This window comes from Pseudomonas sp. HMSC066A08 (assembly GCF_001813025.1).
GTDB lineage: Bacteria > Pseudomonadota > Gammaproteobacteria > Pseudomonadales > Pseudomonadaceae > Pseudomonas > Pseudomonas aeruginosa.
The window spans coordinates 55,671-149,907 of the sequence record NZ_KV811281.1 but is presented as its reverse complement, the minus strand read 5'-3'; the positions used below and the strand labels follow the sequence as shown (position 1 = coordinate 149,907).

The 94,237-nt window shown below is 66.8% G+C and carries 92 protein-coding genes and 1 pseudogene (1 of these 93 running past the window's edge); 31 read left to right on the top strand and 62 right to left on the bottom strand.

Annotation, left to right across the window (positions count from 1 at the left end):
* The 6 genes from pscP to pscU all read left to right on the top strand — a co-directional run.
* On the top strand, positions 1-794 hold a 794-nt coding region (gene pscP, locus HMPREF2886_RS34715), incomplete at its 5' end, for a type III secretion system needle length determinant PscP (protein WP_177344445.1).
* Positions 791-1,720: a SctQ family type III secretion system cytoplasmic ring protein PscQ gene (gene pscQ, locus HMPREF2886_RS07515; protein WP_070747047.1), complete on the top strand. Its 930-nt coding sequence runs from the start codon at positions 791-793 to the stop codon at positions 1,718-1,720. The genes pscP and pscQ, both read left to right, overlap by 4 nt.
* The gene (gene pscR / locus HMPREF2886_RS07510; protein WP_003087674.1) at positions 1,717-2,370 is read left to right on the top strand and encodes a SctR family type III secretion system export apparatus subunit PscR; all 654 of its coding nucleotides are present in this window, start codon (positions 1,717-1,719) and stop codon (positions 2,368-2,370) included. Before pscQ ends, pscR begins: the two co-directional genes overlap by 4 nt.
* Positions 2,371-2,372: 2 nt before the next feature.
* Positions 2,373-2,639 (top strand): SctS family type III secretion system export apparatus subunit PscS, encoded by a 267-nt coding sequence (gene pscS, locus HMPREF2886_RS07505; RefSeq protein WP_070747045.1) that lies wholly within the window; start codon positions 2,373-2,375, stop codon positions 2,637-2,639.
* Positions 2,636-3,424, top strand: coding sequence for a SctT family type III secretion system export apparatus subunit PscT (gene pscT / locus HMPREF2886_RS07500; RefSeq protein WP_023114220.1), 789 nt, complete (start codon positions 2,636-2,638; stop codon positions 3,422-3,424). Before pscS ends, pscT begins: the two co-directional genes overlap by 4 nt.
* Positions 3,421-4,470, top strand: a complete 1,050-nt coding sequence (pscU, locus tag HMPREF2886_RS07495; RefSeq protein ID WP_033973963.1) for a SctU family type III secretion system export apparatus subunit PscU — start codon at positions 3,421-3,423, stop codon at positions 4,468-4,470. The genes pscT and pscU overlap by 4 nt, the downstream gene beginning before the upstream one ends.
* 105 nt (positions 4,471-4,575) lie before the next feature.
* Here pscU and HMPREF2886_RS07490 read toward each other — a convergent pair whose 3' ends face one another.
* The 3 genes from HMPREF2886_RS07490 to speE all read right to left on the bottom strand — a co-directional run bounded on the left by HMPREF2886_RS07490 (position 4,576) and on the right by speE (position 8,571).
* Complete coding sequence (locus tag HMPREF2886_RS07490; protein WP_003144785.1) at positions 4,576-6,678, bottom strand: LTA synthase family protein; 2,103 nt, start codon at positions 6,676-6,678, stop codon at positions 4,576-4,578.
* A gap of 2 nt (positions 6,679-6,680) precedes the next feature.
* Positions 6,681-7,550 carry an NHL repeat-containing protein gene (locus HMPREF2886_RS07485; RefSeq protein ID WP_033973960.1) on the bottom strand — a complete coding sequence of 290 codons (870 nt, stop codon included), beginning with the start codon at positions 7,548-7,550 and terminating at the stop codon, positions 6,681-6,683.
* A 160-nt stretch (positions 7,551-7,710) separates the two neighbouring features.
* Complete coding sequence (gene speE / locus HMPREF2886_RS07480) at positions 7,711-8,571, bottom strand: polyamine aminopropyltransferase (protein WP_003103196.1); 861 nt, start codon at positions 8,569-8,571, stop codon at positions 7,711-7,713.
* A gap of 148 nt (positions 8,572-8,719) precedes the next feature.
* Here speE and HMPREF2886_RS07475 point away from each other — a divergent pair, with 148 nt between their 5' ends.
* Positions 8,720-9,613 carry a DNA-3-methyladenine glycosylase family protein gene (locus HMPREF2886_RS07475; protein ID WP_070747043.1) on the top strand — a complete coding sequence of 298 codons (894 nt, stop codon included), beginning with the start codon at positions 8,720-8,722 and terminating at the stop codon, positions 9,611-9,613.
* Between the two features lie 15 nt (positions 9,614-9,628).
* On the opposite strand, the gene HMPREF2886_RS07470 is transcribed toward HMPREF2886_RS07475, so the two are convergent.
* The 6 genes from HMPREF2886_RS07470 to aroC form a co-directional block, all read right to left on the bottom strand.
* Complete coding sequence (locus tag HMPREF2886_RS07470) at positions 9,629-9,820, bottom strand: PLDc N-terminal domain-containing protein (RefSeq protein ID WP_033973958.1); 192 nt, start codon at positions 9,818-9,820, stop codon at positions 9,629-9,631.
* Between the two features lie 48 nt (positions 9,821-9,868).
* Entirely contained in the window at positions 9,869-10,546 is a 678-nt protein-coding gene (gene mtnC / locus HMPREF2886_RS07465) for an acireductone synthase (protein WP_070747041.1), read from the bottom strand.
* 71 nt (positions 10,547-10,617) lie between these two features.
* Entirely contained in the window at positions 10,618-11,163 is a 546-nt protein-coding gene (locus HMPREF2886_RS07460; protein ID WP_033973955.1) for a 1,2-dihydroxy-3-keto-5-methylthiopentene dioxygenase, read from the bottom strand.
* Positions 11,160-11,777, bottom strand: coding sequence for a methylthioribulose 1-phosphate dehydratase (locus tag HMPREF2886_RS07455; protein ID WP_070747038.1), 618 nt, complete (start codon positions 11,775-11,777; stop codon positions 11,160-11,162). Before HMPREF2886_RS07455 ends, HMPREF2886_RS07460 begins: the two co-directional genes overlap by 4 nt.
* Positions 11,774-12,925 carry an MFS transporter gene (locus tag HMPREF2886_RS07450; RefSeq protein WP_070747036.1) on the bottom strand — a complete coding sequence of 384 codons (1,152 nt, stop codon included), beginning with the start codon at positions 12,923-12,925 and terminating at the stop codon, positions 11,774-11,776. Before HMPREF2886_RS07450 ends, HMPREF2886_RS07455 begins: the two co-directional genes overlap by 4 nt.
* 43 nt (positions 12,926-12,968) lie before the next feature.
* On the bottom strand, positions 12,969-14,060 hold the full coding sequence (aroC, locus tag HMPREF2886_RS07445) for a chorismate synthase (RefSeq protein WP_003087653.1): 1,092 nt from the start codon (positions 14,058-14,060) through the stop codon (positions 12,969-12,971).
* A 107-nt stretch (positions 14,061-14,167) separates the two neighbouring features.
* Here aroC and HMPREF2886_RS07440 point away from each other — a divergent pair, with 107 nt between their 5' ends.
* Both HMPREF2886_RS07440 and HMPREF2886_RS07435 read left to right on the top strand, forming a co-directional pair.
* Complete coding sequence (locus HMPREF2886_RS07440; protein ID WP_033973952.1) at positions 14,168-15,151, top strand: alpha/beta hydrolase; 984 nt, start codon at positions 14,168-14,170, stop codon at positions 15,149-15,151.
* Between the two features lie 77 nt (positions 15,152-15,228).
* Positions 15,229-16,008: a hypothetical protein gene (locus HMPREF2886_RS07435; protein WP_033973951.1), complete on the top strand. Its 780-nt coding sequence runs from the start codon at positions 15,229-15,231 to the stop codon at positions 16,006-16,008.
* 24 nt (positions 16,009-16,032) lie between these two features.
* Here the strand turns inward: HMPREF2886_RS07435 and prmB are convergent, their stop codons facing one another.
* Positions 16,033-16,947: a 50S ribosomal protein L3 N(5)-glutamine methyltransferase gene (prmB, locus tag HMPREF2886_RS07430; protein ID WP_039027168.1), complete on the bottom strand. Its 915-nt coding sequence runs from the start codon at positions 16,945-16,947 to the stop codon at positions 16,033-16,035.
* Between the two features lie 170 nt (positions 16,948-17,117).
* On the opposite strand from prmB, the gene HMPREF2886_RS07425 reads away from it, so the two are divergent.
* From HMPREF2886_RS07425 to folE, 4 genes are all read left to right on the top strand, one after another.
* Positions 17,118-17,714: a cysteine hydrolase family protein gene (locus HMPREF2886_RS07425; RefSeq protein ID WP_033973949.1), complete on the top strand. Its 597-nt coding sequence runs from the start codon at positions 17,118-17,120 to the stop codon at positions 17,712-17,714.
* A gap of 165 nt (positions 17,715-17,879) precedes the next feature.
* The gene (locus tag HMPREF2886_RS07420; protein WP_003087644.1) at positions 17,880-18,200 is read left to right on the top strand and encodes a hypothetical protein; all 321 of its coding nucleotides are present in this window, start codon (positions 17,880-17,882) and stop codon (positions 18,198-18,200) included.
* 56 nt (positions 18,201-18,256) lie between these two features.
* Positions 18,257-18,814: a Smr/MutS family protein gene (locus HMPREF2886_RS07415; RefSeq protein ID WP_003087642.1), complete on the top strand. Its 558-nt coding sequence runs from the start codon at positions 18,257-18,259 to the stop codon at positions 18,812-18,814.
* Between the two features lie 77 nt (positions 18,815-18,891).
* The gene (gene folE, locus HMPREF2886_RS07410; RefSeq protein ID WP_012076235.1) at positions 18,892-19,437 is read left to right on the top strand and encodes a GTP cyclohydrolase I FolE; all 546 of its coding nucleotides are present in this window, start codon (positions 18,892-18,894) and stop codon (positions 19,435-19,437) included.
* Positions 19,438-19,501: 64 nt separating this feature from the next.
* Here folE and HMPREF2886_RS07405 read toward each other — a convergent pair whose 3' ends face one another.
* Positions 19,502-19,963 carry a bacteriohemerythrin gene (locus tag HMPREF2886_RS07405; RefSeq protein WP_003087637.1) on the bottom strand — a complete coding sequence of 154 codons (462 nt, stop codon included), beginning with the start codon at positions 19,961-19,963 and terminating at the stop codon, positions 19,502-19,504.
* 249 nt (positions 19,964-20,212) lie between these two features.
* Between HMPREF2886_RS07405 and HMPREF2886_RS07400 the strand changes: the two genes are divergently transcribed.
* Positions 20,213-20,593: a VOC family protein gene (locus HMPREF2886_RS07400; protein ID WP_033973875.1), complete on the top strand. Its 381-nt coding sequence runs from the start codon at positions 20,213-20,215 to the stop codon at positions 20,591-20,593.
* 27 nt (positions 20,594-20,620) lie between these two features.
* Here the strand turns inward: HMPREF2886_RS07400 and HMPREF2886_RS07395 are convergent, their stop codons facing one another.
* The 21 genes from HMPREF2886_RS07395 to HMPREF2886_RS07295 all read right to left on the bottom strand — a co-directional run bounded on the left by HMPREF2886_RS07395 (position 20,621) and on the right by HMPREF2886_RS07295 (position 45,874).
* Positions 20,621-21,610 (bottom strand): serine/threonine-protein kinase, encoded by a 990-nt coding sequence (locus HMPREF2886_RS07395; RefSeq protein ID WP_070747033.1) that lies wholly within the window; start codon positions 21,608-21,610, stop codon positions 20,621-20,623.
* A complete protein-coding gene (locus HMPREF2886_RS07390) occupies positions 21,607-22,335 on the bottom strand; it encodes a PP2C family protein-serine/threonine phosphatase (RefSeq protein WP_033976341.1) in 729 nt (242 codons plus the stop codon). The genes HMPREF2886_RS07395 and HMPREF2886_RS07390 overlap by 4 nt, the downstream gene beginning before the upstream one ends.
* A complete protein-coding gene (gene tssM / locus HMPREF2886_RS07385) occupies positions 22,335-25,862 on the bottom strand; it encodes a type VI secretion system membrane subunit TssM (protein ID WP_070747031.1) in 3,528 nt (1,175 codons plus the stop codon). Before tssM ends, HMPREF2886_RS07390 begins: the two co-directional genes overlap by 1 nt.
* A gap of 15 nt (positions 25,863-25,877) precedes the next feature.
* Positions 25,878-26,747: a type IVB secretion system protein IcmH/DotU gene (gene icmH, locus HMPREF2886_RS07380; protein WP_039027170.1), complete on the bottom strand. Its 870-nt coding sequence runs from the start codon at positions 26,745-26,747 to the stop codon at positions 25,878-25,880.
* A 2-nt stretch (positions 26,748-26,749) separates the two neighbouring features.
* On the bottom strand, positions 26,750-28,081 hold the full coding sequence (tssK, locus tag HMPREF2886_RS07375) for a type VI secretion system baseplate subunit TssK (protein ID WP_003087620.1): 1,332 nt from the start codon (positions 28,079-28,081) through the stop codon (positions 26,750-26,752).
* Positions 28,078-28,584, bottom strand: coding sequence for a type VI secretion system lipoprotein TssJ (gene tssJ, locus HMPREF2886_RS07370; RefSeq protein WP_057388318.1), 507 nt, complete (start codon positions 28,582-28,584; stop codon positions 28,078-28,080). Before tssJ ends, tssK begins: the two co-directional genes overlap by 4 nt.
* 5 nt (positions 28,585-28,589) lie before the next feature.
* Positions 28,590-29,783, bottom strand: a complete 1,194-nt coding sequence (gene tagH, locus HMPREF2886_RS07365) for a type VI secretion system-associated FHA domain protein TagH (protein ID WP_070747029.1) — start codon at positions 29,781-29,783, stop codon at positions 28,590-28,592.
* Between the two features lie 17 nt (positions 29,784-29,800).
* Positions 29,801-29,941, bottom strand: coding sequence for a hypothetical protein (locus tag HMPREF2886_RS07360; RefSeq protein ID WP_033974441.1), 141 nt, complete (start codon positions 29,939-29,941; stop codon positions 29,801-29,803).
* Positions 29,942-30,029: 88 nt separating this feature from the next.
* Positions 30,030-31,541: a sigma-54 interaction domain-containing protein gene (locus HMPREF2886_RS07355; RefSeq protein WP_033976338.1), complete on the bottom strand. Its 1,512-nt coding sequence runs from the start codon at positions 31,539-31,541 to the stop codon at positions 30,030-30,032.
* A gap of 10 nt (positions 31,542-31,551) precedes the next feature.
* Positions 31,552-34,185: a type VI secretion system ATPase TssH gene (tssH, locus tag HMPREF2886_RS07350; protein WP_083318531.1), complete on the bottom strand. Its 2,634-nt coding sequence runs from the start codon at positions 34,183-34,185 to the stop codon at positions 31,552-31,554.
* Positions 34,186-34,191: 6 nt separating this feature from the next.
* Complete coding sequence (gene tssG, locus HMPREF2886_RS07345) at positions 34,192-35,199, bottom strand: type VI secretion system baseplate subunit TssG (protein WP_003110442.1); 1,008 nt, start codon at positions 35,197-35,199, stop codon at positions 34,192-34,194.
* Complete coding sequence (tssF, locus tag HMPREF2886_RS07340; protein WP_033973175.1) at positions 35,163-36,950, bottom strand: type VI secretion system baseplate subunit TssF; 1,788 nt, start codon at positions 36,948-36,950, stop codon at positions 35,163-35,165. The genes tssG and tssF overlap by 37 nt, the downstream gene beginning before the upstream one ends.
* 139 nt (positions 36,951-37,089) lie before the next feature.
* A complete protein-coding gene (locus tag HMPREF2886_RS07335) occupies positions 37,090-37,398 on the bottom strand; it encodes a hypothetical protein (protein WP_033973177.1) in 309 nt (102 codons plus the stop codon).
* Position 37,399: 1 nt separating this feature from the next.
* The gene (locus HMPREF2886_RS07330) at positions 37,400-38,302 is read right to left on the bottom strand and encodes a hypothetical protein (protein WP_128688661.1); all 903 of its coding nucleotides are present in this window, start codon (positions 38,300-38,302) and stop codon (positions 37,400-37,402) included.
* Between the two features lie 3 nt (positions 38,303-38,305).
* Positions 38,306-38,812, bottom strand: coding sequence for a PAAR domain-containing protein (locus HMPREF2886_RS07325; RefSeq protein WP_033973182.1), 507 nt, complete (start codon positions 38,810-38,812; stop codon positions 38,306-38,308).
* Positions 38,813-38,822: 10 nt separating this feature from the next.
* Complete coding sequence (gene tssE / locus HMPREF2886_RS07320) at positions 38,823-39,230, bottom strand: type VI secretion system baseplate subunit TssE (protein WP_033973184.1); 408 nt, start codon at positions 39,228-39,230, stop codon at positions 38,823-38,825.
* Positions 39,231-39,242: 12 nt separating this feature from the next.
* Positions 39,243-40,718 (bottom strand): type VI secretion system contractile sheath large subunit, encoded by a 1,476-nt coding sequence (gene tssC, locus HMPREF2886_RS07315; protein WP_033973185.1) that lies wholly within the window; start codon positions 40,716-40,718, stop codon positions 39,243-39,245.
* A gap of 28 nt (positions 40,719-40,746) precedes the next feature.
* On the bottom strand, positions 40,747-41,253 hold the full coding sequence (tssB, locus tag HMPREF2886_RS07310; protein WP_033973186.1) for a type VI secretion system contractile sheath small subunit: 507 nt from the start codon (positions 41,251-41,253) through the stop codon (positions 40,747-40,749).
* Positions 41,254-41,288: 35 nt separating this feature from the next.
* Complete coding sequence (gene tssA, locus HMPREF2886_RS07305) at positions 41,289-42,845, bottom strand: type VI secretion system protein TssA (RefSeq protein ID WP_058178096.1); 1,557 nt, start codon at positions 42,843-42,845, stop codon at positions 41,289-41,291.
* Positions 42,846-44,049: 1,204 nt separating this feature from the next.
* Entirely contained in the window at positions 44,050-44,652 is a 603-nt protein-coding gene (locus tag HMPREF2886_RS07300; RefSeq protein WP_003097816.1) for a glutathione S-transferase family protein, read from the bottom strand.
* A 55-nt stretch (positions 44,653-44,707) separates the two neighbouring features.
* Entirely contained in the window at positions 44,708-45,874 is a 1,167-nt protein-coding gene (locus HMPREF2886_RS07295; protein WP_003097818.1) for an aminotransferase-like domain-containing protein, read from the bottom strand.
* Between the two features lie 81 nt (positions 45,875-45,955).
* Between HMPREF2886_RS07295 and HMPREF2886_RS07290 the strand changes: the two genes are divergently transcribed.
* Complete coding sequence (locus HMPREF2886_RS07290; RefSeq protein WP_039027179.1) at positions 45,956-46,432, top strand: MarR family winged helix-turn-helix transcriptional regulator; 477 nt, start codon at positions 45,956-45,958, stop codon at positions 46,430-46,432.
* A gap of 43 nt (positions 46,433-46,475) precedes the next feature.
* Here HMPREF2886_RS07290 and HMPREF2886_RS07285 read toward each other — a convergent pair whose 3' ends face one another.
* A complete protein-coding gene (locus tag HMPREF2886_RS07285) occupies positions 46,476-47,111 on the bottom strand; it encodes a hypothetical protein (RefSeq protein ID WP_033976325.1) in 636 nt (211 codons plus the stop codon).
* 230 nt (positions 47,112-47,341) lie between these two features.
* Between HMPREF2886_RS07285 and HMPREF2886_RS07280 the strand changes: the two genes are divergently transcribed.
* Positions 47,342-48,538, top strand: coding sequence for a benzoate/H(+) symporter BenE family transporter (locus tag HMPREF2886_RS07280; protein WP_070747025.1), 1,197 nt, complete (start codon positions 47,342-47,344; stop codon positions 48,536-48,538).
* Positions 48,539-48,544: 6 nt separating this feature from the next.
* Here the strand turns inward: HMPREF2886_RS07280 and HMPREF2886_RS07275 are convergent, their stop codons facing one another.
* Together HMPREF2886_RS07275 and HMPREF2886_RS07270 are read right to left on the bottom strand one after the other, a co-directional pair.
* Positions 48,545-49,438, bottom strand: coding sequence for a bile acid:sodium symporter family protein (locus tag HMPREF2886_RS07275; protein WP_003117741.1), 894 nt, complete (start codon positions 49,436-49,438; stop codon positions 48,545-48,547).
* Between the two features lie 158 nt (positions 49,439-49,596).
* Complete coding sequence (locus HMPREF2886_RS07270; protein ID WP_033973196.1) at positions 49,597-50,358, bottom strand: SDR family oxidoreductase; 762 nt, start codon at positions 50,356-50,358, stop codon at positions 49,597-49,599.
* Between the two features lie 250 nt (positions 50,359-50,608).
* Here HMPREF2886_RS07270 and HMPREF2886_RS07265 point away from each other — a divergent pair, with 250 nt between their 5' ends.
* Together HMPREF2886_RS07265 and HMPREF2886_RS07260 are read left to right on the top strand one after the other, a co-directional pair.
* On the top strand, positions 50,609-51,613 hold the full coding sequence (locus HMPREF2886_RS07265; RefSeq protein ID WP_033973197.1) for an NADP-dependent oxidoreductase: 1,005 nt from the start codon (positions 50,609-50,611) through the stop codon (positions 51,611-51,613).
* 159 nt (positions 51,614-51,772) lie between these two features.
* Positions 51,773-53,494 carry a SulP family inorganic anion transporter gene (locus HMPREF2886_RS07260; protein ID WP_070747023.1) on the top strand — a complete coding sequence of 574 codons (1,722 nt, stop codon included), beginning with the start codon at positions 51,773-51,775 and terminating at the stop codon, positions 53,492-53,494.
* Here the strand turns inward: HMPREF2886_RS07260 and HMPREF2886_RS33020 are convergent.
* Positions 53,475-53,960, bottom strand: a pseudogene (locus HMPREF2886_RS33020) (methyl-accepting chemotaxis protein); the annotation flags it as partial. The gene HMPREF2886_RS07260 and the pseudogene HMPREF2886_RS33020 sit on opposite strands and share 20 nt — an antisense overlap.
* A 283-nt stretch (positions 53,961-54,243) precedes the next feature.
* Here HMPREF2886_RS33020 and HMPREF2886_RS07255 point away from each other — a divergent pair.
* Positions 54,244-54,651: a DUF5086 family protein gene (locus tag HMPREF2886_RS07255; RefSeq protein WP_070747022.1), complete on the top strand. Its 408-nt coding sequence runs from the start codon at positions 54,244-54,246 to the stop codon at positions 54,649-54,651.
* A 6-nt stretch (positions 54,652-54,657) separates the two neighbouring features.
* Here the strand turns inward: HMPREF2886_RS07255 and HMPREF2886_RS07250 are convergent, their stop codons facing one another.
* Entirely contained in the window at positions 54,658-55,266 is a 609-nt protein-coding gene (locus tag HMPREF2886_RS07250) for a flavin reductase family protein (protein WP_003097831.1), read from the bottom strand.
* Between the two features lie 137 nt (positions 55,267-55,403).
* On the opposite strand from HMPREF2886_RS07250, the gene HMPREF2886_RS07245 reads away from it, so the two are divergent.
* A complete protein-coding gene (locus HMPREF2886_RS07245; RefSeq protein WP_024915942.1) occupies positions 55,404-55,751 on the top strand; it encodes a GFA family protein in 348 nt (115 codons plus the stop codon).
* Here HMPREF2886_RS07245 and mnmH read toward each other — a convergent pair.
* From mnmH to HMPREF2886_RS07230, 3 genes are all read right to left on the bottom strand, one after another.
* On the bottom strand, positions 55,730-56,839 hold the full coding sequence (mnmH, locus tag HMPREF2886_RS07240; protein ID WP_003087548.1) for a tRNA 2-selenouridine(34) synthase MnmH: 1,110 nt from the start codon (positions 56,837-56,839) through the stop codon (positions 55,730-55,732). The two genes, HMPREF2886_RS07245 and mnmH, sit on opposite strands and share 22 nt — an antisense overlap.
* Positions 56,839-57,873, bottom strand: coding sequence for a selenide, water dikinase SelD (gene selD / locus HMPREF2886_RS07235; protein WP_003087546.1), 1,035 nt, complete (start codon positions 57,871-57,873; stop codon positions 56,839-56,841). Before selD ends, mnmH begins: the two co-directional genes overlap by 1 nt.
* A gap of 83 nt (positions 57,874-57,956) precedes the next feature.
* On the bottom strand, positions 57,957-58,235 hold the full coding sequence (locus tag HMPREF2886_RS07230) for a hypothetical protein (protein WP_003097836.1): 279 nt from the start codon (positions 58,233-58,235) through the stop codon (positions 57,957-57,959).
* A 114-nt stretch (positions 58,236-58,349) separates the two neighbouring features.
* On the opposite strand from HMPREF2886_RS07230, the gene HMPREF2886_RS07225 reads away from it, so the two are divergent.
* Positions 58,350-59,387 (top strand): patatin-like phospholipase family protein, encoded by a 1,038-nt coding sequence (locus HMPREF2886_RS07225; RefSeq protein WP_003087542.1) that lies wholly within the window; start codon positions 58,350-58,352, stop codon positions 59,385-59,387.
* Positions 59,388-59,390: 3 nt separating this feature from the next.
* Here HMPREF2886_RS07225 and HMPREF2886_RS07220 read toward each other — a convergent pair whose 3' ends face one another.
* The 10 genes from HMPREF2886_RS07220 to HMPREF2886_RS07175 all read right to left on the bottom strand — a co-directional run bounded on the left by HMPREF2886_RS07220 (position 59,391) and on the right by HMPREF2886_RS07175 (position 71,441).
* Positions 59,391-59,996, bottom strand: a complete 606-nt coding sequence (locus HMPREF2886_RS07220; protein ID WP_003110632.1) for a DUF4893 domain-containing protein — start codon at positions 59,994-59,996, stop codon at positions 59,391-59,393.
* A 110-nt stretch (positions 59,997-60,106) separates the two neighbouring features.
* A complete protein-coding gene (gene glsB, locus HMPREF2886_RS07215) occupies positions 60,107-61,015 on the bottom strand; it encodes a glutaminase B (RefSeq protein ID WP_003087537.1) in 909 nt (302 codons plus the stop codon).
* A 121-nt stretch (positions 61,016-61,136) separates the two neighbouring features.
* The gene (locus tag HMPREF2886_RS07210; RefSeq protein WP_003087534.1) at positions 61,137-61,829 is read right to left on the bottom strand and encodes a response regulator; all 693 of its coding nucleotides are present in this window, start codon (positions 61,827-61,829) and stop codon (positions 61,137-61,139) included.
* Between the two features lie 100 nt (positions 61,830-61,929).
* Complete coding sequence (locus HMPREF2886_RS07205; RefSeq protein ID WP_070747019.1) at positions 61,930-64,587, bottom strand: sensor histidine kinase; 2,658 nt, start codon at positions 64,585-64,587, stop codon at positions 61,930-61,932.
* Between the two features lie 107 nt (positions 64,588-64,694).
* On the bottom strand, positions 64,695-65,246 hold the full coding sequence (gene kdpC / locus HMPREF2886_RS07200) for a potassium-transporting ATPase subunit KdpC (RefSeq protein ID WP_033973212.1): 552 nt from the start codon (positions 65,244-65,246) through the stop codon (positions 64,695-64,697).
* Between the two features lie 53 nt (positions 65,247-65,299).
* Positions 65,300-67,372 (bottom strand): potassium-transporting ATPase subunit KdpB, encoded by a 2,073-nt coding sequence (kdpB, locus tag HMPREF2886_RS07195; RefSeq protein ID WP_070747017.1) that lies wholly within the window; start codon positions 67,370-67,372, stop codon positions 65,300-65,302.
* Positions 67,373-67,383: 11 nt separating this feature from the next.
* Positions 67,384-69,078: a potassium-transporting ATPase subunit KdpA gene (gene kdpA / locus HMPREF2886_RS07190; RefSeq protein ID WP_033973214.1), complete on the bottom strand. Its 1,695-nt coding sequence runs from the start codon at positions 69,076-69,078 to the stop codon at positions 67,384-67,386.
* Positions 69,079-69,088: 10 nt separating this feature from the next.
* Complete coding sequence (locus HMPREF2886_RS07185; RefSeq protein ID WP_003097848.1) at positions 69,089-69,178, bottom strand: K(+)-transporting ATPase subunit F; 90 nt, start codon at positions 69,176-69,178, stop codon at positions 69,089-69,091.
* Positions 69,179-69,365: 187 nt separating this feature from the next.
* Positions 69,366-70,520 (bottom strand): acyl-CoA dehydrogenase family protein, encoded by a 1,155-nt coding sequence (locus HMPREF2886_RS07180; protein ID WP_070747015.1) that lies wholly within the window; start codon positions 70,518-70,520, stop codon positions 69,366-69,368.
* Positions 70,521-70,574: 54 nt separating this feature from the next.
* Positions 70,575-71,441: an IclR family transcriptional regulator gene (locus HMPREF2886_RS07175; protein ID WP_033973216.1), complete on the bottom strand. Its 867-nt coding sequence runs from the start codon at positions 71,439-71,441 to the stop codon at positions 70,575-70,577.
* A gap of 240 nt (positions 71,442-71,681) precedes the next feature.
* On the opposite strand from HMPREF2886_RS07175, the gene HMPREF2886_RS07170 reads away from it, so the two are divergent.
* The 4 genes from HMPREF2886_RS07170 (at position 71,682) to HMPREF2886_RS07155 (ending at position 76,075) form a co-directional block, all read left to right on the top strand.
* Entirely contained in the window at positions 71,682-72,467 is a 786-nt protein-coding gene (locus HMPREF2886_RS07170; protein ID WP_033976315.1) for an enoyl-CoA hydratase, read from the top strand.
* Between the two features lie 3 nt (positions 72,468-72,470).
* Positions 72,471-74,000 carry a 3-hydroxyacyl-CoA dehydrogenase gene (locus HMPREF2886_RS07165; protein WP_039027188.1) on the top strand — a complete coding sequence of 510 codons (1,530 nt, stop codon included), beginning with the start codon at positions 72,471-72,473 and terminating at the stop codon, positions 73,998-74,000.
* Between the two features lie 137 nt (positions 74,001-74,137).
* The gene (locus tag HMPREF2886_RS07160; RefSeq protein WP_070747013.1) at positions 74,138-74,785 is read left to right on the top strand and encodes a FadR/GntR family transcriptional regulator; all 648 of its coding nucleotides are present in this window, start codon (positions 74,138-74,140) and stop codon (positions 74,783-74,785) included.
* Between the two features lie 15 nt (positions 74,786-74,800).
* Complete coding sequence (locus HMPREF2886_RS07155) at positions 74,801-76,075, top strand: CynX/NimT family MFS transporter (RefSeq protein WP_070747011.1); 1,275 nt, start codon at positions 74,801-74,803, stop codon at positions 76,073-76,075.
* Positions 76,076-76,126: 51 nt separating this feature from the next.
* Here the strand turns inward: HMPREF2886_RS07155 and HMPREF2886_RS07150 are convergent, their stop codons facing one another.
* The 12 genes from HMPREF2886_RS07150 to HMPREF2886_RS07095 all read right to left on the bottom strand — a co-directional run bounded on the left by HMPREF2886_RS07150 (position 76,127) and on the right by HMPREF2886_RS07095 (position 86,374).
* The gene (locus HMPREF2886_RS07150) at positions 76,127-77,194 is read right to left on the bottom strand and encodes an AI-2E family transporter (protein ID WP_003097861.1); all 1,068 of its coding nucleotides are present in this window, start codon (positions 77,192-77,194) and stop codon (positions 76,127-76,129) included.
* 165 nt (positions 77,195-77,359) lie between these two features.
* On the bottom strand, positions 77,360-78,166 hold the full coding sequence (locus tag HMPREF2886_RS07145; RefSeq protein WP_057388305.1) for a DUF4892 domain-containing protein: 807 nt from the start codon (positions 78,164-78,166) through the stop codon (positions 77,360-77,362).
* A gap of 8 nt (positions 78,167-78,174) precedes the next feature.
* Positions 78,175-78,837: a glutathione S-transferase family protein gene (locus tag HMPREF2886_RS07140; RefSeq protein WP_003087500.1), complete on the bottom strand. Its 663-nt coding sequence runs from the start codon at positions 78,835-78,837 to the stop codon at positions 78,175-78,177.
* Positions 78,838-78,916: 79 nt separating this feature from the next.
* Positions 78,917-79,777, bottom strand: a complete 861-nt coding sequence (locus tag HMPREF2886_RS07135; protein ID WP_033976306.1) for an alpha/beta fold hydrolase — start codon at positions 79,775-79,777, stop codon at positions 78,917-78,919.
* A complete protein-coding gene (locus tag HMPREF2886_RS07130) occupies positions 79,774-80,586 on the bottom strand; it encodes an alpha/beta fold hydrolase (RefSeq protein ID WP_033973229.1) in 813 nt (270 codons plus the stop codon). Before HMPREF2886_RS07130 ends, HMPREF2886_RS07135 begins: the two co-directional genes overlap by 4 nt.
* Positions 80,587-80,687: 101 nt before the next feature.
* Positions 80,688-81,329 carry a LysE family translocator gene (locus HMPREF2886_RS07125; protein ID WP_033976305.1) on the bottom strand — a complete coding sequence of 214 codons (642 nt, stop codon included), beginning with the start codon at positions 81,327-81,329 and terminating at the stop codon, positions 80,688-80,690.
* A 40-nt stretch (positions 81,330-81,369) separates the two neighbouring features.
* Positions 81,370-82,194, bottom strand: coding sequence for an AraC family transcriptional regulator (locus HMPREF2886_RS07120; RefSeq protein ID WP_033973232.1), 825 nt, complete (start codon positions 82,192-82,194; stop codon positions 81,370-81,372).
* A 57-nt stretch (positions 82,195-82,251) separates the two neighbouring features.
* Positions 82,252-82,689, bottom strand: a complete 438-nt coding sequence (locus HMPREF2886_RS07115; protein WP_003087490.1) for a hotdog fold thioesterase — start codon at positions 82,687-82,689, stop codon at positions 82,252-82,254.
* A 52-nt stretch (positions 82,690-82,741) separates the two neighbouring features.
* Positions 82,742-84,409 (bottom strand): AMP-binding protein, encoded by a 1,668-nt coding sequence (locus HMPREF2886_RS07110; RefSeq protein ID WP_033976304.1) that lies wholly within the window; start codon positions 84,407-84,409, stop codon positions 82,742-82,744.
* A gap of 126 nt (positions 84,410-84,535) precedes the next feature.
* Positions 84,536-85,000, bottom strand: a complete 465-nt coding sequence (gene sixA, locus HMPREF2886_RS07105) for a phosphohistidine phosphatase SixA (protein WP_033973236.1) — start codon at positions 84,998-85,000, stop codon at positions 84,536-84,538.
* The gene (locus HMPREF2886_RS07100) at positions 84,997-85,338 is read right to left on the bottom strand and encodes a DUF4389 domain-containing protein (RefSeq protein WP_033973237.1); all 342 of its coding nucleotides are present in this window, start codon (positions 85,336-85,338) and stop codon (positions 84,997-84,999) included. Before HMPREF2886_RS07100 ends, sixA begins: the two co-directional genes overlap by 4 nt.
* 13 nt (positions 85,339-85,351) lie before the next feature.
* Positions 85,352-86,374, bottom strand: coding sequence for an NAD(P)H-dependent glycerol-3-phosphate dehydrogenase (locus tag HMPREF2886_RS07095; RefSeq protein ID WP_033973238.1), 1,023 nt, complete (start codon positions 86,372-86,374; stop codon positions 85,352-85,354).
* Positions 86,375-86,524: 150 nt separating this feature from the next.
* Between HMPREF2886_RS07095 and HMPREF2886_RS07090 the strand changes: the two genes are divergently transcribed.
* The 6 genes from HMPREF2886_RS07090 to HMPREF2886_RS07065 all read left to right on the top strand — a co-directional run.
* Positions 86,525-88,633, top strand: coding sequence for a TonB-dependent receptor plug domain-containing protein (locus tag HMPREF2886_RS07090; protein WP_083318530.1), 2,109 nt, complete (start codon positions 86,525-86,527; stop codon positions 88,631-88,633).
* Between the two features lie 171 nt (positions 88,634-88,804).
* Entirely contained in the window at positions 88,805-89,563 is a 759-nt protein-coding gene (locus HMPREF2886_RS07085; protein WP_003120435.1) for an ABC transporter substrate-binding protein, read from the top strand.
* Positions 89,560-91,515: an ATP-binding protein gene (locus HMPREF2886_RS07080; protein ID WP_057388308.1), complete on the top strand. Its 1,956-nt coding sequence runs from the start codon at positions 89,560-89,562 to the stop codon at positions 91,513-91,515. The genes HMPREF2886_RS07085 and HMPREF2886_RS07080 overlap by 4 nt, the downstream gene beginning before the upstream one ends.
* Positions 91,516-91,703: 188 nt before the next feature.
* A complete protein-coding gene (gene fabA, locus HMPREF2886_RS07075) occupies positions 91,704-92,219 on the top strand; it encodes a 3-hydroxyacyl-[acyl-carrier-protein] dehydratase FabA (protein ID WP_003087475.1) in 516 nt (171 codons plus the stop codon).
* An 11-nt stretch (positions 92,220-92,230) separates the two neighbouring features.
* Entirely contained in the window at positions 92,231-93,448 is a 1,218-nt protein-coding gene (fabB, locus tag HMPREF2886_RS07070; protein WP_033973243.1) for a beta-ketoacyl-ACP synthase I, read from the top strand.
* Between the two features lie 154 nt (positions 93,449-93,602).
* Positions 93,603-94,237: the beginning of a methyl-accepting chemotaxis protein gene (locus HMPREF2886_RS07065; protein WP_070747007.1), read on the top strand. 991 nt of this gene lie beyond the right edge of the window; only the first 635 of its 1,626 coding nucleotides appear in the window; its start codon is at positions 93,603-93,605; the stop codon falls past the right edge of the window.

Genomic DNA, 94,237 nt, shown 5'->3' with positions numbered 1-94,237 from the left:
CAACGCCAACGCCAACGCCAACGCCAACGCCAACAGTGTCGCCGTCCGGATCGGTAGCACGGCAAGCCCCGGCGGTCTCCACGCGCGTCGCGGCGTCCACGCAAGCCCGGGAGCCGGCCAGCGTTTCGACGCCCCCGGTCGACGAACCGCCGCTGGTGCCGGTGTCCTCCCACCCGCAAATCGCAGGCCGGACGCATGAGCGGCCACAGCCCGGCCCCAGCTTCCCGGCGAAAACCGCAGCCGAGGTCGCGCCCACGGCGCAGGCCAGTGTCCAGGCTTCGCCGCCCGCGCCGACAGCGGGCGGCGAAGGCCACGGAGAAGAGCGTCGACAACCCGGAGAAACCGCTCCATCCGCACCGCCCCCCGACGACCAAGCGCCTGTGCCACTGCCCACCATGCAAACCCCCGGCGACCGCCTGCTGGCACGCCTGCTGGCATCGAACGGGAGCCGGCCACTGCCGCCGACCGATCTCGCGCGCCTGCTCGATGCCGTGCAGGGGCGCATCCAGGTCGCCAGCGCAGCCGAAAGCCATGCGGCGCGCCTGCTGGTGCGACTGCCCCAGCTCGGCGCCGTGGAGGTGCAGGTCCTGCATGGCCATGGCCAGTTGCAGGTCGAGATCAGTGCCAGCCCCGGCAGCCTGGCGTTGCTCCAGCAAGCCCGTGGCGAGTTGCTCGAACGCCTGCAACGGCTGCATCCGGAACAACCGGTGCAACTCACCTTCAACCAGCAGCAGGACAGCGGCCAGCGCTCGCGGCAACGTCGCTACCTGCATGAAGAGTGGCAAGCCGAATGAACGGTACGGACCTCGACCTGCCGCTCGCCAGCCGCGCCGAACTGGATCTCCAGCGACGTCTCGCACGTTGCCGTCGCCACTATGTCGGCAACGCTTTGCAAGCGCGCCTGGACATCGCCCAGGCCGCCCCCGACGTCGATCTCGAACTGAGCCTGGCGTGGGACGGCCTGCCCCTGCGCTTTCTCTGCCAGGCTCCGGCGCTGGCCCGTTGGCTCGCGCCGAACCTGCAGGAGGCAGCCTTCGCCAGCCTGCCGGCGGCCCTGCAACTGGCCTTGCTGGAACGCGAAGGCAACGTCTTTCCCGGCCTGGTCTGGTACGGCCTGAGCCCGACGCAACCGCGCGCTGCGATGGGCCTGCGCCTGAGCCTGGAGCGCGACGACCAGCGCCTGGCGCTCTGGCTCGACGGCGATCCCGCGACGCTGCTGGCACGCCTGCCGCCGCGCCCCTCGGCGCAACGCCTGGCCATACCGCTGCGCCTGTCGCTGCAATGGCCCGGCCTGCCGCTGGAGGCCGGCGAGCTGCGCACCCTGGAGCCCGGCGACCTGTTGCTGCTGCCTGCCGGTCATCGCCCCGACGCAGCGCTGCTGGGGGTTCTCGAAGGACGCCCCTGGGCGCGCTGCCAACTCCACTCCACGCAACTGGAACTGCTCGACATGCACGACAACCCCTCCCTCGCCGACAGCGAGGACCTGCACGAACTCGACCAACTGCCGATCCCGGTCAGCTTCGAGGTCGGCCGCCGCACCCTGGACCTGCATACCCTCTCGACCCTGCAGCCAGGCTCGCTGCTCGATCTCGACAGCGCCCTGGACGGCGAAGTGCGCATCCTCGCCAACCAGCGCTGCCTCGGTATCGGCGAACTGGTCAGGCTCCAGGACCGGCTCGGGGTGCGCGTAACCCGCCTGTTCGGACACGACGAAGCATGATCCAGTTGCCCGACGAGCTCGGCCTGATCCTCGGCCTGGCCCTGCTCGCGCTGGTACCGTTCATCGCGGTGATGGCGACCTCCTTCATCAAGATGACCGTGGTCTTCTCGCTGCTGCGCAATGCCCTGGGCGTCCAGCAGATTCCGCCGAACATGGCGATGTACGGGCTGGCGATCATCCTCAGCCTGTACGTGATGGCACCGGTCGGCTTCGCCACCCGCGACTACCTGCGCAACCACGATGTCAGCCTGAGCGACTCGGCATCGGTGGAACGCTTTCTCGACGAGGGCATGGCGCCCTACCGGAACTTCCTCAAGCGGCAGATCCAGGAGCGCGAACACACCTTCTTCATGGAAAGTACCCGCCAGGTCTGGCCCAGCGAATACGCCGAGCGGCTCGACCCGGACAGCCTGCTGATCCTGCTGCCGGCCTTCACCGTCAGCGAACTGACCCGTGCCTTCGAGATCGGCTTCCTGATCTACCTGCCCTTCATCGCCATCGACCTGATCATCTCCAACATCCTCCTGGCGATGGGCATGATGATGGTGTCGCCGATGACCATTTCCCTGCCGTTCAAGCTGCTGCTGTTCGTCCTCCTCGACGGCTGGGCGCGGCTGACCCACGGCCTGGTCATCAGCTACGGAGGCTGACCATGAGCAGCGCCGACATCCTCCACTTCACCAACCAGACCCTGTGGCTGGTGCTGGTCCTGTCGCTGCCGCCGGTACTGGTCGCGGCCCTGATCGGCACCCTGGTATCGCTGGTCCAGGCGCTCGCCCAGATCCAGGAGCAGACCCTCGGCTTCGTCGCCAAGCTGGTGGCCGTGGTGGTGGTACTGTTCGCCACCAGCGGCTGGCTGGGCGGCGAGCTGTACCGTTTCGCCGAAATGACCCTGCTGAAGGTGCCGCTGGTGCGATGAGCGTCCAGGACCTGCAGCAACTGCTGCTGACCTACAGCCTGCTGCTGCCGCGGATCATCAGTTGCTTCGTGGTCCTGCCGGTGCTGGCCAAGCAGACCCTGGGCGGCGGCCTGGTGCGCAACGGCGTGGCCTGCTCGCTGGCGCTGTTCGCCTACCCCATCGTCGCCGGCAGCCTGCCGCCGGCCCTCGGCGCGCTGGACATCGCCCTGCTGATCGGCAAGGAAGTGCTGCTCGGCCTGCTCATCGGCTTCGTCGCCACCATTCCCTTCTGGGCCATGGAAGCGACCGGCTTCATCATCGACAACCAGCGTGGCGCGGCACTCGCCTCGACCCTCAACCCCAGCCTGGGCAGCCAGACCAGCCCCACCGGGCTGTTGCTGACGCAGACGCTGATCACCCTGTTCTTCTCCGGCGGCGCCTTCCTCGCGCTGGTCGGCTCGCTGTTCAGGAGCTATGCCAGTTGGCCGGTGAGCAGTTTCTTCCCGCAGCTCGGCAGCCAATGGGTGGCATTCTTCTACGCGCAGTTCTCGCAGATGCTGATGCTCTGCGCGCTGTTCGCCGCGCCGCTGCTGATCGCCATGTTCCTCGCCGAGTTCGGCCTGGCGCTGGTCAGCCGCTTCGCTCCGTCGCTGAACGTGTTCATCCTCGCCATGCCGATCAAGAGCCTGGTGGCCAGCCTGCTGCTGGTGCTCTACCTGGGCATCCTCATGGAGCACGCCTACGATGCCCTGCTGCTCGCCGTCGACCCGCTGCGCCTGCTGCGGCCAGTGCTGGAGACGCCATGAGCGCCGAGAAGACCGAGCAGCCCACGGCGAAGAAGCTGCGCGACGCCCGCCGGCAGGGCCAGGTGGTGAAGAGCAAGGAAATTGTCTCCAGCGCGTTGATCCTGTCGCTGGTGGCGCTGCTGATGGGCTTTTCCGACTACTACCTGGAGCATCTCGGCAAGCTGCTCCTGCTGCCCGCCGAGTACATCGACCTGCCGTTTCGCCAGGCGCTGGAGACCATCCTGGAGAACCTTCTCCAGGAACTCCTCTACCTCCTGGCGCCGGTCCTGCTGGTCGCGGCGCTGGTGGTGCTGCTCAGCCATGTCGGCCAGTACGGTTTCCTGCTCAGCCTCGACAGCGTCAAGCCGGACCTGAAGAAGATCAACCCGGTGGAGGGCGCGAAGAAGATCTTCTCGATCCGGAGCCTGGTGGAGTTCCTCAAGTCGACCCTGAAGGTCGCCCTGCTCTCCCTGCTGGTCTGGCTGACCTTGCAGGGCAACCTGGCCAGCCTCCTGCGGATTCCCGCCTGCGGGCTGGACTGCGTGGCACCGGTGAGCGGGCTGATGCTCAGGCAGCTGATGCTGGTCTGCGCGGTCGGCTTCCTGGCGATTGCCGTCGCCGACTACGCCTTCGAACGCCATCAGCACTACAAGCAGTTGCGCATGAGCAAGGACGAAGTGAAGCGCGAGTACAAGGAGATGGAGGGCAGCCCGGAGATCAAGAGCAAGCGCCGGCAATTCCATCAGGAACTGCAATCGAGCAACCTGCGCGCGGATGTCCGGCGCTCCTCGGTGATCGTCGCCAACCCGACCCACGTCGCCATCGGCATACGCTATCGACGCGGCGAAACGCCCCTGCCGCTGGTCACCCTGAAGCACACCGACGCCCTGGCCCTGCGGGTCCGGCGCATCGCCGAGGAAGAAGGAATCCCGGTGCTGCAACGAGTTCCGCTGGCACGGGCGCTGCTGCGCGACGGCAATGTCGACCAGTACATACCGGCGGACCTGATCCAGGCCACCGCCGAAGTCCTGCGCTGGCTGGAAAGCCAGCAGACGGATACGCCCTGATCGCTATCGGGCAGGGCGGCCGCCTCGGCACCGACGACGAAAGACGCTGCGACCTGGCGCCGAAAAAAAGGGGCCCGAAGGCCCCTTTCGCATGCTTGCTACGGGTCAGTCCTTGTCCGGGATCCCGTGTACCACGCCCGCGGTATTGTCCAGCAGGCTCTTGGTCGCGGTCTGGATGAACGACTCCAGCTTCTTCTGCAGCTCGGCCTGGTCCGGCACGTCCTTGGTGATCACCGCCTTGGCATCGCCGCCCAACTGGTAATCGTAGACGCGCACGTCACCGTCCTTCGGCCGCACCAGGATGCGGTTGCCGGAGACGATGGCGACGTTCTGCTCGCTGCCCGACGGCTTGATCACGCCGAAGCCCTTGTCGCCTTCCGGCAGGTTCAGCAGGTCGCGGCCCCAGCACTGGTGGACGGTCTCGCCGCCGAGCAGGCCCATGATGGTCGGCACGATGTCGACCTGGGTACCGACGGTCGGCAGGTGGGTACCGAACTTCTCCTGGATGCCGGGGGCGATCAGCAGCAGCGGCACGTTGAAGCGGTGCAGGTCCATCTCGGTGAGCTGCTCGGGGCTGCCGAAGCCATGGTCGCCGACCACCACGAAAAGGGTGTCCTTGTAGTACGGCGACTTCTTCGCCTTCTCGAAGAACTGGCCCAGCGCCCAATCGGAATAGCGCATGGCGGTCAGGTGCTCGTCGAGCGAACCGTAGCCGGTCACGCGCTCCACCGGCAGGTCCTTCGGCAACGCATAGGGCACGTGGTTGGAGAGGCTCTGCAACAGCGCATAGAACGGCTTGCCGGTGCTCGCCAGCTTGTCCAGCTCCTCGTTGCCACGGGCGAACATGTCCTGGTCGGAGACGCCCCAGGTCGGATCGGAGAACACCGGGTCGACATAGTCGTTGCGGCCGATGAAGGTGGTCATGCCCTGGTTGCTGAAGAAGCCGGACTGGTTGTCCCAGGCGAAATCGCCGTTGTAGACGTAGACGTCCTCGTACTGGCGGGCGCTGAGCAACTGCGGCAGGCCGGAGAACTTGTGGCCGCCCTCCGGGGTTTGCATCAGGTATTCGAAGCCCGGCAGATTGGGGAAGCAGGCCATGGTGGCGAACATGCCCTGGTGGGTATGGGTGCCGTTGGAGAAGAACTGGGTGAACAGCAGGCCTTCCTTCGACAGCTTGTCGAAATACGGCGTGATGTTGCCCGGCGCGCCCAGGGCACCGACATAGTGGCCGGCGAAGCTTTCCAGCAGGACCACCACCACGTTGCGGATCGGCAGGGTATTCGCCGCCGGCGGGGTGAACTCGCGGCGCACCGCGGCCTCGTCGGCGTCCACCAGCTTGTCGTTGGGGGTCAGCAACATCTGCCGGGTGGTCTCCAGGGCGACCTTGTCGTCCAGGGTGGCCTTCCAGATGTTCGCGCGGTCTTCGGAGAAGCGCTCCTTGGCCGCCTTGACCAGGGTCAGGGTGCCGTTCAGGCCCAGTTGGTTGGCGAACATGGATTCGGTGGTGAAGGCATCGCCCCAGCGCAGCGGCGGGCCCTGGCGCAGGGTGCCGCGGGCGGCGAGGACGCAGACCAGCACGCAGAGGAACAGCACCACGCCGCGCACGTACCAGGGCGCGGCAGCGCCCGGCCGGGCGATCACGCTGTCTTCGCGCGGCTTGCGCTGGCTCGGGCGGGTCGCCAGGTCGATGGCCTTGAACACCCGGTACAGCACCCAGGTGGCGAAGGCCCAGGCCAGCAGGTAGCGGACCACCGGGAAGCCGTACCAGAGCATGCTCATGACGGTCTTCGGGTCTTCCGACATGTACTGGAAGACCAGGCTGTTCAAACGCTGGTGGAACTCGCGGTAGAAGTCCAGTTCGAGTACGCCGAGGAACAGGGTGATGCTGGCGAACAGCGTCAGCCATGTACGGAACAGGCCGCGAGCGGCCATCGCACGTACCGCGAACAGCGACAGCACCAGCGGCGCCACGGCATAGACGACGACCCGCAGGTCGAAACGCACGCCGTTGCCGAACGCTTCGAGGAAGGTGCTCGCCGGAGTCGCGCCGATCAGTTCGCGGTTGTAGATCAGCAAGGCCAGGCGCAGCAGGCTGAACATGACCAGCAGCACCAGCGCGCTGAGCGCGGTGAACGCCAGGTGACTGCGGATGGTGGGCTGGAACAGCCGTGGGGGCGATTGGGTGGTTCGGACTTCCGTTTGGTCCATGTTTACAATTCGCTCTTCTGTCGTTCGATTTCGAGAATGCGGTCCCGCCCCTGCTCGGCCAGCAGGTAGCGGCCGGGCCCGATGGGCAGTAGGGACTGTGCGGAACGCAGGCGCCGTACGATCACCTGCAGCGGCCCGTCGGGCGGCAGCAGCAAGGCTCGCGCGTTATGCGTCGAGTCCTCGGTGATCCACAGGCCTTCGCTGTCGCACAGCAGAAAACTCGGTGCATTCAGTCCGTTCAGCACCACCTCGTCCTCGGCCCCCTCGTGCAGACGCATGACGTGGCCGCGTTTCTTTTCCGTGTAGAAGACGCTTCCGTCCGGGCAGGCGGCCACCCCTTCGGAGCGCTGCAACCCCTCGCGCAGTATCGTCAGTCCGCCCGTCTCCGGGTCGTAGCGGAGAATCCGCCCGTCCAGGTCGCGATCCTCGGCGGCGTACAGGTAGCGGCCGTCGCTGGCGACGCCCTCCACCTGGATGCCGTCGAACAGCGGCCGGGCCTGCTGGGCATGCCACCAGAACACCGGAGAGGCGCCCTGCTCCTGGCTGATCGCGATGCCGTCGCGGAAGCTGGCCATGCCGTCGGGCTTGGACAGCCCGTCGAGCACCGTATCGCGGCTGCCATCGGCGGCGACGCGGAACACCAGGCCCTTGCCGTCCTGCAACTCCTGGCTCACGTAGAGCAGGCCGTCCGGGTCGCGGGCCAGGGCGCTGACGTGGGGAATGTCCTCGAGCACTACCCGGTAGGTCCAGCCGGAGACGGTGGCTGCCGGGGCGAAACGCTGCCAGCCGAGGAAGGCCAGGGCGATGAAGAGGACGCTACCGAGCAGGCAGGAGACTACTACGCCGCTCTGGCGCAATCGTTTGGTCAGCATTCGATGCACTCAAGGACAAAACTGCCATTTATAGCCATGGCAACGGAAAAAAGCGCGCAGATTTTCCCGGATCGATTGTGAAAAAAATGTTAGCTGGCAGTAACAGGGGATGTCGGAGCGACGCATGAAAAAGGGCCTTGCGGCCCTTCCTGATGAAGCGTCAGTCGTTGTCCTGCTTGCCGATGGCCTGCAGCACATACTGCGGCAGAGCAAACGCGCCCAGGTGGATATCGGCGTTGTAGTAGCGGGTGGCGATGCCGCTGTCGCGGAAGCGCTGGCGCAGCGTTTCCAGCGGAAGGCGACGCAGGCCTTCGCGGGTCGAGCCCCAGGCGAAGGTCATGGCGCCGCCGATATAGGTCGGCACCGCCGCCTGGTAGAAATGCCAGTCGGCGAACAGCCCGTCGGTACGTGCGGCCGTGGTGCGCACTTCCTCCAGTTGCATGAACGGCGTGCCGTTCTGGGTGACCAGGATGCCACCCTCGTTCAGGCAGCGCCGGCAGGCCTGGTAGAAGTTCTCGGAGAACAGCACCTCGCCAGGGCCGATCGGGTCGGTGGAGTCGGAGATGATCACGTCGAAGCGTTCTTCCGTGGTAGCCACGAAGCGCATGCCGTCGTCGATCACCAGGTTCAGCCGCGGGTCGTCGAAGGCGCCCTGGGAGTGGTTGGGCAGGAACTCCTTGCACATGTCGACCACGGTGCCGTCGATCTCGACCATGGTGATCCGCTCGACGCTCTTGTGCTTGGCCACCTCGCGCAGCATGCCGCCGTCGCCGCCGCCGATGATCAGCACGCGCCGGGCCGCGCCGTGGGCGAGGATCGGCACGTGGGTGAGCATCTCGTGGTAGATGAACTCGTCGGCCTCGGTGGTCTGGATCACTCCGTCGAGCGCCATCACCCGGCCCATCCGGGCGTTTTCGAAAATCACCAGGTGCTGGTGCTCGGTGCGCACCTCATGCAGCATGTTGTCGATGCTGAAGCGCTGGCCGTAGCCCTGGTACAGAGTTTCCTGATAATCGCTCATGGGCCGGGATCTCCCTGGTAAGGCTGCAATCTGGCAGCGGGACTTGCCCGCGCCGCGAAGAAAGGCGCGCATTCTACGCTGGCGGCAATGACAGGTCGAACCCCGCCGGCGGATGGCGCCGGCTGCGCCGGACAGGTATCGTCTGCCCATGAGCCAGCCTACCTCTCCCCTCGTCCTGCACCTGCCCTACCAGTCACCCTGGGAATGGCGCCAGTTCCACCAGCATTTCGCCCTGCGCCTGCTCGCCGGTGTCGAAAGCCTGGGCGACGACCATTATGCCCGCAGCTTCCGGGCCAACGGCCGCCCGGCCTGGTTCGAGGTGCGACCGCTGGCGGAACGCCAGGCCCTGGCGCTGAGCCTCAGCCCGTCCGCCCAGGCCCTGGCCGCCGAACTCGAGGCACGGGTCCGCCGGATGTTCGACCTGGACAGCGACCCGGCCGCCATCGCCCGGCATTTCGCCGGGGATCCCCTGCTCGGCCCGCTGGTGGCCGCCAATCCGGGGCTGCGCCTGCCGGTGGCCTTCGACCCCTTCGAACAGGCGGTGCGCGCCATCGTCGGCCAGCAGGTCACGGTGAAGGCCGCGGTGACCATCACCGGGCGCCTGATCCAGCGCCTCGGCGAGCCGCTGGAAAATCTCGGCTACGCCGGCATCAGCCACCTGTTCCCGACGCCCGCCGCGCTGGCGCAAGCCAACCTCGACGGCATCGGCATGCCCGGCAAACGGGTACAGACGCTGCAACGCTTCGCCGCGGCGATCGCCTCGGGAGAGCTGAGCCTGGACCTGGCGGACGGCCCCGAGGCCCTGGTGGAGCGCCTCTGCGCGCTGCCCGGCATCGGCCCCTGGACCGCCGAATACATAGCCCTGCGTGCCATGGGCGAAGCCGACGCCTTCCCCGCCGCCGACCTCGGCCTGCTGAAATCCACGGTCTGGGGGACGCAAGGCATCGATGCGCGCAGCCTCAAGGCCCGCGCCGAGGCCTGGCGGCCTTGGCGCGCCTACGCTGCGATCCACCTGTGGAACCACTACGCCGCAGGCGGCTAGCGCCGCGGCGGGAGGCTACAACCTGAGGTTGCCGCGCGGGCCGGCGATGGCCCAGATGATCAGGCCGAGCACCGGCAGGACGATGATCACCAGGACCCGGATGATCTTCATCCCGGTTTCCGCAGCGCTTTTCAGGATGTTGACGATGGCCCAGATATCCAGGGCCAGGATGACCAGGCTGATCAGCCCGCTGAGGGTGGAACCCATGGCGCGATGCTCCCGAGCAAGAGAGTTCCCTCAGGATAGCCGGCGCGTTCACTCCACGACGATGTCGGCGAAGCTGGCCACCGTCGGATGGCCGTCAAGGCTGCCGCCTTCGCGGGCCAGGCCGAGCGTGCGCATGCCCGCGTCGCGCGCTGCATCCAGCTCCTGCACGACGTCGGAAAGGAAAAGGATCTCCGCGGCCGGCAGGCCGATGGCCCCGGCGATCCGCGCATAGGAGGCGCTTTCCCGCTTCGGCCCGCTGGTAGTGTCGAAGTAGCCGGAAAACAGCGAGCCCAGGTCGCCGGCCTCGGAACAGCCGAAGATCAGCTTCTGCGCCTGGATCGAGCCGGAGGAATAGACGTACAGGTCCAGCCCACGGGCCTTCCACTCGCGCAGCGCCTGCACCGCGTCCGGGTAGACGTGGCCCTTCAACTGACCGTCGCGGTAGCCCTGGGCCCAGACCATGCCTTGCAGGGCCTTCAGCGGCGTCGCCTTGCGGTCCTCGGCGATCCATTGCAGGAGGATCGCGATCGTCCGCTCGACATCGGCGTCCGCCTCACCGCTCTCGGCACGCACCGCCGCCAACTGTGCGGCTACCTCGGTCTCCCCGGCGTGTTCGCGGACGAAGCCCGGCAGGTGCCGGGCGGCATAGGGAAACAGCACGTCGAAAACGAAGCTGACCGCGCTGGTGGTGCCTTCGATGTCGGTGAGGATGGCTTTGATGGTCATGCGGACTCCGGATGAAACCGCCCCCGGCAGGACCGGGGGCGCGGATGGTGACGGATGGGACGGTGCCTCGCTCAGTCTTCCAGCAGGGGGAAGCGGCTGGCGATGTCGTCGCCGGTGAACTGGGCGACCCAGCCCTCCGGGTTGTTGAACAGGCGCACGGCGACGAAATGCGGGTGCTCGCCCATGTCGAACCAGTGGCGGGTGCCGGCCGGCACCGAGATCAGGTCGTTGCGCTCGCAGAGCACGGCGTAGACATGCTCCTCGATATGCAGGACGAACAGGCCGCGCCCGGCCACGAAGAAGCGCACCTCGTCCTCGCCATGGCGGTGCTCGTCGAGGAACTTGGCGCGCAACTCGGCCTTCTGCGGGTGGTCGCTGTTCAGGCTGACCACGTCCACGGTGATGTAGCCGCGCTCGCGCTTGAGCCGCTCGATCTCGTGGGCGTAGGCGGCGACCACCTCGTCCTGGCTGGCGCCGGCGGCGATGGGCGCGGCGGCTTCCCAGCGTTCGAAACGGACGCCGACCTCGGCCAGGGTCGAAGCGATGTCCTCGGCATGGGTCAGCAGCTTCAGCGGCTGCTCCGGCTGGTTCTCGTGATAGACGGTAAGGCTGCTCATCGGCTCAGACTCAGTACTTTCAGTTCACACTCGAACAGAAACTCGAAAGCTTCCACCTGACGCAGGGCATCGCTCATGCGCGCGCCCCAAGTGTACAGCCCGTGGCCGCGGATCAAATACCCCGGGCAGTGCGGATGCGCATCCAGCCAGGGCTGCACGCGGCTGGCCAGGCGGGCGATGTCCTGGTCGTTGTCGAAGATCGGCACCTCGACCTGTCCTTCGTGGGTGGTGACCCCGGCGAAGGCCTTCTGCAATTCGTAGTCCCGCAACACCAGGCGATCGCCGCGGACCAGGCGGGAAAGCACGGTGGCATTCACCGAGTGGGTATGCAGCACCGCGCCGATCGCCGGGCTCCAGGCATACAGCTGGGTGTGCAGGAGGGTCTCCGCCGAGGGTTTCTTGCCCGGTTCCAGGCTGTTGCCGGCCAGGTCGGTGGCCAGCACGTCGTCGAAGCCCAACTGGCCCTTGTGCTTGCCCGAGACGGTGAGCAGCGCGCGCTGTTCGTCCAGGCGCGCGGAGTAGTTGCTGCTGGTCGCCGGTGACCAGCCGCGGCCGTAGAGGAACCGGCCGGCGTCGATGATCTGCTGGGTCAGCTGTTCACGGTTGTCGTTCATGCCCGCACCTCTTGCAAACGGGTACTGATGATAGCGGCTGCCAGCAAGGCTGCCAGGCTGGCGATGGCGAAGGTCCAGGCAGGGCCCAGGCTGTTCCAGCTATAGCCGGAATACAGCGCGCCCAGGGCTCCGCCGGTACCGGCCAGCGCAGCATACAGGGCCTGGCCCTGTCCCTGCTGGCGCGGGCCGAAGCTACGCTGCACGAAATGGATGGCAGCCGCATGAAAACTGCCGAAGGTGGCGGCATGCAGCGTCTGGGCAAAGACCAGCAGCGCCAGGCTGTCGGCCAGGTTGCCGAGAAGCAGCCAGCGCAGCGACGCCAGCAGGAAGCTCGCGGCCAGCACCTGGCGCAGGCTGAAACGTTGCAGCAGGCGTGGCATGACGAGGAACAGCATGACCTCGGCGACCACCCCCAGCGCCCAGAGCAGACCGATCAGCGCCCGGCTGTAGCCCAGCGATTCCAGGTGCAGGGTCAGGAAGGTGTAGTACGGCCCATGGGACAGCTGCATCAGGCACACGCACAGGTAGAACGCCAGCACGCCCGGCTGGCGCAACTGGGCGAGGAAGCCGCCCTCGCCTTCGCGCGGTTCGCGATGGGTCGGCTGGGCGTTGGGCACCCACCAGCTGCACAGCACGATGCCGAGCATGATACCCAGCAGCGTCGCCGGGTAGACATCCAGGCTCAGGCGCTCGAACAGCGCGCCGAGACCGACCACGGTGCAGATGAAACCGATCGAGCCCCACAGGCGAATCCGGCTGTAGCTGGCGCTGCGCTCGCGCAGGTGGGCCAGGGTGATGACCTCGAACTGCGGCAGCACGGCGTGCCAGAAGAACGCGTGCAACGCCATCACCAAGGCCAGCCACGCGTAGCTGTGGCTGACGAAGATCAGCGAGAAGCCCAGCGCCGTGCATACCGCGCCGAAGCGCACGATGGCCAGGCGCTGGCCGCTGCGGTCGCCCAGCCAGCCCCACAGGTTGGGCGCGACGCAACGCATCAGCATGGGAATCGCCACCAGCTCGCCGATGCGCGGGCTGGGGAAGCCCAGGTGATGGAAATACAGGGCGAGGAACGGCGCCGTGGCGCCGAGCAGGCTGAAATAGAAGAAATAGAAGCTGGACAGGCGCCAGTAGGGAACCGCGCTGGTCACGATCCGCCGTTCACCCGTCCCGCAGCGCGGCCTGCCACAGCCCTCACAGCTGCGGCAGGACCGGCGTGTCGACGCGCACGTCGGCGTTCTGCCCACGCTGGCGCAGCAACTGGTCGAGCAGGACGATGGCCATCATCGCCTCGGCGATCGGCGTGGCGCGGATGCCGACGCACGGGTCGTGACGACCCTTGGTGATCATGTCCACCGGCTCGCCGGCGGTATCGATCGAACGGCCGGGAGTGGTGATGCTGGAGGTCGGCTTCAGTGCCAGGTGGGCGACGATCGGCTGGCCGGAGGATATCCCGCCGAGGATGCCGCCGGCATTGTTCGACAGGAAGCCTTGCGGGGTCAGTTCGTCGCGGTGCTCGGTGCCGCGCTGGGCGATGCTGGCGAAGCCGGCGCCGATCTCCACGCCCTTCACCGCGTTGATGCTCATCAGCGCATGCGCCAGTTCGGCGTCCAGGCGGTCGAAGATCGGCTCGCCCAGGCCCGGCGGCACGCCTTCGGCAACCACGGTGATCTTCGCCCCGACCGAATCCTGGTCGCGGCGCAACTGGTCCATGTAGGCCTCCAGCTCCGGCACCTTGTCCGGGTCGGGGCTGAAGAAGGCATTCTGCTCGACGCTGTCCCAGCTCCTGAACGGAATCTCGATCGGCCCGAGCTGGCTCATGTAGCCGCGCACCTGGATGCCCAGGCCCGCCAGGTATTTCTTGGCGATAGCCCCGGCGGCCACGCGCATGGCGGTCTCGCGCGCCGAGGAACGGCCGCCGCCGCGGTAGTCGCGCACGCCGTACTTGTGGTGGTAGGTGTAGTCGGCGTGGGCCGGGCGGAACAGGTCCTTGATCGCCGAGTAGTCCTTGGATTTCTGGTCGGTGTTGCGGATCAGCAGGCCGATCGGCGTACCGGTGGTCTTGCCCTCGAACACCCCGGAAAGAATCTCCACCTCGTCGGCTTCCTGGCGCTGGGTGGTGTGCCGGCTGGTGCCGGGCTTGCGCCGGTCGAGGTCGCGTTGCAGGTCCCGGGCGGACAGTTCCAGCCCCGGGGGGCACCCATCGACGATGGCGACCAGCGCCGGGCCGTGGCTTTCGCCTGCGGTGGTGACGGTGAAGAGCTTGCCGTAGGTGTTGCCGGACATGCGAGGCTCCGCGTGAGGACGAGAGGGAAAGACATCGGAGTATACCCGTCAGGGACGGGCCTGCGAACCTTCCCCGGAGGACGCGATCAAAGCGCTATCATCGACCCATGAAGACCTCCATGCCGCGCGCCCTCCTCGCCCTGTTCTGCCTGCTCGCCAGCCTGGCCCACGCCGCTCCCAACAGCATCCTGCACCGCCCCTACGACCTGGACACCGGGCACGGCGTGCTGCGCGGCTCCTTGCTGCTACCCCGCAGCGCCGTGCCGCCGCCGGTGGTCCTGCTGGTCGCCGGCTCCGGTCCCACCGACCGCGACGGCAACAACCCCTTCGGCGGCAACAACCGCTACCTGCTGCGTCTCGCCGAGGCCCTGGCCGAACGCGGAATCGCCAGCGTGCGCTACGACAAGCGTGGAGTCGCCCGCAGCCTGGCGGCGGCGCCACGCGAGGAAGACCTCAGCGTCGGCGTCTATGTCGACGACGTGGTCGCCTGGAGCGAGCGGCTGGCCCGCGACCCGCGCTTCTCCCGGCTGATCCTGGTCGGCCATAGCGAAGGCGCGCTGATCGCCAGCCTGGCGGCGCCTCGCACGCCGGCCGAGGAATTGATCGCCATCGCCGGCAGCGGCCAACCCATCGACCGGGTGTTGCGCGAGCAACTGCGCGGTCGCCTGCCGCCGGCGCAACTGCGCCGGGCCGACTCGGTGCTGGCTTCGCTGAAGGCCGGCGAGACCCGCGGCGATATCCCGCCGGCGCTCTCCAGCCTGCTCCGCCCCAGCGTGCAACCGTACCTGATCTCGTTGTTCCGCGAAGACCCGGCCCGCGCGTTCGGCCGCCTGCGCATCCCGACCCTGATCGTCCAGGGCCGCAATGACATCCAGGTCGGCGTCGCCGACGCCGAGGCGCTCCAGCGGGCCAAGCCCGACTCGCAACTGGTGCTCATCGACGGCATGAACCACATCCTGCGGATCGCCCCGAGCACCGGTCTGCAGCAGCTTTCCGCCTACAACGACCCGAACCTGCCGCTGGCCCGGCAACTGGTCGAGGCGGTCAGCCGCTTCATCCTGCGCGGCGCAGAGGCGGAAAAAGGCCGCTGAGCCGCTACAGAAATCGCTTCCCGCGCCGACAAGTTCTGAAAGCCGGCCCGTGAAGGCGGCCGGCCAGAGGATGTCCGATGATCGATAGCGATACCCAACCGGCCGCAGAAGAAGCCGAGAAGAAACCGCCGCACCCCTGGGCCGAACTGGCGCCGGAGCATTTCCGCCTGCTCCGCCTGGCGCCGCTGCCCACCGACCGCGCGACCGGCGCCCGCCCCCTGCGCTTCGTCCAACTCGGCAGGGTCGAACGGCACAGCGCGGACCAGAGCCTGCTGCGCCTGAGCATCCAGGTGCCAGGCCTGATGCTGCGCAAGGAGCAGAACCTGCTGGAGGTCTGGGCCGATCATCGCAACAAGGAAGTGCGTTTCGGTTCGGACGCCGGGCTCAGCCTGGAACCCCTGAACCGCGGGCTGGGCCGTTTCCTGCTGGCCCAGGCGATCGCCTGGGCGCAACGACGCTGGGCCCACTACAAGGTGGAAGGCGGCGCACTGGCGCTGAAGGATGGCCTGACCGAAGACGCACGCCTGCGCCGCGACCATTTCATCCGCGCCCAGGGCTTCGACGTCAGCTATGAGGACCAGCGGTTGCTCAAGGCCCGCTACAGCGCCGGCCGGGTCAGCGAGCTGCACAGCGATTGGCACAAGGACAAGGTACAGATCGTGCCGCTGCTGGACGCCGCGGCGATGCTGGAACAGGCCGAGCAGACCCTGCAGGCCCAGGAGGCGGAGATCCGCCAACTGGAACAGCGCATCAACCACTACCGCCGCGACGACACCAGCCTGCGCTTCACCATCGCCTGCCTGACCGCCTTCGCGGTGTTCCAGGCCGGCCTGCTGATCTGGATCGCCACTCACTGAACCGGCGGCACCAGCCGCCTTCGATCACTTTTCCAAGCGCGAACGGAACAGTTCCCGGTGCTCGCGGCACTGCGCGGCGGACAGCATGAACACCCCGTGGCCGCCGTGCTCGAACTCGAGCCAGGTGAAGTCCACTTCCGGGTACAACGCCTGCACATGGACCTCGCTGTTGCCTACCTCGACGATCAGCAGGCCTTTCTCGCTGAGGTGGTCGGCCGCCTCGGCGAGCATCCGTCGCACCAGGTCCAGGCCGTCGTCGCCGCAGGCCAGGCCGAGTTCAGGCTCATGATGGAACTCCGCCGGCATGTCGGCGAAGTCCTCGGCATCCACGTAGGGCGGATTGGACACGATCAGGTCGAAGCGCTGGCCGGGCAGCCCGGCGAAACCGTCGCCCTGGACGGTGTAGACCCGCTCGCCGAGGTCGTGGCGCTCGATATTGACGTTGGCCACCTCCAGCGCATCGAAGGACAGGTCGGCGAGCACCACCTCCGCCTGTTCGAACGCATAGGCACAGGCGATGCCGATGCAGCCTGAACCGGTGCAGAGGTCGAGGATTCGCGTCGGCTCGGCCGGCAGCCAGGGCGCGAAGCGCTGCTCGATAAGCTCGGCGATAGGCGAGCGCGGCACCAGCACGCGTTCGTCGACGCTGAAGGGAATCCCGCAGAACCAGGCTTCGCCCAGCAGGTAGGCCGCCGGAATCCGTTCCTCGATGCGCCGCCGGAGGATCTCCGCCAGTTCGGCGCGTTCATCGTCTTCCAGGCGACAATCCAGGTAGCTGTCAGAAATTTCCCAGGGAAGGTGCAGGGAGCCCAGAACCAGGTGGCGCGCCTCGTCCCAGGCATTGTCGGTGCCGTGACCGAAGAACAGGCCGGCGGCGTGGAAACGGCTGACAGCCCAGCGGATGTAGTCGCGCAGGGTGAGCAGACGGGACTCGGACATGACGGAATTGCTCCTCGCAACGCACAAAAGGGCGACATTCTAGCCGATCGCGCCGGAGCTGGCCTCCAGCGCGGGAAGTCCATACCACTTTAGTGCGCATGCGGCAAAGGTTCACAGGCTCGCCGATAGGGGCCAGAATGAAAGGCATGTGCCTTCTCAGGAGTAGTGACATGCCTCATCCGCTCACCCTTTTGCAGATCAGCGGACGCGGCTACCCGCCAGCCCCCCTTCGGCAGAGCACCTTGCTGATCATCGATGCCCAGGAAGAGTACCGCAGCGGCGCCCTGCGCCTGCCAGGCCTCGACGCCGCGGTCGCGGAGATCGGCGTGCTGGTGCAGGCGGCCCGCGCCAGCGGTACGCCCATCGTGCATGTACGCCACCTGGGTATCCAGGGCGGCCTGTTCGATCCGCAAGGGCCGCGCGGCCAGTTCCTCCCGGAACTGCAACCGGAAGCCGGGGAAAAGGTCGTGGAGAAACGCCTGCCCAATGCCTTCTCCGGCACCGAGCTGCACGACCTGTTGCAGAACCATGGCCGTCTCGACCTGATCGTCTGCGGTTTCATGACCCATTCCAGCGTCAGCACCACCGTGCGTGCGGCCAAGGACTACGGCTACCGCTGCACCCTCGCCGACAGCGCCTGCGCCACCCGCGACATACCCACCCTGAACGGCGGGGTCCTGAGCGCCGCGGACCTGCAACGTGCCGAGATCGCCGCCCTCGGCGACAACTTCGCGGCGATCGTCGCCCAGGCCCGGGAACTGCTCTGACCGCCCATCCAGCCGCCCTCCCGTCCCGCCCTGCGGAGGACTAGTCTGCCTGCAGGGCCATGGCTTGCGGCGAGAAGACGAGCGGCGCACGGTTTGCTCCCGGGAACCCGGGAACCCGGCCGGAAGGTTCCGGTCCTAGCCCCGATGACACACGAGGAAGTCGGGATGAAGTTGTCCGATAGTTTCGATGCGCGCCGGCTGCGCCCGCGCCGGCCGAGAGTCTGGCGCTGGCGCCTGGCGGCGGCGTTCGCGGCCCTGGTGGCGAGCCTGGGCGTACTGCTGTCGCTGGCCGGCACCTCGGCCTTGATCGGCCGCCAGCCGGCTGTCGGCATGCTGCATATCGAACCCGCCGCCGGCGGCGTATTGCTGGCCCTTGGCCTGCTGTCGCTCTGCCTCGGCGTGTTCTTCTGGCGTTTCAGCCGCCGCCGCAGCCGCCGCAACAGCGATCTGAGCCTGTCGCCGAACCTGATGAAAAAGCGCGACTGAGCGGGCTGCCGGCGTCCGGCCGATCCGGTAAACTGCGCCGCTTCGCGGAGGCTCCCATGCAAGACGACGACTTTTCCCTGTTCAAGAGCGAGATGCGTGGCGTCAAGCGCATTTCGGTCGACCGAGCCGATACCGGCAAACCTCGCAACGACCGCCAGCAACTCAAGCAGCGCCAGCTCAATGCCAGCGTGCGCAACGACGAAATCCGCGTCGATGGCCTGTCCGACCAGTTCGTCATCGACGTCGGCCCCGAGGACGAGCTGTCCTGGGCCCGCGACGGCGTCCAGGAAAGCCAATTGCGCAAGCTCAAGCAGGGCCTGGTGCCCTTCGACGGTAGCCTCGACCTGCACGGCATGAGCGTGGAGAAGGCCCGGCAGACGCTATGGGACTTCCTTGCCGAAGCCACCCGCCTGGAAATCCGCTGCGTGCGCGTGACCCATGGCAAGGCCGCGCGCAAGGACGGACGCAGCCCGCTGGTGAAAAGCCACGTCAATACCTGGTTGCGCCAGCACCCGCAGGTGCTCGGTTTCACCTCCTGCCTGCCACGCCACGGCGGCACCGGCTCGGTCTACGTGATGCTGCGCAGGACCATGCTCGAAGGCCGCGACGAGTAGCCGGCAACCGCCGAGTCTTGCCAGCGGCCCGGCGACGTCCTACCCTCCGCGCTGGTAATCGTCTGACTGGAACGCCCATGTCCCTGGAACAACACTACTCCTCGATCCTCACCCAGCTCGGCGAGGACGTTAACCGCGAAGGTCTGCTGGACACGCCCAAGCGTGCCGCCAAGGCCATGAAGTACCTGTGCCGCGGCTACGAACAGAGCCTGGAAGAAGTCGTCAACGGTGCCCTGTTCAGCTCCGACAACAGCGAAATGGTATTGGTCAAGGACATCGAGCTGTACTCGCTCTGCGAGCACCACCTGCTGCCCTTCATCGGCAAGGCCCACGTGGCCTATATCCCGAACGGCAAGGTGCTCGGCCTGTCGAAGGTCGCGCGGATCGTCGACATGTACGCCCGCCGCCTGCAGATCCAGGAGAACATGAGCCGGCAGATCGCCGAGGCGGTCCAGCAGGTCACCGGCGCCCTCGGCGTCGCGGTGGTGATCCAGGCCCAGCACATGTGCATGATGATGCGCGGCGTGGAGAAGCAGAACTCGTCCATGGTCACTTCGGTGATGCTCGGCGAATTCCGCGACAACGCCGCCACTCGCAGCGAATTCCTCAGCCTGATTCGCTGAGGCCAGGTCCGCTGGCGAAAGAACCGGCCCCACTGGGCCGGTTTCGCGTTTCCCTCCCCGGCGATCAGCCGAAGAAGCGCTTCATCGAGCGCGACAACCAACCGCCCTCGCTCTTGTCCTTGACCAGTTCGGACATGCTGTGGCGTACCGCATCCACGTAACCGGCGTCGTCGTTGCGGATGTGGTTGAACAGCCAGCGCGAGAGCAAGCCCTTGAGTTCGTCGCCGACATCCTCGCCGGCCTGGAAGCGCACCCGGTATTCGGAGACCCGGCGGATGAACAGCTCGTGGATCTTCTTGTGCGCCCGGGAAAACTGGTAGCCGGCATCCTCCATCAGGGTTTCCTCGAAGGCGAAGTGCGACAGCGTGTAGTCCACCAGCTCCTCGATCACCTCGGCGATCGCCGCGTGTTCCTTGCCTTGCTGGGCGTCGTGCAGGTGATTGATCATCTCGACGATGCGTTTGTGTTGATTGTCGATGACCTGAATACCGGTATTCAGGTCATCCTGCCAGACCAGATGCGCCATGATGACTTCCCCCAAGCGAACAGCGAACGGCCTTTCCGAACGGCCTGGGGCCAGGGTATTTTTGTGACGCAGTGCGGGTATTGACGCCGGTCAAGCGGGACAAGATGTTAATGAATTTCGAATGAATTCATTCGCCGCCTCGCGGCGCGGCGGCGTGCCCGCTCGATCCACTCGGTTTCGCGCGGCTGAACATCGACCATCGTCGCCAGAAAGCGGCGTCACCAGCGGTCCCGACAGGACAGGAAGGAAATGAACCTGATCGCGCACGTGGAAATACCGGTGTCCGACCTGGAGAGGGCGATGCGTTTCTACGCCTCGGTGTTCGGAGTGGCGTTCGGCAAGGTAGCCACCCTGCACGGAAGCAGAATGGCGCATTTCCCCTTCGAGGAAGGCCGTGACGGTGCCAGCGGCGCACTCGCCGAGGGCGACGTCTACGTGCCTACGCCACATGGGGCGATCATCTACCTGAATGTCGCGGATCTGGATGCCGTCCTTGCTCGGGCCCTCGGCGAAGGCAGCGAAATCCTCTTCCCGAAGACGCCGCTTGGCGACGGCGTGTTCATCGCCGAGATCAGGGACAGCGAAGGCAACCGTATCGCCCTGCAGAGCGCTTGCGGAGAGCAGCCATAGAGGCCCTGCAAACCGAGCGCCGCCGGCTCAACGGGCGAAAACGCCGGCCAGCCAGGAACGCCGTGCGCCCAGCGCTTCCTGCAATTCGCGGACGCCGATGCAGCGCCGTTCGGGGTCGAGGCTCAGGGCGGTACGCAGCGCCGGCCAGCAGCGCCGAGGCAGGTGTCCGGGCGCGCGCAACTGGCGCTCCAGCCCCTGCTCCCGGGCCTGGTTCGAGGGCAGGCGGCGGAACGGATGGCGACCGTCGGCCAGTTCGTAGAGGACGCAGGCCAGCGCATACAGGTCGGTCGCCGGCGACAACGGCGCGCCCTCGAGCAGTTCGGGAGCGGCGTAGCCCGGAGTCCAGGCGTCGATGCAGCCCCGGCTGAGCTGCGGCAGGCCGTCCAGGATGCCTGCCTGCGCCTGGCCGAGGCCGAAGTCGAAGAGCCGCACGCCCTCCTCGCCGAGCATCACGTTGCTCGGCTTCAGGTCGCCATGCAGCACCCCTTGTTCGTGGACATAGGCCAAAGCATCCAGCAACGGCCGGGCGATCGCGCTCAGTTCGGACCAGGGCAGGCCTTCGGGGCGCTCGCAGAGCAGGCGGTCGAGCGGCAGGCCAGACATGAGTTCCATGACGATGTAGGCGCGCTGGCATGCGGTGTCGACGTCGAAAGTGAACAGACGCACGACGTTCGGATGGCGCAAGCGCCGGGTCAGGGCGAACTCGCTATAGAGCAAGGCGCTGCCGTCGGGTGACTCGGCGACCGATTCGTTGAGCAGCTTCAGCGCTACCAGCGGCGCCGGGTCGCCGAACTGCTCATGGAGCAGGTCCCGGGCACGGTATACCGTCCCCATGCCGCCGGCGCCGAGCATCCGCTCCAGACGGTAGCGTCCGGAAAGAACGTCCGGCAGCGGACCGGGCAACACGGCCGGCAGGTCCGGCGCCGAGGCGGTCGGGGCGGCGAAGGCGAAATAGGTCAGGTTCGCGCCGCCCTCCTCCTCCGGCAGCAGCTCCAGCGACGACAGCGGTTCGTTCATTGGCGGATCACCACGGCCGTCAGGTTGTCCCGCGCGGCGCCGCTCAAGGCGCCGTCGAACAGCCGCTCCACCGCCACCTGCGGCGATGCCAGGCTCAACGCGCGGCCCAGTGCATCGGCGCTCAGCTCTTCGTAGAGTCCGTCGCTGCAGAGCAGGAAGACATCACCGGGATGCACCTCCAGTTCCAGCACGTCCAGCACCAGTTGTTCGCTGGCGCCGACGGCACGGGTCAGCGCGCGCGCCGAGGGATAGGCGCGGGCCTGCTCGATATCCATCCGCCGTTCGTCGACCAGTCGCTGCAACAGCGAGTGGTCGCGGGACAGCTGGTACAGCCGCTGGCCGCGCCACAGGTAGCAGCGGCTGTCGCCAACCCACACGCAGGCCGCCCGCGAACCCTCGACGACCAGTGCCACCACCGTACTGCCGATGATCCTGTCGCCGCGCTCGGCGCTGAGGGTGAGTTCCTCGCCCAGGCGCCGGTTGAGCCAGTGCAGGCACCGGCGCATCGCGTTCAGGCGCTCGTCGAATCCCGCCCGGGCCGGCAATTCCGCCAGGCTGGTGACGATCATCCGGCTGGCCAGGTCGCCGGCCTGGTGCCCGCCCATGCCATCGGCGACCGCCCAGAGCCCGCGATCCGGGCAGTCCAGGAAGGCATCCTCGTTGCGCGCGCGGACCTTGCCGCGATCCGTGCGCGCCGCGCTGCGCCAGGGCTCGGTGCGTTGCATCAGAGCTGCACCGGCATGCGGAAGCTGCGCAGGACCGCGAGATCGAACGGATTCGGCGTGCGCTGGGCGAGCAGCAGGTAGTTGGCGCGCAGGCCGCCCAGGTCGGCCTTGAGCACCATCACGTCACGCCCGCTGAGGTACTCGGTCTGCATCAGGTCGAACAGCCTGAACAGCGACCAGGGCCCGGTATTGCGTTCGATTCCCACCGGTCGCCCGGCCATCTTCTCCAGCACCAGGCTGGTGCGGCCGCCGTCGGCGTCGCTGGGCCACTTGAACGACATCGGCACGATCGGGCCGTGGCGGTATTCCATGGATTGACCGTCGAAACGGAACTCGGCGCGGCTGACGCCAGGATCGAGGGTATAGGGCTCCAGGCGGAAGCGCACCTGCGGCTCGGCCGGGTTCTCGGCGAAGAAGCTCTGGCGGATCACCTGGGCCGTGCCCATCTGGTCGAGATAGACCTTGGACATCGGCAGGCTGTAGCCGTCCACGCTGCGCAGGCGGTAGCTGCCCGGGTCGCCGCTGACGAAGGGCCGCATGTAGGTTTCGAAGAAGCGTTCGGCGACGCCCTGCGCCTTGAAGAACTCGCGGAAATCGCTGACCGCGACATCGCTGGCGCTGTGCGCGTTGAACGGGTAGCGCTTGTTGATCGCCTTGCTGTAGAAACCGTACAGCTCGCTCTGGTAGCGCTGGTTGAGGTACAGGTAGGCATCGCCGAGGACCAGCCGCCAGGCGTCTTCGGCCAGCACGCTGAACCATCCGCCGAGCGGTCGCGGCAGTCGCGCGGAGGCGTTGCGCAGGTTGCTCAGGGCATCGCGCTGGCCGCCCATGCGGCTCTTCGCCATGTCGAAAGCCGCCTGCTCCGGCTGGCTGGCGCGCGCCAGTCCGGCGAGTTGCAACTGCAACTCGTTGAGCGCCTGCAACAGCGGGGAGAGGTCGGCCGCCGGGCCGTTGTTATCGTCGAGCAGGCGATGCAGGGGCTCGAAGCGGCGTTGCAGGGACTTCTTCGCGGTATCCGGCAGGTTCTTCGCCAACGCGTCCCTGGCCTTGCCGGCCGCCGCGGCGGCCGCCTTGCCCAGCTTGCCGCCCTTTTCCGCGGCCTTGTCGCCGGCCTCTGCCAGCGCCTCGGTGCTCTCCGCCAGGACCGGGAAACGGGTGTTCTCACGGACCTCCAGCAACAACTGGAGGATCGGCGAGTTGGCGGCGAGCAGCCCGGAAACCTGGTCGGCACCCTCGCCGGCATCGTTGAACGGCAGCAGGCCCAGGCGTCCGACCGCCTCGCTCCAGAAGTTCGCGTAGTCGCGGAAATACAACTGTTCGAGTTCGACCATCAGGCGCCGCAGGTCCATGTCGCTGATCCCGCTGCCCTCGCCCAGGACCCAGTTGTCGCGAAGGATGTCGTTGACCAGGCTGGCGCCCTGGACCACGAAGTACTGCTGGTAGCCCTGCTGGGTATAGAACCCCGGGATCACGTAGTCGGTGCCGACGAACAGACCGGCCTGCGGCCCCAGGTGCTGGCCGAAGCGATACTCGGGCAGGCTCCGTGCCTGTTCGCGCAGCACCCGGTAGACCACGTTGGCCAGGGACTCGCTGCGCAGCACCTGGCGTGCCTGGGCCACCAGGGTCTCGTTCAGCGGATAGCTGAACGGTTGCTCGAGCAAACGGGCGAAATGCGTGTTCAGGCCATTCTGCACGGTGCCGTTGCCGGCATAGCGCTGCGACCAGTCGGTAGCCACCCAGTCCTTGAGCCATCCGTTCTCGCGGCGCTCGCGCAGATTCAGCATCAGGTAGGCCCGCAGGCTGTTGAGCAGGCGTTCGCGATTCTGCATGTTGCCGCGGATCTGCGCTTCGAGCATCCGCGCCACGCGCGGCAGCAGTTGTGTCTCCAGCTCGCGGCGATAGGCAGCGGCCAGCGGCGGGTTGACCTCGTTGCCCTGGTACAGCCCGGCGCGCTCGTGCAGCGAGACTTCCCCTTTGGGCGGAAACACGGTGGTCGCCGCATAGCTGCTATCCAGCGTCTTCAGCGCCGCCATGGCGTCATCGCGTTCGCCAAGCGCCTGGCGCTGCTGGGTCCATTGCTGCGCCAGCTCGCGTAGCCGCTCCAGGCGCTCGTGGTTGGCCGAGAAACCGCCAGCCCAGAGCAGGCCGAATAGCAGAAGGAGCGCCAGCGAACCGACGTACAGGGCGCGCTGGCCCCAGTGGATGCGCGTGCGTTCGCGGCGATCGAGGCCTGCCAGGTTGGCCTCGGGGAAGATCACCTGGCTCAGCAGGTGATGGATGAAGCGCGAGCGCCCGTTGCGCAGGGTCGGCAGCAGGCCGCTGGCGATCCCCAGGTTGGCGCCGATGCCGGCGGTGTCCTCGTCCAGCTGCTGGGCCAGGTGCGGCGCGCTGGTCAGGTAGAAACCGCGCAGGCGGCTGGCGCGCTGGTATCGATTGCCGGTGAAGGCGAGTTCGACGAACAGGCACAACCGCTCGCCGATCTGGCCAAGCTGGTGCGGAAAGTCGAGGATGCGACCGCGACGCAGGGTATCGCGCTCCTGGTGGATGCGCATGATCACCTGGCTGTTCAGGCGTCGCAGGAGGTCCTCGAACGCCTGGCGCAGGACCGTCACATCGGTGCCGTTCTGCTCCTTGCCGAAGCTGGTGCCCAGAACCTGGTCGCTCTCCTCGCGGCTCAACTGGTCGAAGAACTCGTCGAAGCCGAGCAACTGGTCGGCCTTGCTCAACACCAGGTAGACCGGCAGATCGAGGTGCAGAGTCTGCTGGATTTCCTGCAGGCGCGCGCGCACCTGGCGAGCCAGCGTATCCAGCGCCATCTCGTCGTCGCTGAGCAACGTTTCCACCGGAATCGACACCATCACGCCATTCAGCGGCCGTGCGCGGCGGCGCTTGCGCAACAGGCCGAGCAGGGTCGCCCAGGCGCCCCCGTCGACTTCGCCGTCGGCTTGGGTCAGGTAGCGCCCGGCGGTGTCGATCAGGACGCCGTGGTCGGCGAAGTACCAGTCGCAGTAGCGCGTACCGGCGGTGTCACGGGTCAGCTTGCGGTCGATCCGGTTGATCGGGAATTCCAGTCCGGAAAAGTCCAGCAGGCTGGTCTTGCCGCTTCCCTGCGGGCCGATCAGCAGGTACCAGGGCAGCTCGTTGCGCCAGCGCTCGCTGCGGCCGCGGTACAGGCTGGAGGTCTTCAGGGTGCGCAGGGCGTCCTTGAAGCGGCTGCGCAATTCCTTCTGTTCGTCTTCGATCAGACCGTCGCGGCGCAGGCGCTCCTGGCCCTCGTTGCTGTCCTCGACGGCCTTGCGCCGCACCCCGGCGCGCCAGCTGACGAAGACCATCGCCAGTCCCCAGACCAGGAACATCAGGCTGATGCTCAGCAACCGCGAGGTCGGGCTTTCCCAGAACTTGTAGTCGGCGACCGCCAGCAGCGGCCCGACGAACCACACCAGCAATGCCGCCAGGAGTACCAGCAACAGCGTCCAGACCCACGTCTTGCGCAGGAAGGCGCCGACTTTCTTGAAGAAGTTTTTCATTTCGCGTCCCTGTGTTTACGAACCGGGCTGTCCTGCCGCCGCATCGAGCGACTGGTAAGGCTGCAGCACCGTGTTGCGTTGCTCGCCGAGAACCCAGGCGAATCCCGAATACATCACCACCAGGCAGACCAGGGTGAACAGCGCCACCATCCACCAGGGCACGATCCGCACCAGGCCGCGACGCTGGTCGCTGAGCCCTTGCCAGTGCGGCGACAGTTCGCGCGGCACGTCGCCGCGCAACTGGCGGATCTGCCGGTAGAGCGCATCGGAAATACCGTCCAGGTCGAGCACGCCGCGAGCCATCACCCGGTACTTGCCCTCGAAGCCGAGGGCCAGGCAGAGGTACATCAGCTCCAGCATCGGCAGATGCTTGACCGGGTTCTTCGACAGCCGGTCGAGCAACTGGAAGAACTTCTCGCCGCCGAAGGTCTCGTTATGGAAGCTGCTCAGCAGGCTGATCTTCGACCATTCGCTTTCGTTGCCCCACGGGGTAGTCACCACCGCCTCGTCGACCACCGTACACAGCACGTAGCGCGCCGCCATGACCTGGCTGTTTTCCACGCCATCCTGCACGGCGCGGAATTCGAAGAGCTTCATGGCGGAGGTCAACCGCTCCTTGAGCGCCGCAAGGTTCTCCAGCACGGTGCTGTGCTTGAGTCGGACCACTTCCGAAAGCAGTTCGGAAGCCGCCGCCACCAGCGGGTTCAGGCTGACGTTGAAGGCTTCGCCCGGACGCAGGCGCGCCGCGTAGATCATCCGCTCCTCGAGCTGCTCGAAGCGCGGCGGTTCGGCGAAATCGGTCAGCGGCCCCTGGGCCGGTACCTGTCCCTGGTGATCGAGGAGGACGGTCTTCTCGTCCTCGTGGTATTCCCTTTCCTTGATCATGTTCAGTTCCTGATGGCCCAGAATTTCAGTTCAAGCTCGGAGAACTCGCCGGACACGTGGAACGCGAAACCGCCGGAGCGCTCCAGTTGGGTCATGTCCTCGGCGTTGGGTTCGAGAATGAAATAGGTCTTGTTGGAGTGGAACGGGATCTGCCGCGGCGCCACCGGCAGCGGCTTGACCCGGATCCCTGGCAGGTGCAGGTTGACCAGTTGGCGAATGTGCTCGACCGCGCCCACCTTGAGATGCGCGGGCAGGCGCTGGCGCAGTTCCTCCGACTCGCAATTGGCACTGGCGGCGAGGACGAACGAGGCGCTGCCGAGCAGCTTGTGGTCGTGCAGGGGCGAGACCAGGATGCCGTACTGGCGGGCCTGGAGAGGCAGTTCGATGGCATGCTGCTCGAGCACCATCGACAGGACCTGGCGGATCGCTTCCATCAGCCTGCGGAAGCTGGCGCCCTGGTCGCTGTGCTGGTAACGGCTGTCCAGGCGCGGACGCTTGCTCTCGCTGCCGAAGGTGGCGAGGTCGCCGAGCATGGTCAGCAGCACCCGGTACAACTGCTCCGGGTGCACCTGCTCCAATCCCAGGTAGTGGCGCAGCAGCAACTCGGTGCGATTGATCAGTTGCAGCATCATGAAATCGCCGACCTCCGCGCCGCCGACCTTGCCGTTGGACCGGATACGCTCGGCGATGGTGTCGCCGCGATGGCCGAGCATGCTGATCACTTCCTTCAGGCAGGACAGCAGGTAGGCGGATGCGTGGGCGTGGAGGTAGCTCGGGACGAAGTCGGGATCGAGGCTGATCACCCCGTCCGGCGTGGTGTCCAGCACCACCGCCACCTTCAGTTTGACGTAGGCCTGGTCGCTCTGCTGCTCGCCGAGCAGCAGGCGAAAATCCGGCCGCGCGCAGCTGACCTGCACCATGGAATCCTCGCCGGCGTTGGAGTCCGCCACCTCCAGGTCGTAGGCGGTATAGCGCGCCAGGACTTCGGCCTGCTCCGGCCGACGCGCCTCGATGTGGTTGCCGGTGACCAGCGGCAGGGCCAGGTAGATCGGCACGTTCGAGGTATTGGGCGGCACGTCGAGGGCGAGCGGTTCGGTGTTGCCGCCGAGTTCGAACAGGCTGCCGTCGGGCAATACGCCGGAGGCCTGGCTGATCACCAGCTTGCCCATGTTGAGGAACTGGCGGTCCAGCTCCAGGGCGAGGAAGCCCCAGTTGTAGCTGCCCAGCAACTGGGTCCGGGCCTTCATCTGGTTGTCGTAGTAGCGGTCGTTGTGTTGCAGGTGCTGCGGGCGCAGGAGCATGCCTTCCTGCCAGACGATCTTGTGCACGTTCATCGCGCGTCACCCGCCTTGCCGAGCAGTTCGCCGGCATTCCGGATGCCCTTCTGGCCCAGCTTCAGCTCTACCCGGGTCAGCTCTTTCGCCGTGACCGGCACCACGTAGCGCCAGCTTGCCTCGCCGAGATCGCGGTAGGCGGCGAGCACGCCCACGTAGCGGCTCCCCTCCTCCACGCTGAGCTTGAGTTCGACCCGCTCGCCGGGTCGCAGCTCCAGCTCCTCGCTGGTCACCAGGTCGGGGTCCAGGGTCTCCTTGGGACGTTCGTAGAGGCTGAAGAAGTCGGCGTTCTCGAACGCCACCGGATGCTTCAGCTCGAACAGCCGCACTACCACCGGCGACGGCCGGCCATTGAGGTCGGGATTGACCCGCTCGCCGGCGCTCAGGGCGAGGTCGAGCTTGGTCAGTTTCGAATACGGCGACAGCGTGGAACAACCTGCCAGCAGCGCCAGGACGGCGAGCATGGCCAGCGTCCTGGCTGGCGGGATCGGGCGACGAGACATGGCGATCATCCTTGGTGCTCGGTGTAGAGGGTGGAAATCAGGCGAACCTGTTCTTCGTAGGCCTGGGCGAAATCACGCGCCAGCAGGCGCTCGCTCCAGTCGTCGTCCTGGCATAGCGACTGGTGGTAGCGACCGTAGGCACGCCAGCGGCTGCCCGAGGTGACCAGCAACGGCCGGCGGCCATCGCGCTCGAAACGCAGGGCCAGCTGCTGCGGCGAGAAATGCTCGAGGGTCGCGCGCACCGCCGCCCGGCTGGCGCCGAGCAGCGCCACCTGGTGCGCCTGGAGGTCACGGAAACTGCGCGCGACGGCCTGTTCGCCACTCAACTGGCCAGGCTTGCCATCCCATAGCAGATGCCCCAGCGCCTCGCTGGCATCGCCGCTGAAGCGCAAGGGATTCTTGCCGGTATCGCGCAACGTGCTCAGCGACAGGCGCAGTTCGTTCTTCAGTTCGCTGCGGGTCCGCAGGCTCTGCTGCAAGCCGCCGATGCACTGCCACAGCAAACCGGCGGCGTTGATCGCCAGTGCTTCGCGCGCAGCACCGTCGAGGCCTTCGAGGTCCACTCCGAGGGCCTGGCCGAAACGCTGCCAGAAGGCTTCGTCGCGTTCCGGACGCGGACTGTCCACGGGCTCCTGCGGAGCCGCCGGGGCGGGCACCAGCTCCGGTACGACCAGGCTTTCCATGTCGATCCGCGCGTAGTCCGCACGCGCCCCGGTCTCATGACTGGGCTGGGCGATCGCGCTCAGGTCGTCGAGTTCGTAGGCATCTGCACCGTCCTGGTCGAGCGCCTGCAACGGATCGAGGGCCAGGAAGGCATCGTCCGGAATGATGCTGCCCGCCGGCTGCGGCCGCCCGACGTCCATGGCGAACTCGTCGGGCTCGCGCAGCAACCGCGCGCGGATCTCGAAGTCGCCGAGCAGGAAGACGCTGTCCTGCTCGATGCGCTGCGGCTCGCCATGCGGCAGGCGGCTGCCGTTGCCGGCGCGGATGCCGTTGCTGCTGGTGTCGGTCAGGTAGAACGCGCCGTTGCGATAGCTGATCCGCGCATGCTGCTTGGACAGGTGCCGCTTGCGATCGGGAATCGCCCAATCGCACTCACCGCCGCGGCCGATGAGGCCGCCGTTCCTGCCGAAGGTCTTGCTGCATAGCTCCGTCGGTACGAATTGCTTGGCGCTGAGCATTTCCAATACCAGTTCCATGAGATCGCTCCTTGCGGTCACTTGCCGCGATTGACCGCCTGCGGATCGCCAAGCGGGCGATAGTCGCCGTCGTTGAATTTGTAGTTGCCGCTGCAACCGGCGAGGCCGCAGAGGACGGCCAGGGCCAGAAACACGGCGGGCCAGTGACGAACAGGCATCAGGGAGTCTCCATGGAAGGGCCGCGGACGCCGCGCTCCAGGCGCACGCCCGGTTGGGCTGGATGGAAGGAAATCTCGATCATGGGCTTCAGGTCCGGGGATCGCCGAAATGAATGTTCAGGCGTCCCATGCGATAGATCAGGGTTCGGCGCGGCAGACCCAGTTCGCGCGCGGCGAGGGTCTGGTTGCCAGCGTTCCTGCGCAGGCAGGCGAGCAGCAGATCCCGTTCGATCTGCTCCAGATGCTCGCGCAGCTTGAGCGGCGCCTCCGCTTCCGGGGGGGCACGCAGGGAAAAGTGTTCGGCCAGCAGCACGTCGCCTTCGCAGAGCAATACCGCGCATTCCACCAGTCCCTTCAGCTCCCGAACGTTGCCGGGAAAGCCATAGCCCTCGAGCAGTTCCAGCGCTTCCGCGGACCAGCCCAGCGGCGCGCGGCGCAGGAACACGCAGGCGCGCTCGGCGAAATGCCGGGCCAGTTCGAGGGCGTCGCCCTCGCGCTGGCGCAACGGCGGCAACTCGATGGGAAACTGCGCCAGCCGGTAGTAGAGGTCTTCGCGGAACTTGCCATCGCGTACCAGCAGGGCAAGGTCACGGTGGGTAGCGGCGATGATGCGTACATCGACCTTGTGCGTGTCGTTGCCGCCGAGCGGGCGAATCTCGCCTTCCTGCAACACGCGCAACAGCTTGGCCTGGAGCGACAGGGGCATGTCGCCGATCTCGTCGAGCAGCAGGGTTCCGCCATCCGCGGCATCGAACAACCCGGGACGATCGCGCTCGGCACCGGTAAAGGCGCCCTTGCGATAGCCGAACAGCTCGCTTTCCAGCAGGTTTTCCGGAAACGCCGCGCAGTTCTGCACCACGAACGCCTGTGCACGCCGCGGGCCGTACTCGTGGATCGCCCGTGCGACCACCTCCTTGCCGGTGCCGGTCTCGCCCTGCAACAACACGGTATAGGGGTTGTGCAGGACCTTGCTGATCAGGCGGCAGGTCTCACGCATCGCCGCGCTCCTGCCGATCAGCCCGTAGCCGCTGACCACCGGTGCGCTGGACGGTCCCTGCGGCTCGCCGGAAGGTTGCGAGAGGCGTTGCAGCAGATGCAATTGGGCCAGCACGAACGCGCCCAGCTGGCCCAGCGGATGGGCGAATCCCTGCAGGTCCAATGGACGCCGGGTGGCGCAGACCACCATGCCCTCGACCGTTTTCTCCGGGCTCACCAACGGAACGCAGAGCAGAGACAGCCAGGGCTGCTCCCCTGCTGGCAGGAAGCCGGTCTCGTGCAGCCGCGACGGCAGGTCGACGAGACTGACCACGCGGTTCTGGCACAGGGCGAACTGCAGCAACTGCTCTCCGGTATAGTCCGCCGGCAGGCTCGACGGCTCCAGCGCCTGCAACAGGCCGTCCCGGCATTCGGCGTTGAGGGTGAGCGCGGTATGGGTCTGGTCGAGCAGATACAGCTGGCTCAGCTCGCAGCCGCTGAGTTCGCCGACTGCGCGTGCGAAGCCGCCCAGCAGGGCCGCGGCGTCGGCTTCCCGCGACAGCGCGCCGAACTGGGCGAGCAGGGCTTCGGCGAAGGCCAGGGGTTGCGGTACGCGGCTGAACATCGCACCCACCTCAGGCGAACTCGCAGAGTACGCGGCCGTGTTCGCCCAGCGTCGCATGGACTCGCTCGAGACGCTCGTCGCGCGCCATCGCTTCCAGCAAACGGTCGGCCACCAGCGGCAGCAGGTGCGTGTCCAGCAGGTGGTCGATCAACCGTGCGCCGCTGTCGCTCTGGGTGCAACGCTCGGCCAGGTGGTCCACCAGCACCTGGCTGTAGTCGAAAGCCAGTTGACGGCGGGCCAGGCGCTGGCCGAGGCGTTCCAGCTTGATCTCGATCAGCTCGCGCAGTACCGGACCGCCCACCGGGTAGTAAGGCACCACGCGCATGCGCGCCAGCAGCGCCGGCTTGAAATGCCGGCTGAGCGCCGGCCGGATGGTTTCCTCCAGGAGTTCGGCGGATGGCCGCGCGCCGTCCTGGCAAAGCGCGGCGATGTGCTCGCTGGCGAGGTTGGAGGTCATCAGGATCAAGGTATTGCGGAAATCGATCTCGCGCCCTTCGCCATCGTTGGCCACGCCCTTGTCGAAGATCTGGTAGAACAGGTTGAGCACGTCCGGATCGGCCTTCTCCACCTCGTCCAGCAATATCACCGAATAGGGCTTCTGGCGTACCGCCTCGGTGAGCATGCCACCCTCGCCATAGCCGACATAGCCGGGCGGCGCGCCGATCAGGCGCGAGACGGTGTGCTTCTCCTGGAACTCGGACATGTTGATGGTGGTGATGAAACGCTCGCCGCCATACAACAGGTCGGCCAGCGCCAGCGCGGTCTCGGTCTTGCCCACCCCGCTCGGGCCCACCAGCAGGAACACACCGACCGGCGCATCGGGCTTGTTCAGCCCGGCCGCGGTGGCGCGCATCGCGCGGTCCAGGGCGCTGACCGCCTGCTCCTGGCCACGGATCCGCGCCCGCAGTTCGTCGGCGAACCCCATCACCTTGGCATTGTGCTCCCGCGCCAGTTGCTCCACCGGTACACCGGTCCAGGCGCCGATCACCTCGGCAACCAGGCGCGGACAGACCTCGAAGCTGACCAGCCGCCCCTGGGCCTGGGCATCGGCGAGTGCCTGGCGGGTTTCGTGAAGGGCCTTCTCCAGGGCTTCGACACCGCCATGCTCGTCGGCCGGGAAAGCCCCCGCGTCTGCCTCGCCGCCCTGCTCTTCCCGGTTCGCCTCGCGGGCCCTGGCCAATTGCTGGCGCAGGGCGAGCAGGCGCTCGGCGAGTTCGCGCTGGCGGCTCCACTGGTCCTCCAGTACGTGCCGCTCGCTTTCCGCCTGGGCCAGGCGCTCCTCCAGCGCCTGCAGGACATCGTGGTCGATCGGCAGGCCTGCCTCGGCATCGCGGCGCAGGGCCTGGCGCTGGCGCTCGCCTTCGGCCAGCTCGCCACGCAGGCGCTCGAGGCTCTCCGGCGCCGCCGCCAGGCTGATGCGCACCCGCGCACAGGCGGTGTCGAGGACGTCGACGGCCTTGTCCGGCAACTGGCGACCCGCCAGGTAGCGGGCGGACAGCTCGGCGGCGGCCACCACCGCGTCGTCGCGCAGGTAGATACCGTGGCTTTGCTCGTAAACCCGGGCCAGGCCACGCAGGATCGTCACCGCCTCGGCAACGCTCGGCTCATGCAACTGCACGGGCTGGAAGCGCCGGGCCAGCGCCGGGTCCTTCTCGAAGTACTTCTTGTATTCGGCCCAGGTCGTCGCCGCGATGGTGCGCAACTCACCACGTGCCAGGGCCGGCTTGAGCAGGTTGGCGGCATCCGAGCCGCCGGCCTGGCCGCCCGCGCCGATCAGCGTATGGGCCTCGTCGATGAACAGGATGGTCGGCCTGAGCGCTGCCTTCACTTCGTCGATGACGCCTTTCAGGCGCCGCTCGAACTCGCCCTTCACGCTGGCACCGGCCTGCAACAGGCCCATGTCGAGGGACAACAGTTCGACATCCCTCAGCGCCGGCGGCACTTCCCCTGCGGCTATCCGAGAGGCCAGGCCTTCGACGATGGCGGTCTTGCCGACGCCAGCCTCGCCGACCACGATGGGGTTGTTTTTCCGCCGACGAGCCAGGATGTCGACCATCTGGCGAATAGCCCCGTCGCGACAGAGCACCGGATCGAGCTTGCCGTCGCGCGCCTGCTGGGTAAGGTTGTGGGTGAAACGCTGCAACAGGGACTCGCCGCCGCCCGGCTTGCCGCTGGGCGCGCCCTCCAGCGACTGCGAGAGCGCGAAATCCTTCAACCGCTCGATGTCGAGCCGCGCCAGCAGCGGCTGGTAGCGGCTGCCGGCATAGCGCAACGGGTTGCGTAGGAGGGCCAGGATCAATGCCGCCTGGTCGATCTGGCTACGGCTCAGTTCGAGGTTGGCCAGCAACAGCGCATCCTGCAGCCACTGCACCAGCTCGGGCGCGAACACCGGATTGCGCGAGGCGCTGTGCTCGCTCCGCGCTTGCAACGCGGCGTTGAGTTCGCCGGCGTCCACCGCTGCATCCTGCAGGGCGCGCGCCAGCAATCCCTGGGGACGCTCCAGCAGGCCCAGCAACAGGTCCTCCACCAGTACCTTGCTGCCGCCGCGGGCTACACAGCGCTCGGCCGAGCCCTCGAGGTCGCGCCGGGTGTCGGCATCCAGCGCCTGAATCAGTTGTTGCAGGTCTACGTTGATCATGCTCATCCATCCTTAATGAATCTTGCTGCCCAGCGTCACCACGCCATCGGCGCGCTCCCGGCCCAGCCAACTGGTCCAGCCAAGGCGGCAGGCGTTCTGCGCGCCGATGCGGAACTCGCGGATTTCCTCGTGGCGCAAGACCAGCCGGATGTCGTAGTCGAGCGGGTCACGCAGGGTGAAGCGGACCAGCGCGCAAAGCGGCTGGTAGCCGGGACCGATCGGCAGGAACTCGTGGAAGCGCTGCCAGTCGAGCTGGCGGATATGAATGCGGAACTTGCCGCTGCGGTCGCGGACCCGTTCGCCCAGCACCGCGTCTTCGCCAAGCTGGCTGTTGAACAGGCCGAGTCGGTTGCGCTGCTCTTCGAGGATCGCGACGCGCCGTTCGATACACTGCTCGGCGACCAGTTCGGCATGCTTGAAGTAGTAGCGCAGCACCGACTCGATCAAGGCCGCCGAGTGCGCCCGCAGGCTGAGCAGGCCTAGGTAGGGCAGCAGGCGTTTCCAGTTCAGTTCCCTGGCCTTGCGGATCTCTTCCCCGCCCAATCCGACGAGGGCGAACAATTGGGCGGAGAACGCATCGCTCGCGCCGCTCTGGAAGCTCACCCGGTAGCGGTACTTGCGCCAGATCGGCAACAGCAGCCGATGCAGGCGGTGATGGAAGAGATCGAGGAAGTTCCGCGTAGGATTGCCCTCCTCGCTGTCGCCCAGAGCCTGCTCGCTGTAGAACGCCGGCAACGGCGAACTGGCACCGAACAAGCCGATCAGGTTGAAACGCAGCCGCGCCCGCAGCATGCCGCGCTCTTCGAAGAACTCCACCCGATCGACATCGCTGCCCGGGAAGCCGAGGCTAGGATTGGCCTGGAATTCCAACTGATCGTAGAGCGCCTCGTCTCCCAGGCCGGGATGTTCCTCGCGCAGGCGATCCATGACCAGCAGGACCGCCTGGAACAGCGAGTACTCGCGAATGCCCCGGGCCAGCGCGCTTACAGCAGGGGCTGCAAACCCATGCGCGGTTTCCATTGGTACACGTCTCCCTGTGTGCTCCTCACCCGCAACTCGTGGTAGGAATTGATGCTGGCGTAAAGCGCGAAAAATTCGTTCAGAACCGAAGCGAACACGAACAGGTCGCCCTCGCCGATGTAGCCTTCCGGATCGATCGTCAGCTCGGTACGCAAGCCGCGCAGCGGCAGGCCCCGATGCAGGCGGTCGACATGCTCGTGGCGGACCGCCTTGAGCCCGCCCAGCAGGCGCTTGCTGACCTTCGCCGCATGCTGGTCGTAGTAGCGCGGCAGGTCGTAGGTTTCGAGGATCACCTTGAGCGCGTCGACGTTGGCCAGCGACAGGTAGTTGAGCGACATGTTGCTGATCAGTTTCCAGAGGAAATCGCGGTTCAGCGGCGGCGCGTAGCTCGGCGTCGCCGGGGTGATATTGCGGAAACCGAGGAACTCCGGCGTGCCTTCGCAGGCGACGCAGATATCGCCCAGGCGCAGCCGTTGGGGCAGGTTCTGGTTGGTGCAGGTCAGTTCCACCGACAGCGTCTCGATCTGCTCGGGATGGCGGATGCCGAAGCTCAGGTAGGTATCCAGGCCATCGTGCAGCAACGAGGTACGCTGCCGGACGCTGTAGTGGGGCCGTGCTTCCGGGACGTCGAAGCTGGGATCGTGTTCGAAGGACTCGAACGGTACGTAGGCCTGGTAGCCGAGCCCGCCCGGCCGCCAGCCGGTGACGCCTTCTACCGAGAACACCCCGCAGTCCTCCAGGCTGTATTCGGCCGGCATCAGCAGGTATTCGTCCTGCTTGCCGTCGAGGCGGATCGGCAGCGCATCGTGGCGGAACAGGTTGGCCACCGGCGTACAGTACAACTTGACGTTCTCCAGCGTCGGGTGCAGGCGCTGGATGCCGCTCTTGCGGATATCGAAGCGCAACTCGAGGCCACGGACCTGCTTGAGGGTTTCCTCGGGCAGCGCGCCGAGCAGGTCCAGGCCATCCACGTCGACGAACAGGAACTTGTCCTGGAACGCGAAGTACTCCTGCAGGTAGCGATAGCCACGGAAAGTATTCAGCGGATAGGGAATCAGCGCCTCGTCTTCGGCGAAACCCACAGGCTGCACCCGCTCGCCCGTCAGGCGGAACGACATCGGCTTGCCGGCCACGCCATCCAGCGGCCGCCCATGGGCGTCCAGCGGAATCAGTTGGATGCTCTCCAGGTTGCGCAGCAGGCACAGGTAGAGCATCTGGCTGATGTAGCGCTCGCCGGCCAGGTGCAGGCGCAGCCGACTCAGGCCCAGCTCGCCGAAATGCCCGTCGCAGTTCATCGCCAGGCGCAGGCCGAGCAGCGCACCCTCGCCGGTCACCGAATAGTTGAGCGCCTCCAGCACCAGCGGCAGGACCTCGGTGGCGTAGCAGGTACGGAAGCGACAGGCGACCTCGCCCACCGGCCGGCTCTCGACCGGCGTATCGCGCTCCACGCGCAGCGCCCCGCCCGGGCGGGTCAGGGGGTCGAACTGGAGAATGCTGAAAGCCGGCAGCGGGCGCATATAGTTCGGCCACAGCAGGTGCATCATCGAGTGGCTGAGTTCCGGCAACTCGTCGTCCAGCTTCTGCCGCAACCGCCCGGTCAGGAAGGCAAAGCCCTCGAGCAGGCGCTCGACATCCGGATCGCGTCCGACCTGCCCGAGAAACGGGGCCAGGGCCGGGCTACGCTCGGCGAAACGGCGTCCTAGCTGGCGCAGCGCGGTGAGTTCGCTCTGGTAATAGTGATTGAAAGACATGGCTTACCTGCTGGATGCCGTTTCACTGATGGCAGCCGTCTGACCGCTGCCGCCAAAACCGCAATGACACTTCTGGCCCGAAGATCGGAAACCCGCGGTGTCCGTTGTCTTTCCGTCATCGACCCGATTCGCGCCCATCTCAGAAGACCTCATGGACGAACCAGCCATTGAAACGGTACAGCGCCAGGCCGTAGAAGCAGGCCAACCCCAGCGACCCCAGGCCGACACTGCGGCTTTTTCCGCCGACCATCAGCCGCGTGGCCTGGAGCAGGCTGAGGGCAACGATGAGCAGGAGCGGAATGAACGTGGCCAGGCAGAAGACGAAGAGCACATAGTGCAGGTCGAAACTCCAGCCGCTGAATGGGGCCTGGATGATCCAGGCCGAACGCGGGTCCGTCACGGACAACCACAACATGACAAGGGCCGACAGGGTCGCGAAGACATGCATCTCAACGAATCCCCTCGCCGTACAGGCGTCGCGCGAGCTCCCGGTGCCGCTTCTGTCCTTCGGCATCCGAACCGGAGTAGTAAAAATGCCCTTCTCCCTTGAGCATCTGCTGGCCGAGCGTAGCTGCCGCCTCGACAATCTCCTGGTCCGTCATGCCGGCATATATGGGATCGCCCTTGTCCTTCAGATCGATGATCAGGACCTTGCCGATCTTCGGATGGTTTCTGACCGCCTCGACGAGGCTGCGGTTGATCGGCGCGCCGATAAGCGCCAGATGATCGACCCTCACGCCGTTCCTGGCATGGAACATTGCCGACCGCGCGGCAATGACCGCTCCCCAGGAGTAGCCGATCAGATTGAACTGGCCGATCGTCGGCAGCGGTTTGCCAACCCCTATGCAGGATAGGGAGAAGTCGCTTTTCTTGAGCGCATCGACGTCGCGGCTGATCTTGAAGGCAAGCAGGTCACCGGACGATGTGCATTCGTAGCTGTCGTAGTGACGAACCTTGATCAGACCGAAGAGGTATTCCTTCTCGGCATAGGTTTCGCTATAGGTGCAGTCGGCGAACTTGCCGTATTCCGCCACGACCGGGTCGCTTTCGTCTTGGTTGTAGAACACCACCGCACTGGCGTCGCTCAGGGTGTCCAGGACACCGGGAACGTACTGGTCCAGGCCTTCCAACAACGACGAGTAGTTTCCATAGACGGCGTTGCCGATGCCGCTCTCCGTCAGCGAGGCGACGATGTCTTCGTTGTAGTCGCCGACCATGCCCGCGCCACCGAGGAACACTGTCAGCCCGGCATCGACCGCGACCGGCTTCGGTGCTGCGTCCTTGCGAACGGTGCTCTGCATCGAGGCGACTTTCTGGTAGTGCCCCCTGGCCGTGGAAAGCGTATCCCCCATGGGTCAGTCCCTCATCGCCACGTAGACTTCTATTTGCTCTGCAGAGGAATGGGCGGCCAGACGGTGAGTCCGTCCGAGCGGGTCGGTTACGCCCTCCTCCGGGGTTCCATCCGCACGCACCAACAGATAAGCGACGTTCGCCAATACTGCGCCATCGAGGTTGGTGAGCACGAACTGCTCATCGAAGCCCTTGATATCCATCGGTGCCGGCGGCACGAACGCGGCCGGCGTATGCGTATCGCCGATCAGCACCGTCGCCGAGCCCGCGGTCACCGTATTACCGTGCGTTCCCAGCGAGCCCAGGGCCGCAGCCGGCCTGCCGTTGATCAGCACGGTGCTGGCGAGCCCGCCCACCAGGGCTCCGCCGCATGCCGAGGTGTCGCCCTGGCGGGCCGCCGCGAGGCCGTCGAAGAACACGTCGCCGGAGCCGACGGCAATGGGGTTGCTGCCGTGGCCGGGAAGCGGACAAGCGGTTGGATCGGATACGCGGGCTGCGGGTTTGCCGGACATCGGAGTCTCCTTAACTGACCTTCACTTGGCCGCTGCCATCCAGGCATGCGGAAAAACTCACCTGACGCCTGAAGCCATCCACCTCAAGCAGACCATCGATGCTGAAGGACAGGCGCAGTTGGTCGTTGTCGCGCGGCAGGGAAATCACCCGCACATCGCTCAGGCGTGGTTCATAGGCCTCGATGAAGCTCTCGATGGCCGAGCGCGCCTGGCTCAGGGAGTCGTGCAGGCTCAGGCGCATGTCGTTGAGATCGGGCAGCCCGTAGTCGGACAGCGTCTGCACGCTGCCCGCACGGGTGCTGAGCATCTTGCCCAGATGGGCAGCCACCGACGCCATGGCGGAAACCTCGCGGCTCCAGCCGACGCGCTTATCCGCGTCGCCGTTCAGGCGCTCGAACAGGCTGCCGTATCCGGTCATGGAAAGCTCCGCTTACTCTTTGTCCAGCTTGCCGACCAGCGACAGGGTGAAGTCCGCCCCCATGTACTTGAAGTGCGGGCGCACGTTCAGGCTGACGCGGTACCAGCCCGGCTCGCCCTCGACGTCACTGACGATGATCTGTGCAGCGCGCAGCGGGCGACGGCCGCGCACTTCGGCGCTGGGGTTTTCCTGGTCGGCGACGTACTGGCGGATCCACTTGTTCAGCTCCAGTTCGAGGTCGGTACGCTCCTTCCACGACCCCAGCTGTTCGCGTTGCAGGACCTTCAGGTAATGGGCCAGGCGGTTGACGATCATCATGTACGGCAGCTGGGTGCCGAGCTTGTAGTTCAGCTCCGCGGCCTTGCCTTCGGCGCTGATGCCGAAGAACTTCGGCTTCTGCACCGAGCTGGCGGAGAAGAACGCGGCGTTGTCGCTGCCCTTGCGCATGGTCAGGGAAATGAAGCCTTCCTCGGCCAGTTCGTACTCGCGGCGATCGGACACCAGCACCTCGGTGGGAATCTTGGTCTCGATCTCACCCATGCTCTCGAAGTGGTGCAACGGCAGGTCCTCTACCGCACCGCCGCTCTGCGGCCCGATGATGTTCGGGCACCAGCGATACTTGGCGAAGCTGTCGGTCAGTTTGGTGCCGAAGGCATAGGCGGTGTTGCCCCACAGGTAATGCTCGTGGCTGTTGGCCACGGTCTCCTTGTAGGCGAACGACTTGACCGGATTTTCTTCCGGATCGTAGGGCGTGCGCAGCAGAAAGCGCGGTACGGTCAGCGCTACGTAGCGGGAATCCTCGGACTGGCGAAAGCTCTGCCACTTGGCGAACTGCGGGCCTTCGAAATGATCCTTCAGGTCCTTCAGGTCCGGCAGGCCGGTGAAGCTTTCCAGGCCGAAGAACTTCGGACCGGCGGCCGCCACGAACGGCGCATGGGCCATGCAGGCTACGCTGGAGACGTATTGCATCAGCTTGACGTCGGGCGAACTGGGCGACATGTAGTAGTTGGCGATGATGGCGCCGACCGGCTGGCCACCGAACTGGCCGTATTCGGCGGTGTAGATGTGCTTGTACAGGCCGGACTGCATCACCTCGGGCGAGTCCTCGAAATCGTCCAGCAGGTCCTGCTTGGAAACGCTGAGAATCTCGATCTTGATGTTCTCGCGGAAGTTGGTGCGGTCGACCAGCAGTTGCAGGCCGCGCCAGGCCGACTCCAGCGCCTGGAAATCGGGATGATGGAGGATCTCGTCCATCTGCGTGCCGAGCTTGGCATCGATCTCGGCAATCATCCGGTCGACCATCGCCTTCTTCACCGGCTCGCCGTCGTTCTGCGGCTTGAGCAATTCCTCGATGAAGGCGGAGACGCCGCGCTTGGCGATGTCGTAGGCCTCGTCGTCCGGGCTCAGGCGGGTCTCGGCGATGATGCTGTCGAGAATGTTGTATTCGCCGTTCTGGTTCCGGCCTTGCTGTGCGGCACTGGTGCTCATGTATCTGCTTCCTTGGCTAGGGGGTGGCTCAGGCGTCCTGGGAGGGGGCGGTGTTCAGCCCCAGCTCGCCCAGCACACGGCTACGGGACTCGTCGTCGGCGAGTACGCTTTCGATCGCCTTGCGGAACGCCGGGGCGTTGCCCAGCGGACCCTTGAGGGCCACCAGCGCATCGCGCAACTCCATCAGCTTCTTCAGTTCGGGCACCTGCTCGACGATGCTGGCCGGGTTGAAGTCCTTCATCGAGTTGATCTGCAGCCCCACCGCCAGCTCGTCGCTGCCACCCTCCTCCTGGAGACGATTGGGTACGCTCAGCGTCAGCCCCAGCTCCTGCTTGGCCAGGACCTCGTCGAAGGTCATCTTGTCGATGCCGATCGGCTTGCGGTCCTCCACCTTGCGCTCATCCGCGCGCTGGGTGTAATCGCCGATCGCCAGTAGCTTCAACGGCAGTTCGATTTCTTCCTGGGCACCGCCGGTGGCGGGCTTGAAGGTGACGTTGATGCGTTCCTTTGGGGCTACCGAGCCTTCTTTGGCCATGGCTTTTTCTCCTTGAGAATTGAGGGCGCGAAGCCCTATTCGAGCACCACCTCGAGATCGAGGTGGCACAGCCTGCGATAAATGTCTTCCTTGCGTTCTCGCACGGCGTGGTTCTGCGGCAACAGCTCGCAGCAGCTATGCAGCAGGTGCAGTACATCCAGCGCCAGATCGGGCTCCCAGGCGTGCAATCCCGATTCGTGCAACTGATGGTCGAGGCTCTCCAGCTGGGTCTTGGCCAGCTCGTACTTCTTCGCCAGGAAGCACAGTCGCGCGAGGCTCAGTTGCCAGAAGAACCGGGCGCGCCCGCCGTGGGCGCGCTTCATGCCCTGCTTCAACACCTGTACCGCCGCCTTCAGGCCGTCCTTGCGCAACACCGGCTGGACCTCGTCCAGAGCGACGTCCCATTCGGCCTGCAGGGCCACGGTCTCGACCTTGCGCGGCGCACTGTCGTTCTGGAGATGGGGCATGACATGGGCGCTGATCCAGCCGCGGGTGGCCGCATCGGCGAACGCGCTGCCGTCGTGGAAACGCAGCTCCACCAGCCCCGGCAGACGCTGCAGGAGCAAGGCGAAATGCATTTCGACTTCCCGCATCGCCTGCTCGGCATTGAGCCCCTGCAGGCACTCCCAGACCAGGCGCTGACCGTCGAACCAGAACGGCGCCCGTGCCAGGCTCGCCTCCAGCTCCACCAGGAGATCGGCATACAGGCCCTGGGCGAAACGCTCCTGGTAGCTTTTCAGCTTGTCAGCCGGCACTCCCCTTAGCGCGGTGACCTGTTCGGCATTGCGCTCGGGCATGGACTCGATGGGCAGCCAGAGCATCGTCCGGTTGAGGCGCAGCGCGCGCAGATCGGTGGCTTTCTGCTTCAGCCACCAGGCGCACAGGGGGCGTGCGGCCTCCTGCTGGGCGCGCATGGCCTTGTGGGCGTCGCGTTCGTTGTCGATGGGCGCACCCGGCGCCAGCAACTGGCTGGCCGCCTGCTTGACCTGAGCCACCACGGCACCGACCACGCCAGGTTCGGGCTGGTTGTCAGCGGCACGCTGGAGCATGCCCGAAAGGCGTCGGCTGATCGGCAGCAACAAGGGCGCGTCGTCGCCCAGTTGCGCGGTCAGCGCGGTATCGAGTTTTTCCAGGTGCCCGGCGAGACGCCGGAACAGGGGGAGTTGCTCCTTGATCGGTACGTTCTCGTTCAGCGCCTGCTCCAGCCGGGGCACCAGCCAGGCAATGGCCGCGGCGCGAGTGCGCGCCTTGAGCGGATGGATCTCGACCCAATGCCGGCTGCACAGACGTTCCAGCAATCCCAGTCCGGCCAGCAAACCGGGAAAGGATTCCCGTTGGTAGAGCGCCCAGGTCAACCAGGCTGCAACACGCAGGTCCTTGGATTGGGCACGAAGCAGCGCTTCGCTGTTTTCCAGGATTTTCAACCAGTCGGTCTGGCCGTTCTCATGGAGCGAGAGCGCCTTGCCCAGCTCATTTTCCAGCGCCTCGTATTCGCTGGAAAAACGCACATCCTCACCCGCAAAGACATCCTTTGAAATCGGCTGTTCCGCGAGTTCCAGATAATGCGAGGAGAGCTTGCTCGAATAGGTCATCCTAACCCTTCAATGCACACCATGTGCGCCAATGAATATCTTAATAATTCAACTAGTTGGCATAGAAACCGAACGAAAATCCCAATAACCTGAAGAGCCCTTTGCCTTTTCCATGAAAACAACATAAAAACTGGCAAGCAACAGGACATTCCCTCTTTGGGAATTTCTCTACTCATTGATACGAATCAATGAAAGATTCTCAGCCAAACGCCAGGCGTCTGCGTCCATGCCCTTTACGACTTGGCTCTAGCCATCATAACGACATTGATGGCCATTTGGAAAACCCTACCAAAACAGGTAGTTAACAATTTACAAAAAACAAGGCAGGCAACATTGGACTCCTCCGGAAAGCCCCGAAACATAGGCCTTCCAAGCGGACCAAAAGCTGATCCAGAGGGTAACAGCGATTGTGCAAGAAGTTGCACAATGAAAACCAAGAAATATCCCCAATAACAGTCCGCAGCCCTTGAAAATACTGGCCTGGACACTACTGCGCAAAAAGTTGCACAGCACTGCGCAACTTCTTGCTCAGTTCACTTGTTATTTTTCTTTTCAGAATGAGACATGGATAGCAATCAGCCATTGGATGAGATCGATTAAAAGAGCCATGAAAAGACTGGCACGGGAATTGTTAGAGAAGTTAAATCGAGATAGACGGTCCCAGAATTGTATGAAGAACGTTCCTGCCTCGATGGCCACCGGCGAGGAAATTGCGCCGCGACCGATTGCAGGCGGGACGCACCGCTGCGTTTACCCTGGACACGCCTGTACCGCACCGGCAGGGCGGAAATCGATAGCGACCCGAGCAGCCAGGAAAGCAGGATTCGATGACCGCCGCAGCGCCTATCGCCAAGCCCTCGATGACCAACTTATGCGGTAGGCCGCGTACGGCGACGACAGAGAATTGCGCACCGCTTACCCGCTCGACAGTGCCGTGCGCCTACTGGCGAGAAAGCTGCCCGACGGTAGTCGGGTCGGCTAGCGCGGCCAGTCGGTCGATCCCCTCCTGGGCATCGACCTCAACAGCCAGTACCTGACCCGCCACCAGCGCGGTGCCGGGTACGAACAGCAGCGCCAGGAAAGCGAGCTACGAAAAATCAGGAAAAACGCACATCCAGCCCGATGCATAAAAATTTCGCTCTACCCGAAATTTCCGCTCATGGCAGAAAATCAATGCCTCGCCAACCGCTGATCGAATCTCCCCTCAATCCAGCATCCCCACATACCCCGGCACCTCCCCCACTCGCTTGATCCACGCGCGGATCGCCGGGTAGGCCGTCAGGTCGAAGCCGCCTTCATGGGCGACATGGGTGTAGGCGTAGAGGGTGATATCGGCGATGGAGAACTGTTCGCCGACCAGGAATGGCGTGCGCGACAGCTGTTTCTCCATGACGTCGAGGGCCTTGTAGCCGCCGATCTTCTTCTCTTCGAACTCGGCGCGGCGGGCTTCCGGGAGGCCGAGGTAGAGCTTGATGAAGCGCGCCACGGCCACATAGGGCTCATGGCTGTATTGCTCGAAGAATTGCCATTGCAGCACCTGGGTGCGCAGGCGCGGTTCGCTGGGCAGCAGGGCGCTGCCGTCGGCAAGGAAGTTGAGGATGGCGTTGGACTCCCACAGGCAACTGCCGTCCTCCAGCTCCAGCACCGGTATCTTGCCGTTGGGGTTCTTCGCCAGGAACTCCGGGGTCTGGGTCTCGCCCTTGAGAATGTCCACCGGAACCCACTGGTAGTCGATGCCGAGCAGCGACATGGCCAGCTTGATCTTGTAGCAGTTGCCCGAACGGTAATCACCGTAGACCTTGTACATCGTGTCGCTCCTCGGATCGGATGGCCGGCGCCCCGGGAGGAGCGCCGATGAGGGTTCAGGCCGCTTCGGCGGCCTGGGCGTCGCGGACGACCTTGGCCAGGCGCCGCAGGCCTTCGTGCAGGCGCTCCGGGGCGACGTGGCTGAAGTTCAGCCGCAGGCGCCCGAGGTTCTGCTCCGGCTCGGCGAAGAAGGGTTCGCCGGGCATGAATGCGACATCGGCGGCCAGCGCCGGCTGCAGCAGGGTGCGGGTATCCAGCGGCTGCCTGAGGGTCAGCCAGAAGAACAGCCCGCCCTCCGGGATGTTCCATTCGGCCAGCTCGCCGAAGTGCTCCAGCAGCGCCTCCTGCATGGCGTCGCGGCGGACCCGGTAGAACTCGCGCAGCTCGGCCAGGTGCTGGCGGTAGGCCTCGCTGCCGAACCACTGCAGCGCCTGCCACTGCCCTACCCGGTTGGTATGCAGGTCGGCCGACTGTTTCAGCCGCAGCAGGTGCGGGAACAGGTCCGGGGTGGCGATCAGGAAGCCGACGCGCAGGCCCGGCAGCAGGGTCTTCGACACCGTGCCGGTATAGATCCAGCTGGACTTGCGCAGGCGGCTGACCAGCGGGGTTGCGCGGCCCTCGTCGAACACCAGTTCACGATAGGGTTCGTCTTCGATCAGGGTCACGCCGAACTCGTCGAGCAGTGCCGCCACCGCGTCGCGGCGCTCCTCGCTGTAGCGCACGCCGGACGGATTCTGGAAAGTCGGGATCAGGTAGGCGAAGGCCGGCTTGTGTCGCTCCAGGCGCTGCCGCAGGGCAACCAGGTCGGGGCCCTCGGCACCCAGCGGCACGGTCACGCAATCGGCGCCGAACAATTGGAAGGCCTGTAGCGCGGCGAGGTAGGTCGGCGCCTCGAGCAGCACCTCGGTGCCCGGATCGATGAACAGCTTGCTGGCCAGGTCGAGGGTCTGCTGCGAACCGCTGACGATCAGCACCTGGCTCGCCTCGCAGGGAACGCCGAGGGCACGCGCTTCGGCGGCGATGGCTTCGCGCAGGGCGGGCTCGCCTTCGCTCATGCCGTACTGGCCCATGGAGGCCGGCATCTGCTCCCACTGCACCTTCGGCAGCATCGGCTCGGCCGGCAGCCCGCCGGCGAACGACATCACCTCCGGACGCTGCGCCGCGGCAAGGATTTCGCGGATCAAGGAGCTTTTCAGGCGGGAGATGCGTTCAGAGAAGGCCATGGGATCACCGGTAGCGTAGGCGGGGGAAAATGAGTCAAACTGCTTGACCGAAACTACGATGCCGCGCCCGGAAGCGTCAATATGCCTGACCTGAAAAACCACGCCGTCCAGCAGCAGGCCATGATGGAAGCCTTCTTCTTCGCGTACCAGGCCTTCACCACCAAGCCTGACGAGATGCTCGCCCGCCGCGGCCTGGGACGCGTGCATCACCGCGTGCTGTTCTTCATCGCCCGCTATCCGGGCCTCAGCGTGAAGGAACTGCTGGCCCTGCTCGGCGTGACCAAGCAGGCGCTGAACATCCCGCTGCGCCAGTTGCTGGAGATGAACCTGATCGACAGCGCCACCGCCGACGACGACAAGCGCAAACGCCTCCTCGGCCTCACAACCGAGGGCGTGCGGTTGGAAAAGGCGCTGCGTCGCGAGCAGTCGCGGCTGCTCCAACGCTGCTTCGAGGAAGCCGGCGGCGAAGCGGTCTCCGGCTGGCTGGCGGTCAATCGCACCCTGGCTCGGGCGCATGCAGGCAGCCGCGGCGAAGCGGCGACGGAGGCCGCCGACTGACGCGCCTGGCGCCTGGACGCTCGACAAGCCGACCGGCTGCCCGCTAGCCCCGCTCCAACTCCCGCGCCGCGCGCCAGCAGGCCAGCGCCATGGCCACGGTGGCGGCCAGCAGCGGCAGTACCGCCAGCACCAGCAACAGCACCGAAACCAGCATCGCGCCGCCGGCGATGTCCAGCCAAGCCATGATCCGCAGCGACGGATAGAGGTTTTCCTGCTTGAGCAGACGCAGGCCCAGCCAGAGGGTGGTAGCGCCGATCAGCGCAAGCAGCGCGAAGTACACCAGCGCCTGCCAGTTCCAGCCCTGCAGCGCATCGTCGGTAACCGCCAGCAGGCTCCAGCCCTCGCCCAGCAGGGTCAGGAGAATCGACAACCATACCGGCCAGGCCAGCGAGGGGCCGCGAAAGCGCGACTCGACCAGGTGCTTGAGCCGCAGCAGCAGGTAGGCGCCGAGCAGGCTGAGGAGCAGGCCCAGCCAGTCGGCGTAGACCCTGGACGCGGCGCCGTCGCCGAATGCCTCCAGCAGGCTGAGCACCATCAGCACCACGCCGCCGGCTATCGAGGCCAGGCAGAGCCAGGCGAGGATGCGCAGTTGCGCGGGCGTCCAGCGCCGGCGGAAAGCATCCGGTATGCCCTGCTCGACCAATTCGACACGCGGCGTGGCGTAGGGGTTTGCATCCATGGCGAAGCTCCTCGGCAAATGCCGGGAAGTTACCAGCTCCGCCAGCTTCCGGCAGCTGCGACTGTATGGCCAACTATGTCCGCGGCTGTACCGGGACAGCCCCTGGTCGGCTGTTTAGGCTGCGCAAAACAGAAAAAGACGATCGGCACTCCGCGCCTCGCGCAACCTGCCCCGTGGCTCCGCCCACTGCCTTGCCCGGTCGTCCCGCACACTCCATGGAAGTACCCGGCATGACCGAAACCACCCAGCCCCAGCCTCGTCTGCGTCCATTCGCCGACTCCTCTCCCGCCGCCGTGGTGGCCGGCTTCGTCGCCATGCTCACCGGCTACACCAGCTCGCTGGTACTGATGTTCCAGGCCGGGCAGAACGCCGGCCTCAGCAGCGCGCAGATTTCCTCGTGGATCTGGGCCCTGTCGATCGGCATGGGCCTGGCGACCATCGGCCTGACCCTGCGCTACCGGGTGCCGATCGTGATCGCCTGGTCCACCCCCGGCGCGGCGCTGCTGATCAGCAGCCTGCCCGGAGTGCCGTACGGCGAGGCGATAGGCGCCTTCATCGTCTGCGCCCTCCTGATCACCCTGTGTGGCGTCACCGGCAGCTTCGAACGCCTGATGCGCCAGGTTCCCTCCTCGTTGGCCTCGGCGCTGCTGGCCGGGGTGCTGTTCCGCATCGGCATCGAGATCTGCAACGCCGCCGAGCAACAGACCCTGCTGGTGCTGGCGATGTTCTTCAGCTATCTGCTGTGCAAGCGCTTCTCGCCGCGCTATGCGGTGTTCGCTGCGCTACTGGTGGGGGTACTGCTGGCCGGGATACTGGGCCAACTGGACTTCAGCAGGTTCCGCCTGGAACTGGCGGTACCGGAGTGGACCACGCCGAGCTTCTCCCTGGCCGCCACCATCAGCATCGGCATCCCGCTGTTCATCGTCGCCATGGCTTCGCAGAACATGCCCGGCATCGCCGTGCTGCGCGCCGACGGTTACCAGGTGCCGGCCTCGCCGCTGATCTCGAGTACCGGCATCGCCTCGATCCTGCTGGCACCGTTCGGCTCCCACGGGATCAACCTGGCGGCGATCAGCGCGGCGATCTGCACCGGTCCCTCAGCCCACGAGGACCCGCACAAGCGCTATACCGCGGCGCTCTGGTGCGGCTTCTTCAACTGCGTCGCGGGAACCTTCGGCGCCACCCTGGCAGCGTTGTTCACGGCGTTCCCCAAGGCACTGGTACTGTCCATCGCCGCCATCGCCCTGCTCGGCTCGATCATGAACGGCCTGGCCAACTCGATGGCCGACGAGCGCCAGCGCGAGGCTGCGCTGGTGACCTTCATGGTCACCGCCTCCGGCTTCACCCTGCTGTCCATCGGCTCGGCGTTCTGGGGCCTGGTGGCCGGCCTGCTGACTCAGTTCGTGCTCAACTGGCGGCGCGGCTGATCAACCTCAGTCCGGCGCCGTCACGGGCGCCGGCGCGGCCTGGTGGCCACGGCTGACCCACCAGCCGAAGGCCGCCGCGGTGAAGAACATCAGCACCCCGTAGATCGCTGGCGGAATCGCCATGGTGCTGTTGTTCAGCAGGCTCGGACTCAGCGCCAGGGCGATCGCCAGGGTGCCGTTGTGGATGCCGATCTCCATGCCGATGGCCACCGCCTGGGCCTTCGGCAGGCGCAGCAGGCGCGGCACCCAGTAGCCCACCGCCAGGCTCAGCAGGTTGAAGGCCAGCGCGGCCAGCCCGACCACCGGCGCGTAGGTGACGAAGGTCTGCCAGTCCTTGGCCAGCGCCAGCAGGATGATCACCAGCAACAGCAGCGCGGAAAGGATCTTCACCGGCTTCTGCAGGCGATCCGCCACGGCCGGCAGGCGGTTGCGCACCAGCATGCCGATGGCCACCGGGCCGAGGACGATGACGAACACCTGCACGACCTTGCCGAACTGCAAGGGAATCGCCTGCCCGTCGCCCATGAAGTATTGCAGCGACAGATTGACGATCAGCGGCATGGTGAGGATGGCGATCACCGAGTTCACCGCGGTCAGGGTGATGTTAAGTGCCACGTCGCCATGCGCCAGGTGGCTGTAGAGGTTGGCGGTGGTGCCGCCGGGCGAGGCCGCCAGCAACATCATGCCGACCGCCAGGGCCGCCTCCAGGGCGAAGCCCTGGACGATCAGGAAACAGGCCAGGGGCAGCAGGACGATCTGGCACACCAGGCCGACCAGCACCGGCTTCGGGTAACGCACCACGCGGAGGAAATCGGCCGGGGTCAGGGACAGTCCGAGACCGAGCATGATGATGCCCAGGGCGATGGGGAGGAACAGGGTCAGGATGGGATCGGCGGTCATTATTGTTATTGCTCCGATGCGATGGAGACGGGCTCAGGCCCCGGATTCTCGACCCAGGTTAGTCCCCCGGCAGTGGCCTGGCGCGCCAAACCGCGCGCCGACCTGTAACAGAATGCGAATGCCCCGCGCCGGGGCATCCCGGTTGTATCGCCGCCCGCTCAGATCGCCGTCGCCCCGCCGTCCACCGGCAAGGCGATACCGGTGGTGAAGCCTGCGTTGTCGCTGCACAGGTAGAGCACCGCGGCGGCGATTTCCTCGACCCGCCCGACCCGACCCAGCGGATGCATCGCGGCGGCGAACTCGGCCTTGCGCGGATCGGCCTCGTAGGCGCGGCGGAACATGTCGGTGTCGATCACCGCCGGACACACGGCGTTGACGCGGATGCCCTTCTTCGCGTACTCGATCGCCGCCGATTTGGTCAGGCCGATCACCGCGTGCTTGGAAGCAGCGTAGATGCTCATCTTCGGCGCCGCGCCGAGCCCGGCGACCGAGGCGGTGTTGACGATCGCGCCACCGCCCTGGGCCAGCATCAGCGGGATCTGGTGCTTCATGCACAACCAGACGCCCTTCACGTTGACAGCCATGATGGCATCGAACTCGGCTTCGTTGCCGTCGGCCAGCTTGCCCTGCTCGATCTCGATGCCGGCGTTGTTGAAGGCGTAGTCGAGACGGCCGTAGGCCGCTGCGCAACCCTCTACCAGCGCCTTGACCTCGGCGTCGCGGGTGACGTCGCAGCGAATGAAGAGGGCTTCGCCTCCCGTCTGGCGGATCGCCTCGACCGTGCCCTCGCCGCCGGCACTGTCCAGGTCGGCGACCACCACCTTGACCCCGGCGGCGGCGAAGGCCAGCGCGGTAGCGCGGCCGATGCCCGCCGCACCGCCAGTGACCAGTGCGACCTGGCCGGAAAGAAGTTTGCTCATCTGCTGCTCCTCGGAAAATCGCCTTCCGCCAACCGCGACGGAACCGGGCCGCGCCAGTCTAGCCAGGGTCGCCGCAAGGCATAGCACTATCAGGGGACTGGAGGATGGGCCATCCAGCCCGCTGATAAGGCTGATAGCGGCGAATCATCGGCATAGATGACCGGTCATTTCCGCACTCGCCTTCGCTTGCCGCCGGCGCCGGCGCCAGCTATCCCTAGGGGCCTGTTTCCCGACATTCGAGTGCCCTGCCATGACCTCCCAGATCAATCGGCAATACCAGTTGGCCCAGCGTCCCAGCGGGCTGCCCGGCCGCGATACCTTCAGTTTCGTCGAGACCCCGCTCGGCGAACCGACCGAGGGCCAGATCCTGGTGAAGAACGAGTACCTGTCGCTGGACCCGGCGATGCGCGGCTGGATGAACGACGCCCGCTCCTATATCCCGCCGGTGGGGATCGGCGAGGTGATGCGCGCGCTCGGCGTCGGCAAGGTGCTGGTTTCGAAGCACCCCGGTTTCCAGGCCGGCGACTACGTCAACGGCGCCCTCGGCGTGCAGGACTATTTCGTCGGCGAGCCCAAGGGTTTCTACAAGGTCGACCCGTCCCGCGCGCCGCTGCCACGCTATCTCTCGGCGCTGGGCATGACCGGCATGACCGCCTACTTCGCGTTGCTCGACGTCGGCCAGCCGAAGAACGGCGAGACCGTGGTGATCTCCGGCGCCGCCGGCGCGGTGGGCAGCGTTGCCGGGCAGATCGCCAGGCTCAAGGGCTGCCGGGTGGTGGGCATCGCCGGCGGCGCCGAGAAATGTCGCTTCCTGGTCGAAGAACTGGGCTTCGACGGCGCCATCGACTACAAGAACGAAGACCTCGCCGCCGGACTCAAGCGCGAATGCCCGAAGGGCATCGATGTGTTCTTCGACAACGTCGGCGGCGAAATCCTCGACACGGTGCTCACCCGCATCGCCTTCAAGGCACGCATCGTCCTCTGTGGGGCGATCAGCCAGTACAACAACAAGGAAGCGGTGCGCGGCCCGGCCAACTACCTGTCGCTGCTGGTCAATCGGGCGCGCATGGAAGGCATGGTGGTGATGGACTATGCCCAGCGCTTCCCAGAAGGCCTGAAGGAGATGGCCACCTGGCTGGCGGAAGGCAAGCTGCAATCGCGCGAGGACATCGTCGAAGGCCTGGAGACCTTCCCCGAGACCCTGCTCAAGCTGTTCAGCGGGGAAAACTTCGGCAAGTTGGTGTTGAAGGTCTGAGGTCCGCCACCGGCGCGAAGACGCGGCGGATAGCGCCTTGCGCTATCCGCCCTGCGCCTCGCCTGAGCGTTTGCACCGAAGAAATAATGATTCCCGGCAATCCTGCCGCCTGTCCTTCGGGCTAAGCTGCGGCATCCGCGCCTGCAAGGAATCAGCCGCATGCCACTCGCCCGCTGGGTACCCGGACTCGATAGCCTGCTCCACTACCGCCGCGCCTGGTTCCGTTCGGATGTCCAGGCCGGGCTGTCGGTAGCGGCGATCCAGATCCCCACTGCCATCGCCTACGCCCAGATCGCCGGTTTCCCGCCCCAGGTAGGCCTCTATGCGTGCATCCTGCCGATGCTGATCTACGCCCTGATCGGCAGCTCGCGGCAGTTGATGGTAGGCCCCGACGCGGCGACCGCGGCGATGGTCGCCGCCGCCATCACCCCGCTGGCGGCGGGCGATCCGCAGCGCCTGGTGGACCTGTCGATGATCGTCGCGATCATGGTCGGGCTGTTCTCCATCGTCGCCGGCCTGGCCCGCGCCGGGTTCATCGCCAGCTTCCTCTCGCGACCGATCCTGGTCGGCTACCTCAACGGCATCGGCCTGAGCCTGCTGGTCGGACAGTTGGGCAAGCTGTTCGGCTACGAGGCGGCGACCAGCGGCTTCGTCGCCGGCATCCTCGCGCTGCTGGAGAACCTGCTGCACATCCATTGGCCGACGCTGATCCTCGGCAGCCTCTCGCTCTTGCTGATGGTGCTGCTGCCGCGGCGCTTCCCGCAGTTGCCCGGGGCGCTCTGCGGCGTCCTCCTGGCCAGTCTCGCCGCGGCGCTGCTGGGCCTGGATCGCTACGGCGTGGAACTGCTTGGCGAGGTACCGGCCGGGCTGCCACAACTGAGCTGGCCGCAGACCAGCCTGGAGGAACTGAAAAGCCTGCTGCGCGACGCCACCGGCATCACCGTGGTCAGCTTCTGCAGCGCCATGCTCACCGCGCGCAGCTTCGCCGCCCGCCACGGCTACAGCATCAACGCCAACCACGAACTCGTCGCCCTCGGCCTGGCCAACATCGGCGCCGGGGTCTCCCAGGGCTTCGCCATCAGCGGCGCCGACTCCCGCACCGCGGTGAACGACATGGTCGGCGGCAAGACACAACTGGTCGGCGTGGTCGCCGCGCTGGTGATCGCCGCCACCCTGTTGCTGCTGAACAAACCCCTGGGCTGGGTGCCGATGCCGGCGCTCGGCGCGGTCCTGTTGCTGGCCGGCTGGGGCCTGATCGACGTGCAGGCGCTGAAAGGCTTCTGGAAGCTCAGCCGCTTCGAGTTCAGCCTCTGCCTGCTGACCACCGTCGGCGTGCTCAGCGTCGGCGTGCTGCCGGGAATCTTCGTCGCCGTCAGCATCGCCGTACTACGCCTGCTCTACTACACCTATCGTCCGAGCGACGCGGTGCTCGGCTGGATGCACGGCATCGACGGCCAGGTCGAGCTGGCCAAGTACCCGCAGGCCACCACTCTTCCCGGCCTGGTGATCTACCGCTTCGACGCCCCCCTGCTGTTCTTCAACGCCGACTACTTCAAGCAACGGGTGCTTGCCGTGGTGGACGGCAGCGAGCGGCCGAATGCGGTGCTGCTCAACGCCGAAGCCATGACCAACCTCGACATCAGCGGCCTGGCCACCCTCCACGAGGTACAACAGATCCTCAAGGCCCAGGGCGTGCACCTGTCGCTGGCACGGGTGACCGGGCAGACGCTGGACCTGCTGCAACGCTCCAGCATGCTCGGCGAGATCAAGCCGCCGCTGGTGTTCAGCTCGGTGCGCTCCGGGGTCAGTGCCTATCGCTACTGGCTGCGCCAGCAGAAAAGACTCGCCGCCCAGGCCGCGGCTACAAGCGGAAATGCCTGACCATGCCCTGTAGTTCGCGCCCCAGCTCCGCCAGTTGTTCGCTGGACGAAGCCGTCGACTGCATGGCCTGGGCCGACTGATCGGCTACCTCGCGGATCGCGTGACGCTGCGGTTGATCTCCTCGGCGACCGCGCTCTGCTGCTCGGAGGCCGCGACGATCTGCTGGATCAGCGCCACCGCCGTGGCGATATTGCCCAGCGCCGCCTCGGTCTGCAACGCGTCGTCGACGCTCTGGCCCACCAACGGTGGCTGCGCTGCACTCGATCTCGGCCGTGGACCGTTGGGTGCGCCGCGCCAGCGCCCGCACCTCGTCGGTGAACACGGCGAAGCCTCGACCCTGTTCGCCGGCCTGCGCCGCCTCGATGGCGGCGCTCAGCGCCAGCAGGTTGGTCTGCTCGGCCACGCTCTTGATCACCTCCAGCACGCTGCCGATACGCTGGCTGTCGGCGCTCAGCGCCTCGACGCTATAGCAGGACCAGGGTAAAACCGATGGCCAGTTTCTTCGCCGTGCCGGGATCGGCCAGACGCCTGCGCAGCAACCCCAGCATGACTCCCCTCCCCCGTGGCGCGCCGTCTGCGTGCGCATTTCCCGCTGTGTCGCGCGTTTTTCGCCGAACCTGAGCGGCCGGGCAAGGTAGTGGCACGATAATAGCCAGGAGAGATGTGCGCAGGTCGTTTCCAGGATATCCGGGCTGACGTCGGCCGGGCGCGGAGCCATACTGGGCACCCCATGGAAAAAGGAGCTTGCCATGCGTCCCGTATTGCCGCTGTTGCTGTCGCTGAGTCTGTGCGCCCCCGCCCTGGCCGACTGGAGCGGCCCGATCGAGCAGCCGCTCTGGTCGTTGCCGGCGGCGCCGGGCCTGTCGCGCTGGCTGATCGTGCACAACCTGTCGAGCGCGGCGGCCGACGGCCTCTACCACGTCGAGGTCCTGGAGCGCCGCCAGGGCCAGCAGCCCTGGCAGTTCCAGCGCCTGGCCGCGCACCTGGCGCTGAGCGAACAGGCGCTGCGCGCGAGTATCGTGGCGCCGCTGAAGCGCGGCGGGGTGTATCCGGAAAGCTACCAGCTCGCCTATCGCCAGTGGCAGGAACGCCAGGCCGCGGGCCAGGCGCCGGTGTGCCGGCGCACGGTCGACGAGTGCCTGCGGGCGCCGGACTGAGCCCGGCTACCTGGGCCGGATCATGCTGAACGTGTCGCGGGTATGGCTGTAGTGGCTGCCGCCCAGGCGACCGACCAGGTCGAGCCGGGCGCTATCCACATGGCGCTCGTCGGCCAGCACGGCATCGTCGACATGGGCCAGCAGCACGCGGGCGAAGATCAGGTGGCAATTGGGGTTCTCCGCCGGATACGGCTTGATTTCCGCTACCTCGCACTCGAAGGCCACCGCCGCCGCGGCGATCCGCGGCGGCGCCACGCGTACGCTGGACACGGTAGGGATGCCGACCGTCTCGATCTCGCTCACGCCATGGGGCAGCCAGGCGGAGGTGGCGTTCATGGTCTCGGCCTGGGCGGCGCCGACCAGGTGGATCACCAGCTGCCCGGTGGCCTGGACGTTGCGCAGGGTGTCCTTGAGGCTGCCGTCGTCGCGCAGGCTGACGTTGACCATCAGGGTCGGCGGCTCGTCGCTGATCACCTGGAAGAAGCTGAACGGGGCCAGGTTGCTGGCGCCCTCGGCGGACAGGGTCGAGACCCAGGCAATCGGTCGCGGGGTGACGGTGGAAGCCAACCAGCGATAGGCCTCGGCGGGAGCGATGGTGGTGAAGTCCAGTTGCATGGCGGTCTCGCGGAAATCGACGGAGGGGACGCCGATTATGCCGCAGCCCCGCAGCTCTCGCGACCGTCTGCGCCGCAGCCCTGCGCCACCCGGAGGCAGCGGCTAGACTTGCCCTACCCTCACCCAGGAGCCCTGCCATGAACTATCGAGGAAGCTGCCACTGCGGAACCATCGCCTACGAAGTCGAAGGCGACCTCGACCAGGTGATCCAATGCAACTGCTCACTGTGCAGCCGGCGCGGCTGGCTGCTGTGGTTCGTCCCGCGCGACCGTCTGGCGCTGAAGACGCCGGCCAGCGCGATGCACACCTACACCTTCAACACCCATCGCCTGCAGCATCACTTCTGCCCCACCTGCGGCTGCGCGCCGTTCAGCGAAGGCATAGGCCCGGACGGCCAGGCGATGGCCGCGGTCAACGCGCGCTGCCTGGAGAACATCGACGCCAACGCGCTCCCGGTACAGCACTACGATGGCCGCAACGCCTGACGCTGGCGCAGGTACCCGATCACCTCGGCCTGGTTGCCGCGGAACTCGACGCGGTCTTCCTTGCTCTGCCGCTGGAAGGCGTACATCGGGTCGTAGTACTCCTTGAGCAGCCCCTCGATCCAGCCGCGATGGGTATCCACCGAGCCGTCGCGGCCCTGCTCTTCCAGCGCCTGCACGAGGATCGCCGCCAGCCGCTGGTAGCGCTCGCCGCCGAGGCGCTTGACGATGCCGGCGAGACTCTTCTGCAGGTAGGCGGAGAAGGCGGCGAAGCCCTCCTCCACGCCCACCACGCGCTCGAACTCGCTGCGCAGGTCGATCACGTAGTCCCTGAGGATACGCTCGACACGCTGCTCGAAGGCATCCTCCAGCCAGACCAGCGGGTAGCCCTGCATGCCCTGGTACAGCTCCAGCGGCAAGGAGCAGCTGCCGACGATCCGCCCCTCGTCCTCGAGGACGAACTGGCCGACGCCGCGATGACGCTTCTTCAGGATGTCGATGGCCAGGCGGTTCTCGAAGTCGATCTGCGCCGGCTGCGGCGTGGCTCGCCGGCCAAAGCTGGAACCGCGATGGTTGGCGTGGCCTTCGAGATCGAGGCTGTTGTCCAGCGCCGCGATCACCTCGGTCTTGCCGCAACCGGTGAGGCCGCCGACCAGCACGAAATCGCACTCGTCGACCGCCGCGCGGGTGGTTTCGAAAAGGAAGTTGCGCAACGCCTTGTAGCCGCCGATCACCCGTGGGTAGTCGATGCCGGCGTCCTGCTTCAGCCACTGCTGGACGATCTGCGAGCGCAGGCCGCCGCGGAAGCAATACAGGTAGCCGTTCGGATTGGCTTCGGCGAAGGCTTTCCAGGCCGCCAGCCGTTCGGCCTTGAGCGCCCCGCAGACCAGTTCGTGGCCAAGGGCGATGGCGGCCTGCTGGCCGTGCTGCTTGTAGCTGGTGCCGACCTTCTGCCGCTCGATGTCGTTCATCAGCGGCCGGTTGACCGTGTTGGGAAAGGCGCCCTTGTGGTACTCCACCGGGGCGCGCACATCCATCAGGGGGATATCGTCGAGAAACAGTTCGCGGTAGTGCTGGGTGTTGTCGCGCATCACAGCACCTGTACCGCGAGACTCTGTCGCTCGACCAGCTCGCCGATCGGCGCCAGTTGCAGGCCGAGTTCCGCCGCCACGGCGAGGAACTCCGCCTCGCCTTCCGGAGCCACCGCCACCAGCAGGCCGCCGCTGGTCTGCGGATCGCAAAGCAACAGCTTCTGCACTTCCGGCAGTGGCGCGATGCGCTCGCCATAGCTGTCGAAGTTGCGCAGGGTGCCGCCAGGCACGCAGCCCTGCTCCAGGTAATATTCGGCACTGGCCAGGCGCGGTACCGCGGCGTACTCCACGCGTGCGGTGAGCTTGCTGCCGTCGGCCATTTCCACCAGGTGGCCGAGCAGGCCGAAACCGGTGACGTCGGTCATCGCCTTGACCCCGGCCAACCGGCCGAAGCGCGCGCCGGGCCTGTTCAGGGTGCACATCCAGTCGCGCGCCACGCCGACGTCCTCGGCGCGCAGCCTGGCCTTCTTCTCGGCAGTGGTGAGGATGCCGATGCCCAGCGGCTTGGTCAGGTACAGCCTGCAGCCGGCCTCGGCGGTGTCGTTGCGCTTCATGAAGCGCTTCTCCACCACGCCGGTCACGGCCAGGCCGAAGATCGGCTCGGGGGCGTCGATGGAGTGTCCGCCGGCCAGCGGGATGCCGGCTTCCTCGCAGACCTTGCGGCCGCCGGCGATCACCTCGCGGGCGACTTCCGCGGCCAGCACGTTGACCGGCCAGCCGAGGATGGCGATAGCCATCAGCGGGTCGCCACCCATGGCGTAGATGTCGCTGATGGCGTTGGTCGCGGCGATACGGCCGAAATCGAAGGGGTCGTCGACGATCGGCATGAAGAAATCGGTGGTGGAGACCACCCCGCGCTCCTCGTCGAGAGCGTAGACAGCCGCGTCGTCGCGCGAGGCGTTGCCGACCCAGAGCTTCGGATCGAGGTTCTGCGCGCCGCTGCCGGCGAGGATCACCTCCAGCACCTTGGGCGAAATCTTGCAGCCGCAGCCGGCGCCGTGGCTGTACTGGGTCAGGCGGATCGCCTCGCTCATCGGTGTACTCCCGTGGATGTCGGAAAAGTGCCCATTCTAGCAAAGCCGGCGCCGCCGCCAGAGGGCCGATCGCCGCGCCCGGCTCAACGCCCGGCGCGCGACTCGCGGATATAGAAGCGCGCCTTTTCGGCCTTGCTGGTGCAGCCCTCGTAGGCCTCGAACTGCTGCTGGGTCTTGGCCCCGGTGAGCAGGGTCAGGGCCTTCGAGTAGCTGACGGTGCCGGCGAAGCCTTCGGCCTTGGCCAGGTCGAGTTCCTTCCAGGCCGCGTCCAGCTGGTCGGCGCAGTTCTCCCGGTAGGCGGTCTTGCCGGCACAGCCGGCCAGGGTCAAGGCAAGGACGGGCAGAACGATCCAGGTTTTCATCGAACGATCTCCGGACAGGGAAAGGGCCGCGCATCGCCGCGACGCACTTGGCGGCGGCCGGGCGACACGCGTATCGTTTTCGCTTCGTCACGCAGTATTGGCAAGGGGTTGCAGATGAGCAAACAGGTCGCTCTGGTATTGGGCTCCGGCGGTGCGCGCGGCTACGCGCACATCGGCGTGATCGAGGAACTCGAGGCACGCGGCTATGAGATCACCTGCATCGCCGGTTGTTCCATGGGCTCGGTGATCGGCGGCATCTACGCCGCCGGCAAGCTGCGCGAGTACCGCGAGTGGGTGGAAAGCCTCGACTACCTGGACGTGCTGCGCCTGCTCGACGTCAGCTTCCGCCTCGGCGCGATCCGCGGCGAGCGGGTGTTCGGCAAGATCCACGAGATCCTCGGCGAGGTGAACATCGAGGACCTGTCGATCCCCTACACGGCGGTTGCCACCGATCTCACCAACCAGCAGGAAATCTGGTTCCAGGAAGGCTGCCTGCACCAGGCCATGCGCGCCTCGGCGGCGATCCCCAGCCTGTTCACCCCGGTCATGCAGGGCAGCCGCATGCTGGTCGACGGCGGCCTGCTCAACCCGTTGCCGATCGTGCCGGTGGTGTCGGCCCACAGCGACCTGATCATCGCGGTCAACCTCAACGCCACCAACCAGAAGCAGTACCACCTGCCGGTAATCGAGCGTCCGGCCGCGCTCAAGGGGCGCTTCGACAGCATGATCGAGAGCCTCGGCCACAAACTCTCGTTCTTCCGCCGCCACGGCGACGACAATACCCCGCCGGAGCTGAGCGCCGACGCCCTGCTCCATCCGGTTCCGGCGGAATCCGAGGAGCCCGCCGAGCCGCAACTGCAACAGCCGGCCGCGGCGCCGCAAGGCAAGGACTCGCCGAAGTCGGCCAGCGGCACCACGGTAGTGGAAAGCAGCGGTCCGGCATCGCTGCTGGAACTGGTCAACCAGAGCTTCGAGGTGATGCAGACCTCGCTGGCGCAGTACAAGATCGCCGGCTACCCGCCGGACATCCTGATCAACGTGCCGAAGCGGGTTTGCCGCTTCTTCGAGTTCTACAAGGCGCCGGAGCTGATCGCCCTCGGCCGGCAGATCGCCAGCGACACCCTGGACCGCTACGAGGAAGACAACGCCTGAGCCTCAGCGGCTGAACTCGAGGACTTCATAGCCGCCGCGCCGTTCCGGGAACAGCAGGAGGAAGCCACCGGCGTGCGGGCGCAGCAGCGCGACCACGTCGGACTCAGCCGGCGCGCCGTGGGCCAGGCCACTGAAGGCCACCTGGGGCTCGTCGTTGACCGTGGCGCCGCCGAGGAACACGTAGCGCTGCGTGCCTTCGCGGAACAGGTAGCCGCTGACCCGCTGCGAACCGCTGGTCTTCTCCAGGAACAGGCCGCGGTCGGTACGCCGGATGCGGCACTGGAAGTTCGGATAGCGATAGATGCCGTACTGGTCGGCCTGGGTCGAGCGGCACTTCCAGTCGCCCAGCAGGCCTTTCTCGTCGACGGCGACGACGGGCTGCGCCAGGCTGAGTTCCAGTTGCTCCAGTTCCGGCAGGAATTCCTCGAAGGCACTGTCGTAGTAGCGCTTGTTGATGGCCTCGGCGTCCTGCTCGACGGCCAGCACGCTGCGCTGCTGCTGATCGCTGGTGTAGCCACGCCAGTCCGGTTCGGCGGCGCCGGCATGCGCGCAGGCGGCGAGAACGGTGAGGCAGGCGAAGACACGGGAAACGGGGATCGGACGGGACATGGCGACCTTCCTGGCGAGTGGACCGGCGCATCCGGCGCCGGCAAGCGGTAGCCGCAGAACATAGCGCAGCGGCGCCGGGAATTCGAGCGCCGCCACGACGGGCGGCGGTTTCAGAAGATCGACCAGCCGATCCGCTCGCTGAGTTTCTCCAGCGCGGCGATACCCGCCAGCGAATTGCCCGCGGCGTTCAGTTCCGGCGACCAGACACAGACCGTGAAGCGCCCCGGCACCACCGCGATGATGCCGCCGCCGACACCGCTCTTGCCCGGCAGGCCGACCCGATAGGCAAAGTTGCCGGCCTCGTCGTATAGCCCGCTGGTGGCCATGATCGCGTTGACCTGCTTGGTCTGCCGCTCGTTGAGTACCTGCTCGCCGCTGTGCTTGCAGAAGCCCTTGTCGGCGAGGAAGCAGAACGCCCGCGCCAGGTCGACGCAGCTCATGCGCAGCGCGCAATGATGGAAATAGCTGAGCAGCACCGCCTCGACGTCGTTGTGGAAGTTACCGAACGATTTCATCAGGTAGGCCGCCGCCGCGTTGCGCGAGCGGTGCTGGTACTCGGAACGCGCCACCACCGAGTCCGACACCACTTCCGGGTTGCCGCACAGGCGCCGGACGAAATCGCGCATCGATTGCGCCGGCGCGGCGAAACGCGACTGGTTGATGTCGCAGATCACCAGGGCGCCGGCATTGATGAACGGGTTGCGCGGCTTGCCGCGCTCGAACTCCAGCTGCACCAGGGAGTTGAAAGGCTGGCCGGAGGGCTCGTGGCCAAGGCGTTGCCAGATGTCCTCGCCGGAATGCTGGATCGCCTGGACCAGGCTGAACACCTTGGAAATGCTCTGGATGGAAAACGGCCGCAGGGCGTCGCCGGCATGGAACAGCTCGCCGTCGCGGCTGTACACGGCGATCCCCAGCTGGTTCGGCTCGACGCCGGCGAGCGCGGGGATGTAGTCGGCGACCTTGCCGCGCCCGATCAGCGGGCGGACTTCATCGAGAATCTCGTTCAACAGTTGCTGCATGATGACCTTCGTGGTGACACCGGGGCACCGACCCGGGCGCATCCGGGCCAGCGCGAATGCGCGGCATCATAGGCGATGAACGCACGGGAGGCATGCCCCTCGCGCAGAATTGCGCTGCGCGTCAGCTGTCGCGCAGGCGATAGCCGACGCCCGCCTCGGTCACCAGGAAGCGCGGGCTGGCCGGATCGTCGCCGAGTTTCTGGCGCAGGTGGCCGACCACGACCCGCAGGTAATGGGTGTCTTCGACATGGGTCGGGCCCCAGATATCCTTGAGCAGTTGCTGCTGGGTCACTACGCGTCCGAGATGGCGTGCCAGCGCGGCGAGCACCGCGTACTCCTTGCGCGTCAGCGCCACTTCCGCACCCTCCAGGGTGACCCGGCGATAGGCGAAGTCCACCTGCAACGGGCCGACCGCCACCGCCGCCTCCGGGCTTTCGCCCTGCGCCGCCTGGCGCAGCAGGACGCGCACGCGGGCGAGGAACTCCTGGATGCCGAACGGCTTGGTCACGTAGTCGTTGGCGCCGCCGTCCAGGGCCAGTACCTTCTCGCCCTCGCTGGCGCGCACCGACAGCACCAGCACCGGCACCTGCGACCATTCGCGCAGGTCGCGAAGGATGTCCTGACCGTCGCGGTCCGGCAGGCCGAGGTCGAGCACCACAAGGTCCGGCCGGTTCAGCGCGGCCTGGGCCAGCCCCTCTTCGCCGGTGCCGGCCTCGAGCACCCGGTAGCCCTGGGCATTGAGGCTGATGCGGAGGAACTTGCGGATCTGCGGTTCGTCGTCGATCAGCAGGATGCTGTTCTGCAATTGGGTCATGGCACTCGGCACGGCAGGTGAACACGGCGACGAGCCAGCGGCGGCGTCGCGGAAACGGCAGGAATAGCGCGAGCGCGGGCGCCAGGCAAGTGCGCCGGGCTCATTCGTCGCCCTCCAGTTGCCCGAGGTCCGGCTGCGGATGCAGCGGCAGGTGCAGGACCAGCGTGGTGCCGCGACCGTCGAGGCCTTCGCCGACGCTGATGCGCCCGCCGTGGGCGCCGATCATGCCCTGGCAGATCGCCAGGCCCAGGCCGGTGCCCTGGCCACCGCGGTCGCCACGGGCAGCGGTGTAGAACATGTCGAAGATCTTCTCCCGCTCGGCCTCGGGAATCCCCGGCCCCTCGTCGCTCACCGCGAAACGCAGCTCGGCGGCATCCTGGCCGACCTCGATGCGCAACCGGCCGTGGCTCGGCGAGAAGCGCGCGGCATTTTCCAGCACGTTGATCAGCGCCTGTTCGATCAGCGCCGCATGCACGTAGAGCAACGGCAGGTCGTTGGCCACGATCGCCTGCACCCGGTACGGCGCCAGCACCGCGCGCAGGCGGTTCAGCGCGCTGCCGACGATGTCGCCCGGCGCCACCCAGTCGCGCGCCAGCTTCAGGCCACCGTGGCCGAGACGGGTCATGTCGAGCAGGTTCTGGATATAGCGGTCCAGTCGCTCGGCCTCGTCGCGGGTGCTTTCCAGCAGTTCGCGACGATCCGCCGGCGGGATCACCTCGCTCAGCGCCAGCAGGCTGTCGATGGAACCGCGCATGGCGGTCAGCGGCGTGCGCAGGTCGTGGGACACCGAGGCGAGCAAGGCGCTGCGCAGTTGCTCGGTCTCGCCGTGCAGGCGCGCGGCCTCCAGGTCCTCGGCCAGGCGCGCACGCGCCAGGGCCTGGGCCAGGGGCTGGCCGAGGGCGGCGAGCAGACGCCGGCGCTGCGGGCTCAGCGGCTGGCCGTCCAGCGGCGCGACGCCGAGCAGCGCCAGCGGTCCCTCTTCCGCCGACAGCGGCCACCACCACCAGCGTCCTCCGGGCAGCGTGCCAGTACCGAGGCCGGCCGGCTGGTCGTGGGCCCAGGCCCAGTCGGCGGCGACCCGTTCCTGGTCGACGAGTTGCCGCTGCACGCCGGCCTCGGTCTTCCACTTGCCATTGACCTGGCCGAGCAGGCAGACCTCGACGTCCTTCCAGTCGTCGAACTGCTGGGCGGCGGCGGCCAGCACGGCCTGGCGGTCGGTGGCGGCGGTGAGCTTGCGCGACAGCTCCAGCAGCAGGCTGGTTTCCTCCTGGGTATCGCGCAGCGCCTCCAGTTGGCGCCGCTGGCGTGCCGCCAGGTTGCCGGTGAGGCCGGCCATGAACAGGAAGAACGCCAGGCTCAGCAGGTCTTCGTGGCGATGGATGGCGAAGGAAAAATGCGGCGGGATGAACAGGAAGTCATAGGCCAGGAACGACGCCACCGCGCACAGCAGTGCCGGCATCAGGCTGCTGCGCACTGCCACCAGCAGCACCGCCATCAGGAACACCAGGGAGATGTTCGGCAGCTCCAGCAGGTGCGCCACGATCCAGGCCAGGCCGCTGGCCAGGGCAGTCGCCAGCAGCGCCAGCAGATAGTCGTTCCACACCACCGGATAGCGTGGCCGCGATTCCGCCGGGCGCAGGTCGGCCTCGCTGTCCAGGGCGCTGATCTCCAGGCCCTGGCCGTCGCGCAGCAGGCGCCCGGCGAGACCGCCGCCGAAGGCCCGGCGGTACCAGCGGCGCCGCGACTGGCCCACCAGGACCAGGCTGGCGCGGCGCTCGCGGGCATGTTGCAGGAGGGTCCGCGCCACCTCGCCGGCGCGCAGCACGACGATCTCGCCGCCGAGCCGCTCGGCCAGTTGCTGCGCGCCCTGCAGGCGCATCCGCGCCTGCTCGCCGCGCAAGCCGCCGGTATCGACGTGTACCACGCTCCAGGGCAGGTGCCGACGTTCGGCGACCCGGCAGGCGTGGCGCACCAGGCGTTCGGCCTGTTCGTCGCCGTCGATGCCCACCAGCAGCCGCCCGCGCAACGCCGGCGCCTCCTCGCCGCGCTGGCGGTAGCGGTGGTTGAGGTCGGCGTCGACCCGCGCGGCGGCGGTCTGCATCGCCAGTTCGCGCAGCGCGGTGAGGTTGGTCTGCGAGAAGAACGCATCGATCGCCGCCCGCGCCTGTTCCGGCACGTAGACCTTGCCTTCGCGCAGGCGCTCCAGCAGCTCGCGCGGCGGCAGGTCGATGAGGACGATCTCGTAGGCTTCCTGCAGCACCCAGTCCGGCACCGTCTCGCGGACCTGCACGCCGGTGATGTCGCGGACCTGGTCGTTGAGGCTTTCCAGGTGCTGGACGTTGACCGTTGTGTAGACGTCGATCCCCGCCGCCAGCAACTCCTGGATGTCCTGCCAGCGCTTGGCGTGGCGGCTGCCGGGAACGTTGCTGTGGGCCAGTTCGTCGACCAGGGCCAGCGCCGGCGGGTCGGCGAGGAGACCGTCGAGGTCCATTTCCTGCAGTTTCATCCCTCGATACTCGAGGCTGCGCAGCGGCTGCTGCGGCACGCCTGCGAGGAGGGACTCGGTTTCCGCCCGCGAGTGGGTCTCGACCACCCCGGCGCGCAGTTTCACGCCCTGGCGCAACTGGGCCTGGGCGGCCTGCAACATGGCGAAGGTCTTGCCCACCCCCGGCGCCGCGCCGAGAAAGACTTTCAGGCGGCCGCGCCCGTCAGCGGGCAGGTCGGCCAGCAGCGCGTCGGCGCGTGCGGTGTCGGTCATGGATCGGTCGTACTCCGTTGCTCTGCGCCGCGCGGGGCGGACGATCGCCGGCGATCATCCGCCGATGCGGCGATATTGCAAGCCCTTGCGTGGGCCTCCGCGGAAACCTAGCGCTTCAACCCCGCCAGCGCCACGTTCAACGCCAGCACGTTGACCACCGCGGGCCCCACCAGCGGCCGCTCGGTGTGGCTTTCCACCAGGTCCTCCACCAGCCGCAGCGGCAGCCCGCGCGCCGTGGCCACCCGCAGCGCCTGGTAACGCGCGGCCTGCGGCGGCAGTTGCGGATCGAGTCCGCTACCGGAGGTAGTGACCAGCGCCAGCGGCACCGGTCCCTGATCGGCGATACGCTCCTTCGCGGCGTCCCTGGCGATGCGCTCGGCCAGTGCCGGGTTGCTCGGCGCCAGGTTGCTCGCGGCGCTGGAAACGGTGGCGTAGTCGCCCGCCGAAGGCCGCGAATGGAACCACTCCTCGCCGTCGAACTTCTGCGCGATCAGCCGCGAGCCGAGCACCTTGCCCTCGGCGTCGCGCAGCAGGCTGCCATTGGCCTGCTCGGGGAACGCCAGTTGGGCGATACCGGTGACCAGCAGCGGATAGGCCACGCCGGTGACCAGGCTCAGCACCAGCAATGACGCCAGTGCCGGACGGAGTTGCTTGAACATGTGCAGATCCTCTCTTCAGTCCCAGGCCCTCGCCCGACGGCGAGGGCCGTTGTTCATGCCAGGCCGACGGCGGTCAGCAACAGGTCGATCGCCTTGATCCCGAGGAACGGCGCCACCAGGCCGCCGACGCCATAGATCAGCAGGTTGCGCTGCAGCAGTTGCGAAGCGTCCGCCGCCTGCACCCGCACGCCGCGCAAGGCCAGTGGGATCAACGCGACGATGATCAGCGCGTTGAACACGATGGCCGACAGGATCGCGCTCTGCGGGCTTTGCAGGCGCATCACGTTGAGCACGTCGAGCTGCGGGTAGATGCCGACGAACAGCGCCGGCAGGATGGCGAAGTACTTGGCCACGTCGTTGGCGATGGAAAAAGTGGTCAACGCGCCGCGGGTGACCAGCAACTCCTTGCCCACCTGGACCACGTCGAGCAGCTTGGTCGGGTCGCTGTCCAGGTCGACCAGGTTGGCCGCCTCGCGGGCGGCCTGGGTGCCGTCGTTCATGGCCATGCCGACGTCGGCCTGGGCCAGCGCCGGGGCGTCGTTGGCACCGTCGCCGCACATCGCCACCAGGCGACCTTCGCCCTGCTCCTGGCGAATCCGCGCCAGTTTCTTCTCCGGGGTAGCCTCGGCGATCACGTCGTCGACCCCTGCCTCGGCGGCGATGGCAGCGGCGGTCAGCGGGTTGTCGCCGGTCACCATCACGGTGCGGATGCCCAGCCGGCGCAGTTCGGCGAAGCGCTCGCGAATGCCCGGCTTGACCACGTCCTTCAGGTGAATGGCGCCGAGCAGCCGGCCGTTGGCTACCACCAGCAGCGGGGTACCGCCGCTCTGGGCGATCTTGTCCACCTCCCGCGAAAGCACCTCGGGCATCTTCTCCCGCGGCAGGTCGATGAAGCGCAGCGCCGCATCCACCGCCCCCTTGCGGTACACCTGGCCGTTCCAGTCGACCCCGGACAGGCGGGTTTCCGCGCTGAAGGCGATCGGCGTCAGCTCCTCGCGGCGCGGCTCCTCGATCGGATGCAGGATGCGCAAGTATTCGACGATCGACTTGCCTTCCGGCGTGTCGTCGGCCAGCGAGGCCAGCAACGCGCCCTCGGCCAGTTCCTTGCCGCTCACCCCCGGCGCGGCGTACAGCGCGCTGCAGCGGCGGTTGCCGAAGGTGATGGTGCCGGTCTTGTCGAGCAGCAGCACGTGGACGTCGCCGGCCGCCTCCACCGCGCGACCGGACTTGGCGATCACGTTCAGGCGCACCAGGCGGTCCATGCCGGCGATGCCGATGGCCGAGAGCAGGCCGCCGATGGTGGTCGGGATCAGCGTCACCAGCAGCGCCACCAGGAACACCAGCGGCAGGTTGCCGCCGGCGAACAGGGCGAACGGCTTGAGGGTCACCACCACCAGCAGGAAGATCAGGGTCAGGCCGATCAGCAGGATGTCCAGCGCTACTTCGTTGGGGGTCTTCTGCCGCTTGGCGCCTTCCACCAGGGCGATCATCCGGTCCAGGGTCGACTCGCCCGGGTTGGCGCCGATCCGCACCAGCAACCAGTCGGACACCACCAGGGTATTGCCGGTCACCGCCGAGCGATCGCCGCCGGACTCGCGGATCACCGGCGCCGATTCGCCGGTGATGGCGGCCTCGTTGACCGCCGCCACACCTTCGATGACTTCGCCGTCGCCGGGAATCATCTCGCCGGCCTGGACCCGTACCACATCGCCCTTGCGCAGGCTGCCGGCAGCGACGCTCTCGAAACTGCCGTCGGCGCGCCGCCTATTGGCGGAGAGGCCCTGGCTGCCGGCCTTGAGACTGTCCGCGCGGGCCTTGCCACGACCCTCGGCGAGCGCTTCGGCGAAATTGGCGAAGAGCACCGTGAACCACAGCCAGAGGGCGATCTGCAGCGCCACCGAGGTCGGCACCGCCTGGTCGGGGACGAAGCACAGCAAGGTGGTGAGCACGGCGGTCAGTTCGACCACCAGCATCACCGGCGAGCGCAGCAACTGGCGCGGGTCGAGCTTGACGAAGGCTTGCAGCAGCGCCGGCCGCCACAAGGCGGCGAGGCTGGTGGACGCGTTATGGCGACGTTCGAGCGATTTGTGCAAGGCGTTCTTGGACGCCTGGGTCTGAGCGTTCATGTGCGATTCCTTCAGAAGCCGAGGCTCAGTTGTTCAGCGATCGGGCCGAGGGCCAGGGTCGGCAGGAAGGTCAGGCCGCCGACCAGCAGGATGGTCACGGTGAGCAGGCTGACGAACAGCGGGCCATGGGTCGGGAAACTGTTCGGCCCCACCGGGCTGGCCTTCTTCGCCGCCAGGCTGCCGGCGATGGCGAGGATCGGCAGGATGTAGCCGAAGCGGCCGATGAGCATCGCCAGGCCGATCATCAGGTTGTGGAACGGCGTGTTGGCGCCGAAACCGGCAAACGCCGAGCCGTTGTTGGCGCTCCCCGAGGTGTAGGCGTAGAGCAGTTGGCTGAAACCGTGCGGGCCGGGATTGGTCACCGCCGAAGCCGGCCCCGGCAGGCTGGCGGCGATGGCGCCGAGCACCAGCACGCCGACAGGCATCACCAGCAGGGTGAAGACCAGCAGGCGGACCTCCTTCGCCTCGAGCTTCTTGCCCAGGTACTCCGGCGTCCGCCCGACCATCAGGCCGGCGAGGAACACCGCGATCAGGACGAACAGCAGCATGCCGTAGAGGCCGGCGCCGACGCCGCCGAAGATCACCTCGCCGAGCATCATGTTCAGCAGCGGCAGCATGCCGCCCAGAGGGCTCAGGCTGTCGTGCATGGCGTTCACCGAGCCGTTCGAGGCGGCGGTGGTGGTGATCGCCCAGAGCATGCTGGCGGCGGTGCCGAAGCGACTCTCCTTGCCCTCCATCGGCGCGCCCTGCTCGATCGGCAACTGCGCCAGCGCCGGGTTCGGCTGGTATTCGGCCCACAGCGACAGGCCCAGGCCGAGGCAGAACAGCAGCAGCATGCAGCCGAGGATCGCGCGGCTCTGGCGCAGGTCCTTCACGTAGTGGCCGAAGGTGAATACCAGCGCCGCCGGGATCAGGATGATCGAGGCCACTTCGAACAGGTTGCTCCAGGCGCTCGGGTTCTCGAACGGATGGGTCGAGTTGACGCCGAAGAAGCCGCCGCCGTTGGTGCCCAGCTGCTTGATGGCGATCTGGCTGGCCGCCGGGCCGAGCGGGATGGTCTGCTCGGCGCCTTGCAAGGTGGTGGCATGGGCATAGTCGAAGAAGGTCTGCGGCACGCCCTGCCAGACCAGCAGCAGCGCCAGCAGCAGGCACAGCGGCAGCAGCACGTAGAGGGTGCCGCGGGTCAGGTCGACCCAGAAGTTGCCCAGTTGTCGCGTGGAGCGGCGGCTGATACCGCGCGCCAGGGCCACCAGCACGCAGAGGCCGACCGCCGCGCTGACGAAGTTCTGCACCGTGAGGCCGACCATCTGGCTGAAGTAGCTCAGCGAGGCCTCGCCGCTGTAGGCCTGCCAGTTGGTGTTGGTGACGAAACTGACCGCGGTGTTGAACGCCAGGGTCCATTCCAGGCCCGGCAGGTGCTGCGGGTTCAGCGGCAGGCTGCCCTGCAGCATGAGGATCGAGAACAGCAGGACCAGGCCGGCCAGGTTGAATGCCAGCAGCGCCAGGGTGTAGGTCTTCCAGTCCTGCTCGCTCGCCGGATCGACGCCGAACAGGCGATAGCAGACGCGCTCCAGTGGCGCCAGCGGCGCGCTGAGGAGATTGCGTTGGCCTTCCATCACCTTGAAGCAGTAGCGCCCGAGGAACGGTGCAGGCACCAGGACCAGGGCGAAAAAGGCCAGGATCAAGAGAATCTCGTGGCTGTTCATGTGCCCTCCCCTAGGCACGGTCGGCGCGTAGCAGCGCCACCAGCAAATAGACGAACAGTCCCGTGGCCAGGGCCAGGGACAACCAATCCAGAACGGTCATGTGTGCGATCTCTCCTTCGAGCGGCCTCTGCCGCTTGAGGGAAAGTCTCCGCAAAGGGGGCGTAAAGAAGCGATTCCGGGCCGCGTCGGACGGCATAAAGAAAGCGTAAAGAGTGGCGCGGACAGCGCCTGGGACAGCAACCGGCCGGGGACTGCGCCACGGCCGGTGACAAGGCGAAGGATCGACGCTAGCCCTGGGCGGCGCGGATCATGTTGCGGGCGATCACCAGTTGCTGGATCTGCGTGGTGCCTTCGTAGATGCGGAACAGTCGCACGTCGCGATAGAAGCGCTCGATCCCGTAGTCGCCGATATAGCCGGCGCCGCCGAAGATCTGCACCGCGCGGTCGGCGACACGGCCGCACATTTCCGAGGCGAATAGCTTGGCGCAGGACGCCTCGGTACCGACATCGCGGCCTTCGTCGCGCTGCCGCGCGGCGTCGATGACCATGCAGCGCGCCGCGTAGGCTTCGGCCTTGCTGTCGGCAAGCATCGCCTGGATCAACTGGAACTCGGCGATCGGCTGGCCGAACTGCTTGCGTTCCAGGGCATAGCGCAACGCATCCTCGAGCATCCGCTCGGCGACCCCCACGCAGACCGCAGCGATGTGCAGGCGGCCCTTGTCGAGCACCTTCATCGCGGTCTTGAAGCCGACGCCCTCGACCCCGCCGATCAACTGGCTGGCAGGCACCCGGCAGTCGTCGAAGATCACGTCACAGGTATGCGCGCCCTTCTGTCCCATCTTGCGATCCGGCTTGCCCAGGGACAGCCCGGGCGTACCGCGCTCGACGACGAAAGCGGAGATTCCGCCGGCGCCACGGATCGCCGGGTCGGTGCGCGCCATCACGGTGTAGATGCCGGCCTGCGGGGCGTTGGTGATGAAGCGCTTGGTACCGTTGAGCACATAGTGCTCGCCGTCACGCACCGCCGTGGTCTTCAGCGAGGCGGCGTCGGAACCGGAGTCCGGTTCGGTGAGGCAGAACGAACTGAGCAGTTCGCCCGACGCCAGGCGCGGCAGGTAGCGCCGCTTCTGCTCTTCGGTGCCGTCGATGACGATGCCCTGGGAGCCGATGCCGTTGTTGGTGCCCAGCAGCGAACGGAACGCCGGCGAGGTCCGCCCCAGTTCGAAGGCGATGCTCACCTCTTCCTCCATGGTCACCCCGAGGCCGCCGTAGGTCTCCGGGATCGACAGGCCGAACAGGCCCATCTCGCGCATGCGGGCGATGATCGCCTCGGGGATGCGGTCGGTTTCCGCCACTTCCTGCTCATGAGGCAGCAGGCTTTCGCGGACGAACTGGCGGATGCTGTCCAGCAGCAGGTTCAGGGTTTCCGGATCACGAATCATGCTCACTCCAATAGGCCCTTAGGCCGGTTGCGATGATTCCGTCACCGGCCTCGGTCAGCGGGTGGCGGCCTCGATGTTGTGGACCATGTGCAGCAGGCGCGGGCCGATGTCGTCCTCCAGTTTCTCGCGCTTGAGGTGGAAACTCGGCCCGCCGCAATTGAACGCCAGCAGCCCATGGCTCTCGTGGTGCAAGGCCACGCCCACCGCGTTGACGTCGCGTTGCCACTCGCCCAGCGACAGGCAGAAACCGTAGTCGGCATAGTCGCGGAAGGCCCGCTCCAGCCCCTTGCGCACCTCCGGCCAGTCTTCCGGGTGGCGCTTGCGAATGTGCCCGAGGATGAATTCCCGCTCGTCCTCCGGCATCGCCGCCAGGCAGGCCCGGCCGATCGCGCTGCGGTGCAGCGAAAGGTGGCTGCCGACCTGGCGACGCATGGTCAGGTTGGCCTCGCCATGCACCACATCGAGGTAGACCATGCTCAGCCGATCGCGGGCCGCCATGGCCACCGCGGCCTTGGCGTAGCCGGCCATCTCTTCCATCAACGGGCGAGCGAGCGCGCGAATCGACAGGTTCGAGAGCATCGCGTAGCCGAACGACATCACCCCCACTTCCAATTGATACTTGCCGCTATGCGGCAGGTGACGCAGATAGCCCAGCCGGGTCAGGGTGTGGGTCAGACGCGACACCGTCGGCTTCGGCAGGCCGGTCTTCTTCGCCAGTTCCTGGTTGCCCAGCAGACTTTCCCGTGGCGTGAAACAGCGCAGCAATTCCAACCCGCGGGCCAGCGCGGTGACGAACTGGCGGTCCTTGAGTTCCTCGTCGTTCTCCTGCATCGGGTCGATCAGCACAGCTTCGAAGGCGGACACTTCCGCTTCCGTACTGGCACCTTCCGCCGGACTCCGGCGCTCGTCATTGCCGCGCATAGTAGGGATCTCTTTTTTCAAAAATCAATAAAACAAAATCATGTTTCGCATAGCGAAATCAATAGTAGAACCCTTCAATTTCAACAATGAAAATAAAATTCTTTTTAAACAATAGGTTGTACAAGTTAAGCGGCTGAAACCCGGCGGGAGTGTTTACAACGCTACGGCTGCCGCCGATTATTTTCGCTAAATCATGAAACCATATTTCGCATAGCGAAATAACAATTCATCGGAGCTTCCATGTCCGCCGATCCTTCGCCGGTGGTTCTGCTCGAATTTCCCGCAGCCGATATCGCCCTGCTTCGCCTCAATCGTCCGCAAGCCAGGAACGCGCTGAACGACGAAGTGCGCCAGCGCCTCGCCACCCACTTCCAGACGCTCGGCGCGGATCCGGCGATCCGCGTCATCGTGCTCACCGGCGACTCGCGCTGCTTTGCAGCTGGCGCCGATCTCCGCGATCTCTCGACGAGCACGGCGATCGGCTTGTACGGTCGCCACGGCGAGCGCTACTGGGAAGCCATCGCGCGCTGCCCGAAGCCGGTGATCGCCGCGGTCAACGGCTTCGCCCTGGGCGGCGGCTGCGAACTGGCGATGCATTGCGACCTGATCGTCGCCGGCGAGTCGGCACAGTTCGCCCAGCCGGAGATCAAGGTCGGGGTGATGCCGGGTGCCGGTGGCACCCAGCGCCTGGTACGGGCGGTGGGCAAGTTCCAGGCGCTGCGCATGCTGTTCACCGGCTGCCTGGTGAAGGCTCCGCAAGCGCTGGCCATGGGCCTGGTCAGCGAAGTGGTGGCGGACGAGTCGACGCTGGCGCGCGCCCTGGAACTGGCCACGGAGATCGCCCGCCTGCCCCCTCTGGCGCTGGCGCAAATCAAGGAGGTGGTCCTGGCCGGTGCCGACCTGCCGCTGGACAGTGCACTGGCCCTAGAGCGCAAGGCGTTCCAGTTGCTGTTCGACTCGCAGGACCAGAAGGAAGGCATGCACGCCTTCCTGGAGAAACGCCCGCCGAACTACCAGGGGAAATAGACGATGCCCGATATTCGTTGTATCGCCGTGGTCGGTACCGGTGCGATGGGCACCGGGATCGCCCAGATCGCCGCCCAGGCCGGCCTGATCGTATGGCTGTTCGACAGTCGCGCCGAAGCCGCCGCCGAGGCACGCCAGCGCCTGCGGCAGACCTTCGAGAGCCTGTGCGGCAAAGGCAAGCTGAGCAGCGCCGCCGCCGAGGCCGCGCAAAACCGGCTGCGGGTGGCGGAACGCCTGGAACAACTGGGTACCTGCGAACTGGTGGTGGAGGCCATCGTCGAGCGCCTGGAGGCCAAGCAGGAATTGCTGCGCCGGCTGGAAGCCATAGTCGCGCCGGAGACCATCCTCGCCAGCAATACCTCGTCGCTGTCGATCACCGCCATCGCCGCCGCCTGCGAGCGGCCGCAGCGGGTCGCCGGCTTTCACTTCTTCAACCCGGTGCCGCTGATGCGCGTGGTCGAGGTGGTCGACGGCCTGGCCAGCGCTCCGGAAGTCGGCGACGCCCTGCTCGCGCTCGCCGCGCGCCTGGGCCACCGCGGCGTACGGACCAAGGACAGCCCCGGCTTCATCGTCAACCATGCCGGCCGCGCCTATGGCACCGAGGCCCTGCGCATCCTCGGCGAAGGCGTCGCCGAATGCGCCGAGATCGACCGTGTGCTGCGCGAGTGCGCCGGCTTCCGCATGGGGCCGTTCGAACTGCTCGATCTTACCGGCCTCGACGTGTCGCACCCGGTGATGGAATCGATCTACCAGCAGTACTACCAGGAACCGCGCTACCGCCCGCACCCGCTGACCCGCCAGTTGCTCGCTGCCGGCCGTCTCGGGCGCAAGAGCGGCCAGGGCTTCTACCGCTACGTCGACGGCCAGCCGCAGGACAAGCCCGGTCCGCAACCGGTGCCGCAAGCCGCCATCCGGCCCCCGGTGTGGCTGGGCTGCGAAAACGAGGACGACCGTCGCACGCTCGCCGGACTGCTGCATCGCCTCGGCGCCGAACCGGAAACCGGCGAACGTCCCTCCGCCGCAGCGCTCTGCCTGCTGGCCGCCTGGGGCGAGGACCTGAGCAGCGCCGTACAGCGCTTCGCCTGTCCCGCCGAGCGCAGCGTCGGCATCGACCTGCTCTGCGACCTCGAGCGCCGGCGCTGCCTGATGCTCTCGCCGCTGACCGCCCCGGCCATGCGCGACGCGGCCCACGCGCTGCTGGCTGGCGACGGCGTCGGGGTCACGGTGCTGCGCGACAGTCCCGGCTTCGTCGTCCAGCGGGTACTGGCGATGATCGTCAACCTCGCCTGCGACATTGCCCAGCAGGGCATTGCCAGCGTCGAGGATATCGACCAGGCGGTGCACCTCGGCCTCGGCTATCCCCACGGCCCGCTGGAATGGGGCGACCGCCTCGGCCCGCGGCGCCTGCTGAGCATTCTCCAGCGCTTGCAGGCGCTTACCGGCGACCCGCGCTACCGGCCCAGTCCCTGGCTGCGCCGACGAGCGCAACTGGGCATGTCCCTGCGCGCCGGCGAAACCGCCGCCGTAGGCTGACGCATCGGCGACCTGGCGGCGCAGCGTCATGCGTCTCGCCGCCAGGCCAACGCTTTTTCCCCGAGCGACGCTTTCCGGGCTTGCAGTTGCCGAGGTATCCTGCGCGCAAATTCATCCGATGATTGGATGTTTCTTCCGTGCCCATTCCTCTCAAGCGCTCCCTGGTGGACATCGCCCTGGAGCAGATCCGCCAGCGCATCGACGCCGGCCATTGGCCGCTCGGCCAGCGCCTGCCGCCGGAGCCGGAACTCGCCGAGCTGCTCGGCATGAGCCGCAACACCGTGCGCGAAGCGGTGCGGGTGCTGACCTTCTCCGGCGTGCTGGAAGTCCGCCAGGGCGACGGCACCTACGTGCGCGCCTGCGCCGATCCGCTGGAAACCATGCTGGTGCTGGCGCGCAGCGCGGTGCAGCACTCCCTGGAGGCACGCGGGATGATCGAGATCGAAGCGGCACGCCTGGCTGCCGTACGCCGCGACGACAGCGACCTGAGCGCATTGCGCGAACATCTCGACGCTTCGCGCCAGCGCTACGGCAGCGCCGACCTGCAGGACTACATCGAGCACGACGTCCGCTTCCACCAACGGATGGTCGATGCCGCCCACAATCCGGTGCTCAGCGAACTCTACCGCTACTTCTCGCAGGTCATCCGGACCTCGCTGGAACGCACCATGACCAACCCACAAAGGGCCCAGCCCTGCTTCGAGCTGCACCAGCAACTGCTCGACGCCATAGAACGCGGAGACCCGGACGCTGCCGCCGCGGCCAACCGCGCACTGCTGATCTGAACCCGGGACAGACCCATGACTCACGCCTTGAATGCCCGGCCGGGAGCGCACCCCGGCCATCCTCCGGAAGAACTGCTGATCGACGCCGAAATCGACGACGAACCAGTCCCGCCGGCGCCGCCGCTACGCCCCTGGCTGCTCCTGCTGGGCCTGGTGCTGGTGGCGCTGAACCTGCGCCCGGCACTGTCCAGCCTCGCCCCCCTGCTCAACCAGGTGCGCGACGATACCGGCCTCTCGGCCGCCGCCGCCGGCCTGCTGACCACCGCTCCGGTACTCTGCCTGGGGTTGTTCGCGCCGCTCGCGCCGCGCCTGGCCCGGCGTATCGGCGCCGAGCGCAGCGTGCTGCTGATCCTCTTCTGCCTGGCCGGCGGCATCGTCCTGCGCAGCCTGTTCCCGGTGTTCGGCCTGTTCGCCGGCAGCGTCCTGGCCGGCGCCAGCATCGGCATCATCGGCGTGCTCCTGCCGGGCATCGTCAAACGCGACTTCCCGCGCCAGGCCGGGGTGATGACCGGGGTCTACACCATGGCCCTGTGCCTGGGCGCAGCACTCGCCGCCGGCGCTACCGCGCCGCTGGAGAAGCTCTTCGGCAACTGGGAACTGGCGCTGGCGTTCTGGTCGCTGCCGGCGATCCTCGCCGCCGCCTTCTGGCTGCCGCAGACCCGCCAGGGCCAGCACGCCCATCGCCAGGCCTTCCGTGTCATCGGCCTGTGGCGCGACCCGCTGGCCTGGCAGGTCACGCTGTACATGGGCCTGCAATCGTCCCTGGCCTACATCGTCTTCGGTTGGCTGCCGTCGATCCTGATCGACCGCGGCATGACTCCGGTGGAAGCCGGCCTGGTGCTGTCCGGCTCGGTGATGCTGCAACTGATCACCGCCCTGCTCGCGCCCTGGCTCGCCGCTCGCGCCAGGGACCAGCGCCTGGCGGTGGTGCTGGTGATGGCGACCACCCTCGCCGGCCTGCTCGGCTTCCTCTATGCGCCGCTCCAGACCATCTGGGGCTGGGCGGTCCTGCTCGGCCTCGGCCAGGGGGGTACCTTCAGCATCGCCCTGGCGCTGATCGTCCTGCGCTCGCGCGACGCCCACGTCGCCTCGCATCTGTCAGGCATGGCCCAGGGCGTCGGCTACACCCTGGCGGCCATGGGGCCGTTCATGGTCGGCGTGGTCCACGACCTGACCGGCGGCTGGAACGCGGTCGGCTATATCTTCATCGGCGTCGCCATCGCCGCCACCCTGTTCGGCCTCGGCGCCGGGCGCAGCCAGTACGTGGGGGCCCGCAGCGAACACCTGTAGCCCCGCAGACGCCAAAAGCCCCGCATCGCGGGGCTTTTTCTCCTTCGTCACTCAGGCATCCGGGCCGCGCCCTTCGGCGGGCGGCGTCCGCGGCGTGCTGGCGATCCAGTCGCTGAGCAGGTTGTAGGCCACTGCCAGGAGGATCGGGCCGAGGAACAGGCCCATGAAGCCGAACGCCAGCAGGCCGCCGAACACCCCGAGCAGCACCACCACCAGCGGCAGGTTGCCGCCACGGCTGATCAGGTAGGGTTTGAGGATGTTGTCCACTCCACTGATGATGAAGAAGCCCCACAGGCCGAGGAACACCCCGTGGCCATAGTCGCCCTTGAAGAACAGCCAGGCGGTGGCCGGGCCCCAGACCAGCGGCGGGACCATCAGCAGGCTGCAGGCGAAGGTCAGCAGGCCGAGCAGCATGGCTCCCGGTACGCCGGCGATCATGAAGCCGATCCAGGCCAGCAGGGCTTGCGCCGCGGCGGTACCGATCACCCCGTTGACCACCCGCTGTACGGTGCCGGCGACAAGGTCGCGATAGTGCTCCGCGCGGTTGCCGATCAGGCGTTCCAGGGCACGGTGGACGATGGACTCCAGGCGCGGCCCGTCGCGGTAGAAGAAGAAGATCAGGATCAGGCTGAGGACCAGTTCCAGGATCCCTCCGCCGATCTTCGCGCTGCGCGCCAGCAGCCAGTTGCCGACCTCGCCGACATAGGGCTTGAGCACGTAGAAGAACGCCACGCCCTGTTGGTCGATGGAATCCCACCAGCCGATCAGGCGGTCGCCGATCAGCGGGACGCCGGCCATCCACGAAGGCGGCGGCGGCAGGCCCTCGACCTGGAGATTCTTCAGCAGCTCCATCAGCGAGCGAACGTTGTCCGCCAGGCCGAAGCCGAGCCAGATCAGCGGCAATGCCACCAGGACGATCCAGCCCAGGGTCAACAGGCCCGCCGCCAGCGACTCGCGGCCACCGAGCAGGCGCGTGAGCATGCGCATCAGCGGCCAACTGGCGAAAGCCAGCACCGCGGCCCAGAACAGCGCCGACCAGAATGGCGCCAGCACCCAGAGACTGGCACCGAGCAGACCGAACAGCAGCACGCGAAGCAACAGCCGATCGTTATCGAACATCAAGGCAGGCCTTCCTCAAAGGGGGATACACCGATAGACAGCGCTCGGCGTGCGCCGTTTCCAGCCGGAGCGTGGGGCGCGGGGGAAAGGCAGTCTACTCTGGAGGGCGGCCTTGCCGAAGGCATTTTCGCCATCGCCCGGGCCCGCAGGCCCGGGCGAACGCGTTCAACGCAGCCAGTTGAGGTGCAGGCCCTCGACCTCCGACTGGCCCAGCTCCATGCGGCTGTTCAGCACGCCCTGCCCGCGCAGGGCGTCGCGCCACTCCTGGGCGTGCTGGCCGGACAGCTCGACCCGCACCCCGGTATCCAGGCGCAGGGTCCGCACCAGCAGCTCCAGCCAGGAGCCGGCCGGGTCCGCCGGCACATGGCTGAGGGTCAGTTCGCCGTTGGCCTTGAGCAGGCGCAGCAGGGTCGCCGGGCTCGGCAGCAGTTCCCCCAGCGGCGCATCGGCCTTGAGCTCCTCGGCCTGCAGGTAGGCGCGGCGATTGCCACGGGTGATCGAGTAGACCGCCACCAGGCTGTTCTCCTGCGGCGCCGCCAGGCGCACCAGCAGGTAGGCCTGCTGCTCGTCCGGGCCGTACAGCTTGGCATTGCCGAACACGGCGTTGGCCAGCAGGCTGCTGGAGCCGCAGTCGCGTCGCTCGCACCAGAACAACGGCGTGGCGTCGGCCTTGAGCAGCGCGGTGCGCGCCGCGGCGAACGCCTCCTGGCTGCTGTGCTCGGGCGGCAAGCGGTAGGTCAGTGCGGTCAGCTCGCCTTCGGCGCGCACCTCGCCCTCCATGCGCAGGCGACCGCTGATGCGGCTGATCGCCCCTAGCGGGTAGATCCGTTCCTCGCTCGGCGCCTGGCGGAAGTCGACGATCTCGGCGCGCGGGAAGCGCGGCAGGATGTCCAGGTCATGGCTGCCGGGAAGGTCGGCGGCCAGCGCCGAAAAGCTGAAAACGCCCAGGGATAGCAACAGGAACCCTCGCATACCGGCCCTCAACGGGTCAGCATCGACTGGGCGGTACGGATGGCGTCGTCGCCCTCTTTCTCCCGCCGCGGCACCAGCAGTCCGCGCTGCACTGCGGGACGCGCCTCGATGGCGGCGATCCAGCGCTGCAGGTTATCCAGCCCGTCGACGGCGACACCGGACCAGTCGTGGATGCGCACCCAGGGATAGGTGGCGATATCGGCAATGCTGTAGTCGCCGGCGAGGTACTCGGCCTCGCCCAGGCGACCGTCGAGAACTTCGTAGAGGCGCCGGGTCTCATGCTGGTAGCGGTCGATGGCGCCCTGCAACTTCTCCGGGAAATAACGGAAGAACACGTTGGCCTGCCCCTGCATCGGGCCGACCCCGCCCATCTGGAACATCAGCCACTGGATCACCCGCGAGCGGCCCTTGACGTCGGCGGGCATCAGTTGCCCGGTCTTCTCGGCGAGGTAGATGAGGATCGCGCCCGACTCGAAGACGGCGAAGTCGTCGTTGTCGCGGTCGACGATGGCCGGGATGCGACCGTTGGGATTGATCCTGAGGAATTCCGGAGCCTTCTGCTCCTTCTTGTCGAACGACAGCGCGTGCACCCTGTAGGGCAGGCCCATTTCCTCGAGGGCGATGGAAACCTTGTGGCCGTTCGGCGTGGCGGCGGTGTAGAGATCGATCATGGGGTGACTCTCCGTAGCGATCCGTCCAGCCTTACGGCTGGACCCGGAATAGTCAAGGAAACAACGGCAAGCCGGTGTTTCAGCGCGCGAAGAAGGCCGCGAAGACCCCGGCCACCGCCTGCGCCCCGGCCTCGTCGTCCAGATGCAGGTGATGCCCGCCCGGCAGGTGGTGCCGCTCGAACGGCAGGGTCTCCAGCAGCGCCCGCATGCGCGGCTCCACCGCCAGCATGCCCTGCTCGGCCAGTACCAGGCTGACCGGGCACTCCACGCTGCGCACGAAGTTCAGCGCGTGGGCCTGGGTCAGGCGCAGCGGCGACGGTAGGGTCAGGCGCGCGTCGGTGCGCCAGGTATAGCCACCGGGCACCGGTTCCAGGCCGCGCTGGGCGAGTAGTTCGGCGGCCTCCCGGGAGATCTCGCCGACCCCGCGCATCCGCGCTTCCACGGCTTTTTCCAGCTCGGCATAGACCGGCTTGCGCTTGTGGCGTAGCGCCAGTTGCGCCTTCAGCGCTTCACCGAGCTTCTGCGGCGCCTTGTCGGCTTCGCCAGTGTAGGGAATCAGGCCATCGATCAACGCCAGCCGCTCGATGCGCTCGGGCAAGGCCCCGGCGAGCAGCACCGAGACGATGGCGCCCATCGAGTGCCCCAACAGGGAAAAACGCTCCCAACCCAGTTGCTCGGCCACCATCAGCACGTCCAGCGCGTAGTCCCAGAGCAGGTAGCTGGCACCCTCGGCACGATGCGCGGAATGCCCGTGGCCGGCGAAGTCGAGGGCGACGATACGCAGTCCGGCGAGCTTCGGCGCCAGGCGCGAGAAGCTCATGGCGTTGTCCAGCCAGCCATGCAGGGCGATCACCGGCTTGCCGTCCGGCGGACCGAACAGATGCGCGGCCAGTTCGATGTGCGGCAGGCTGATGCGTACTTCCTCGACCTGCAGGCTCATGCCGAGCGCTCCTCGGTCGCCCGCGACCAGCGACCGAACACGCCTTTCAGCAGTTCGGCGGTTTCCCGCGGACGCTCCAGCGGGAACATGTGGCCGCCGGGCAGCGACATGAACTCGCCGCGCGGCATCGCCCGGATCAGCCGGGTGTGGTGCGGCAACACCACCTTGCTGTGTCGCCCACGCACCATCGCCAGCGGCACCTGCAACTGCCGCGGACGCCCCGGACTGCTGTGCGGCACGCTACGGTAGATGCTGATCTCGGTGGCCGGATCGAAGCGCAGGCGCAGGCCGGAACCGCCGCCGCTGTCGGCCAGCCCGTGGCGTACGTAGGCCTCCAGGCAATCGGGGTCGAAACGGCGGAACAGCGCCTTGCCGGAGAAGTACGCCCGCGCCTCTTCCAGGTCGGGGAACGCCTCGCGACGCCCCAGGGTGCGCCCGGCCGGAGTGATCCGGTCGATGAAGCCGAAGCGCTTGGCGGCACGGATCACCAGGCGGTCGGCGAGGGTCAGCACCGGCGAATCGAGCATCACCACGCCGCGGTAGAGTTCCGGCCGGCGCAGCGCCGCGTGGTAGTGCAGCACGCCGCCGAGGGAATGGCCGACGCCCCAGACCGGCTGTTCCAGGCTGGCGAGGTGGTGCAGCAGTTCGTCCACCAGGTTGTCCCAGTTGTCGTTCACCGGAAAACGCGGGTCGTGCCCGTGCATTTCCAGGTGATCCACCCGGTACTCCGGCGCCAACGCCTCGAACAGCTTGGCGTAGGTAGCCGACGGGAAGCCGTTGGCGTGGGCGAAGAAAACCGATTGCGACATGCGCGACGTCTCGACAGGGCTGATGCCAGGGATTCTCCGGCAGCCTCGCCGAGGCGGCAATGGCTTTGCCGGCTGCCTTGCACGGCGAAGCGGCCAAAACCTCAGGCAGAGCGGACGAGATGCTCGAGGATCGCCGCCGCCACCAGCAGGAACACCACCCCGCAGGCCGCGTCCAGCCAAGGCACCGCGCGCAACAGGCGGGCCTGCAGGGCCGGGCGGGTAAGGGTCAGGCTGAGCAGGCCGAACCAGCAGGCGCCCATGCCGAACAGCAGCGCCGCCACCGCCAGCTTGCCGCCGAGCGACATCTGCGCGGGAATCAGGCTGCCGAGCAGGGCGATGAAGAACACCAGCGCCTTGGGATTGAACAGATTGGTCGCCACCCCGCGCAGCCAGGGCCCCAGGGGCGACGGCGGCAGCGCCCCGTCGAGCCGGCCCGGCTGGCCGTCGCCGCGCCGCAGCCAGGCGCGCAGCGCGCCGATGCCGAGCCAGGCCAGGTACAACGCGCCGAGCGCCTGCAGGGTGGCGAACAGCACAGGCGTACGGCTGAGCAGCAGCGACACGCCGGTCAGCACCAGGGTGGTATGCAGGAGAATCCCGCAGGCCAGCCCCAGCGCGCTGGCCAGGCCGGCTCGCCGCCCCTGGTGCAGGGACGTGCGCACCACCAGGGCGACATCGGGACCGGGGCTGACCAGGGCTATGGCGAACACCGCCGCCAGGGTCAGCAAGACAGACAATTCCTGCATGGCTACTCCATGAAAAAGGGATCGGAAAGGAAAACGCGAATCAGCGCTGACGCAGGCGCGCCGGCGGTAACCCATAGGTGCGCCGGAACAGACGGCTGAAGTGCGCCTGGTCGTAGAAACCGAACTGCTGGGCCACCTGGCTCAACGGCTGCTCGCCGCGCAATACCAGCGGCAAGGCGCGCTCCAGGCGCAGTTGGGTCAGCCACTGGTGCGGCGGCAGGCCGCAGTGACGGCGGAAGCGCCGCAGCGCCTGCCAGGGGCTCAGGCCACAGAAGGCGGCCAGTTCCTCCAGGTTCGGCGGGTACTCCAGGCGCGACTCCAGCCAGTCGCGCAGCCGCGTCCAGTCGCGCTGGCCGAAGCCTTCCCGGTCGTCCTCCTCCAGGCGCAGGCTGCTGCCCAGGCTGAGCAGGCAGGCCAGCGCCTGCCAGAGGTGCTCCTCCAGGGCCAGACGGTTCTCCAGCGCCGCCGCTCCGCCGAGCATGCCCAGGTGCAACTGACGCAGGCGCTGCTGTAGACGCTCGTCGCGGACCAGGCTGCTGGTCAGGCGCGGCGCCCCCCGCCGGCCGTCGCTGAAGTCACGGCTGGCGCGCTCCAGCCAGTCGGCATCGAGCGCCAGGACGCGGATACGGTAGCCCTCCTCGCCGGCGCTGCTGCCGTCGTGGATGCTTTCCGGCGCCATCAGCAACGCGTCGCCGGCCCCGGCCAGGCGCCGTTCGCCGCCGGCTGCATAGCGATGCCGGCCCTGCAACAGCAAGCCGATGTGGTACTCCAGGTGGAAGTGCCTGGGAAAGGAAAAACGGTTGTGCTCGGCGTCTATCAGGCGTACGCCGGGAATCCCGCTGCTGAGATGGGTGATCTGCTCCATCCCGCTACTCTACCGCCAGCGGGACGGAACGATCTTGGACAAAATTGCGGACCGCGCTCAGCCCGCCCTGCCCGCCAACGGAACCACCGCCATGGTCAGGCGGGCGATGCAGCTCGGCTTGCCGTCGTCGCCACTGAGGCGAATGTCCCAGACGTGGGTAGTGCGTCCCAGGTGGATCGCCCTGGCCACCGCGGTGACCCGGCCGCTGCGCAGGCCGCGCAGGTGGTTGGCATTCACTTCCAGGCCGACGCAGTAGTACTGGCTGGTATCGACGCACAGGTAGCTGGCCATCGAGCCCAGGCTTTCCGCGAGGACCACCGAGGCGCCACCATGCAGCAGGCCGAACGGCTGGTGGGTACGCGAGTCGACCGGCATGCTGGCGGTCAGCGACTCGTCGTCGAAGGCTTCGAAGCGGATGCCAAGCAGGTCGCCGATGCTGTTCTTCTGCGAGGCGTTCAGTTGCTCCAGGTCGGGCGTTTGTCGCCAGAGGCTCATGGGAATTCCTTGCGCAAGGGGGAAGCCCGGAAGGGCTTCCCGTCGGTGGGAGTCATTCGTGCCAGAGCACGGCCTCGCGGCGTTCCACCCATTCGTGGAAGCGCGAGCCATAGGCACCTTCCACCATATTGCGCTTGATCTTCAAGGTCGGCGTGAGGAAACCGTTGTCTACCGCCCAGGTTTCCTGCACCAGGACCAGCCCGACCAGGCGCTCGTGCTTGTCGAGCGCACCGTTGACCTGTTCCAGGTGCGCCCGCAGGCTGCTTTCCAGCGCCCCGCGGGTGCCGTTGAGGGCCTCCCGGCGACCGACCTCGGAGAGCACGCAGAGCCCCAGCGGCGCGCTGAGGCCCTCGCCGACCACGCAGACCTGCTCGATGCGATCGTGCACCGCCAGGCGGTTCTCGATCGGCGCCGGCGCCACATACTTGCCCTTGCTGGTCTTGAAGATTTCCTTCATCCGCCCGGTCAGGCGCAGGTTGCCTTCGGCGTCCTGCTCGCCCTTGTCGCCGGTGCGCAGGAAACCGTCGGCGGTGAGCACCTCGGCGGTCTTCTCCGGCTCCTTGTAGTAGCCGACCATGGTCGCGCCGCTGCGCACCTGCACCTCGCCCTCGTCGCTGATACGCACCTCGACGCCGGGGCTGTTCTGGCCGATCCAGCCGGTCTTCTGCCGGCCGGGCCGGCAGACGTGGGAGTAGCCGCTGTTCTCGGTCATCCCGTAGACCTCGAGCACGTCCAGGCCCAGGCGGCGATACCAGAGCAGCAACGCCTCGGGTACCGGCGCCGCGCCGCAGAGCGCGTAGCGCACCGCGTCCAGGCCCAGCCCGGCGAGCACCTTGCGACCGACGATGCGGCCGAGGATCGGCAGCTTCAACAGGCGGTCGAGCTTCTGCGCCGGCATCTTCGAATACACCCCCATCTGGAACTTGGTCCAGATGCGCGGCACGCCGAACAGCAAGGTCGGCCGCGCACGCTTCATGTCGTCGACGAAGGTGTCCAGGCTTTCGGCGAAGAACACTGTGGTTCCCCCGTAGAGCGACCCCATCTCGACGAACATCCGCTCCGCCACGTGGCACAGCGGCAGATACGAGAGCATCCGGTCGTCTTCGCGGGTGCCGAACAGTTCCACGCCGCGGCTGGCGGCGAAGGCGAAGCTGCTGAAGTTGTGCATCACCCCCTTGGGCACGCCGGTGGTTCCGGAGGTGTAGATCAGGGTGGCGAGTTGCTCGGCAGCGGTCGGCGTGTCGCCTTCGAGCGGCGCGCAGGCCTGCAGATCGCTCCACTGGCGGTCGAAACGCCCTTCCGGGTGCAACGGCATGGCCACGGTCGGTATGCCCTCGGGAACTCCGGGCGCCATCGCCGGCCAGTCGTCGAGCTTGCCGACGAAGACCACCGCCGACTCGGAATGCTCCAGCACCTGGCGCGCCGACTCGGCGGTGAGATTGGGATAGAGGGGGACGGAAACGTGCCCGGCCATCCAGATCGCCAGGTCAGTGACGATCCAGTGCGCACAGTTCTTCGAGATGATCGCGATACGGCTGCCGGCGGGGAGATCCAGGCTGCGCAACCAGGCGGCTGCACGCCGCGCCTGGTCGCCCACCTCGCCCCAGCTCAGCTCCTCGACCCGGCCGCCGCCGATGGGCTGCACCAGGTAACGCCGTTGCGGGTGACGCTTTTCGCGCTCGAAGAAGACTTCGAGCGGCAGACGATTTGCAGTGACCACGTACCGCCTCCGTTGTTGTTGTTCTGGGAGATCGACCAAGCACTTGCTTGGTCGAATATTCCATCACAGCCAACCGCAGGCAAGCCGGGAAATGTTTCGGTTTGTAGTCGTTGCGCCAGGCGCTTCCTAGCCGTGCCGCGGGTGATGCAGCGAGACCAGGGTCATCAGCCCGGCGGCGGCGAAGTCGCCTTCCAGCTCGGCCAGCGAGGCAGTGCTCATCGGCAACGGATCGCGCCGGTTGCCATGCACCAGCAGACCGCCCAGCGCCCCGACCAGGGGCTGGTGGCTGACCAGCAGGAGATTGCGCTCGCTGCGCTCGTCGAGGAAACCGAGCACCTCGCGCGGATCGTCGTCGGGGGTCAACCAGGGCGCGGTGCCGACCGGCTCGACCAGGCCCAGAGCCTCGCGCACCAGCTCGGCGGTCTGCTGGGCGCGCACGTAGGGGCTGGCGAGAATCCCGTCCAGCGGCAACCCGGCCAGCCGCGCGGCGCTCTGCAGCACCTCCTTGCGTCCATGGGCGGTCAGGCTCCGCTCGGAGTCCCGGCTGGCGTGCGGTTCGGCCTCGCCGTGGCGCAACAGCCAGAGCTTCACAACTTCGGCTCTTCGTCGCGCGCCGGGTGCGCGGCGGGCGGCACGCGGTGGGCGGCCTCGCCCTCGGCGGCGCGGGCGGTCGGCCAGTCGGCGAACGGCCAGGGTTTCTCGTCGCTGTGGAAGGTACCGAAACGGCCGATCTGCGCCAGGTACTGGCTGAGGCTGTCGCCGAAAGCCATCAGGCTGCCGTTCGGCGCGCCGTAGATCAGTCGGTAGACCAGTTGGATCACCACCACCGCCCCGAGGAGCAGTTCGGCGACCTGCCAGACCAGGACGAACAGCAGCATCCAGAGGATGCGGATGGCGATCGATTCGCGTGCTTGCGGGTCTGCGGACATGGCGGTCTCCTCGTCAGAAGCCGGTGGTGGGAATGAAATCGACGTCGGTCTTCGGCTCGCCGCGCATCAGCAACTGGATCACCTGCGCCAGGGTGCGGCCTTCGAAGAGGATCGCATGGAGACCGGCGACCAGCGGCATGTACACCTGCATCTCGTCGGACTTTTCCTTGAGTACCTTGAGAGTGTTCACACCCTCCGCGGTCTCGCCCAGGCGCGATACCGCCTCCTCCAGGCTGAGCCCCTCGCCGAGGGCGTGGCCGACCTGGTAGTTGCGGCTCTTCGGCGAGGAACAGGTGACGATCAGGTCGCCGACGCCGGCGAGGCCGAGAAAGGTCATCGGGTTGGCACCGAGCTTGACGGCGAACCGGGTCATTTCCGCCAGCGCGCGGGTAATCAGCATGCTGCGGGTGTTCTCGCCCATGTCCATCGCCGCGGCCAGGCCGGCCATGATCGCGTAGACGTTCTTCAGCGCACCGCCGAGTTCCACGCCGAAGCGGTCGCGGCTGGCGTATACGCGGAAGGTGCGGCCGTGCAGGGCCGCCTGGACGCGGGCGCACAGCTCGTCGTCCTCGCTGGCGACCACCGTGGCGGTCAGCTCGTGCTCTGCGATCTCGCGCGCCAGGTTCGGGCCGGAAATCACTCCGATGCGGGCTTGCGGGGCGATTTCCTCGAGGATCTCACTCATCAGCTTGAAGGTGTGCGCCTCGATGCCCTTGGTCAGGCTCACCAGCAGCTTGTCCGTCAATGCCGCCTGGTGTGGCTGCAGGACCTTGCGCAGGGCGCTGGAGGGCAAGGCGACGAAGATCAGCTGACAATCGGCCAGGGTACGCTCCAGGTCGGTGACCGGCTCGACCCCGGGATGTACCTTGACCCCTTTCAGGTAGCGCGGGTTCTCGCGTCGGCTGCGGATCGCCTCGGCCTGCTCCGGGTCGCGCATCCACTGGCGGACCGCCTGGCCGTTCTCGGCCAGCAGGTTGGCGATGGCGGTGCCGAAACTGCCGCCGCCGAGCACGGCAATCGGTTGCTGCTCTGTCATGATTCATCCATTTCTGGCCGCCACGCGGCAATCACGCCATTATACGGTCGGCCAGCCGGCCGACCAGTCTTGACGCCGGCGCTGGCAAAAGCCCGCGCCTCGTTTACCATGCCCGGGCCAGACAATACCTATCGAGAACAAGGTCGTTCCGTGCCCATCGCTTCACGTGCTTCCGTCTCCCTGACCCTGCTGGCCCTGCTGTTCGGCGGCAAGCTGGCGGCCGCCGACCTGTTCAACGATCCCAGCGGCGTTCCCGAAGTATTGACCGCGACACGCCTGAAACAATCCCCGGCGGAAGTCCCCGGCAGCATCAGCGTGCTCGACCGCGAGCTGATCGTCGCCAGCGGCGCCCGCGACATTCCCGAACTGATGCGCCTGGTCCCGGGTATGATGGTCGGCTACCTGTCCGGCAACCAGCCCACGGTCAATTACCACGGCACCAGCATGTCGGGGGCGCGGCGCCTGCAGGTGCTGATCGACGGCCGCTCGGTGTACCGCCCGGGCCTTGCCAGCGTCGACTGGAGCGACCTGCCGCTGGCCCTCGAGGATGTCGAGCGGATCGAAGTGTTCCGTGGGCCGAATACCGTCAGCTACGGCGCCAACGCATTGATGGGGGTGATCAACATCATCACCCGCGCCCCCGGCGAGTCGCCCGGCACGCGCCTGAAGTACACGGCGGGCCAGCGCGGCATCCGCGACTGGTACGCCAGCCAGAGCATCGCCCTGGAAGACAGCGACTTCCGCCTGTCGCTGTCCGGCCAGGAAGACGACGGCTTCGACCGCGACCACGACGGTCACGCCCTGCGCGACGGCCGCCGGCTCAGCCGCTTCAACCTCAACGCCAGCCACAGCCTGGCGCCGAACCAGAGCCTGGAGTGGCAACTGGCGGCCAAGGAAGGCTCGAACCAGCACCCCTACGCCTACCGCTCGCCGTTTCCCCAGGTTCCCGACGACATCGACAACTCCGATACGCTCGCCCACGACTATGCCGGTTCGCTGCGCTGGAATGTCGACCTCGACCCGCGCCACAGCTTCTATATACAAGGCTACGCGCAGCACTGGGAGCGCCGGCAGGAATGGAACGCCTGCGAGGCGGCCATTGCCTTCAGCCCGCAACTGGCGCAGCTCTGGGAACTGAACCCGGACTACCTGCGCAGGTTCGCCGACGATCCGACCCGGCTGCCGCCCGGCAGCGCCCAGGAGTTGCAACTGGCGACCCAGGTCCTCGACCAGCTACGCAACGGCGAACTGCGCCCGGTCTGCGGACGGGTCGACCGCAACATCCGGGAAAGCCGCTACGACCTGGAGATGCAGGACACCCTCAGCCTGGGCGACAACCTGCGCCTGCTGAACGGCCTGAGCTACCGCTACGACCAGGCAAACTCCGAGACCTTCTACGGCGGCAGGGTCAGCAGCCAGATCTGGCGGCTGTTCAGCCAGCTGGAGTGGCATGCCGGCGAACACTGGCTGCTGCAGGGCGGCGGGATGCTCGAAGACGTCGAGGGCTCCGGCAGTTCGTTCAGCCCGCGGCTGGCGGTGAACTACCTGTTCAACCCCCAGCACAGCCTGCGCGCGGTCTATTCGGAGGCGGTGCGGTCGCCGGGCATGTACGAAAACGACGTCGACTGGCGCTACCGGGTCCGCCACCTGACACCGGCGCCCTATGGGCAGAGCGAAGCCTACTACTTCGCCAGCGCCCACGGCCCCGGCGACCTGGGCAAGGAACACACCCGTTCGCGCGAGATCGGCTACAACGGTTTTTTCCGCAAGACCGGGCTGGCCGTGGATGTACGCCTGTTCCACGAGGAAATCACCGGACTGATCAGCGATCCGCTCAGCGTCGTCGACTTCAGCCCGGACAACGGCGATCGCATCCGCTTCTCCGGCGCGGAAGGCCAGCTCGACTGGCGCCTGGGCCTGCGCGACCGCCTGCGCGCCACCTACGCCTATCTCGACTACGACGCCACCAGTCGCTACGACCGGCGCCTGACCGCCCGCCACGGCGGCTCGGCCGGCTGGATGCACGACTGGGGCCAAGGCTGGTCCAGCGCCCTCTTCTATTATGGCGACGACTCGCTCAATGGACATCGTTTCGAACGCGTCGACCTGCGCCTGGCCAAGCGCATTCCCCTGGGCAAGGCCGCCCTGGAACTGGCCGGCGTGCTCCAGCAGCGTCTCGACGACGAACCGCTGACTTTTCCCGACAACCGCTACGACAGCCGCCACCTGCTCTACTTCAGCGCCGAGGTGACGTTCTAGATGCGTCGCTTGCGCCCCGCCCGCCGGGCTTTCCAGACGCTGCTCGCGCTCGTCTTCTGCTGTCTCCCGCATGTCGGCGAGGCCGCACAACTGGTCCTGGTCAGCGCCAACCAGGGGGCCGCGGTGAACGCCTTTCGCGATGCCCTGGCGCAGCGACGGCCGCAGGACCAGGTGGAACTGCGCACGCCCGCGGCCCTGGCGGAGGGGATGGTCTTCGCCGACGACACCCGCCTGCTCCTGCTCGGCCCCGAGGCCCTGGCCTGGCGCCTACGCCAGCATCGGGCGCCGCCGACCCTGGCGTTGCTGCTCAACCGGGTCGATGGCCAGCGCCTGCTGCCAGGCGCCAACGGACATGGCGGACACGGCGTCGGAGGTCTCTGCGTACTCTGGAGCGACCCGCCGGCGTCCCGCCAGCTCCGCCTGGCGCGCCTGATCCTGCCGGGCATCCAACGCATCGGCGTGCTCTACGGCAAGGACAGCGAATTCCTCCTCGACGAGCTTCGCCGCGAGGCCCGCAGCCAGGGGCTCCAGCTGTTCGTCGCCAGCAGCAGCGGCAACGACGACCCGCGTCCGCTGCAGTTCCTGCTCGGCAATAGTGACCTGCTGCTCGGCATCGACGACAAACAGCTGTACAACTCGCAGAGCATCAAGAGCCTGCTGCTCGGCAGCTACGCCAAGAACCGCGCGCTGCTCGGCCCCACCGCAGCCTTCGTCAAGGCCGGCAGCCTGGCGAGCAGCTACAGCGACCAGGAGGACTGGCTGGACACCCTCGACGAACTGCTCGGCCAGGCGCCCAGGCACTGGCCCCTCAGCCTCTATCCAGGGCATTTCAAGGTGCTCGGCAATCGGCAGGTAGCCCGTTCCCTGGGTATCGACCTGGCCAGCGACGCCGACCTCGGCCGGCGCCTCGCCGAAGGAGAAGAACCATGAGCCAGCGCCACGGCTGGGACATCCGTACCCGCATGCTGGCGATCAGCCTGGGCCCGGCGCTGTTGCTGACCCTGTTGCTCACCGCCTACTTCACCTACTCGCGCCTGCAGGACCTGCGCCAGGAACTGACCCATACCGGCCAGTTGATCGCCGACCAGTTGGCGCCGGCCGCCGAATACGGCGTGATCGCCGGCAACACGCCCGTGCTGCAGAAGCTGCTGCAGGCCACCCTCGACACCCCGCATGTGCGCTTCATCGAGGTACGCGACCGCAACGACAATATCCTGGTGTACGTCGAACAGTTGCCCGGCGCGTTGCAGAACGCCGCGCCGATCGACATCTTCCACTCCACCATCCAGCGCCAGCGTATCGCCCTGGCCAGCGACCCGCTGCTGGATGGCGCCAGCGAAGGCGACGGCCAGTCCGGCGAGGACTACCTCGGCCGGGTGGTGGTCGGCATGTCCAACGACGCCTTCAGCCAGCGGCAACAGGAAATCCTCCTGAAGGCCGCCCTGCTGGCCGCCTTCGCCCTGATCCTCACCTTCCTCGTCGCGCGCCGCCTGGCGCAGCGCCTGTCGGCGCCGATCAGCACCATGGGCCAGGCGGTCGAGGCGATCCAGAGCGGCGACTACAAGACCAGCCTGCCGATCCTCGACGATGGCGAGATCGGCGACCTGGCCCGTCACATCAACAATCTCGCCAGCGGACTGGACCGCGCGAGCCGGGAACAGGAACAGGCGATCGGCCAATTGATCAGCGCCCGCGAGGAAGCGGAGCAGGCGAACCGGGCGAAGTCCGACTTCCTGGCGATGATGAGCCACGAGCTCCGCACCCCGATGAACGGCGTGCTGGGCATGCTGCAACTGCTGGAAACCACCGAGCAGACCCGCGAACAGGCCGAGTACACGGCGCTGGCCACCGAGTCTACCGAACACCTGCTGAAGGTCATCAACGACATTCTCGATTTCTCAAGGATCGAACGCGGCGCGCTGGAACTGGAGTGCATCCCCTTCAACCTGCTGGAACTGGTGCAAGGCTCCGCCCTGGTGTTCCAGCACAGCGCCCAGCAACGCGGACTGGCGCTGGAATTGCAGATCCAGGCCGGCCTGGAGAATATCGAGGTCTGCGGCGATCCGACGCGGATCCGACAGATCCTGGTGAATCTGCTGGGTAATGCGCTGAAGTTCACCGAGGAAGGCGCCATCCATCTCAGCCTGGAGTGGCAGGCGCTCGATCACGACGTACTGTGGCTGACCTGCGCGGTGCACGACAGCGGCATCGGCATCTCGCCGGAACGCCTGGAACATATGTTCGACGCCTTCCAGCAGGCGGATTCGTCGATTTCCCGGCGCTACGGCGGCACCGGGCTCGGCCTGGCGATCGCCAGGACCCTGGCGGAACGGATGGGCGGCACCCTGCAGGCAGAGAGCAAGGAAGGCTCGGGATCGACCTTCACCCTGGAGATTCCGCTGCCCTTCCAGCAGTCGCCGGCGCACCGGCAGCAGGCCGCCGGCGACGCCGCCCCGGTCGCCGCCGGTCAGGAAATCCTCCTGGTCGAGGACAATCCGGTGAACCAGACAGTCATAGAAGCCATGTTGCGCAGCCTCGGCTATCGCGTCACCCTGGTCGCCGACGGTATCCAGGCGGTGCGCAGCGCCGAGCGCCAGCGCTACGACGCGATCCTGATGGACTGCCGCCTGCCGGTGCTCGACGGCTACTCGGCGACACGGGAAATCAGGGCCCAGGAGAACGGCCGGCAGGTACCGATCATCGCCCTGACCGCCAACGCCCTGCAGGGCGATCGGGAGAACTGCCTGCAGGCGGGAATGAACGATTACCTGGCCAAGCCATTCAAACGGGCGGAATTGCAACGCATACTGCAACGCTGGATCGGCTCGCAGCCGGAACTCCCCATGACGTCGAACGAAACCGGACGAGGGGAGCCGGAATGATCTACGACAAGGGCGGCAGGCGGACGCGGGAATAAAGTGAACATCTGTTCGCCGGACACTGTGACTTTCACCGCAACGCAACAGTCTATGACTAGGCTGCCGCTGCGACGCCGATACAATAACCCGGCGCGACGGCCGCTGGACGAACCGCCACAACCCTGCAGTTCAGGGATTTTTGAGGAGCTCGCATGACCAAACAACACGCCTTCACCCGAGAAGACCTGCTGCGCTGCAGTCGCGGCGAGCTGTTCGGCCCGGGTAACGCGCAACTTCCCGCCCCCAACATGCTGATGATCGATCGCATCGTTCACATCAGCGATGTCGGCGGCAAGTATGGCAAGGGCGAGCTGGTCGCCGAGCTGGATATCAACCCGGACCTGTGGTTCTTCGCCTGTCACTTCGAAGGCGATCCGGTCATGCCCGGTTGCCTGGGCCTGGATGCCATGTGGCAGCTGGTCGGTTTCTACCTCGGCTGGCAGGGCAACCCCGGCCGCGGCCGCGCCCTGGGTTCGGGCGAAGTGAAGTTCTTCGGTCAGGTTCTGCCGACAGCGAAGAAGGTCACGTATAACATTCATATCAAGCGCACGATCAATCGTTCGCTGGTCCTGGCCATCGCCGACGGCACCGTCAGCGTCGATGGCCGCGAAATCTACAGTGCCGAAGGCCTCCGCGTCGGCCTGTTCACCTCCACTGACAGCTTCTAAGGGTTATCCGCATGCGTCGCGTCGTTATCACCGGTCTGGGCATCGTTTCCTGCCTCGGCAATGACAAAGACACCGTTTCCGCCAACCTCCGTGCGGGTCGGCCCGGCATTCGCTTCAATCCGTCCTACGCCGAGATGGGCCTGCGCAGCCACGTTTCCGGTTCGGTCGACCTGAACCTCGAAGAGCTGATCGATCGCAAGGTCTTCCGCTTCATGGGCGATGCCGCCGCCTACGCCTACCTGGCGATGGAGCAGGCGATCAAGGACTCCGGCCTGACTCCGGAACAGATTTCCAACCCCCGCACCGGCCTGATCGCCGGCTCCGGCGGCGCTTCCACCCTGAACCAGATGGAAGCCATCGACACCCTGCGCGAGAAAGGCGTCAAGCGCATCGGCCCATACCGCGTGACCCGCACCATGGGCAGCACCGTATCGGCCTGCCTGGCCACGCCGTTCCAGATCAAGGGCGTCAACTATTCGATCTCCTCCGCCTGCGCCACCAGCGCCCATTGCATCGGCCAGGCCATGGAACAGATCCAGCTGGGCAAGCAGGACGTGGTCTTCGCCGGCGGCGGCGAAGAGGAACACTGGAGCCAGAGCTGCCTGTTCGACGCCATGGGCGCCCTCTCCACCCAGTACAACGACACGCCGGAAAAGGCCTCCCGCGCCTACGACGCCAAGCGTGACGGCTTCGTCATCGCCGGCGGCGGCGGCATGGTGGTGGTCGAGGAGCTGGAGCATGCGCTCAAGCGCGGCGCCAAGATCTACGCCGAGATCGTCGGCTACGGCGCCACCTCCGACGGCTACGACATGGTCGCCCCGAGCGGCGAAGGCGCGATCCGCTGCATGCAGCAGGCGCTGGCCACCGTCGACACGCCGATCGACTACCTGAACACCCATGGCACCTCCACCCCGGTCGGCGACGTCGCCGAGATCCGAGGCGTGCGCGAAGTGTTCGGCGACAAGGCGCCGGCCATCAGCTCGACGAAAAGCCTGTCCGGCCACTCGCTGGGCGCCGCCGGCGTGCACGAGGCGATCTATTGCCTGCTGATGATGGAAGGCGGCTTCATCGCCGGCTCCGCCAACATCGACGAACTCGACCCGGAAGTGGCCGATCTGCCGATTCTCCGCGAGACCCGCGAGAACGCCAAGCTCGATACCGTCATGAGCAACAGCTTCGGCTTCGGCGGCACCAACGCCACCCTGGTCCTCAAGCGCTGGCAGGGTTGATCCCTCCATCGCCGCATGAAGCGCCCTTCGGGGCGCTTTTTTGTACCCAGCGTTTCTTTACCCGGACTGCATGAACGGGGCTAAACCTCCCGCCCTGCCTGCCGATAGTACTGGTCAGCCCCGTCCCTCTTCCTGCCCCCTGGAATCCGCCATCATGTCTTTGAGCAGTATGCCCATCGCGACCCGTGCCGCCCTGAGTTTCGCCCTGATCACCGCTCTGCTGGTCATCACCGGCATCTTTTCCCTGAACCGGATGGGTTCGCTCAACGAAGCCTCTTCGGACATCAGCGACAACTGGCTGCCTAGCGTCCGCGAAAGCGCCGAGTTGAACGTTCTGCTCGCCGAACTGCGGCAGGTGCAACTGGCCCATGTGCTGGCGGCGGACGACAGCAGCAAGCGCTTCCTGGAAAGCCGCATGACGGAAATCGGCAAGGAACTGACCGATCGCGAGGGCGCCTACCAGCGGCTGATCAGTGGTGCCGACGAGCGCTCGATCTACGAGCGCTACCTGGCTACCCGGCAGACGCTCCTGCAAAGCCAGCAGACCCTGGTGCAGATGTCGCGCAGCAAGCCGCTGGAAGAGACCCGCCAGTACACCGAAAGCACCTTGCTCGACCAGTACCGCGCCACCCAGCAGCAACTGCAGGCGCTGATCGACTTCAACGTCAAGGGCGCCAGCCAGGCCAGCCACACGGCCGACGAGGTCTATGACAGCGCCTTCGCCGCAGTGATCGGCGTACTGCTGGTCGCCGGCCTCGCTACCGTGGTACTGGCCTGGCTGTTCACCCG

Excerpts from the sequence above, each read along its gene's own strand:
- pscQ (WP_070747047.1), top strand. The coding sequence starts at position 791 with ATGAACGGTACGGACCTCGACCTGCCGCTCGCCAGCCGCGCCGAACTG.
- pscR (WP_003087674.1), top strand. The coding sequence starts at position 1,717 with ATGATCCAGTTGCCCGACGAGCTCGGCCTGATCCTCGGCCTGGCCCTG.
- pscS (WP_070747045.1), top strand. The coding sequence starts at position 2,373 with ATGAGCAGCGCCGACATCCTCCACTTCACCAACCAGACCCTGTGGCTG.
- pscT (WP_023114220.1), top strand. The coding sequence starts at position 2,636 with ATGAGCGTCCAGGACCTGCAGCAACTGCTGCTGACCTACAGCCTGCTG.
- pscU (WP_033973963.1), top strand. The coding sequence starts at position 3,421 with ATGAGCGCCGAGAAGACCGAGCAGCCCACGGCGAAGAAGCTGCGCGAC.
- HMPREF2886_RS07490 (WP_003144785.1), bottom strand. The coding sequence starts at position 6,678 with ATGGACCAAACGGAAGTCCGAACCACCCAATCGCCCCCACGGCTGTTC.
- HMPREF2886_RS07485 (WP_033973960.1), bottom strand. The coding sequence starts at position 7,550 with ATGCTGACCAAACGATTGCGCCAGAGCGGCGTAGTAGTCTCCTGCCTG.
- speE (WP_003103196.1), bottom strand. The coding sequence starts at position 8,571 with ATGAGCGATTATCAGGAAACTCTGTACCAGGGCTACGGCCAGCGCTTC.
- HMPREF2886_RS07475 (WP_070747043.1), top strand. The coding sequence starts at position 8,720 with ATGAGCCAGCCTACCTCTCCCCTCGTCCTGCACCTGCCCTACCAGTCA.
- HMPREF2886_RS07470 (WP_033973958.1), bottom strand. The coding sequence starts at position 9,820 with ATGGGTTCCACCCTCAGCGGGCTGATCAGCCTGGTCATCCTGGCCCTG.
- mtnC (WP_070747041.1), bottom strand. The coding sequence starts at position 10,546 with ATGACCATCAAAGCCATCCTCACCGACATCGAAGGCACCACCAGCGCG.
- HMPREF2886_RS07460 (WP_033973955.1), bottom strand. The coding sequence starts at position 11,163 with ATGAGCAGCCTTACCGTCTATCACGAGAACCAGCCGGAGCAGCCGCTG.
- HMPREF2886_RS07455 (WP_070747038.1), bottom strand. The coding sequence starts at position 11,777 with ATGAACGACAACCGTGAACAGCTGACCCAGCAGATCATCGACGCCGGC.
- aroC (WP_003087653.1), bottom strand. The coding sequence starts at position 14,060 with ATGTCCGGCAACACCTACGGCAAGCTCTTCACCGTCACCACCGCAGGC.
- HMPREF2886_RS07440 (WP_033973952.1), top strand. The coding sequence starts at position 14,168 with ATGAAGACCTCCATGCCGCGCGCCCTCCTCGCCCTGTTCTGCCTGCTC.
- HMPREF2886_RS07435 (WP_033973951.1), top strand. The coding sequence starts at position 15,229 with ATGATCGATAGCGATACCCAACCGGCCGCAGAAGAAGCCGAGAAGAAA.
- prmB (WP_039027168.1), bottom strand. The coding sequence starts at position 16,947 with ATGTCCGAGTCCCGTCTGCTCACCCTGCGCGACTACATCCGCTGGGCT.
- HMPREF2886_RS07425 (WP_033973949.1), top strand. The coding sequence starts at position 17,118 with ATGCCTCATCCGCTCACCCTTTTGCAGATCAGCGGACGCGGCTACCCG.
- HMPREF2886_RS07420 (WP_003087644.1), top strand. The coding sequence starts at position 17,880 with ATGAAGTTGTCCGATAGTTTCGATGCGCGCCGGCTGCGCCCGCGCCGG.
- HMPREF2886_RS07415 (WP_003087642.1), top strand. The coding sequence starts at position 18,257 with ATGCAAGACGACGACTTTTCCCTGTTCAAGAGCGAGATGCGTGGCGTC.
- folE (WP_012076235.1), top strand. The coding sequence starts at position 18,892 with ATGTCCCTGGAACAACACTACTCCTCGATCCTCACCCAGCTCGGCGAG.
- HMPREF2886_RS07405 (WP_003087637.1), bottom strand. The coding sequence starts at position 19,963 with ATGGCGCATCTGGTCTGGCAGGATGACCTGAATACCGGTATTCAGGTC.
- HMPREF2886_RS07400 (WP_033973875.1), top strand. The coding sequence starts at position 20,213 with ATGAACCTGATCGCGCACGTGGAAATACCGGTGTCCGACCTGGAGAGG.
- HMPREF2886_RS07395 (WP_070747033.1), bottom strand. The coding sequence starts at position 21,610 with ATGAACGAACCGCTGTCGTCGCTGGAGCTGCTGCCGGAGGAGGAGGGC.
- HMPREF2886_RS07390 (WP_033976341.1), bottom strand. The coding sequence starts at position 22,335 with ATGCAACGCACCGAGCCCTGGCGCAGCGCGGCGCGCACGGATCGCGGC.
- tssM (WP_070747031.1), bottom strand. The coding sequence starts at position 25,862 with ATGAAAAACTTCTTCAAGAAAGTCGGCGCCTTCCTGCGCAAGACGTGG.
- icmH (WP_039027170.1), bottom strand. The coding sequence starts at position 26,747 with ATGATCAAGGAAAGGGAATACCACGAGGACGAGAAGACCGTCCTCCTC.
- tssK (WP_003087620.1), bottom strand. The coding sequence starts at position 28,081 with ATGAACGTGCACAAGATCGTCTGGCAGGAAGGCATGCTCCTGCGCCCG.
- tssJ (WP_057388318.1), bottom strand. The coding sequence starts at position 28,584 with ATGTCTCGTCGCCCGATCCCGCCAGCCAGGACGCTGGCCATGCTCGCC.
- tagH (WP_070747029.1), bottom strand. The coding sequence starts at position 29,783 with ATGGAACTGGTATTGGAAATGCTCAGCGCCAAGCAATTCGTACCGACG.
- HMPREF2886_RS07360 (WP_033974441.1), bottom strand. The coding sequence starts at position 29,941 with ATGCCTGTTCGTCACTGGCCCGCCGTGTTTCTGGCCCTGGCCGTCCTC.
- HMPREF2886_RS07355 (WP_033976338.1), bottom strand. The coding sequence starts at position 31,541 with ATGTTCAGCCGCGTACCGCAACCCCTGGCCTTCGCCGAAGCCCTGCTC.
- tssH (WP_083318531.1), bottom strand. The coding sequence starts at position 34,185 with ATGAGCATGATCAACGTAGACCTGCAACAACTGATTCAGGCGCTGGAT.
- tssG (WP_003110442.1), bottom strand. The coding sequence starts at position 35,199 with ATGGAAACCGCGCATGGGTTTGCAGCCCCTGCTGTAAGCGCGCTGGCC.
- tssF (WP_033973175.1), bottom strand. The coding sequence starts at position 36,950 with ATGTCTTTCAATCACTATTACCAGAGCGAACTCACCGCGCTGCGCCAG.
- HMPREF2886_RS07335 (WP_033973177.1), bottom strand. The coding sequence starts at position 37,398 with ATGCATGTCTTCGCGACCCTGTCGGCCCTTGTCATGTTGTGGTTGTCC.
- HMPREF2886_RS07330 (WP_128688661.1), bottom strand. The coding sequence starts at position 38,302 with ATGGGGGATACGCTTTCCACGGCCAGGGGGCACTACCAGAAAGTCGCC.
- HMPREF2886_RS07325 (WP_033973182.1), bottom strand. The coding sequence starts at position 38,812 with ATGTCCGGCAAACCCGCAGCCCGCGTATCCGATCCAACCGCTTGTCCG.
- tssE (WP_033973184.1), bottom strand. The coding sequence starts at position 39,230 with ATGACCGGATACGGCAGCCTGTTCGAGCGCCTGAACGGCGACGCGGAT.
- tssC (WP_033973185.1), bottom strand. The coding sequence starts at position 40,718 with ATGAGCACCAGTGCCGCACAGCAAGGCCGGAACCAGAACGGCGAATAC.
- tssB (WP_033973186.1), bottom strand. The coding sequence starts at position 41,253 with ATGGCCAAAGAAGGCTCGGTAGCCCCAAAGGAACGCATCAACGTCACC.
- tssA (WP_058178096.1), bottom strand. The coding sequence starts at position 42,845 with ATGACCTATTCGAGCAAGCTCTCCTCGCATTATCTGGAACTCGCGGAA.
- HMPREF2886_RS07300 (WP_003097816.1), bottom strand. The coding sequence starts at position 44,652 with ATGTACAAGGTCTACGGTGATTACCGTTCGGGCAACTGCTACAAGATC.
- HMPREF2886_RS07295 (WP_003097818.1), bottom strand. The coding sequence starts at position 45,874 with ATGGCCTTCTCTGAACGCATCTCCCGCCTGAAAAGCTCCTTGATCCGC.
- HMPREF2886_RS07290 (WP_039027179.1), top strand. The coding sequence starts at position 45,956 with ATGCCTGACCTGAAAAACCACGCCGTCCAGCAGCAGGCCATGATGGAA.
- HMPREF2886_RS07285 (WP_033976325.1), bottom strand. The coding sequence starts at position 47,111 with ATGGATGCAAACCCCTACGCCACGCCGCGTGTCGAATTGGTCGAGCAG.
- HMPREF2886_RS07280 (WP_070747025.1), top strand. The coding sequence starts at position 47,342 with ATGACCGAAACCACCCAGCCCCAGCCTCGTCTGCGTCCATTCGCCGAC.
- HMPREF2886_RS07275 (WP_003117741.1), bottom strand. The coding sequence starts at position 49,438 with ATGACCGCCGATCCCATCCTGACCCTGTTCCTCCCCATCGCCCTGGGC.
- HMPREF2886_RS07270 (WP_033973196.1), bottom strand. The coding sequence starts at position 50,358 with ATGAGCAAACTTCTTTCCGGCCAGGTCGCACTGGTCACTGGCGGTGCG.
- HMPREF2886_RS07265 (WP_033973197.1), top strand. The coding sequence starts at position 50,609 with ATGACCTCCCAGATCAATCGGCAATACCAGTTGGCCCAGCGTCCCAGC.
- HMPREF2886_RS07260 (WP_070747023.1), top strand. The coding sequence starts at position 51,773 with ATGCCACTCGCCCGCTGGGTACCCGGACTCGATAGCCTGCTCCACTAC.
- HMPREF2886_RS07255 (WP_070747022.1), top strand. The coding sequence starts at position 54,244 with ATGCGTCCCGTATTGCCGCTGTTGCTGTCGCTGAGTCTGTGCGCCCCC.
- HMPREF2886_RS07250 (WP_003097831.1), bottom strand. The coding sequence starts at position 55,266 with ATGCAACTGGACTTCACCACCATCGCTCCCGCCGAGGCCTATCGCTGG.
- HMPREF2886_RS07245 (WP_024915942.1), top strand. The coding sequence starts at position 55,404 with ATGAACTATCGAGGAAGCTGCCACTGCGGAACCATCGCCTACGAAGTC.
- mnmH (WP_003087548.1), bottom strand. The coding sequence starts at position 56,839 with ATGCGCGACAACACCCAGCACTACCGCGAACTGTTTCTCGACGATATC.
- selD (WP_003087546.1), bottom strand. The coding sequence starts at position 57,873 with ATGAGCGAGGCGATCCGCCTGACCCAGTACAGCCACGGCGCCGGCTGC.
- HMPREF2886_RS07230 (WP_003097836.1), bottom strand. The coding sequence starts at position 58,235 with ATGAAAACCTGGATCGTTCTGCCCGTCCTTGCCTTGACCCTGGCCGGC.
- HMPREF2886_RS07225 (WP_003087542.1), top strand. The coding sequence starts at position 58,350 with ATGAGCAAACAGGTCGCTCTGGTATTGGGCTCCGGCGGTGCGCGCGGC.
- HMPREF2886_RS07220 (WP_003110632.1), bottom strand. The coding sequence starts at position 59,996 with ATGTCCCGTCCGATCCCCGTTTCCCGTGTCTTCGCCTGCCTCACCGTT.
- glsB (WP_003087537.1), bottom strand. The coding sequence starts at position 61,015 with ATGCAGCAACTGTTGAACGAGATTCTCGATGAAGTCCGCCCGCTGATC.
- HMPREF2886_RS07210 (WP_003087534.1), bottom strand. The coding sequence starts at position 61,829 with ATGACCCAATTGCAGAACAGCATCCTGCTGATCGACGACGAACCGCAG.
- HMPREF2886_RS07205 (WP_070747019.1), bottom strand. The coding sequence starts at position 64,587 with ATGACCGACACCGCACGCGCCGACGCGCTGCTGGCCGACCTGCCCGCT.
- kdpC (WP_033973212.1), bottom strand. The coding sequence starts at position 65,246 with ATGTTCAAGCAACTCCGTCCGGCACTGGCGTCATTGCTGGTGCTGAGC.
- kdpB (WP_070747017.1), bottom strand. The coding sequence starts at position 67,372 with ATGAACGCTCAGACCCAGGCGTCCAAGAACGCCTTGCACAAATCGCTC.
- kdpA (WP_033973214.1), bottom strand. The coding sequence starts at position 69,078 with ATGAACAGCCACGAGATTCTCTTGATCCTGGCCTTTTTCGCCCTGGTC.
- HMPREF2886_RS07185 (WP_003097848.1), bottom strand. The coding sequence starts at position 69,178 with ATGACCGTTCTGGATTGGTTGTCCCTGGCCCTGGCCACGGGACTGTTC.
- HMPREF2886_RS07180 (WP_070747015.1), bottom strand. The coding sequence starts at position 70,520 with ATGATTCGTGATCCGGAAACCCTGAACCTGCTGCTGGACAGCATCCGC.
- HMPREF2886_RS07175 (WP_033973216.1), bottom strand. The coding sequence starts at position 71,441 with ATGCGCGGCAATGACGAGCGCCGGAGTCCGGCGGAAGGTGCCAGTACG.
- HMPREF2886_RS07170 (WP_033976315.1), top strand. The coding sequence starts at position 71,682 with ATGTCCGCCGATCCTTCGCCGGTGGTTCTGCTCGAATTTCCCGCAGCC.
- HMPREF2886_RS07165 (WP_039027188.1), top strand. The coding sequence starts at position 72,471 with ATGCCCGATATTCGTTGTATCGCCGTGGTCGGTACCGGTGCGATGGGC.
- HMPREF2886_RS07155 (WP_070747011.1), top strand. The coding sequence starts at position 74,801 with ATGACTCACGCCTTGAATGCCCGGCCGGGAGCGCACCCCGGCCATCCT.
- HMPREF2886_RS07150 (WP_003097861.1), bottom strand. The coding sequence starts at position 77,194 with ATGTTCGATAACGATCGGCTGTTGCTTCGCGTGCTGCTGTTCGGTCTG.
- HMPREF2886_RS07145 (WP_057388305.1), bottom strand. The coding sequence starts at position 78,166 with ATGCGAGGGTTCCTGTTGCTATCCCTGGGCGTTTTCAGCTTTTCGGCG.
- HMPREF2886_RS07140 (WP_003087500.1), bottom strand. The coding sequence starts at position 78,837 with ATGATCGATCTCTACACCGCCGCCACGCCGAACGGCCACAAGGTTTCC.
- HMPREF2886_RS07135 (WP_033976306.1), bottom strand. The coding sequence starts at position 79,777 with ATGAGCCTGCAGGTCGAGGAAGTACGCATCAGCCTGCCGCACATCGAA.
- HMPREF2886_RS07130 (WP_033973229.1), bottom strand. The coding sequence starts at position 80,586 with ATGTCGCAATCGGTTTTCTTCGCCCACGCCAACGGCTTCCCGTCGGCT.
- HMPREF2886_RS07125 (WP_033976305.1), bottom strand. The coding sequence starts at position 81,329 with ATGCAGGAATTGTCTGTCTTGCTGACCCTGGCGGCGGTGTTCGCCATA.
- HMPREF2886_RS07120 (WP_033973232.1), bottom strand. The coding sequence starts at position 82,194 with ATGGAGCAGATCACCCATCTCAGCAGCGGGATTCCCGGCGTACGCCTG.
- HMPREF2886_RS07115 (WP_003087490.1), bottom strand. The coding sequence starts at position 82,689 with ATGAGCCTCTGGCGACAAACGCCCGACCTGGAGCAACTGAACGCCTCG.
- HMPREF2886_RS07100 (WP_033973237.1), bottom strand. The coding sequence starts at position 85,338 with ATGTCCGCAGACCCGCAAGCACGCGAATCGATCGCCATCCGCATCCTC.
- HMPREF2886_RS07095 (WP_033973238.1), bottom strand. The coding sequence starts at position 86,374 with ATGACAGAGCAGCAACCGATTGCCGTGCTCGGCGGCGGCAGTTTCGGC.
- HMPREF2886_RS07080 (WP_057388308.1), top strand. The coding sequence starts at position 89,560 with ATGAGCCAGCGCCACGGCTGGGACATCCGTACCCGCATGCTGGCGATC.
- fabA (WP_003087475.1), top strand. The coding sequence starts at position 91,704 with ATGACCAAACAACACGCCTTCACCCGAGAAGACCTGCTGCGCTGCAGT.
- fabB (WP_033973243.1), top strand. The coding sequence starts at position 92,231 with ATGCGTCGCGTCGTTATCACCGGTCTGGGCATCGTTTCCTGCCTCGGC.